This is a genomic window from Hymenobacter guriensis (assembly GCF_015773195.1).
Lineage (GTDB): Bacteria > Bacteroidota > Bacteroidia > Cytophagales > Hymenobacteraceae > Hymenobacter > Hymenobacter guriensis.
The window spans coordinates 1-115,343 of sequence record NZ_JADWYK010000015.1; the positions used below are offsets into that span (position 1 = coordinate 1).

General features: G+C 60.6%; 83 protein-coding genes (1 of these 83 running past the window's edge). 42 read left to right on the top strand and 41 right to left on the bottom strand.

The features are described from left to right. The first annotated feature begins 185 nt into the window (after positions 1-185). The 8 genes from ilvA to I5L79_RS18945 all read left to right on the top strand — a co-directional run bounded on the left by ilvA (position 186) and on the right by I5L79_RS18945 (position 9,500). Entirely contained in the window at positions 186-1,457 is a 1,272-nt protein-coding gene (ilvA, locus tag I5L79_RS18910; RefSeq protein WP_196956642.1) for a threonine ammonia-lyase IlvA, read from the top strand. Positions 1,458-1,774: 317 nt separating this feature from the next. Continuing rightward, entirely contained in the window at positions 1,775-2,941 is a 1,167-nt protein-coding gene (locus tag I5L79_RS18915; protein WP_196956643.1) for a 2-isopropylmalate synthase, read from the top strand. Between the two features lie 105 nt (positions 2,942-3,046). Beyond that, positions 3,047-4,441 carry a 3-isopropylmalate dehydratase large subunit gene (gene leuC / locus I5L79_RS18920; RefSeq protein ID WP_196956644.1) on the top strand — a complete coding sequence of 465 codons (1,395 nt, stop codon included), beginning with the start codon at positions 3,047-3,049 and terminating at the stop codon, positions 4,439-4,441. Between the two features lie 15 nt (positions 4,442-4,456). Beyond that, positions 4,457-5,056: a 3-isopropylmalate dehydratase small subunit gene (leuD, locus tag I5L79_RS18925; protein ID WP_196956645.1), complete on the top strand. Its 600-nt coding sequence runs from the start codon at positions 4,457-4,459 to the stop codon at positions 5,054-5,056. Then, entirely contained in the window at positions 5,044-6,168 is a 1,125-nt protein-coding gene (gene leuB / locus I5L79_RS18930; protein ID WP_196956646.1) for a 3-isopropylmalate dehydrogenase, read from the top strand. Before leuD ends, leuB begins: the two co-directional genes overlap by 13 nt. A gap of 326 nt (positions 6,169-6,494) precedes the next feature. Then, positions 6,495-7,454, top strand: a complete 960-nt coding sequence (locus tag I5L79_RS18935; protein ID WP_196956647.1) for an alpha/beta fold hydrolase — start codon at positions 6,495-6,497, stop codon at positions 7,452-7,454. Between the two features lie 200 nt (positions 7,455-7,654). Continuing rightward, positions 7,655-8,665, top strand: a complete 1,011-nt coding sequence (locus tag I5L79_RS18940) for a sensor histidine kinase (protein WP_196956648.1) — start codon at positions 7,655-7,657, stop codon at positions 8,663-8,665. A gap of 40 nt (positions 8,666-8,705) precedes the next feature. Next, on the top strand, positions 8,706-9,500 hold the full coding sequence (locus tag I5L79_RS18945; RefSeq protein ID WP_196956649.1) for a LytR/AlgR family response regulator transcription factor: 795 nt from the start codon (positions 8,706-8,708) through the stop codon (positions 9,498-9,500). A 233-nt stretch (positions 9,501-9,733) separates the two neighbouring features. Here I5L79_RS18945 and I5L79_RS18950 read toward each other — a convergent pair whose 3' ends face one another. The 4 genes from I5L79_RS18950 to I5L79_RS18965 form a co-directional block, all read right to left on the bottom strand. Continuing rightward, entirely contained in the window at positions 9,734-10,519 is a 786-nt protein-coding gene (locus I5L79_RS18950; RefSeq protein ID WP_231403216.1) for a LytR/AlgR family response regulator transcription factor, read from the bottom strand. Positions 10,520-10,559: 40 nt separating this feature from the next. After that, positions 10,560-11,672, bottom strand: coding sequence for a sensor histidine kinase (locus I5L79_RS18955; protein WP_196956650.1), 1,113 nt, complete (start codon positions 11,670-11,672; stop codon positions 10,560-10,562). Positions 11,673-11,753: 81 nt separating this feature from the next. Continuing rightward, complete coding sequence (locus tag I5L79_RS18960; protein WP_196956651.1) at positions 11,754-12,461, bottom strand: hypothetical protein; 708 nt, start codon at positions 12,459-12,461, stop codon at positions 11,754-11,756. 277 nt (positions 12,462-12,738) lie between these two features. Continuing rightward, on the bottom strand, positions 12,739-14,919 hold the full coding sequence (locus tag I5L79_RS18965; RefSeq protein ID WP_196956652.1) for a TonB-dependent receptor: 2,181 nt from the start codon (positions 14,917-14,919) through the stop codon (positions 12,739-12,741). Positions 14,920-15,114: 195 nt separating this feature from the next. Between I5L79_RS18965 and I5L79_RS18970 the strand changes: the two genes are divergently transcribed. Beyond that, the gene (locus I5L79_RS18970; RefSeq protein WP_196956653.1) at positions 15,115-15,714 is read left to right on the top strand and encodes a hypothetical protein; all 600 of its coding nucleotides are present in this window, start codon (positions 15,115-15,117) and stop codon (positions 15,712-15,714) included. A 33-nt stretch (positions 15,715-15,747) separates the two neighbouring features. Here the strand turns inward: I5L79_RS18970 and I5L79_RS18975 are convergent, their stop codons facing one another. Further along, complete coding sequence (locus I5L79_RS18975; RefSeq protein ID WP_196956654.1) at positions 15,748-16,518, bottom strand: phosphodiester glycosidase family protein; 771 nt, start codon at positions 16,516-16,518, stop codon at positions 15,748-15,750. Positions 16,519-16,609: 91 nt separating this feature from the next. Here I5L79_RS18975 and I5L79_RS18980 point away from each other — a divergent pair, with 91 nt between their 5' ends. After that, positions 16,610-17,494, top strand: a complete 885-nt coding sequence (locus I5L79_RS18980; RefSeq protein WP_196956655.1) for a pirin family protein — start codon at positions 16,610-16,612, stop codon at positions 17,492-17,494. A 13-nt stretch (positions 17,495-17,507) separates the two neighbouring features. Here the strand turns inward: I5L79_RS18980 and I5L79_RS18985 are convergent, their stop codons facing one another. Continuing rightward, positions 17,508-18,047, bottom strand: coding sequence for a DUF4136 domain-containing protein (locus I5L79_RS18985; RefSeq protein WP_196956656.1), 540 nt, complete (start codon positions 18,045-18,047; stop codon positions 17,508-17,510). A 234-nt stretch (positions 18,048-18,281) separates the two neighbouring features. Between I5L79_RS18985 and I5L79_RS18990 the strand changes: the two genes are divergently transcribed. From I5L79_RS18990 to I5L79_RS19040, 11 genes are all read left to right on the top strand, one after another. Next, positions 18,282-18,731, top strand: a complete 450-nt coding sequence (locus I5L79_RS18990; RefSeq protein ID WP_196956657.1) for a GNAT family N-acetyltransferase — start codon at positions 18,282-18,284, stop codon at positions 18,729-18,731. Between the two features lie 144 nt (positions 18,732-18,875). Further along, the gene (locus I5L79_RS18995) at positions 18,876-20,177 is read left to right on the top strand and encodes a PAS domain-containing protein (protein WP_196956658.1); all 1,302 of its coding nucleotides are present in this window, start codon (positions 18,876-18,878) and stop codon (positions 20,175-20,177) included. Positions 20,178-20,231: 54 nt separating this feature from the next. Then, on the top strand, positions 20,232-20,594 hold the full coding sequence (locus I5L79_RS19000) for a hypothetical protein (protein WP_196956659.1): 363 nt from the start codon (positions 20,232-20,234) through the stop codon (positions 20,592-20,594). Between the two features lie 255 nt (positions 20,595-20,849). Then, positions 20,850-22,517 (top strand): M28 family peptidase, encoded by a 1,668-nt coding sequence (locus I5L79_RS19005; RefSeq protein WP_196956660.1) that lies wholly within the window; start codon positions 20,850-20,852, stop codon positions 22,515-22,517. 227 nt (positions 22,518-22,744) lie between these two features. Continuing rightward, positions 22,745-24,172 (top strand): AMP-binding protein, encoded by a 1,428-nt coding sequence (locus tag I5L79_RS19010; protein WP_196956661.1) that lies wholly within the window; start codon positions 22,745-22,747, stop codon positions 24,170-24,172. Between the two features lie 4 nt (positions 24,173-24,176). Beyond that, a complete protein-coding gene (locus I5L79_RS19015) occupies positions 24,177-25,301 on the top strand; it encodes a DUF3419 family protein (RefSeq protein ID WP_196956662.1) in 1,125 nt (374 codons plus the stop codon). Next, positions 25,298-26,470, top strand: a complete 1,173-nt coding sequence (locus tag I5L79_RS19020; RefSeq protein WP_196956663.1) for an aminoglycoside phosphotransferase family protein — start codon at positions 25,298-25,300, stop codon at positions 26,468-26,470. Before I5L79_RS19015 ends, I5L79_RS19020 begins: the two co-directional genes overlap by 4 nt. Next, complete coding sequence (locus I5L79_RS19025) at positions 26,470-29,163, top strand: PEP/pyruvate-binding domain-containing protein (RefSeq protein WP_196956664.1); 2,694 nt, start codon at positions 26,470-26,472, stop codon at positions 29,161-29,163. Before I5L79_RS19020 ends, I5L79_RS19025 begins: the two co-directional genes overlap by 1 nt. After that, complete coding sequence (locus I5L79_RS19030; RefSeq protein ID WP_196956665.1) at positions 29,156-30,217, top strand: hypothetical protein; 1,062 nt, start codon at positions 29,156-29,158, stop codon at positions 30,215-30,217. Before I5L79_RS19025 ends, I5L79_RS19030 begins: the two co-directional genes overlap by 8 nt. Positions 30,218-30,385: 168 nt before the next feature. Continuing rightward, complete coding sequence (locus tag I5L79_RS19035; RefSeq protein WP_196956666.1) at positions 30,386-31,288, top strand: UbiA prenyltransferase family protein; 903 nt, start codon at positions 30,386-30,388, stop codon at positions 31,286-31,288. Between the two features lie 161 nt (positions 31,289-31,449). Beyond that, positions 31,450-33,720: an efflux RND transporter permease subunit gene (locus I5L79_RS19040; protein WP_196956667.1), complete on the top strand. Its 2,271-nt coding sequence runs from the start codon at positions 31,450-31,452 to the stop codon at positions 33,718-33,720. 157 nt (positions 33,721-33,877) lie between these two features. Here the strand turns inward: I5L79_RS19040 and I5L79_RS19045 are convergent, their stop codons facing one another. From I5L79_RS19045 to I5L79_RS19085, 9 genes are all read right to left on the bottom strand, one after another. Beyond that, a complete protein-coding gene (locus I5L79_RS19045) occupies positions 33,878-35,296 on the bottom strand; it encodes an alpha-amylase family glycosyl hydrolase (protein ID WP_196956668.1) in 1,419 nt (472 codons plus the stop codon). A 100-nt stretch (positions 35,297-35,396) separates the two neighbouring features. Beyond that, positions 35,397-37,511, bottom strand: coding sequence for a glycoside hydrolase family 97 protein (locus I5L79_RS19050; RefSeq protein WP_196956669.1), 2,115 nt, complete (start codon positions 37,509-37,511; stop codon positions 35,397-35,399). A 70-nt stretch (positions 37,512-37,581) separates the two neighbouring features. Beyond that, complete coding sequence (locus I5L79_RS19055) at positions 37,582-38,961, bottom strand: alpha-amylase family glycosyl hydrolase (protein WP_196956670.1); 1,380 nt, start codon at positions 38,959-38,961, stop codon at positions 37,582-37,584. Positions 38,962-39,021: 60 nt separating this feature from the next. Continuing rightward, positions 39,022-43,554 (bottom strand): alpha-amylase family glycosyl hydrolase, encoded by a 4,533-nt coding sequence (locus tag I5L79_RS19060; protein WP_196956671.1) that lies wholly within the window; start codon positions 43,552-43,554, stop codon positions 39,022-39,024. Between the two features lie 256 nt (positions 43,555-43,810). After that, positions 43,811-44,962, bottom strand: coding sequence for a T9SS type A sorting domain-containing protein (locus I5L79_RS19065; protein ID WP_196956672.1), 1,152 nt, complete (start codon positions 44,960-44,962; stop codon positions 43,811-43,813). Positions 44,963-45,068: 106 nt separating this feature from the next. Continuing rightward, complete coding sequence (locus I5L79_RS19070) at positions 45,069-46,703, bottom strand: RagB/SusD family nutrient uptake outer membrane protein (RefSeq protein ID WP_196956673.1); 1,635 nt, start codon at positions 46,701-46,703, stop codon at positions 45,069-45,071. A 101-nt stretch (positions 46,704-46,804) separates the two neighbouring features. Further along, positions 46,805-49,927: a SusC/RagA family TonB-linked outer membrane protein gene (locus I5L79_RS19075; protein ID WP_196956674.1), complete on the bottom strand. Its 3,123-nt coding sequence runs from the start codon at positions 49,925-49,927 to the stop codon at positions 46,805-46,807. A gap of 533 nt (positions 49,928-50,460) precedes the next feature. Continuing rightward, the gene (locus tag I5L79_RS19080) at positions 50,461-52,086 is read right to left on the bottom strand and encodes a DUF6377 domain-containing protein (RefSeq protein WP_196956675.1); all 1,626 of its coding nucleotides are present in this window, start codon (positions 52,084-52,086) and stop codon (positions 50,461-50,463) included. A gap of 77 nt (positions 52,087-52,163) precedes the next feature. Beyond that, entirely contained in the window at positions 52,164-52,412 is a 249-nt protein-coding gene (locus tag I5L79_RS19085; protein ID WP_196956676.1) for a hypothetical protein, read from the bottom strand. Positions 52,413-52,519: 107 nt separating this feature from the next. On the opposite strand from I5L79_RS19085, the gene I5L79_RS19090 reads away from it, so the two are divergent. From I5L79_RS19090 to I5L79_RS19110, 5 genes are all read left to right on the top strand, one after another. Next, positions 52,520-53,863, top strand: a complete 1,344-nt coding sequence (locus I5L79_RS19090) for a YfcC family protein (protein WP_196956677.1) — start codon at positions 52,520-52,522, stop codon at positions 53,861-53,863. Between the two features lie 111 nt (positions 53,864-53,974). Next, positions 53,975-54,676: a dihydrofolate reductase family protein gene (locus I5L79_RS19095; RefSeq protein WP_196956678.1), complete on the top strand. Its 702-nt coding sequence runs from the start codon at positions 53,975-53,977 to the stop codon at positions 54,674-54,676. Between the two features lie 203 nt (positions 54,677-54,879). After that, entirely contained in the window at positions 54,880-55,920 is a 1,041-nt protein-coding gene (locus I5L79_RS19100) for an NAD(P)-dependent alcohol dehydrogenase (protein ID WP_196956679.1), read from the top strand. A gap of 202 nt (positions 55,921-56,122) precedes the next feature. Further along, positions 56,123-57,022 carry a helix-turn-helix domain-containing protein gene (locus I5L79_RS19105; RefSeq protein WP_196956680.1) on the top strand — a complete coding sequence of 300 codons (900 nt, stop codon included), beginning with the start codon at positions 56,123-56,125 and terminating at the stop codon, positions 57,020-57,022. Between the two features lie 80 nt (positions 57,023-57,102). Continuing rightward, positions 57,103-57,840 (top strand): SDR family oxidoreductase, encoded by a 738-nt coding sequence (locus I5L79_RS19110; RefSeq protein ID WP_196956681.1) that lies wholly within the window; start codon positions 57,103-57,105, stop codon positions 57,838-57,840. Between the two features lie 24 nt (positions 57,841-57,864). Here the strand turns inward: I5L79_RS19110 and I5L79_RS19115 are convergent, their stop codons facing one another. The 3 genes from I5L79_RS19115 to I5L79_RS19125 all read right to left on the bottom strand — a co-directional run bounded on the left by I5L79_RS19115 (position 57,865) and on the right by I5L79_RS19125 (position 59,451). Further along, complete coding sequence (locus tag I5L79_RS19115; RefSeq protein ID WP_196956682.1) at positions 57,865-58,266, bottom strand: DUF6960 family protein; 402 nt, start codon at positions 58,264-58,266, stop codon at positions 57,865-57,867. A 39-nt stretch (positions 58,267-58,305) separates the two neighbouring features. Continuing rightward, positions 58,306-58,791 carry a DUF6691 family protein gene (locus I5L79_RS19120; RefSeq protein WP_196956683.1) on the bottom strand — a complete coding sequence of 162 codons (486 nt, stop codon included), beginning with the start codon at positions 58,789-58,791 and terminating at the stop codon, positions 58,306-58,308. Positions 58,792-58,884: 93 nt separating this feature from the next. Continuing rightward, the gene (locus I5L79_RS19125; protein WP_196956684.1) at positions 58,885-59,451 is read right to left on the bottom strand and encodes a YeeE/YedE family protein; all 567 of its coding nucleotides are present in this window, start codon (positions 59,449-59,451) and stop codon (positions 58,885-58,887) included. Between the two features lie 267 nt (positions 59,452-59,718). On the opposite strand from I5L79_RS19125, the gene I5L79_RS19130 reads away from it, so the two are divergent. Beyond that, positions 59,719-61,545, top strand: a complete 1,827-nt coding sequence (locus I5L79_RS19130) for an alpha-amylase family glycosyl hydrolase (protein ID WP_231403217.1) — start codon at positions 59,719-59,721, stop codon at positions 61,543-61,545. 157 nt (positions 61,546-61,702) lie between these two features. After that, positions 61,703-63,550, top strand: coding sequence for a glycosyltransferase (locus tag I5L79_RS19135; protein ID WP_196956685.1), 1,848 nt, complete (start codon positions 61,703-61,705; stop codon positions 63,548-63,550). Positions 63,551-63,652: 102 nt separating this feature from the next. Here I5L79_RS19135 and I5L79_RS19140 read toward each other — a convergent pair whose 3' ends face one another. Continuing rightward, positions 63,653-64,138 (bottom strand): hypothetical protein, encoded by a 486-nt coding sequence (locus I5L79_RS19140; protein WP_196956686.1) that lies wholly within the window; start codon positions 64,136-64,138, stop codon positions 63,653-63,655. Positions 64,139-64,369: 231 nt separating this feature from the next. On the opposite strand from I5L79_RS19140, the gene I5L79_RS19145 reads away from it, so the two are divergent. From I5L79_RS19145 to trpS, 6 genes are all read left to right on the top strand, one after another. Beyond that, the gene (locus tag I5L79_RS19145; RefSeq protein WP_196956687.1) at positions 64,370-65,209 is read left to right on the top strand and encodes a DUF4198 domain-containing protein; all 840 of its coding nucleotides are present in this window, start codon (positions 64,370-64,372) and stop codon (positions 65,207-65,209) included. A 70-nt stretch (positions 65,210-65,279) separates the two neighbouring features. Continuing rightward, positions 65,280-65,654: an STAS domain-containing protein gene (locus I5L79_RS19150; RefSeq protein WP_196956688.1), complete on the top strand. Its 375-nt coding sequence runs from the start codon at positions 65,280-65,282 to the stop codon at positions 65,652-65,654. 156 nt (positions 65,655-65,810) lie between these two features. Then, complete coding sequence (locus tag I5L79_RS19155; protein WP_196956689.1) at positions 65,811-66,746, top strand: ribonuclease Z; 936 nt, start codon at positions 65,811-65,813, stop codon at positions 66,744-66,746. Between the two features lie 29 nt (positions 66,747-66,775). Then, complete coding sequence (locus tag I5L79_RS19160; protein ID WP_196956690.1) at positions 66,776-67,531, top strand: queuosine precursor transporter; 756 nt, start codon at positions 66,776-66,778, stop codon at positions 67,529-67,531. A gap of 19 nt (positions 67,532-67,550) precedes the next feature. After that, positions 67,551-68,198 carry a hypothetical protein gene (locus tag I5L79_RS19165; RefSeq protein ID WP_196956691.1) on the top strand — a complete coding sequence of 216 codons (648 nt, stop codon included), beginning with the start codon at positions 67,551-67,553 and terminating at the stop codon, positions 68,196-68,198. Positions 68,199-68,214: 16 nt separating this feature from the next. After that, on the top strand, positions 68,215-69,192 hold the full coding sequence (gene trpS / locus I5L79_RS19170) for a tryptophan--tRNA ligase (RefSeq protein ID WP_196956692.1): 978 nt from the start codon (positions 68,215-68,217) through the stop codon (positions 69,190-69,192). A gap of 235 nt (positions 69,193-69,427) precedes the next feature. On the opposite strand, the gene I5L79_RS19175 is transcribed toward trpS, so the two are convergent. From I5L79_RS19175 to I5L79_RS19190, 4 genes are all read right to left on the bottom strand, one after another. Continuing rightward, entirely contained in the window at positions 69,428-70,273 is an 846-nt protein-coding gene (locus I5L79_RS19175; protein ID WP_231403218.1) for a hypothetical protein, read from the bottom strand. A 119-nt stretch (positions 70,274-70,392) separates the two neighbouring features. Further along, positions 70,393-71,526, bottom strand: a complete 1,134-nt coding sequence (locus tag I5L79_RS19180; RefSeq protein WP_196956693.1) for a CaiB/BaiF CoA transferase family protein — start codon at positions 71,524-71,526, stop codon at positions 70,393-70,395. A gap of 61 nt (positions 71,527-71,587) precedes the next feature. After that, a complete protein-coding gene (locus tag I5L79_RS19185; RefSeq protein ID WP_196956694.1) occupies positions 71,588-72,262 on the bottom strand; it encodes an ATP-binding cassette domain-containing protein in 675 nt (224 codons plus the stop codon). Beyond that, complete coding sequence (locus tag I5L79_RS19190) at positions 72,262-72,579, bottom strand: hypothetical protein (protein ID WP_196956695.1); 318 nt, start codon at positions 72,577-72,579, stop codon at positions 72,262-72,264. Before I5L79_RS19190 ends, I5L79_RS19185 begins: the two co-directional genes overlap by 1 nt. Before the next feature lie 228 nt (positions 72,580-72,807). Between I5L79_RS19190 and I5L79_RS19195 the strand changes: the two genes are divergently transcribed. The 6 genes from I5L79_RS19195 to I5L79_RS19220 all read left to right on the top strand — a co-directional run bounded on the left by I5L79_RS19195 (position 72,808) and on the right by I5L79_RS19220 (position 85,051). Continuing rightward, a complete protein-coding gene (locus tag I5L79_RS19195; RefSeq protein WP_196956696.1) occupies positions 72,808-74,466 on the top strand; it encodes a DUF6377 domain-containing protein in 1,659 nt (552 codons plus the stop codon). A 501-nt stretch (positions 74,467-74,967) separates the two neighbouring features. Then, positions 74,968-78,069 (top strand): SusC/RagA family TonB-linked outer membrane protein, encoded by a 3,102-nt coding sequence (locus I5L79_RS19200; protein ID WP_196956697.1) that lies wholly within the window; start codon positions 74,968-74,970, stop codon positions 78,067-78,069. A gap of 29 nt (positions 78,070-78,098) precedes the next feature. Continuing rightward, on the top strand, positions 78,099-79,907 hold the full coding sequence (locus I5L79_RS19205) for a RagB/SusD family nutrient uptake outer membrane protein (protein WP_196956698.1): 1,809 nt from the start codon (positions 78,099-78,101) through the stop codon (positions 79,905-79,907). A 60-nt stretch (positions 79,908-79,967) separates the two neighbouring features. Then, positions 79,968-82,070 (top strand): glycoside hydrolase family 97 protein, encoded by a 2,103-nt coding sequence (locus I5L79_RS19210; protein WP_196956699.1) that lies wholly within the window; start codon positions 79,968-79,970, stop codon positions 82,068-82,070. 84 nt (positions 82,071-82,154) lie between these two features. Next, positions 82,155-83,570 (top strand): T9SS type A sorting domain-containing protein, encoded by a 1,416-nt coding sequence (locus I5L79_RS19215; RefSeq protein ID WP_196956700.1) that lies wholly within the window; start codon positions 82,155-82,157, stop codon positions 83,568-83,570. A 44-nt stretch (positions 83,571-83,614) separates the two neighbouring features. After that, complete coding sequence (locus I5L79_RS19220; protein WP_196956701.1) at positions 83,615-85,051, top strand: T9SS type A sorting domain-containing protein; 1,437 nt, start codon at positions 83,615-83,617, stop codon at positions 85,049-85,051. Positions 85,052-85,160: 109 nt separating this feature from the next. Here I5L79_RS19220 and I5L79_RS19225 read toward each other — a convergent pair whose 3' ends face one another. Next, positions 85,161-85,901: a class I SAM-dependent methyltransferase gene (locus tag I5L79_RS19225; RefSeq protein WP_196956702.1), complete on the bottom strand. Its 741-nt coding sequence runs from the start codon at positions 85,899-85,901 to the stop codon at positions 85,161-85,163. Positions 85,902-86,186: 285 nt separating this feature from the next. On the opposite strand from I5L79_RS19225, the gene I5L79_RS19230 reads away from it, so the two are divergent. Both I5L79_RS19230 and I5L79_RS19235 read left to right on the top strand, forming a co-directional pair. Continuing rightward, a complete protein-coding gene (locus tag I5L79_RS19230; protein WP_196956703.1) occupies positions 86,187-87,224 on the top strand; it encodes a Gfo/Idh/MocA family oxidoreductase in 1,038 nt (345 codons plus the stop codon). A gap of 171 nt (positions 87,225-87,395) precedes the next feature. Next, the gene (locus I5L79_RS19235) at positions 87,396-89,024 is read left to right on the top strand and encodes a DEAD/DEAH box helicase (RefSeq protein WP_196956738.1); all 1,629 of its coding nucleotides are present in this window, start codon (positions 87,396-87,398) and stop codon (positions 89,022-89,024) included. Between the two features lie 230 nt (positions 89,025-89,254). On the opposite strand, the gene I5L79_RS19240 is transcribed toward I5L79_RS19235, so the two are convergent. From I5L79_RS19240 to I5L79_RS19320, 17 genes are all read right to left on the bottom strand, one after another. Continuing rightward, entirely contained in the window at positions 89,255-90,991 is a 1,737-nt protein-coding gene (locus tag I5L79_RS19240) for an RICIN domain-containing protein (protein WP_196956704.1), read from the bottom strand. Between the two features lie 494 nt (positions 90,992-91,485). Beyond that, positions 91,486-93,912, bottom strand: a complete 2,427-nt coding sequence (locus I5L79_RS19245; RefSeq protein WP_196956705.1) for a glycoside hydrolase family 3 C-terminal domain-containing protein — start codon at positions 93,910-93,912, stop codon at positions 91,486-91,488. A 76-nt stretch (positions 93,913-93,988) separates the two neighbouring features. Then, entirely contained in the window at positions 93,989-95,257 is a 1,269-nt protein-coding gene (locus I5L79_RS19250; RefSeq protein ID WP_196956706.1) for a sugar MFS transporter, read from the bottom strand. A 484-nt stretch (positions 95,258-95,741) separates the two neighbouring features. Continuing rightward, entirely contained in the window at positions 95,742-96,620 is an 879-nt protein-coding gene (locus tag I5L79_RS19255) for a glycoside hydrolase family 16 protein (RefSeq protein ID WP_196956707.1), read from the bottom strand. 438 nt (positions 96,621-97,058) lie between these two features. Further along, on the bottom strand, positions 97,059-97,943 hold the full coding sequence (locus I5L79_RS19260; protein ID WP_196956708.1) for a glycoside hydrolase family 16 protein: 885 nt from the start codon (positions 97,941-97,943) through the stop codon (positions 97,059-97,061). 37 nt (positions 97,944-97,980) lie between these two features. Beyond that, positions 97,981-99,240: a PKD domain-containing protein gene (locus I5L79_RS19265; protein ID WP_196956709.1), complete on the bottom strand. Its 1,260-nt coding sequence runs from the start codon at positions 99,238-99,240 to the stop codon at positions 97,981-97,983. A gap of 68 nt (positions 99,241-99,308) precedes the next feature. Beyond that, entirely contained in the window at positions 99,309-100,796 is a 1,488-nt protein-coding gene (locus tag I5L79_RS19270; RefSeq protein ID WP_196956710.1) for a RagB/SusD family nutrient uptake outer membrane protein, read from the bottom strand. Between the two features lie 28 nt (positions 100,797-100,824). After that, a complete protein-coding gene (locus tag I5L79_RS19275) occupies positions 100,825-103,992 on the bottom strand; it encodes a SusC/RagA family TonB-linked outer membrane protein (RefSeq protein ID WP_196956711.1) in 3,168 nt (1,055 codons plus the stop codon). Between the two features lie 638 nt (positions 103,993-104,630). Continuing rightward, positions 104,631-106,577 (bottom strand): 7TM diverse intracellular signaling domain-containing protein, encoded by a 1,947-nt coding sequence (locus tag I5L79_RS19280; RefSeq protein WP_196956712.1) that lies wholly within the window; start codon positions 106,575-106,577, stop codon positions 104,631-104,633. 125 nt (positions 106,578-106,702) lie between these two features. Continuing rightward, on the bottom strand, positions 106,703-108,451 hold the full coding sequence (locus I5L79_RS19285) for a cellulase family glycosylhydrolase (RefSeq protein ID WP_196956713.1): 1,749 nt from the start codon (positions 108,449-108,451) through the stop codon (positions 106,703-106,705). A gap of 542 nt (positions 108,452-108,993) precedes the next feature. Continuing rightward, positions 108,994-109,926: a 1,4-dihydroxy-2-naphthoate polyprenyltransferase gene (locus I5L79_RS19290; RefSeq protein ID WP_196956714.1), complete on the bottom strand. Its 933-nt coding sequence runs from the start codon at positions 109,924-109,926 to the stop codon at positions 108,994-108,996. Positions 109,927-109,951: 25 nt separating this feature from the next. Beyond that, positions 109,952-110,650 (bottom strand): HAD family hydrolase, encoded by a 699-nt coding sequence (locus tag I5L79_RS19295; protein ID WP_317191398.1) that lies wholly within the window; start codon positions 110,648-110,650, stop codon positions 109,952-109,954. Between the two features lie 104 nt (positions 110,651-110,754). Continuing rightward, positions 110,755-111,351 (bottom strand): glutathione peroxidase, encoded by a 597-nt coding sequence (locus I5L79_RS19300; RefSeq protein WP_196956715.1) that lies wholly within the window; start codon positions 111,349-111,351, stop codon positions 110,755-110,757. A gap of 140 nt (positions 111,352-111,491) precedes the next feature. Continuing rightward, the gene (locus I5L79_RS19305) at positions 111,492-112,073 is read right to left on the bottom strand and encodes an LOG family protein (protein WP_196956716.1); all 582 of its coding nucleotides are present in this window, start codon (positions 112,071-112,073) and stop codon (positions 111,492-111,494) included. 132 nt (positions 112,074-112,205) lie between these two features. Continuing rightward, a complete protein-coding gene (gene argS / locus I5L79_RS19310) occupies positions 112,206-113,999 on the bottom strand; it encodes an arginine--tRNA ligase (RefSeq protein ID WP_196956717.1) in 1,794 nt (597 codons plus the stop codon). A 266-nt stretch (positions 114,000-114,265) separates the two neighbouring features. Beyond that, positions 114,266-114,706 (bottom strand): YbaY family lipoprotein, encoded by a 441-nt coding sequence (locus tag I5L79_RS19315; protein WP_196956718.1) that lies wholly within the window; start codon positions 114,704-114,706, stop codon positions 114,266-114,268. Positions 114,707-114,783: 77 nt separating this feature from the next. Continuing rightward, positions 114,784-115,343, bottom strand: partial view of an arginase gene (locus I5L79_RS19320; RefSeq protein WP_196956719.1) — the 3' portion only. 415 nt of this gene lie beyond the right edge of the window; 560 of the gene's 975 nt are visible here — the last part of the coding sequence; the start codon falls outside the window, past its right edge; its stop codon occupies positions 114,784-114,786.

Genomic DNA, 115,343 nt, shown 5'->3' on the forward strand with positions numbered 1-115,343 from the left:
GCGATGCGCGCCCATTGCGCGTCCGTCAGCATAAAGTCCATCCTCCAAAATAATACCTACTGTTAACACTTCCTAGTTGTCGGTTGATAGTTGCTTGTTTCTAGTTGTCTGAACCACTCAGTAACCGACAACTAGAAACAAGCAACCAGAAACGAGCAACTCATTTGAATAAGACCACTGAATACATGGAACAAGATATCCTCACCGCCAGCCCTGTAGTGCAGCTGGCCAACGTAGAGCGCGCCGCCCGCACCCTGGATGGCGTCATCTATAAAACCCTGCTGCAGCACAATCTGGGCCTTTCCGATGCCTACGGGGCCCAGGTGTACCTCAAGCGCGAAGACCTGCAGGTGGTGCGCTCCTACAAAATCCGGGGGGCCTACAACAAGATAGCCGGGCTGAGCCGGGAGCAGGTAACGCGGGACGTAGTGTGTGCCTCGGCCGGCAACCATGCCCAGGGCGTAGCCTACGCCTGCCAGCTGCTTGGGATTCGCGGCCACATTTTCATGCCAGCCCAAACCCCGGCTCAGAAGGTGAACAAAGTGCGCCTGTTCGGCAAAGACCAAGTGGAAGTGGTACTGGTAGGCGCCACCTTCGACGACACCTATCAAGCCGCTAAGAACTTCTGCGACCAGCGTGGCAGCACCTTCGTGCACCCGTTCGACGACCTCGCCATAGTAGAAGGCCAAGCCACGGTGGGCCTGGAAATCCTGCGCGACGCGCCCGCCCAAATCGACTTTCTGTTTATGCCCATCGGCGGCGGCGGGCTGGCCTCGGGGGTGAGCAGCGTGTTTCGGCAGCTGAGCCCGCGCACTCGCCTGATTGGGGTACAGCCACTGGGCGCGCCTTCCATGCAGCAGGCCATTGCCAACGGACAGCGTCAGGCCTTGGAATCTATTGAAAGCTTCGTGGATGGCGCGGCCGTGAAGTGCCCCGGCGAGCTGACGTTTCAACTGTGCCAGGAGCTGCTGGATGAGGTGGCCCTGGTACCCGAGGGTCAGGTGTGCGAGGACCTGCTGAAGATGTACAACGAGGAAGGCATTGTGCTGGAGCCGGCGGGCACGCTCAGCGTTTCGGCCCTGCACCAGTACGCCGAGCAGATTCGGGGCAAAACCGTGGTGTGCGTGCTCAGCGGCTCCAACAACGACATCACCCGGATGGAGGAAATCAAGGAGCGGGCTATGCGCCACCAGGGCCGCAAGCACTACTTCCTGGTCACCTTCAACCAGAAGCCTGGGGCTTTGCGCCGCTTCGTGAACCACGTGCTGCAGGAGGGCGACGACATCATCCAGTTTCAGTACATCAAGAAAAACAACAAGGAAAAAGGCCCCGTCTTTATCGGCCTGGAAGTGCAGAACCCTCACGATGTGGCGGGCATTCAGCAGCGCATGGCCGCTGAGGGCTTCGGCTACGAGTACCTGAACGGTAAGCAGGACTTCCTGAGTTTGCTGGTGTAAAGCGCTGAGAAACGGGGTTGCACCCCGACCCTGCACCGCTGAAGCTATGCCTGGCCGCAGGCATAGCCTCCATCACAACCTTGGGATTATCCTATGCCTTATCCTGCATTCTATGCTTTCCTTATGAGCTAGCAGGAAGTTATAGTCGATTTACACTGGGTTAGGCATTGTAGCTGTATTATTTTCTGTCTCCTGTATTTCAGCTTCTTATAAATTAAACCTCAACTTTTAGAAATAGTAGGCTTGCCGAAGAAGGGTTTCCGAAGGCCTGGCCTAGGAGCGTACTTGGTGCTTTGCGGCTGAAAGACCCCTGTGCCATGGCTACTCAGAAAATCCACATCTTCGATACCACCCTGCGCGACGGGGAGCAAGTGCCGGGCTGCAAGCTCAACCGGGACGAGAAACTGCTCATTGCCCGGCAGCTGGAGCTACTCGGCGTCGACGTGATTGAGGCGGGCTTTCCGGTTTCCAGTCCCGGCGACTTTGCCGCCGTGGCCGCCATTGCGGCCCAAACGCGCTACGCTACCGTCTGCGGCCTCTCGCGGGCCGTGGAACACGACATCGTGACGGCGGCGGAAGCCCTGAAATCGGCTAAATACCCGCGCATTCATACCGGCATCGGCACTTCCGAGTCCCACATCAAGTTCAAGCTCTGCACCACGCCCGACAAGATTATTGAGCGGGCGGTAGCTGCCGTGAAGCTGGCCAAGAGCTTTGTGGAAGACGTGGAATTTTACGCCGAAGATGCTGGCCGCACCGACAACGAGTTCCTGGCCCGCGTGTGCGAAGCTGTCATTCGGGCCGGCGCCACCGTACTCAACATTCCTGATACCACCGGCTACTGCCTGCCCAGCGAGTACGGCGCCAAGATTAAGTACTTGGCCGACCACGTGCGGGGCATTGAGCACGTGCGCCTTTCTACCCACTGCCACAACGATTTGGGCATGGCCACGGCCAACTCCATTTCTGGCGTGCTCAACGGGGCCCAGCAGGTGGAGTGCACCATCAACGGGGTGGGCGAGCGGGCCGGCAACACGGCGTTGGAAGAAGCGGTGATGGTGCTCCGCCAGCACCCCTACCTCAACTTCGAAACCGGCATCAACACCAAGCTGCTCGCCGAAACCTCAGCTATGGTCTCGCACCTCATGAGCATGCCCGTGCAGCCCAACAAGGCTATTGTGGGCGCCAATGCGTTTTCGCACTCCAGTGGCATTCACCAGGATGGCGTCATTAAACACCGCGAAACCTACGAAATCATCGACCCGCGCGAGGTGGGCATGCCCGACTCGGCCATTGTGCTCACCGCCCGCTCCGGCCGCGCGGCCCTCGCCTACCGCCTCCAGAAAATCGGCTACGACTTCGACCGCACGGCCCTCAACAAAGCCTACGCCTCGTTTGTGGCCCTCGCCGACCGCCAGAAGGAAGTCGTGGACGAGGATTTGCACGTGATGGTCGAGCAGGAAAACCTCGTTACCGTCGGCTAACCCAACGCTGGACCGTCATGCCAACACACCCGGGCACGACGGTTTTCTATTTTACGCTGAGCCCGAACTACGGGAACCCCAAGTTCCTGTCACCCCACCCTTCTCATGGCTAAGACCTTATTCGATAAAATCTGGGACGCCCACGTGGTGCGCGAAGTAGCCGGTGGCCTCACCGTGTTCTACATCGACCGGCACCTGATTCATGAAGTCACCAGCCCGCAGGCGTTTGACGAGCTGACGGCCCGCGGCCTCACGCTGCGCCGCCCCGGCCAGATTGTCGCCACTGCCGACCACAACGTCCCCACGCGCCACCAGGATCAGCCCATTCAGGACCCGCTGTCCCGCTCCCAGGTGGATAAGCTCACCGAGAATTGCGCCAAATTTGGCGTGGAGCTCTACGGCCTTGGTCACCAGTACCAAGGCATTGTGCACGTCATCGGGCCGGAGCTGGGCATCACCCAGCCGGGCCTGACAATGGTGTGCGGCGACTCGCATACCTCCACGCACGGGGCCTTTGGCACCATTGCCTTCGGCATCGGCACCAGCCAGGTAACACAGGTAATGGCCTCGCAATGCCTGCTGCTCGACAAGCCCAAGCGCATGCGCATCACCCTGGACGGGGAGCTGCGCCCCGGGGTATCAGCCAAGGATCTGATTCTGCACGTTATTTCCCAGTTGGGCACGGGCGGGGCCACGGGCTACTTTGTGGAGTACGCTGGCAGCGCCATCCGCGCCCTGAGCATGGAAGGCCGCATGACGGTGTGTAACATGAGTATTGAAATGGGTGCCCGCGGTGGCCTCATTGCCCCCGATGCCACTACCTTCAGCTACCTCGAAGGCCGCCGCTTTGCGCCCCAGGGCGAGAACTGGGACCGGGCCATGGCCTACTGGCAGACGCTCTATTCCGACGAAGACGCGCAGTTCGACGCCGAGCTGCGGTTCGACGCCGCGGCCATTCAGCCGATGATAACCTACGGCACGAACCCCGGCATGGGCATTCCGCTTAGCGCCAGCATTCCGGTGCTGGCCGACGCGGGCGAAGCCGCCAGCTTCGATAAGTCGTTGCGCTACATGGGCTTTCAGGCAGGCGAGTCGCTGCTGGGTAAGGAAATCAACTACGTATTCATCGGCAGCTGCACCAACTCCCGCATCGAGGATTTGCGCACGGTGGCGGCTTACGTGAAGGGCAAGCGCAAAGCGGCCCATGTGGAGGCCATCATCGTGCCCGGCTCCAAGCAGGTAGAGCTGCAGGCCATAGCCGAAGGAATTGACCAGGTGCTGGCCGACGCAGGCTTTGAGCTGCGTGAGCCGGGCTGCAGCGCCTGCCTGGCCATGAACGACGACAAGATTCCAGCCGGCGCCTACTGCGTGTCGACCTCCAACCGCAACTTCGAAGGCCGTCAAGGGCCCGGGGCCCGCACCCTGCTAGCCTCCCCGCTGGTGGCCGCCATTACGGCCGTGGAAGGCCGCCTGGTTGACATCACGCAGTACCTGAACTAACCCACCGCCCACCCCATGGAAAAGTTTCAAACCCTGCGCTCTGGTGTGGTGCCGCTGCCCATCGAAAACGTGGACACCGACCAGATTATCCCGGCCCGCTTCCTGAAGGCGACGACCCGGGAAGGCTTCGGGGCCAACCTGTTTGCCGACTGGCGCTACGCCGCCGACGGCCAGCCGAAAGCCGATTTTATCCTGAACGACTCACGCTATCAGGGCCACCAGATTCTGCTGGCCGGCAAAAACTTCGGGTGCGGCTCCAGCCGGGAGCACGCCGCCTGGGCCCTGTACGACGCCGGTTTTCGGGTGGTCATCAGCAGCTACTTCGCCGATATTTTCCGGGGCAATGCCCTGAACACGGGGCTGCTGCCCCTGCAGGTTTCGGATGAGGTACTGCAGGCCCTGTTTGCCGCCGTGACTGCCGACCCGCAGCTGCCGCTGACGGTGGATTTGGGGGCGCAAACTCTCACGGTGCCCGGTCGGGCCGAAGCCATTCACTTCGACCTAGACGCCTACAAGAAAGAGTGCCTGCTCAACGGGTACGACGACATTGATTTTCTCATTAGCCAGGAGGCGGCCATTACGGCCTACGAACAACAACGGTCATGGATAGCGTAAGCAAACGAATTGTGGTGTTGCCCGGCGACGGAATCGGGCCGGAAGTGTGTAGCGAGGCGGTGCGCGTGCTGAAGGCCGTGGGCGACCGGTTCAGCCACGAGTTTCACTTCGACTACCAGCTGATGGGCGCCTGCGCCATTGACGCCGTGGGCACGCCGCTGCCCGACGTTACCCTGGAAGCCTGCCGCCGCGCCGACGCCGTGCTGCTTGGCGCCATCGGCGACCCGAAATACGACAACGACCCCACCGCCAAAGTGCGCCCCGAGCAAGGGCTGCTGGGCTTGCGCAAGTCGCTGGGGCTCTACGCCAACATCCGGCCCATCACGGCCTACGACCAGTTGCTGGAGCACTCTCCGCTGAAAGCTGAGCGAATTCAGGGCACCGACATTCTGATATTCCGGGAGCTGACTGGCGGTATCTACTTCGGGGAGAAAGGCCGCAGCGAGGACCGCGCCAGCGCCTACGACCATTGCACCTACCACCGCGACGAGATTCTGCGCATTGCGCACCTGGCCTTCAAGGCTGCCGAAACGCGCCGCCACAAGCTCACGCTGGTCGACAAAGCCAACGTGCTGGAAACCTCCCGCCTCTGGCGCGAAACGGTGCAGAGCATTGCGCCTGAGTACCCGAGCGTGGCTCTGGATTACCTGTTCGTGGACAACGCGGCCATGCAGATCATTCTGAACCCGCGCCAGTTCGACGTGATGCTGACGGAAAACATGTTCGGCGACATCATTTCCGACGAGGCTTCCGTCATTGCCGGCTCCCTGGGCTTGCTGCCCTCTGCTTCCATCGGCGACGACTCGGCTCTGTTCGAGCCCATTCACGGCTCCTACCCGCAGGCCAAGGGCAAGGGCATAGCCAACCCTATTGCCACCATTCTCTCGGCGGCCATGCTGCTGGATCATTTCAACCTGCCGGAAGAGGCTGACTGCGTGCGCGACGCCGTGCAGCACGCCCTCGACGAAGGCGTGGTGACACCCGAGCTGAACCCGGCCGTGGTACACACCACCGAGCAGGTGGGCAGCTTCATTGCCTACGCCGTGCTGGACATTGCCGACTGCGAGCTGCACCGCAACAACATCCGGCTCGGCATGAGCACCATTATCTAAGTGGTGAAATTGTGAAGTCGTGAGGTAGTGAGTTGATGTTCCGCTGGCGCAGTTTGCGCAAGTTGCGCAGTTCGAACATCAAATTCACCACTTCACAAATTCACCACTTAAAAAGTACCTCAGGGGTGGGGTTAAAGCCCGAGTATCTGGTCGCCGGACCGGATGCTTGGGCTTTTTAACGTTCAGGATACTGCAGTCGGCCCCGGTGGCTTTGTCGGTTCACCGGGCGCGGCCGACGGTTCACCCGGTTTGGCCTCGGACAGCGCAGACAACGTGCGGAAGTTTGGAGCATCGAAACCGACTTCTCAACCCTCACGCTTCGTCTTATGAAAACGCTTCGCCCCAACTTCGCCTTCCTGCTTCGCGGCCTCTGCAGCCTGCTGCTTACGCTCGTACTCCTGCAAAATGCCACTGCTGGTAGCCTTACGAATGGCACGCCGGCATTTCAGACCTCGGATGGGGTGAAGCTCTTTGTGAAAGTAGCCGGCCAGGGGATGCCCTGCCTGTTTGTGCATGGGGGGCCAGGCGCGGGCAGCCAGGCGGTGGAAGTACTGGCCGGCGCTCCGCTAGAAAAGCAGCTGCAGATGATTTACCTCGACCAGCGCGGCAGTGGCCGCTCAGCCAGCGACCCACATAAAAACTACTCCCTGGAGCGCCAGGTACAGGACATAGAAGAATTGCGCCAGCAACTAAAGCTGGAAAAATGGACGCTAATGGCCCACTCCTTCGGCGGTATTCTGGCCACGGCCTACGCGCAGAAATATCCCAGCCGCGTGCACAGCCTGATTCTGGTCAACAGCATTCTGAACCTGCCAGCTTCGATGGAAAGCACCACAGCGTATGGCTACACCTTATTGCCCGCCGCTACCCGTCCGCCGCTGGATGCCGCCGCGTCCCTGCCCCAGCGCTACTTCATGGTGACGGGCCTGCTCCAGCGCCAGGGCCTCTACAACCAGCTTCAATACGCTTCCGACTCCTCGGCCGCCCGGGTAAGCCGCACGATGAAAGGCCAGCCCGCCAACCACGACTTTGCCGCCAACATGTTCCAGAACCCCGGCAGCTACCTGCTGGACTACACGCCAGCCACGGCCAACCTGACGATGCCCGTACTGGTGCTCACTGGCCAGCAGGACTACGTAACCGGCCCCGAGCACTACAAGAGCTTCCGTTTCCCCCAGCAGCAGGCCGTGGTACTGCCCGGCAAGCACGTGCCCTTCCTCGACAACCCGCAGGAGTTCAACCAGGCCGTGCAGCGCTTTGTGACCAAGCTACCCCGCAAGAGCTAAATCGAGGGCTGCGAATTTTTACATTGAACGTCATGCTGAGCTTGTCGAAGCATCTCTACCGCTGGCTAACTCAATCGTGAGAGCGAAGCGGTAGAGATGCTTCGACAAGCTCAGCATGACGTTCTAGAAATCATTTTCATCAGCCTATCAAAATAGTTCCGCCATCTGTTGGCGGCGCGAAAAAGCTACTTTTACCTTCCATGAACGACCGAAAGTTTTTGCTCTGGGGCATCCCCATTCTAGCGCTGCTGGTGCTCATTCCCCGGGGCGTGCTGCACATTCGGTCGGTGCCGGTTTTTTTCCTGAACTGGGGCATTTCGCTGCTGTTTACCTGCGCCTTTTGGTTTACGGGCCGAGCCTTGTGGCGGGCCTTGTTTCGGCGCTTTCCGCGGGTAGACCAAACCCGCAAGCGGCTCTGGCGGCTGGCCGTCATTAATACGGCAATTGCGGCGGCCGTCACGTTCATCCTCGACAGTGTGGCGGCCTGGGCCCAGGGTGGGCACTTGGATAGTGCCTCGTTCTGGCGGGAGTTCGGGCTGAACATGGTGCCTACCGTGGTTATTCAGTTGATTTACGAGAGCATGAACTTCTTTCAGCAGTGGGAAGAGAACGTGCGCCGGGCCGAGCAGCTCCAGAGTGCGGGCGTGCAAAGTCAGCTCGAAGCCCTGCAAAGCCAGCTAGACCCGCACTTTCTGTTCAATTCGCTCAATACCTTGTCGGCCCTCATCGAGCCCGAAAACGAGCCGGCCCAGGACTTTGTGGAGCAGCTTTCCGACGTGTACCGCTACGTGCTGCTGGCCCGCGACCGGCCCACGGTACCGCTTAGTGAGGAGCTCGTCTTCGTAGATACCTACCTGGCTTTGCACAAGGCCCGCTTCCGCGACAACCTGCAGGTGACGATAGACGTGCCCTCCGCCGCACTGACGCGGTACGTGGCCCCGTTGAGCGTGCAGCTGCTGGTGGAAAACGCGCTGAAGCACAACGTGGCTTCGCGGGAGTTTCCGCTGCAGCTGCGCCTCACGGCCGACCCCATAGCGGGCAACTTTACCGTCGAGAATACCTTGCGCCCCCGTACCTCCGGCTTGGCGCCCGGCACCGGCACGGGCCTGCGCAACGTGCGCCACCGCTACGAGCTGCTCCACGCTCCGCACCCGGTGGAAATAACCGCGGAGGCCGCTACTTTTCGGGTGCGGCTGCCGCTGCTGAAGTAGCCGCTCCCTTCCCGTTTATCAGTATTTTATCCTCCGTCTTATGACCGTTTTGCTGCTCGAAGATGAGTACCCGGCCGCCGAGCGGCTACAGCGCCTGCTGCGCCAGGCCGCGCCCGAGGCCCAGGTGGCCGCCGTGCTCGACAGCGTATCCGGCGCCGTGCAGTGGCTGGAAATCAACCCCGCTCCCGACCTCATTCTCTCCGACATTCAACTGGCCGACGGGCTGAGCCTGGAAATCTTCGACCAGCTGCTGGTGCGCAGCCCGGTCATTTTCACCACGGCCTACGACGCTTATGCTATCCGCGCTTTCAAAGCCAACAGTGTAGATTACCTGCTGAAACCAGTGAAGCTAACTGAGCTGACGGCCGCCCTCACCAAGCTGCGCGACTGGCGTCTGGCCCTCGGTGAATCAGCCGGCGCCGAACCGCAACCCGAAGACACTTCCGCGCACCGCCTGGAGCGCCTAGCTGATGCTTTACCTCGGCCCGACCGGCAGTTTAAAACGCGTTTTCTGGTGCGGAGCGGGGAGCAGCTGCTGCCGCTGCCGGCAGCCCAGGTAGCTTGGTTTCAGAGCCGGCACGAAACCACCACGCTCACTGCCACCGATGGCCGGCGCTTCGTGGTGGATTACACCTTGGAGCAGCTGGAAAGCCTGCTCGACCCCAGCCAGTTCTTTCGCCTTAATCGGCAGTTCATTGCCCAGCTGCCGGCCGTGCAGCGCCTGCACCCGCACTTCAACGGCAAGCTGCTGCTGGACCTGCAGCCCGCTCCCAGCGACGAAGTACTGGTAAGCCGGGAAAAAGCGGCAGCGGTGAAAAGCTGGCTGGAAGGCTGATTTTGTAATGTGCTGATGTGGGCATGTGCGGAATACAGACAATGGCGCTGACGAAGCTTGAAAGGACGTGTCTTGCTGAGCTTGTCGAAGCATCTCTACCGCTTCGTTGAATAACCACCGCAACAAAGCGGTAGAGATGCTTCGGCTCCGCTCAGCATGACGTTCAAGGATACAGTCATGACTTGCCAGACACTTTCATCAGCACATTCCTCGCATCAGCGAAGCGCAGCACATTATCTGTCCAGCCAGGCCTTGAAAGCCGACACTTTCTCCCGGCTCACCAGCACGGTATCATTATCGGGGGCGGCAGGCTTGAGGATGGTTTGCAGGCGGGAGTTGGTGTAGTGAATGATGTCGTGGATGGCCTCGGCGTGGGCGAGGTAGGCGCGATTGAGACGGAAGAACACCGTGGGGTCGAGCATGCCTTCCAGCTGCTCCAGGGTGTAATCCACCACGAAGCGCCGGCCTTCCCGGGTGTGCAGCAACGTCACTTTTTCCAGACTCGCGAAATAGGCAATCTGCTCCACGGGAATAGCCTTCAGGTGCTCCCCTACCCGCACCACAAAGCGCGACTTGTACTCCTTGGCGGGCTGGGCCTGGCGCAGCACCTGGGCCAGCAGCGCGGCATCGAAGGTGGGGGCGGCGGCCTCGCGCTGGCGGCGGAGCTTGTCCAGGGCCGCCGTCAGCTCCTCCGGGTCGATGGGCTTGAGCAGGTAGTCCACGCTATTCACTTTGAAGGCGCGCAGAGCGTACTTATCGTAGGCCGTGGTGAAGATAACCGGGCTCTGAATATCGAGCCGCTCAAACAGCTCGAAGCTCAACCCATCGGCCAGGTGAATATCCAGAAACAGCACGTCGGGAGCCAGGCGCAGGGCGCGCAGCAGGGCCTCGGCCTCCGCCACCGACTCGGCCGTGCCCACCACTTCCACTGGCTGGGGCTGCTTGCGCAAGAGCTCGGTCAGGCGGCGGGCGGCCAGGGGTTCGTCTTCAATAATCAGGGCGCGCACGGGAGTAATCATAAGCGAAAGTAACGCGACAGGTGGATTCCGGCCGGAAAAACTACTGCAGCTCCAGCAGCGGCAGCGTCGCGCTGAACTCGGTTTCGGTCTGGACTACCTGCACGGGCAGCTTGGTGAGAAAAGCGTAGCGGGCTCCCAAATTCTGCAGCCCCAGGCCCGTGGACTCGCCCTCCGGGAGGCGGCGCGGGCGGCGCTGGTTGCGCACCGTGAGCGTGCGGGCCGCCTCGTCCAGCGTTACCTGAATTTGCAGCGGGTCGCGCTGAGAGGTGGCGTTGTGCTTGAGGGCATTTTCCAGCAACAGCTGCACGGCCAGCGGGGGCACCAGCAGGGTTTCCAGCGCAGCGGCGGGTGGCAAGTCCATCTGCACCTGCACGCCCTCGCCCAGACGGGTGCGCTGCAGAAACAGATAGGCCTCTACGAAGCGTATTTCCTCGGCCAGCGGCACCACCTCCTGCTCCTGGGCATCGAGCACGTAGCGGTACACCTGGCTGAGCTGACGGATAAAGCGCGTGGCCCGGACCGGGTCGTTTTCTTCCACTAAGGAAGTCAGCGCGTTCAGGGAGTTGAACAGGAAGTGCGGGTCGAGCTGGCGGCGCAGGGAGTCGGCCTGGGCCTGGGCATTTTCTTTTTCCAGACGCTCGGCCCGCACCGAGGTTTCGCGCCATTCCAGCAGAAACGAGCGGCTGTGCAGAAACAGGGAAATAACCACCGTAATCAGCAAGGGGAGCAGAAACTGCTTCCATACCCGTGGCTCCAGCAGCAAGCTCAGGGACTCGTGCCAGAACAACACCAAGGAGCCCGCCGTGATAAGCATAATCACCGCCAAGGAGGCCAGGATAGAGAAAATCACCGACACCAGAAACCGCCGCATGGGCTGCGCCCGCCAATCTACCTGCCGGTTCAGCCACTGTTGCGGGTAGCTGTTCACCAGCCACAGCCCCACCGTGTAGCACCACGAATGCGCAAAGTTTATCCAGGCTTTATGCGAGTCCCGCAGGCACTCGGCGCAGGTGCCGTAGGTTACCAGCAGGGCCAGCAGCGTGGTAATAAGCAGGGTGCGCCAGAGCGGCAGGTCGCGGTTCAGGTAGCGGCGGCCCAGGGCCACGTTGTCGGGGTGCACGGCGGGCGGGGTCCCGGCAGAAGTCACATTCATGGCTGGCAAGGTAAGCAGCGGCAGGAAATGAAGCCAACCACCGGCAGGTGTTGGTGGCTGGCGGGCAGTAAGGCGGTTCAATTACTTGGCCGCGGCCTGAACCGGGGCCGACGCGTACGAAGCCAGCCGGGCTTTCAGCTGCCGCTCTCCCCAGTTGGGCGCCAGGGCCGAAGCAGGCTTGAACACGGCGAAGCGGGCGTTGGCTTCGTCGTAGAGCAGCTTGGCGGCGCCGGCCCCACCCCCAAACATTTCAGGCGTATGGTACACGTTGTTGCCCTGCACCAGGTACAGGCGGGGGTTGGCCGGGTTCAGCTTCTTAGCTTTGCTCAGGGCCGCGGCTACCTGGCTACCGTAGGTGGCAAAGCGCGTCATCGGCGACACCATAAGGCGCCCCTGCCCCAGGTAGGCCTCCAGCACCAGCAGCTCCGATTCGTCGCCGCCCAGCTTGCGGGCCTGGGCAAGGGCGGTTTCCGCCTGGTCGAGGTATTTGTCCTTGGCGTCGCCGTCTTCCTTGCTCACAAAGCAGGTGACGACGCGGGCATAGGCCTGGTAGTAGCGTGGCAGCCAGTCCTGGGGCTTCACCGAGGCGGCGCGCTCCAGCTTGGCATCTACCTGCTTGAGCTGGGCTGGGTCGCCGGTGCTCATCAGCTCCTGAATGGTGGCGGCCAGCAGCTGCGAGTAGGCATCGGTGGGCTGGGTAGTGGCCGTCGACGGCGCGGCAGGGGAATTCTGGGCCGAGGCGGCGAAGGAAGCGGCAACGAGGGCGAGGGTGAACAAAGTCTTTTTCATAACTCAGAAGGGCTGAAAAGTGGTTGGGAAGATGTTGTGCGGTTGAGTGATTCAAAGGTGCGGCGCGGCCGGCCCCGCTGAAACTTGCCGTTACCGAAGCGTCGGATTTTCGGGATGAAGCGTCGGGAAGGAAGTTTCTGGTTGCTGGTTTCGAGTTTCTAGTTGCTGTCATCCTGAGCATGTAACTTGATGCGCCACATGCTAAGGATGACAGGATTAAAATCCCCTGCTGAACAGCTGACAACCAGCAACTCGAAACCAGCAACTAGAAACCCCTTTAGTCCGGTGCAGTATTCAGGTCTACCGGCTTCTTGTTGATGGAGATAAACAGACCGACGAACAGCATGCGCGGGGCCGAGGGCGTGACGGCCGTGCGCGCGTAGGTGCCGTCGGGGCTGGCCTGGGTGGCGTAGCGGTAGCCGTACACATTGTCACGGCCCAGCACATTGCTCATGCTCACGTAGAGAATGGTGAACTGCCCCCGGATGCGGGTGAGGTAGCTGGCGTTGAAGCTCAGGTCCTGGTAGCTGGGCAAGCGGCCCTGGTTGTAGCCTTCCTGCGTGAGGTCTTGGTATCGGCGCGGGCTGCCGTAGCTGGCCGTGAAGCCTACCTGCGTGTGGGCTTTGGCAATCCAATACTTGCTCACCACGCTCAGGTTGTGGCGCGCAGCAAAAGTGGGCACGGCCAGCCTGGGGTCCTGCCGAGCCTGGCGACGCGTGTCGAGCAAGCCGTAGCTCACCCAGTAATCGGTGTTTTTGAGGGTTTTCCGGTCGCGCCAGTACAGGTCGAGGCCGCGGGCGTAGCCGGTACCGGCGCTGCGGTAGGAGGCTGGGTTATTGGGCTGCGCCGCGTCGAATACGGTGAGATGCTGATAGGCCTTATCGTAGGCTTCGAGGCGCAGGGTGCGGTTGTCGCGGGCATACTGGTAGGTGACGAGGGCATGGCGGGCCTGCTCGAAGCGCAGATCCTGGCGCACGCGCAGCAGGTCATTGGCCGGTGTCTGATAAAACAAGCCGTAAGCGCCCGAAACCGAGCTATTCTCGCTGACCTGCCAGGCAAGGGCCAGGCGTGGAGCGGCGTTCCAGCGGCCCAGCAGCGCCGAGTACTCGGCCCGGCCACCCACGCGGGCCCCCAGCCGGTCGACCAGGCTGATATCGGCCTCGGCGAAGGCCGCCCCACGACGCTCCGTGAAGCTGCCGGCCTGCCAAACGGGCGCATCCGAGCTTTCCTGGTAGGTGCGGCGGTACTGCTGTCCCAAGGCCTCAGCGCCCAGCTTCAGACTCCAGTTGGTGCCAGCCGAGTCGTTGGTGAGCACCAGGCGGCCCACCAGGCTTTGTTCGATTTCCCGCAGGTACATGGCATCGGGGCGCACCTGGTTGTCGTCGCGGGTGAGGGCGGCGCCGGTGTTCAGGCTCCAGCCCCGGCTGAGCGGACTGCGGAAGGTGGCGTTGAGGTAACCGTTGCCGTTGCGCAGGGCCACGGTGCGGTCGGCGGTGAAGGCTTCATTAGGCTGCCGCAAAGCCAGCTGCTGCTGCTGCCACACGCCGTACACTTTCAGCATGCCGGCCTCGCCGGTGCGGTGGCGCAAACTCAGCGACGAACCCAGACTTTGCGGGGCTTTCACCCACCCGAAACTTTGCGGCACCAGCCCGTAGTAGGGCTGCAGGTTCATGTAGTCGGCTGTAACGGCTACGGAGGTACGCTCCCAGCGCTGCACCCGGCTCAGGCTCCCCCCCACCGACATCAAACTAACGCCGGTCTGGGATTCGGGGGCCAGGTCAGTCGTGTTCAGCAGCACCACGGCGCTGAGGGCCTGCCCGTATTCGGCCGAGTAGCCCCCGGTGCTGAACACGGTGCCCTTGAACAGGAAGGGTGAAAACCGCCCCCGGGCCGGCACGCTGGGCACCGAGCCGCCGTAGGGGTTCTGCACGGGCAGCCCATCGAGGTAGGTTTTGGTTTCGCCGGCCGCCCCGCCCCGCACGAAGAGCTTGCCCTCGTCGCCGACGCGGGTGGTGCCGGGCAGGGCGTTCAGGGCCCCGGCCACGTCGCCGAGGGCGCCCGCCGTGGTTACAATGTCGAGGGGCTTGAGCACGGCGCTGCGCTTTTCGTCGCTGGCTTCGAAAGAGCCGACCGTGATGACCACACCACCCAACTGATGCCGGTCGGCTTTTAGCTTCAGGGGCAACTGTAGTTCCCCGCCTGCCAGCTGCACGGGCACGGCCTGGGCCACGTAGCCCAGCAAACTCAGCTGCAGCGTTTGGGCACCGGTTTGGGTGGTTTCGAAGCGAAAAGCGCCCACCGAGTCAGTACTGGCCCCATCGAAGGAGCCGCGCAGGAACACGTTTACACCGGGCAGCGCCTGGCCGTGGTCGTCGCGCACGGTGCCGCGCAGGGTGGTGGTTTGGGCCAGCCCAAGCAGCGGGGCGAGCAGAAGCAGAACAAGAATAAAGGGTTTCATAGCCAGCAGTGGTAGCGTGATGGACCAAAAGTGGCCTACTGCCGCCGCGCTGGAAATTTGCTGTTACCGAAGCGTCAGATTCGGGGTATGAAGCGTGAAATAGCCTGTTTTGAGTTTCCGAAAGGGCTACAGCTGACAACCATTTTCGTGCTTTTCGCCTCCTGCTAGTGCTTTCTTTTTACTGGATACCCTTGTATGAAATATTCGCTACTCCTTAGCCTTGGCGCCAGCAGCGCACTATTCCTCTCTGCTTGCGAAAAACAGGCGTATGATAACACCGCCGCTTTCGACAAGCTGACGTTGCCAGCCGCTACCACTTCGGGCGCTGGCTTCCTGGCCTGCAACATCAACGGCCACGTCTGGACTCCGTTCGGCAAGTATGAGCAACAAGGTGTGCTTGGCTCTATCTTGACAGATAACTCCTTGATTGTTTACAGTAGTCCTCGGGTTGCTGGTCGCACCCTAGCCGCGGCTTCTGGACAGATGAGCCGGGTGCGACAGGGAAAGCCTACCCACGAATCAATGCTTCACCTGGATTTACTGGCCGTTGACACTCTAGGAACAAAGCGCTACCTCAATCCTACGCTACAAGAAGGATTGATTTATCAGGAATTCACCAACGCTGGCCATACTTACCGCAATCTGGCCAAAAACCCTATCCATGTGGTAGTAAGCCGGTTTGATGCCGACCAGAAAATAATTAGCGGCACCTTTGAAGGGTATTTGTTTTCTGACTACCCGAACGACTCCATCCACGTCACGGAGGGCCGCTTCGACTTCAAGCTGCCATTTTAGCACAAGCCGCTACCCTAAAGCTAGCCTTGGCAGCTACTCTGCTGCTTCCGTCACACCCAGCATCACGCCGAAGTCTCCGTCCAGCTGCTCCCAGCCTTGGGTGGGCAGGTAGGCGCGCGACACAAATCCATCGAGGTACAAAGCCTGTCGGCAGCCCCGGCGCTGGAAGTAGCACGCAAAGTCGTAGAAGTTGATTTCCTTTTTCGACATCACCAGCAGTAGGCGCCCGTCGGGCAGCAGCCCCACGCCGTTGCGAATCTGCCGGTTTACGGAGCTGGCCCGAAACGCCGGGTGCAGCTGCCCATCCAGCACCAGCATCGGCCCCGACTGCGTAGCGTACTGTACTGCCTCCGCCGCGCTAAACCGGGCCGTGGGTACAATACCAGCCTCCCTGGCACGGGTCAGATAGAACACGCCGTTGGGCTGGAGGTAGAAGTTACCGGTACCGTGGGTGGTATCCAGCGGGGTACGCTGCTGCCCATTCTCGATGAACAGCCCCAGCGGCACCGGGCCGGTGTGGTACATGCCCCCGTTGCAGGCAAAGACAAGGCGCTGCCCACGGCCACTGAGCCAGTCGCGTAGGTGGCCGAGGCTGCGTAGGGGCTGGCCGTGCTCATCCTGCCAGTACAGGCGCAGCGTTTGCCGCCGCGGGTTCACCGTGTAGCTGATGAACTGGTCGGCGTCGGTAGCGTCGGGCGGGGTGCAGGTGGTGAGGGCTGTGCTCAGGGCAAGTACAGTTGCCAGCTGCCAGAAAGCGGAATGAACTACACGAAATTTGCCAGCGCCAGTGGAAACATCCTTCATGCGTTGAAGGTATTTACTAGCCCTGAAACCATTGGCAGTTCTTGTTCCGGCCTTAGCCTGGATAGACGGCTGCTCTTCCCCATTCTGCCTCATGACTCCTTCCTACCCCGGCCGCCGCATCTTTCAGATTATTGATGGCAACAAGAAAGCCGTGGGCGACGGCTTCGACGTGACCAGCCCCATGCCGGGGCCGCGCATCCGCCAGCTCAGCCCCTACCTGCTCATCGACCACACCGGGCCCATGCCCGTGGTGCCTACTGAGGCCCCGCTGGGCACCCCGCCCCACCCCCACCGCGGCTTCGAGACGGTGACTGTGGTGTATGAAGGCGCCCTGGCCCACCGCGACACGGCCGGCCACAGCGGCACCCTGGGCCCCGGCGACGTGCAGTGGATGACGGCCGGGGCGGGCCTCCTGCACGAGGAGCGCCACGAGCGGGAGTTTGCCCGCCGGGGCGGCACCCTGGAGCTGCTGCAGCTGTGGGTGAACGTGCCCAGGAAGGACAAGCTGGCCCCGCCCCGCTACCAGAACATCCGGGCCGCCGCCATTCCCGAAGTGCCCGTGGCCGAGGGGCGAGGCCGCATCCGGGTAGTAGCCGGCGCCTACGAGGGCGTGAGCGGCCCCGCCGAAACCTTCTCACCTATTACCCTTCTGGATGTGCACCTGCCGGCCGGGGCCGAAACCACCATCAGCCTGCCCGCCGAGTACAACGTGGGCTTCTACGTGGTGCACGGGCAGATTCAGCTGGCAGATGGGCGCACGGCGGGCAGCAAGCAGCTGGTCGTGTTCGGCTGGAACTCGCCCGAGGTGCCCTTTACCGCTACACAAGACACAGTGCTGGTAGTGCTGGCCGGCGCCCCCATCGAGGAGCCCCTGGCCACGTATGGCCCCTTTGTGATGAACACCAACCAGGAGCTGGTGCAGGCCATTGCCGACTTCGAAAGCGGCGGTATGGGCCAGTTTCCGGAGGATGAGTAGAAACGGTTGACAGCTACTCGCGGGGCGGCACCGGGTACTTGGCAAACATCCGGGTTATGCCCTCATCGATGCGGGCGGCTAGCTTCGTGGGGTCGTCGGTGAGGGTACTCACGGCTACGCCCTGCCACACCCGCTCGTTGCGGGCGGCGTCCACCACATCCACGGTGGCGGTGCCTTCCTCGTAGCGGTCCACCACTACTTCCTCGCTTTTCCAGCTGTAGCGGCGCTGCCCGATGTAGCGGGGCGCGTCGCGGAAGTTGGTTTGGCGGGTCTGCACTTTATCCTGCGTCACGACGCCAATGTTCACCCACACATCCGGCGTGGCGGCCTGCTGGTAGCCGCGGCGCTCCAGCTCCCGGGCTACGGCCTGCTTGAGCTCCGTCATACCGGTGCCAGGCCCCTGAAAAGCCGCCTCATTGCGGGCTTCCACATCCAGGAAGTTGTAGGTGCGGTACGTCGTGAAATCGACGCCCGGCGTTTGGGTGGTCGACTCCACCCGCACCGGCGAGCAGGCCACGCAAGCAATCAGCCACAGCCACAAAAACGTTTTCATGCCAGGAAAAAGAAGGTGAGTGTATCGGCGGCCGGGCCCGGTTAGGCCTGGGGCCGGCCGCCTGGTGTACACGTGCGAACCGACCCGGAGGTTTAGGCCCAGCTTGCGCCCTAGTAGCCGAACCCAGGCCCTTGCCCGCAGCGCGGCTGTTTCGTGACTGACCAGCCAAGCCCAGAAATCAGGCTTGTGCCCGGGCGCGTGCTACCTTCGCACCCATACTCTTTCTCTTTTTCGATGACGCTGACCTGGACCCGAAAGCCCTTCCCCGACCTTACCCTGGCTGAACTCTACGCCCTGCTCCAACTGCGCTCCGAGGTGTTTGTAGTGGAGCAAACCTGCGCGTTCCAGGACATCGACGGGCAGGACCAGGCCGCGTGGCACCTGCTGGGCTATGCTGAAAGCGGGGAGCTGGCAGCCTACGCCCGCCTGTTTGCGGCCGGCATCAGCTACCCCGAGGCCAGTATTGGGCGGGTGGTGGTGAGCCCGAAGTTCCGGCGCTACGGCCTGGGCCGGCAGCTGCTCCAGGAGGCCCTGGACGCCGTAGCCGCGCAGTTCGGCCCGCAGCCCATTCAGATCGGGGCCCAGCAGTACCTGCAGGCATTTTACGAAAGCTTCGGCTTCCGGCAGGTGGGCGCAGGGTACCTGGAAGATGGCATTCCGCACCTGCACATGGTGCGGCCGTAGCGGGCCGGAAGCGCGGCGGACGGGGCCATCTTTGATTGCAGGGAAAAGTCGGCGCCAATTTTTTTAGCGCCGTGCCGGAATGTAGCTTTGTTGACTTGCGTCACCCCGCCGGGTGCTGCCCTGTTTCCCTGCCGTTCAACTCCTATGCCTACGCCCAGCTTTCCGGTCGACTATCAGCAGCTGTTTCATGCCCTGCCCGATAACTTCCTGCTCATCGCGCCCGACGCCGACGCTACCATCCTCGACAACACCGACCGCCACGAGAGCGTGTCGATGAAAAACCGGGAAGAAGTTGTGGGCAAGCCATTCTTCGAGGCCTACCCGTCCAACGATGAGGAGTCGGCGCGCCTCATCGAGGAGTCGCACGAGCACGTGCGCCGACACCTGGAGCCGCACACCATGCCCCTGATCCGCTACGACCTGGCCCGGCCCCAGGAGCAGGGCGGTGGGCTGGAGGAGCTGTACTGGGAAGCCACCCACTACCCCGTGCTCGACGAGCAGGGTCAGCTGCGCTATATTCTGCAGCGCACCCAGGATGTGACGGAGCAGTACCGGGCCCGCCTGGCCGCCGAGCAGGTGCAGCGCGAGCTGGCCGAGCAGCAGGAGCGTACCCGCTTCGTTCTCGAATCGGTGCCGATTCTGGTGTGGACGGCCCGCCCCGACGGCACCCTCGACTACTTCAACTCCCGCTGGCTGCAGTTTACGGGCCGCGAGCATGCCCAGGAGCTGAACAACCACTGGATGGACAACATCCACCCCGACGACCGGGCCCAGGTTGAAAAGCACTGGTACGCCAGCATCCGCGCTGGCCAGCCCTATCAGGCTGAGTACCGCCTGCGCCGCCACGACGGCCAGTACCGCTGGGTGCTGATGCGCGGCCTGCCCCGCACCGATGCCGATGGCCGCATTACCATGTGGGTAGGCGGCGGCACTGATATCCAGGACCAGAAGCAGATGGTGCAGGAGCTGCTGGAAACCAACGAGGAGCAGGCCCGGCTTTCGGACCAGGCCTACCAGGCCTACCAGCTGGCCGAGCAGCAGCGCAAGACGTTCTACAGCCTGTTTATGCAGACGCCCGCGCTGATCTGCATTCTGCGCGGGCCGGAGCACCGCTTCGAGTTCGTAAACCCGCCTTACCAGGCCTTGTTCCCGGGCCGCCAGCTGGTGGGCCTCACGGTGCCCGAGGCGCTGCCCGAAGTGATTGAGCAGGGCTTCGTGGAACTGCTGAACGGGGTGTACAACACGGGCGAAACCTTTATCGGCAATGAGGTGGAAATTATGATTGACCGTGACAACGACGGGCAGCTTCGGCTTCACTACCTCAACTTCACTTACCAGCTATTCGAAGAAAACGGACAGAAAGCCGGCATCATGGTGTTTGCCTTTGATGTGACGGACCTGGTGCAGGCTCGCCGGGCCCTCGAACGCCCCGCCCCTGATGCTTAGTAGGCCCATGCTGCGTTTTTTTCCTGCCTTAAGGCATTTCCTCGTTTCGCTCTTATGGACATAACCAGTCTGGATTTCCAGCAGGCCCGCATCAAGCAGGTCCTGTTCAAGTCGCGGCTGCGCTCCGTCCTCTACGGCGTGCGCGAGGCCGAACCGAACCTGTTTTCCCTGCGCGACAACCCCCTGGCGCAGTGGCTTGATACCATCATTAAACCGCAATACGGGCTCATCCCCGAAACCCGCGAGATAGAACGAACCATTTCGCAGATGCTTGACACCGGCCAGGCCCTGGTGCGCCAGTACCAGCGCGGGCAGCTGGAAGAAGCCCGCGCCGGCCTGGAGCAGATCGACGGCTTTGCCCAGCGCATTGAAGCCTTGCTCCAGAAGCTGGAACAGCACGTGCTGAGCGCCGCCTAAGCCCGACTGGTCCAACGCCCCAAGCACCGTTTGCCTGGCTTTGCGCCGGTCAAACGGTGTTTTTTTGTGGTGCTTTGCCGGCTGCCGGCAGTGGTTTGGGGAGGGCGGGGGCGACCCCGTTCCAGCGGTGCACCTCAGCGCCCGGCTTCCTTCCGCCGCTTGATGCACGGAATGAAAACTCAGGGGGTCGAGCGAAAAACTGTACCCTGACCGCGAAATTGCACGGGCAACTATCAACCGACAACTGACAACCTTATGCTTTCTTTTCGTGCCGGCCTGCTGATGGGCGGCCTTTTCTCGGCCCTGGCCGCCGCTGCGCAATCCGCCCAGCCCGCGCCCGAGGCAATGGCCGCCTTAGCCCAGGTGCAGCCCGCCGACCTCAAAGCCCACATCCACTACCTGGCCGACGACCAACTGCGGGGCCGCCAGCCCGGCACGCCCGGCTACCAGCTGGCCGTCGATTACGTGACCCAACAGCTGAAGTCCTTCGGCGTGAAGCCCGCGGGCGACAAAGGCAGCTTTGTGCAGCGGGTGCGCCTGCGCCGGGCCTTTGTGCAGCCCGGCGCGGCGTTCAGTCTACGTCCGGCTGCTGGCCCGGCGGCGTCACTGGTTTCCGGCCAGGACTACGTGTTCTACCCCAACCCTGCCGCGCCCGCCGTGCAGGTGGATGCGCCCGTGGTTTTTGCCGGCTACGGCATCACGGCCCCCGAGCTGAGCTACGACGACTACGCGGGGCTTGATGCCAAGGGTAAGCTGGTGGTTGTGGTACGCGGGGCTCCCCGCGCCTTTCCATCCACAGTGGCCGCCGCCAGCCAGGATCTGCTGCTGATTATGCATAATGCGGTGGAGCATGGTGCTGTGGGCGTGCTGGTGGCCTCTACCAACCCCAAAGCCAACGTGCCCAACCTGCAGCGCGGTACCTACAGCGTGCTGGATGAGCGTGGGCAGGTGGCAGCCTCGCGCACGTTTCTGCCGGGCGGCCAGCTGCAGCTGGCCGGCAGCCTTACGGCCGCCACGCTCCAGCGCCTGCTCTCGGCGGCTGCCACCGATACCAGCCAGGTGTTGGGGGCGCTGCGCCAGGGCCGGCCAGCCTCGGTGCCCGTGCCGGGGCAGGTCAGCGCGACGTTCAGCTCACGCTACCAGGATTTCGATTCCTATAATGTGGTAGGCCAGATCCGGGGCAGCGACAAGCGCCTGCGCCGGGAGTACGTGGTGCACTCCGCCCACCTCGACCACCTGGGCGTGGCCGCGCCTGTGCAGGGCGACTCCATCTACAACGGCGCCCACGACAACGCCTCGGGCGTGGCTTCGGTGCTGGAAATAGCGCGGACGTACTCGCGGCTGAAGCAAAAGCCCAAGCGCAGCATCCTGCTGGTACTGCAAACGGGGGAGGAACTTGGCCTGCTGGGCTCAGCCTACTTTGCCTCCCACCCCACCGTGCCCAAAGCCAGCCTCGTGGCCGACGTGAATACCGATATGCCCACCATCATTGCCCCGCTGCTGTCGGTGGTGCCGCTGGGGGCGCAACACTCCTCCCTGGCCGGGCCGGTAGCGCAGGCAGCGGCGGCGCTGGGCCTCACCGTGGAAGCCGACCCGGAGCCCGAGCAGAACCGCTTTATCCGCTCCGATCAGTACAGCTTCGTGCTGCAGGGCATTCCGGCTTTGCACATCAAGTATGGCAACCGCACCGCCGACGGGCGCAACAACCTGAGCGAACTGGTGCAGAAATGGCGGGCCGTCACCTACCACAAGCCCCAGGACGACATCAACGGCCTGTTCGACTTTGAGGCCGGCAAAAAGTACGTGCAGCTCAACTTTCTCATCGGCTACTTAGTGGCCAACGACCCGCAGCGCCCAACCTGGAATGCCGGGGACTTTTTCGGCGGGCGGTTCGGGCAGCTGCAAAAGTCTAAAAACGAGTAGAAGCTAATGCTGCCTGTTCAGCGTTTGAGCAAACAGGCTTTCACATGAAACGCCTTTTCAGGAAGCTTTTTCGGGGTTTATAGCACTGATCCTTTACTGGACACTCAGAAAACCTTTCGCTGACAAACCAGGCGTGGAAAGTCTGATTTTCCATCGATTCGTCATCGGGGTTCGGGTTGATTTGCGCAGCTTTGGTACCACGCTTCGAGGAAGCTCCGCCAACTGCCATGCTGTCTAACTTCTGCCACACCATCTACGAAAACCTGCGCCAGCACCCGGGACAGGCGTGCCTGGTGTGGCCTCAGCCCGCCGGCCCGGCTCGCCCCTACACCGGCGCCGATATCCTGGCGAGGACGGAGGCCTTTCGGCGGCAGCTGACCAACGCACAGGTACTCCCCGGCCAGGCCGTGCTGATAGCAGTGCCCGTGAGTGTAGAGCTGGTGGCGGCCCTACTGGGCACGATGGCCCACGGGGCAGTGCCGGTGCTGCCACCCGCCGGAGCCGGGCCGCTGGCGCTGCTCGGGCTGTTGCGCCGCCACAGCATCCGGCAAGCAGCTGTTGGCCGGGCGCTGGCCGGGCGCTATGGCTGGCTGCTTAGGCTGACAGGCGTGCAGCCGCTGGTCCCCGATTTATCTACCAATCCGGCTGTGGACGTGCAGCCGCCAATGGCCGTGCCGCCCGATCAGCCCGCGCTGGTGTCGCACAGCTCGGGCTCTACGGGCCAGTCGAAGGCCATCCGGCGCAGCCACCGTGTGCTCACGGCCCAGCATGAGGTACTGAAGCAGGTGTTTCCGCCGTGGCCGGGCCAGCGCGACTTTCCGCTGTTTCCGAACGTACTGCTGCACAACCTGGCCGTGGGCGCCGTGAGCATCCTGCCCGACGTGCCCTGGGGCCGCCTGGCCGATTTCGACGCGGCCCGTGTGGCCAGGCAGCTGCACTCGGAAGGCGTCGAAACCCTCACCGGCAATGTCTTTTACTTCACCCACCTGAGTGCCTTTCTCCGTAGCCAGAACCATCCGTTGCTCCGGGTACGGGCCGTGGGCGTAGGCGGCTCGCCGGTGCCGGAAAAGCTACTGACGGAGCTGCAAAAATGCTTTCCGCACGCAACGATTCACGGCATCTACGGCTCCTCCGAAGCAGAGCCCATTGCCGTGCGCACGGCCGGTACCTCGCCTGCCCCCCCTCGGAACGGCTACTACGCCGGGCCGGTGGTGGCGGGGCTGGAATGCCGGCTGAGAAAAATCGGCCAGCTCCAACTTCCCAACGGCCAGGCGTATGACGTTGGCGAAATTCTGGTAAGCGGGCCCCACGTGGCGGCTGATAACTGGCTGGCTACCGGGGACTTCGGCTACTTCGACGAGCGGCAGCACCTGTGGCTGACGGGGCGGCAGGGCAACGAAACCCTGGTGCAGGGCGTGCAGCACTACCAGGTGGAGCACGTGCTCCAGCACCTGCCGGGCGTGGAGCGCGTGGCGGCGCGGGCCCAGGGTTCGGGCTTTGCCGTGTTCGTGCAGGGGCGTGTGGTGGAGGAAACCATCCGGGCCGCGCTGGAAGCCCAGTTTCCGCCGGGCCTGTGCCGGCAGGTTCACTTTCGCGCGCAGCTGCCCGTTGATGCGCGTCATTTGTCTAAAATCCGCTACGCGGCCTTACGCTAACCTCATGCACACCGAATTTCACCACGTCGCCCTCGACCGGATTCGCTACTCGCTGGTGTGGGAAAGCGCGGCTACCCTGCAGGCGGCCCTGCCGCTAAGTTCCACCGACGAAGTACTCATCATCACCTCCGCCGGCTGTAATGCCCTCAACGCGCTGCTCAGCCCGGCCCGCCACGTCACGGCCCTCGACCTGAACCCAGTGCAGAACGCCCTGCTGCAGTTCAAGGCTTACCTGATCGGGCATTTCTCCCACACTGTATTCCGGGCGCTGCTGGGGCTCGACGGGCCGGCAGCCGTGGCCGCTGCCTGGGCCAAGGCTGCACCCCAGCTTTCCGCCGATCTGCGGGCGTACTGGGACCGGCAGCTAACGGAGCATCCGGCCGGGCTGCTCACGGCCGGTAAGTTGGAAAGCTACCTGCACGCCTTCCTGCCTACCCTGCCGGAGGCCACGCAGCAGCACTTGCGGCAGCTGATTCAGTGCCCTACGGTGGCGGAGCAGCGTGTTTACTTCGAGCAATATCTGCACAACACAGCCTTCCGGGGACAGTTCGAAATGTACTTCGACGAGGCCAACCTGAGCAAGGGCCGCGACCCGCGCCTGTTCCGCTACGCCGAAGAATCGGGCGGGGCCGCGTTCTACCGGCGCCTACGCCACCAGGCAGCTACGGAGCTGCTGGCCGACAACTTCTTTTTCCGCTTTTTCTTTTTCGGCCCCGAGAACCTGCCCGAAGTCATTCTGCCGCCCTGCTACCAGGCGCGCCACTTTGCCCGGCTGCGCGCCCGCCTGCCGAACCTGCGCATCCAGACCGGTGAGGCCGTGGCCTACCTGCTCAGCCCGGCCGGCCGCACCATCACCCGGGCCAGCCTCTCCAATATCTTTGAGTACGTGAGCCCAACGGAGTTTGCGCAGGCCATGCACGCGTTGCAGGCGCGCGGCAACCTGCGGCTGGTGTACTGGAACCTACTGCAAGCCCAGGGCGACGCCGGCCTTGACGGGCTGGAGCCCACGCCCGTGCCGGCCCTGCCCGGCGCCTGCTTTTACCTGCCCGATGCCCGCGTGCTGAACTTTCCCGCCCCAGCCATTGCGGCCTCCTCTCCTTCCACTGCTGCTTCCCTCGTGCTGCTATGAAACTTGCTGATTACTGCACTCCGGCGTTTGTAGAAACGCTGCTGCAAACCACCCTGCCCGCGCCCGTGCGGGTACTGGCAGTGGAGCCGTTTGCCCTCGATAATTCGGCCAGCATTCTGGCGGTGCTCACGGCCGGGCACAGCGGGCGGCCCATTGGCCACTACGGGCTGCGGGTGCGCTACGAGGCGGCCGGGCAGCAGCACACCGAAGACCTCGTACTCAAGCTCAAACCGCCCGGCACCGAAATATCGGCCATGTTGGGCGCCTTGGCCCAAGCCTGCGGTGGAGGTTTAGCGGAAGTGTACCCGAATCATATACTGAACACTGGCTTCGCTCACACCCATCATCGGGAACTAGCAGTGTATGCCCAGCCGGACCCCAGCCTGATGCCCGCCATCCGGGGCTTGCACCACGATGAAGCGGCCGGTGTGTACGCTATTCTGATGGAGCACCTGGGACCGGACATGGAGCTCCTGAACTCGGTGATGGAGCCTGAACACTGGACCGACGAGCACCTGCGCAACACCCTCACCCAACTGGCTGACTGGCACGCCGCTCACCTGCTGCCCGCTGGCGCCCCCCTGCCCTGGGCCGACGCTCCTACCCTCGACTTTATGCTGGCGCAACGCCCGCTCTGGCAGGCCCTGCTGACCAACGCCGCCACCCGCCTGCCCGAGCTGTACCCACCGGCCCGCGCCGCCCAGCTGCAGGCCGCGCTGGATGCCCTGCCCCGCTACTGGCCGGAGCTGGCTGCCGCGCCCCGCACCCTGGTGCACAACGACCTGAACCCACGAAATACCTGCTTCCGAAATACGCCCGCCGGCCCCCGGCTTTGTGCCTACGACTGGGAGCTGGCCACTTACCATGTGCCCGTGTACGATGTGGTGGAGCTGCTGAGCTTTGTGCTGACTCCGGAACGCTACGCCCAGCGCCTGGACTACTTAGAATTCTACCGCCAGCAGCTGCACGCCCGCACCGGTTTGTTTGCCGATGCCGATAATTTCCACCGCCTCGCCGGGCTGGCTGCTTTCGACTTCGGGCTGCATCGCCTGGGCATGTACCTGATGGCCCACACCGTGAGCCCATACCCTTACCTGCCCCGCGTAGTGGCCAGCTACTTCGACACCCTGGACCAGCTGCAGCCCTGGCTGCCCGAACTTCCCGCCTGATGCTGCTTTCCAATTCCTTGACGCCCGGCGCGGCGGCCATTGGCGGCAAGGCCGCCGGCTTGTTCCGGCTGCGCCAGCTGGGCCTGGCGGTGCCACCCTTCGCGGTGCTGCCCGCCGACGCCTTCGCGTCATTGCTTTCCGCCCTGCCCGCCGCCTCCGACGCCGATCTGGACGCCCGGCAGGCTTCCTTACTAGCCTACGAGCCCACGCCCGAGGACCGCACCGCGCTACAGGTTCAGCTTGCCGGCTGGGACTTTCCGGCCCGCCCGGTGGCGGTGCGTTCCTCGGTGGCAGATGAGGACGGGGCCGGCCATTCCTTTGCCGGGCTGATGGACTCATTTCTGAATCTGACCACCGAAGACGAGATATGGGCTGCGGTGGCCCGGTGTGCGGCCAGCGCCTACTCGGTGCGGGCCCGCGCCTACCGCCGGCAGCGCGGCCTGCCCCTGACGGCCCGGCCGGCGGTGGTGGTGCAGGCGCAGGTGGCCGCCCGCACCAGCGGCGTACTGTTTTCCACCTGGCCGGAGTATCCGGTGGAAATGACCATTCACGCGCTTTGGGGTTTTGGCGAGGCCCTGGTAAGCGGGGCCCAGCAACCCGACGAGTTCTACCTGCGCAAAGCCACCGGCGAGCTGACCCACCAGCAGCTGGCCGACAAGGCCCAACGGTTGGCATTTGTACCGGGAGCCGCAGGCCTGCACCAAGCTCCCGTGGCAGCACACGAGCAGTTGGCTCCCTGCCTTAGTCCGGCGGAGCTGACCCAACTGCATACGCTTGGCCAGCAGCTGGAAACAGCTTTGGGTGGACCGCAGGACGTGGAGTTTGTGGTGGATGAAGCCGACCGGCTGTGGGTGGTACAGGCCCGGCCCATCACCCAGCCCATTCCCGAGCTGCTGGTTCTCGACAATTCCAACATTCAGGAAAGCTACTGCGGGGTGACCACACCCCTCACGTTCAGCTTTGCGCGGCGGGCCTACGCCACGGTGTACCGCCAGACCATGCGCGCCCTGGGCGTGCCGGCTGCCGAGGTGGAGGCCCACGAGCCGGTAGTTACCCAGCTGCTGGCACTGGTGCAGGGGCGCATCTACTACCACATCAACCACTGGTACCGGGGCTTGCTGCTGCTGCCTTCCTTTCAGCAAAACAAGGCCGATATGGAGCGCATGATGGGTCTGGAGGAGCCCGTAGACTTTGTGCAGCCCCCGCGCCGCAGCCGCCTGGAGCAATTGCGCAGTGCCCCGCGCCTGGCGGCCAACCTGTTGCGGCTGCTGGCGGCTTTTGCCGGCCTGCGCCGGGCCGTACCGGCCTTCCATGCCCGTCTGGCCGCTGCTTACCAGCGGTTCTACACACTTCCCCTGGCCCAGCTCAGCGGGGCGCAGTTAATGACTGAAAAGTCCCGCCTTGATCAGGAGCTGCTCAGCCACTGGACCACGCCCATCATTAACGACTTTCGGGTGATGATGGCCAACGGCCGGGCCCTGCGCAACCTGCGGGCCGCCGGCGTGGCCGAGCCCGAAGATTTGCTGCGCCGCTACCTGGCCTCCGACCAGCAGCTGGCCAGCGTGCAGCCCGTGCACCGCCTGTTGGCTTTGGCCCGGCAGGCGCACACCTACCCCGGCCTGCCCGAGCTGATCCAGGCTTTGCCCGCCGACGTGGCCGGGCAGGTAGCCGCAAGCTACCCTCAGTTCGAGCAGGCCGCCCGGCAGTTTATGGAGGAATTTGGCGACCGGACAGTGGGCGAGCTGAAGCTGGAAACGGCCACCATGCGCACCCAGCCGCGCATCTTCTACCAATACCTGCGCAACCTGGTGGCCGTGCCCCCCGCTGATCCAGCCGCTAATCCGTCAGGCATAAGCCCAAGCGCCGCCGCTGATATAGAAGCGCTGCTGAACCGGTTGCCGCGCCTGCGGCGGTGGGCGCTGATCCGCAGCCTGACGGGGTTGCAGGAAGCCATTCGGCACCGTGAGGCCCTGCGCCTGGAGCGCACCCGTCTGTTTGGTATGTACCGCAGCCTGTACCGGGCGGCCGGGGAACGGCTAACCCAGGCCGGTCGCCTCTTCCAGTCCGAGGACGTGTTTATGCTGACGGAAAACGAAATAGCCGAAGCCCTGACCGGCACTCCGGCCACCCCGGCGCCGGCGCTGCCTTCGCCCGCGCCCGGCATCTGGCTTTCCCCGCCCCCGGCCCATACTACCGACCTGTCCGCGCTGGCAGCTGCCCGCCAGCAGGAATTTACCCGCTACGAACAGCTGGCGGTGCCGGCCCGCGTAACAGTGCCGGCGGCCCCCGTGCGCACGCTGCCGGCCGCTGCCAGAGAAACCAATGGGGTTTTGCGCGGCACAGGCTGCTACCCCGGCGTGGCAGAGGGCGAGGCGCTGGTAGTGCGCCGCCCCGAGGACGACCTGAACGTAGCCGGCAAAATCGTGTGTGCCCTGCGAACCGACCCCGGCTGGGCCACGCTGTTTCCGGCCTGCCGGGCCGTGGCCATCGAAAAAGGTTCTTCCCTGTCGCACTCCGTTATCATTCTGCGGGAGCTGGGCATTCCCACCATCATCAACGTGCCCGGCCTGACGCAGCAGCTGCAAAGCGGGCAGCGCTTGGTGCTCGATGGGCAGGCCGGTACGCTGCAACTGCTGCCCGCCACCCCACCTCTGGCCGAAAACCCGAGTGCTTTATCCGCCAGCCATGCTTGAGAGCCTTTCTTATAACGGGCAATTGCCCGATTCCTTCTGGCAGATTCCGGCCGCTGTATATGCTACCGAAGTGGTGCCCCTGCGCGAGCACGCGGAAGTGCTGGCGGCCGTGGTAGCCGAGGAAGCCGCCCGCCACGAGGTGCTGCTCTACACCGACCATGAAACGCTGCGCCTGCTGGGGATTTTCCCGCAGGAGGGCACCGATGCCTTTTTCGGACTCTGGGAAACCCTGCCCGATGCGGCACTCAACCAACAGGTATTTGATCAGCTGGCAGCCGAGGCCCGGCGCCGGGGCTACCGCCGGCTGGTGGGGCCGCTGTGCTTCAGCACCTACCACCGCTACCGCCTGCGGCTGGGCCCAGTACCCTCCTGGGGACAGTTTGACGCTGAACCCGTAAACCCCGCCTACTACGCCGCGCTGCTGACAGATCTTGGCTTTACGCCCACGTTGACGTTCGAAAGCCGCCTGCTGCAGCCCGCCGTGGTGCCTACCGTGTACGACAACAAAGCCGCTCTGCTGGCTCAGCTGCAGCAGGTACCGTTTGAGTTTGTGCCCTTGACCCCGGACGTTTGGCAGGAACACGAAGCAGCTATTTTTGAGTTGGTGCAGGCCATCTACGGGGCCAATCCGGCCTACCGCCCGGTGTCGGCGGCGCAGTTTGGGCTGCTTTACAACCGCGCCTACGCCGAGAAGCTGTGCCCCCACACCTCCGTGCTGCTGCGTGAACGAAGCACGGGCAAGCTGGTGGCCCAGAGCTTCTGCCACCCCAACTATGCCCCGCTGCATCTGCCCGCTACCGAGCCGGCTACCTTTCAGCAGCATTACCCGCGCCTGCAGCACCGTACGCTGCTGGCCAAAACCGTGGGCGTGCACCCCGACTACCGTCAGCAGGGCCTGATGTCTTACCTTGGTGCCTACGGGATGGTGTCGTTCCGGGAGTATTACGATGACATCATCTTCTGCCTGATGCGCACCGACAACTTCTCCCGCCACTTCACCGACGGCTTCCCCTACGAAACAGCCCACTACGCGCTGTATGCGCGGGAGTTATGAGGGCGCGGCCCATCGGCATATAAAGCCAGAAGAACGTCATGCCGAGTGGAGTCGAGACATCTCACGTGCTGACGTCTGATTACTATTCTAACATGCGAGATGCCTCGACTCCACTCGGCATGACGTTCTCTTGGTCTTAAATATCCCCTATTTCACCATCTTGCTTACATGAATCTACCCGCCTTTGGGGCATATATGCGGCAACGGTTTCCGCCCGTGAACATGGCGCTGTTTGCCATTCTATTTGGCACCGTGTACAGCGTGGCGGCGGCTTTGCAGGCCGGGCCGGCAGCGCAACGGGCCTGGGGCTGGCCGGATTGGCTGGGCGTAACGGCTACTATCAGCTTCTTTTTCCGGCTGCGGGTGTTCGATGAAATCAAGGACTACGCCACCGACCTGGAGCACCACCCGGAGCGGGTGCTCCAGCAGGGCCGCGTGACGCTGGGGCAGCTGCAGGCCGTGGCCGCCGTGGGTACACTACTGGAAGTGGCGTGGTCGGTGAGTATGGGGTGGCGGGCCGTGTTGGGCTGGGCGCTGGCGGTGGGCTATAGCCTGCTGATGCGTTACGAGTTCTTTGTGCCCAACTACCTGCGGCCCCGGCTCGTGCTCTACGCCCTCACCCACATCCTGGTGATGCCCCTGCTCATTGGCTGGCTGTGGGCGGCCTACGCGGCCCCGCCCCTGCTCGCTCCGCCCCTGGGGCTGCTCGCCTTGCTGAGCGTGTTCGGGGGGCTGGCCTTTGAAATAGCCCGCAAAATCAGGGTACCGGCTAATGAGCGCCCCGGCCTCGACTCCTACTCCCGCGCCCTGGGCTACGGAGGCGCTGTTGCGGCGGTGCTGGTGGTGCTGCTGGCTGGTGTACTCACCCAGGGCGTGCTGCTGCAGCGGCTGGAGGCCCGCGCCTGGCCGTTCTGGCTGGTTGCGGCCCTTTATGCGGCTACGGCGGCAGCCTATGGCTGGAGTTTGCGACGCCCCTCGGCCCGGACCCTCAAGCTGGCCGAGCTGCTCACCTCCCTGTTCATGCTCAGCAGCTACGTGTCCATTATTGCGGAAATAGCGCGGCGGTGGTAGCAGGACCAGTGAGTGTAAACAAATCGGTTGAACGTCATGCTGAGCGGAGTCGAAGCATCTCTACCTCTGGCTAGCTAATTAATTGGCCTTGCAACGAAGCGGTAGAGATGCTTCGGCAAGCTCAGCATGACGGGCTATTACTCAACTCCTGCACCTACTACATGATTGATATTCTCTACCGTTTCCGATTCTGGCTGCTGGCCCTGGTGGCGGCGTTGGTGGTGGTGCTGGCTCCCGGCGTACGCACGGCCGTGCAGATCGACAATAGCCTGTCGGTATGGTTTCTGGAAGGCGACCCGGCCCTGCGCGCCTACCGCGACTACCAGGCCCGCTTCGGCAACGACGAGGTAGTAACGCTGGTGGTGCACGACTCCGTGGGTTTGCTGCGGGCGCCCTACCTGGAAAGCCTGCCCGCCCTGAGCCAGGAGCTGGCCGCCCTGCCCGACGTAGCCGTCGTACTAGGGCCAGGCACTACCACCATTGCCAGCCGGGGTCTGCTGGCCGGGGCGCACCCCCTCCTCTCCGCGCAAACGACCGAGGCTCAGGTACGCCAGGACCTGAGCCGCCTGCCCACGCTCCAGGAGCAGCTGTTCTCGCCCGATTTTCAGACGACCCGCCTACTCATCGAGCTCAAACCAAGCCCGACATTTGATGCCCGGCGTGGGGAAATTCTGGGGCAGATTCGCGAAGCCGCCGCCCGGCACCTGCCGCAAGGGCACTACTGGCTGGGGGGCGTGGGCGTGCTCTACGCGGGCCTGAACGCGCTGTCGGAGCAGGACTTTGGGCGGTTTCTGGGGCTGGGCTACGGGCTGATGTTCCTGGCCTTGCTGCTGCTGTATCGCAACCTCCGCCTGCTGCTGTACGTGGTAGGCATCGTGGGGCTGGCTACCTACCTCACGCTGGGCGTGTACGGCGCTATGGGCTACCGCCTCAACCTGATGACGGTGCTGCTGCCCATGATTCTGATTCTGCTGGGCATTATGGACGCACTCCACATTATCAATGAGCGCAACCTCGTGCTCACCGAGCCCGGCCAGACGCCCCACTCGGCGGCGCTGGAAGCCCTGCGCCAAACGCTGGCACCTTGCCTAGCCACGATGCTCACCACGGCGGCTGGTTTTCTGGCCCTGGTTTCCAGCCCCATGGCTATTCTGCGCACGTTTGGGGCCTTTGCCGCCCTTGGTATTGTGTTGTGCTTATGCTTCACATTTCTGCTGGGCGTGCTGCTATTGCCCGGCTACCAGGGCCGCCCACGCGCCACCATGCAGGCAGCCGGCGGATTGGCCCGGCTCTACACCTGGGTTGATGCTCACCCGCGCCAGCTCACGGCCCTGGCGTTGGTGCTCACGGTAGCGGCTGCCTTTGGCGCGCTCCGGCTGCGGGCCGATACCTACACGTTAGGTTACTTTCCAGACGACCACGCGGCCGTGCGGGACCACGCCGCCATGCAGCGCACCTGGGGCGCCTATATGCCTCTTGAGCTGTTGGTTGAGCCCCGTCCCGGCCACACCCTGCACGAAGCCGCCGTGGTGCAGGCCGCCGCTGCCTTCGCCGACTCCGCCCGCACGTTGGAAGGTGTGGGCCGGGTAGCGGGCTTCCATACACTCTACCTAGCGGGCCTGGAAACGGTAGTGCCCGCCAGCCGGGCACGGGCGGCCCTGGGCAGCCAAAGTTTGCTCAACCGTGTGCACGCCCGTCTCATTCCCGACTACCCCCAGCTTACCCGGCAGTTTATCGACGAGCAATCCAGCACGGGGCGCATTACGGTGGCTGGCCCCATGCTCTCGGCGCGGGAGCTGACGGCCAAGTCGGAGGTGCTGCTGCGCATGGCGCGCCATACGCTGGGGCCCGTAGCCACGGTGCGGGCGGCCGGCTACCAGCCGCTCTATGCCCGCATCGTCGACTACGTGACCCGCTCGCAGGCCAGCAGCCTGGGCTGGTCGGCGGTGGTGATATTCGGGCTGGTGTGGTGGTTTGTGGGCAGCTTCCGGCTGGCTTTGCTCACGCTGGCGCCCAACCTATTGCCAGTGCTCTTGCTGCTGGGCCTGATGGGCTGGGCCGGCATTGCCCTCGACACGGCCACGGCCAGCATTGCCGCCATCGTGCTCAGCCTCTGCACCGATGATACGGTGCATTTCGTGCATCACTACCAGCAGCTGCGCCGCCAGAACCTGGCGCCGGCGGCGGCGCGCTTCGCCACTATCACCCACGTAGGTCCCACTATTTTGCTGTCCAGCGGGGTGCTGTTTGTGGGTTACCTGGCCATGACGCTGGCTTCGCTGAAAACGGTAATGCTGTTTGGCCTGCTCACGGCCGTAAGCATTGCGGCGGCTTTTTACGCCGAGCTGCTGGTGTTTCCGCTGCTGCTGGCGCGGTTTGACCGGGAGGAATCATCAGAGGCGGTGGAGAACGGAGCGGAGGTAGTTGGGTAGGGTGGGAGGCTTGTCCCCGCCCGTCGTTCAACAATAGATGCAGGATTTGTGCAACGCTGGGCGGGGACAAGCCCCGCTCCTACCGAACATAAAAAACGCCTTTGCTTTCCCGAGCACCGGAAAGCAAAGGCGTTGTCATTGTAGCAGAAAGCTGGAATTAATCCAGCACCATATACCCGTAGGCCGGCAGCGTTACTTCGGTGCCCAAGGCTACTTCGCCACCTTGCAGCGCATTTGTCCAGGTGGTATTGGCCAGTGCCGGGGGCAGCGTGTATTTCACTTCCTTGTTGCGCACGTTCACCATTACCAGCACCGTTGGCTCATTGGGGGTACCTTGCTTGGTGAATGCACAGACATCCGCAGTGCTATACGAAGTGGTATTGCCCAAAGCAAAGTTAGAGTTCTTAGCTCGGGCCCGCAGCAGCTGCTTGTAGGCCTTGGTGACGTCGGGGCGAGTGTCCCATGTGATATTCACAGAGGTAAAGGGAAACGTAATTGCCGTGCTCATGCCTGACTCCTGACCGTTGTAAATCATGGGCACGCCTTTGTAGCACGAGGCAATGACGAAGGCCGACATAGCCCCGGCGTCTCCCCCGAACAGGGCGACGGGCGTGCCGTCGGAACCGTTTACATCGTGGTTGGTGGTGTAGCGCACTACTCGCTGTATGCCGGTTGGGGTGAATGCATCGGATACGCCGACGTACTCACTAGCATTAAGTGCATCAAACGTAGTAGCCGGCTGCCCCCGACGATATACGTCCCAAAGGCCGCCGTAGAAGTTAAAGCCGAATTTCATATTGAAGCCGGCCGCCAGGTTTCTCGATTCAGTACCTTCCGACAGCAGCAGCAGCTTGTGCGACTTAATATTGCGAAGCGTGTCTACAGCTTGTTTCCAGAAATCAACGGGCACGGCATCGGCATAGTCGCAGCGGAAACCGTCCACATTGGCCGAGTACACCCACGATTTCATGGCCGAAATCATAGCCAGGCGCATGGGCTGGCTGTTGAAGTTGAGCTGAGCCACGTCGGTGTAGTTGGTGTTGGGCGGGCTCAGGATGGTGCCGGCCGCGTTCTGCAGGTACCAGTCGGGGTGCTCCCGAACCCAGGCATTGTCCCAGCTGGTGTGGTTGGCCACCCAGTCCAGCATCACGGCCAAGCCGCGGGCGTGGGCGGCATCCACGAGGCTACGTAAGTCGTCGAGCGTACCAAACTCCGAATTCACTGCCGTGTAGTCGCGCACGGCGTAGGGCGAGTTTACGCCCCGTACCTGCCCCACCGGATGAATCGGCATCAGGTACACCACATTCGCGCCCAGCGCCTTGATGGAATCCAGGCGGGCCGTGACGCCAGCGAAGTTGCCGGCCTGACTGAAGGCGCGCATGTTTACCTGGTAAATCACGGCGTAGTGCGTAGAAGGCACACCGGCGAATGGGGTGCCGTATTGCGTGGGCTTTTCGGTGACCGGCGGGTCAATGGGCGCGGGAGCGTCGGGCTTGTCGGGCTTGCAGCTCGCCAGCAGGCTGGCCGCCGTCAGGCAGGTGAAACTGTACTTAAGCGCGGTGTTGAAAAAGGACATAGGATGACGTAGTGAGTTTGGTAGAGGTTGGAAAGCGGCCGGCCGGCCGGAGGTGGGAGGACCTGCCCAACGCCCGGCCGGTGGGCAATAGTTCGGCCGGCTAGCGGTTGATGGGTTTGATGCTCACAGCCGCCCCGCCCCCGGCGGCCAGCTGCAGCTTCAGTACCGATTTACTGTCGACTTTCTGCTTGCGGATCTGGTAGCTCATCGGGTTTTTGTTCCAGCTGGCGCCTTTGCCATCGGCGTAGATGGTGGCCTCGTAGCGCAGGCCGGGCGTCAGGAAATCGAGCTTCAGGGTTTGCGCACGAGCGTTTTCGTCGGTGATGGCGCCCAGGTACCACTCCTCCTTGCTCTTGGCTTTGCGGACCATGGTGATGTAGTCGCCGGGCTCGGCGGTCAGAATGCGCGTATCATCCCAGTCCACGGGCACGTCGCGGATAAACTGGAAGGCATCGAGGTGCTTTTCGTAGGCCTCGGGCAGGTCAGCCGCCATTTGCAGCGGCGAGTACATGGTCACGTACAGGGCCAATTGCTTGGCCAGGGTGGTATGCACCTGCTTGCCCTGGTTTTTGGCCGGGTTCCAGTCTTCGAGCTTGATCTGAAAAATGCCAGGCGTGTAGTCCATGGGGCCGCCCATGAGGCGGGTGAAGGGTAGAATGGTTTCGTGCTCGGGCGGGTTGCCCTCACTCCAGGCGTTGAACTCATTGCCGCGGGCTGCTTCGGAGGCCAGCCAGTTGGGATACGTGCGGTGCAGCCCGGTGGGCCGCACGGCCTCGTGCATGTCCACCATAATCTGCTGGCGGGCCATGTTCTCGGCGGTGCGGTTGAAGTGGTTGACCATCCACTGCCCGTCGTGGTGCTCCCCGCGAGGGATGATGCGGCCCACGTAGCCGGTTTTTACGCCGTCGTAGCCGTGCTCCTTCATAAAGCGCAGGGCGGCGTCCTGGCGCCGCTCGTAGTTGGTCACGGAGCCGGAGGTTTCGTGGTGCATGAGCAGCTTGATGCCCTTGGCGGCCGCGTACTGCTGCAGCTCCTGCACGTTGAAATCGGGGTAGGGTGTCACGAAGTCGAACACCTCTTCTTTCCAGTTGCCGGACCAGTCTTCCCAGCCTACATTCCAGCCTTCCACCAGCACGCTTTGCAGACCGTACTTGGCGGCAAAATCGATGTAGCGCTTCACGTTGGCGGTGTTGGCGCCGTGGTGGCCGTGGGGTTTCAGCGCGTCCCAGTTGGTATCCGCCAGCTTGAGGTTGGTAGCATCGGAGTAGTTCCAGCTGGACTTGTTCACGTGCATTTCCCACCACACGCCCACAAACTTCTGCGGCTTGATCCAGCTGGTTTCGGTGAGCGTGGTGGGCTCATTCAGGTTCAGGATAAGCTTGGAGGCCAGCACGGCCGGGGCGTTGTCGGCCACCACAATAGTGCGCCAGGGCGTGTGCTCGGGCGTTTGCAGGTAGGCCGCGGCCTCGGTGGCCGAGGGCACCAATTGGCTCGTGAGGCCGAAGGTTTTGGTGTCCACGTTCAGCATCATGGCCGGGTAGTTTACCAGCGCGGCCTCGTGGATATTCACGTAGAGCCCGTCGTCGGACTTGAGCATAAGCGGCGTCTGCACCCGCTCCGGGGCCGATTTAAGCTGAATCGGGGTGATGCCGGCGCTGTTGATTTCGCTTAGCTTGGAGGTGGTGTAGGCGTACTCGTTGGAGTCATAGTCGCCGGGAATCCAGAAGGCTTTGTGGTTGCCGGTGAGGTTGAACTCGGTGCGCTCCTGCTGCACCGTGAAGTACTGCAGGCTGGGCTGGCTGGGCCACTCGTAGCGGAAGCCCACGCCATCAGCAAACACGCGGAACACCACGTCGATAAGGCGGCCGGGAGCCTGGGGCTGGCGCAGATGCACCGTGAGCTGCTGGTAGTGGTTACGGATGCTTTTCACCTCGCCCCACACCGGCTGCCAGGTTTCGTCCACGTTCTTGGTTTCGGAGCCCACCAGCTCCAGCGGGCCGTCGAAGCCCTTGCCATCGGCCAGAGCCACGCCCAGACGCGAGGGTTTGATAACCGGCCGCTGCCCGTAGGAAACGGCGTAGGTTGGCTGGCCATCAGCGGCCAGCGCAAAGGTTAAACTCACCTTATCGAGGCGGGCGGTAAGCGGGGAAGCAACAGGTTGAGCGGTGGCCCGGAGGCCAGCCGTAAGCAAACAGAGAAGAAGTATTTTTCGCATGATGTAAACAAGGATTCCGGGCGGGCGCCAGGGCGACAATGCCTGCACCCACCCGGAATATTCAAACAAGCTATTTCCGCAGCACCAGGTACTGATAGGGCGCTAAGGTAAAGGGGCGGTCGATGCCGGCGGGTTGCCCGCTGAAGGCATTGCGCCAGCCGGCACCGGCCAAACCGGCGGGAACGGAGAAGAGTTTCGGGGAGCTGCGCAGGTTGACGAGTACCAGCACCTGCTCCTTGCCGGCCGTTCTGGTGAAAGCGCACACATCGTCGGTGCTGTAAGAAGTCAGCTCGCCGCGGCGCAGGGCATTGCTGCCGTTGCGGAAGTTAATGAGGCGCTTGTACTCGGCCGTCAGCGCGGGGTTAGGCGTCCAGTCGATGGGTTGGCGCGGGCCCATGAACGGCACGCGCTGGCTGTAGCCTACTTCCTGCCCGTTGTAAATCATGGGCACCGCCTGCATGTAGGCGGCCGTCACGAAGGCTGCCAAGGCGCCCTGCGGGCCGCCGAAAAATTCCTGCGGGGTGCCTTCCCAGGCGTTCAGGTCGTGGTTGGACACGTAGCGCACCATGCGCGCCGCGGGCGGGGCGTTGCGGTACACGGCCGCGTTCAGGGAGTCGAGCAGCTTCACACTTTTGCCTTTGGCAAAAACGTCGTGCTTCATCACGTTGATAAAGCCAAAGTCGTAGCACAGCGGGAAGCCGGCCCGGAAGAAGTGCTTTTTCTTGTCGCCCTCGGCCAGCAGCAGCATCTTGCGGCCCCGGATGGAGGTGAGGCTCTGGCTAACTTCCTGGAAAAACTCGAACGTGGGCCCATCGGCGTAGTCGAACCGAAAACCATCAACATTGGCCTGAAACACCCAGTAGCGCATGGCCTGCACCATGGCGGAGCGCAGCTGGGCGTTCTTGAAGTCGAGCTGCACGATGTCCTTCCACTCCGGAATGGGGTTGACGAGGTTGCCCGCGTCGTCGTGCACGTACCAGTCGGGGTGCTGCTGGGTCCAGGCGTGGTCCCAGCTGGTGTGGTTACCTACCCAGTCCAGCATCACGGCTAGGCTGCGGGCGTGGGCGGCATCTACCAGCTTGCGCAAATCCGTGAGCGTCCCGAACTCGGGGTTTACGCTGGTGTAGTCGCGTACGGCAAAGGGCGAGTCCACGGCCTTGAGTTGGCCGATTGGAAAAATGGGCATCAGGTACACCACATTCACCCCCAGGGCCTTAACGGAATCAAGCCGGGACGTGACGCTGTTGAAGTCGCCCGCCCGGCTGAACCCGCGCATATTTACCTGGTAGATGGTAGCATCCTGGCTTTCGGGCACGCCGCGGAAGGGTTTGCCGTACTGGGCCGGGTCGTGGTAGGCTGCCGGAGCGCCCCCCGCCTGGGCAAGCCCCGAGCGGGGCGCCGGCAACAGCGGCAGCGTGAGCAGACAGGTGGCGAGAAAGGTTTTTTTCATGGTAACAGGCACTAAAAAAATCAGCCGGGCAGCCCCATTGCCGCCCGGCTGACGAATCGTTTATTCGACCACTACCCGGCCGGTATGCATGTTACCGTCGGTGGTGGCTTGCAGCAGGTACAGCCCTTTGGTCAGGCCCGTCACATCTAGGCTGGTTTGCCCACCCGTCACGGCGGCGGTGCGGTCAAGCACCGTGCGGCCCTGGCTGTCGAGCAGGCGCAGGTGAGCCGAAGCGGCGCGGGAAGGCAGCAGCACCGTGAGGCGGCCCTGGCTGATAGGGTTCGGGAAGAGGGTGAGCGGCGTTTTGGCCGCAGTCGCGCTGGCAGAAGCCAGGGCTGTGCGGGCACCCGCTACGGGCTGGAACAGCCAGTGTCCGCTGTAGAAGCTGGCATCTACGGCCCCGTACTGGGCAGAGCCCGTCAGGTTTTCGACGTGGAGGTAGTTGCCGGGCTGCCACACGTTGCGGATGCGGAAGTAGCTGGTGCCCGAAACGGCCTCCCGCGTCCACTGCCCGCTGGTGAAGTAATCCGGCACGGCCGTACACTGCACCGAGCCGGTCTGGCCTTCGATGTTCATGTAGTTGCCCGAGGCCACGTTGCGGATGCGCGTGTTCGAGCCCACCGTTTCCAGCGTCCACTGATACGCCGTGCCGCTGGCCGTGGCCGCGTACTTCACCTGCGCGGCATTGTCGTAGAGGTAGGTGTTCTGCCAGCGGTTGATGATGTAGTACGCCGTGGCCGTGCCCGAAGCCTGCACCACCACCTGTACCTGATCGGTAGAAGACAAGGCTCCGTCACTCACCGAAACCTGGAACACATACGTGCCAGCCGTAAGCCCGCTCACCGTGGGCGACACGGCCGTGGTGGAGCTGAACGTCGCGGCGGGCCCGCTCACCTTGGTCCAGGCGTAGGTCAGGGCCTGGCCGTTGGGGTCGGAGGAGGCAGCGGCTGTGAGGGTGGCGCTGGTCGTTCCCGCGGCCAGCGTCTGGTCGGGGCCGGCGTTGGCTACCGGGGCCTGGTTGGCGGCGGCCACGGTCACCTGCACCTGGTCGGTAGAAGACAGAGAACCGTCACTTACACTTACCTGGAATACATAGGTGCTGCCGTTGGCGAGGCCGCTCACGGTGGGCGAAACCGCCGTAGTGGAGCTGAAGGTGACGGCCGGTCCGCTTACTTTCGTCCAGCTGTAGGTCAGCGGGTTACCTTCGGGGTCAGTGGAGCCGGCAGCGGTGAGCGTAGCAGTCGTAGTGCCGGCAGCTTTGCTTTGGTCGGGACCCGCATTAGCAACGGGTGCCTGGTTGCCGGTAGCAGCGAGGCCGTAAGCCTGCAGCTCGTAGATACTGTAGCCGTACGGCTGCGACTTGTGGTAGGGGTAAATGGCCAGGTAGCGGCCGGTAATGGCTACCGTCTGGTCATCGAAGCGCGCCTGGTTGGGCTTGCCGGTGATGTTCACCTTGGCCCAGGCGGCGTTGGCCGGATCGGGGGTGATGTTGCTGTTCGACGCCATGATGTAGTAGGAATCAGCATTGGCGTTTTCCCACGACACCGTCACCCGGCTCAGGGCGTAGCTGGCGCCCAGGTCAATCTTAATCCATTCCGTCTGGTTGGCGTTGGCGGAAGGTGCCGTCGACCAGCGGCTGTTGAAGGAGTTGTCGATGCCATCCACGGCCAGGTTGGGCGTGTAGTTCACCCCGTTGAAGGTCTCACTGCTCGACGCCGTGGCGGTTTTATTCAGAGCCAGGTTGGGCAAGGTTAAGGCCTGCGTGCCGGTAATAGCGGTGCTAGTGCCGTTGGCGCCGTAGGCTTCCACCCAGAAATTGTAGGTGGTTTGGGTGTTCAGGCCCGTGGCGGTGTAGCTCGTGGCGCTGGCTGCCGTGGTAACGTTGGGCGTAGCCGGCTTGGTGCCGGAAGTCGACCAGTAGATGCGGTAGCCGGTTTCGCGGCTGGAGTTATCGGCCCAGCTAAGGGCCACGGAGGTCGGGCTGGCTTGGCTCAGGCTGAGGCCCGTGGGTGCTTTCGGAATGTCCGTTACCGTGGCCGTGAACGTGCGACTCAGGGTATTCACGCCACCGTTGGCCGTGCCGCCATTGTCCGTAGCCGTAACCGTTACCGAGGACGTGCCTACAGCCAGGGGCGTGAGCGTGAGCGTGCCGGTGGCGTTGCAGGAAGTGTAGGCCACGCCGGGCGCGCCGAGCACGGTGGTGTTGGCACTGGAGGCGGCCAGCGTCACCGTTTGGGTGCAGAAGTTGCCATCCGAAATACCGGTCAGGCTTACCGCTTTGGCGCCGTCTTCCAGGTTGATGGTTTGGTTGGCAATGGCGTCGAGCGTGGGGGCGGCGTTGGGACCAGCCGCGCCGTTGTTGAGCTTGAGCACGTAGAAGCCGTTGGCTGGAATGGAGGCCACCGGCACCCAATTCGTGATGTTGCCCCCGCTCACCGTCACGCTGCTCACAGTTTGCGAGCCGTTCAGCAGATTGCCCAGCGAGTACGTGCCCGCTGGAATGGCCGTGCCGCTCACTGACAGCGCCACGTTGTTCTGGGCCGAGGCGGCCAGATTTAGAATCACGAAGGTCACCTCTGAATTGTAGGTACGCATGAATGCGTACACGCCGGCAGAGGTAGTAGCCACTGTTTTGTAGCCCCCGCGCCGCAATGAAGCCTCCGCTTTGCGCACCTTAATCAGGTCTTTGTAGAGCGTGAGGAAGGAACCGGCTACGCCCTGCTGGCTTTGCACGTTGTACTGGGCGTAGTCGCCGGCGGGCTCCCAGGGCGAGCCGGTGGTGAAGCCGCCACTGGCCGTATTGCTCCAGCGCATGGGGTCCCGGGCGTAGTTGTTGCTGCCACCCCCGCCAACTTCGTCGCCGTAGTACACGAAGGGCACGCCGGGCGCAGTCATCAGCCAGGCGGCGGCCACTTTGGCCTTGGCATCCTGGTTGTTGGTCAGCCGCGACTTCAGCCGCAAAGCCTTATAGCTGTTGTCGGTATACAGGTCGTGGTTAGAGAAGAACGTGCCGAACTGCAGAAAGGGGTAGTAGTTCATCGACTCCTCCACCGGGGTCTGCAGGTAGCTTTTGTTTTCGTTGTTGAGGGCGTACTGTACCCCGTAGGCAATGTCGAACTGAAAGCCAATGTCGAAGCCCTGATACACGTACTTGGAGGCTTCAATGGCCGTAGAGGGCTGCGGACCGCTTACTGGGTCGAACAGCCACGTCTCCCCTACCGAAAACGAGTTGGGGTTGGCGGCCTTGATATGGTCGCGCCACTCGCGCCAGTAGGCGTAGGTCTGGGGCAGGCTGCGCTGGTCCGTCAGGGCCACGGCGTCGCCGCGCTCGTAGAGGAACATGGGCGCATCAAGGCGGAAGCCGTCTACGCTCTTGCCCAGCCAGAACGAGCTGGCGTCCTTGATGGTGTTGCGCACCGAGCGGCTGTTGTAGTTCAGGTCGGGCGTTTTCACCGCGTACTTGCCCCAGTACACGTTGAAGTTGGCGTTGGAGTGCCCGATGGAGTTGTTGCGCCAGGCCGAGCCGGGGTTGGTGCTGCGCCACACGTAGTAGTCATCATACTTGCCGCCGGCACCTTGCGCTGCGCTCTGGAACCAAGGGTGCTCGTCGGAGGTGTGGTTGAACACCATGTCCAGAATCACCTTTATGCCGCGGGCGTGGGCTGCTGCTACAAAGGCATCAAAGTCGGCCTGCGTCCCGATTTCGCCGATAATGCTCTTGTAGTCCTTCACCTGGTAGCCCCCGTAGTAGGGCTCCGAGGCATCGTGCACGGGCATCACGTACAGGGCCGTTACGCCCAGGTCGGAGGTGGTGGTAGCGTTGCCGTCGTTGAGGTAGTCGAGCTTCTGCGTCATGCCCTGCAGGTCGCCGATGCCGTTGCCGTTGGTATCAAAAAAGCTGCGCGGGTAGATCTGGTAAAAGATGGCGTCGTTCCACCAGCCCAGGGCCGCGTCTACCGTCGTCACCGTCACATTCAGGGTTTTGGACGTGGTGCTGCCGCTGCTGTTGGTGGCCGTGAGCGTCACGGCGTAAGTGCCGGCCGCGCCCCAGGTTACGGTAGGGTTTTGCGAGGAAGACGTGGCCGGGTTGCCGCCCTGAAACGACCAGCTCCAGGAGGTTGCGGCCCCGCCTTCGGAGGCATCATTAAAGCGCACGACTTCGCCGGGAATAGTTTTAGTGCTGGAGGCAAAAAACCTGGCGTAGGGGTACGGGGGGAGCTGGTCGTTCCACCAGTCGCTCAACACGTTGGCGGCGGAAGTGGGCTGCACCACGTACTTGCGCGCCGCCACCGATTCGTTGGTTTGCACGCCTCCGCGGGTAATGCGGTAGTTGTAGGTAATCTGCGCGTCGTTGGTTTGGCCCGTTACGGTGCCGGAGTAGATTTTGTCCCCGTCGGGGTCGGTGAGGGCCACGCCCCCGGCCGAGAAGGACCCGAGCACCACCACCTGGTCGGTGCCCGCGGTAAACTGGCCTTGCTGAATGCGGTACTGCAAATTCACGTTGAATGTGAGGTCGGCGGCCTGGACCGTTATGAGCGGGATGCCCAGGAGCATCCACATGACGACTAGTACTCTGGTTACTGCTTTTTCCATGATGGTGGGGTTTTGGTAAAATGGAAATGAGGAAGCGTAAGCGTAGGCGTACTTCAGAAAGGGCAATAGGCCAGCCACCGAGCCCCAAAGCAGGGTCGTGCAGCCAAATTCAGCCAGCGCAGTAGGGCTGCTGCCAGCTACTCAGAGCGGGAATGGGTAAGGAGAATTAATCGGTAGCCAGCTGCGGCCACCGGGTCTTCCCAAGGGGCCGGAAACCTTACCCACTGGTTTCCGGCCCGGGAAGAGCGTAGCCCGGTTAGCGGGTTACGGCCAGTCGGCGGGTCGCTATTTTTTCCCCTACCTGGACCTTCACCAGATATGCGCCCACCGCCAGGTCGCCCGTGGCTACACTCAGTTCGTGGAAGCCAGCCGGCTGGCGAGCATCCAACAGGGTCCGCACCTCACGGCCCAGCAAATCCGTCACGCGCACCGACACGGCTTGCGCCTTGTCCAGCACCCGGTAGGCAATGGTCGATTTTCCCTGCGCCGGGTTCGGGAATACGCTCATGGCCACCACCGCGTCTTCGGCCTTGCGGCTGCTGGTTACCACCACATTCAGCGCAGGGGCCTGGTCGCCGGCCAGGGTTGTGAAATCGGGGCTGAAGCCGAGGTTGTTGTTGCCGTTGCCGGGAATTTCCGGAATCACATCCGACGACCAGTAAGCGTCGCCGCTCACGTAGGCGGCCATCACGCGCACTACCGAGGCGCCCGAGGGCAGGCCCAGCGAGGCGCGATTGAACTCGTACTCCAGCCCGTAGGAGCCGGCCCCACCCCCGTTGTCGTTGCCGGGGTTGGTGGTGAGGTTGCCGGTTGGCGCCTTATAGGCCACTTTGGTGCCCGCAAACAGCGCGTAAGCCCCCGTCGTAGCCGAGGCCGGAATAGCGTTGGTGGAGCCGTCGGTGAGGATAGCCGCGCCGCCCCCGATAGATTTGGCCTGGCCCGCCTCGGCAGTGTAAATGGCCGCCTGCACGTCGCCGCCGCCAGTGGTGGCAATGGCCGCATCGGCTTCCAGCTCGAGCTTGGTGCCGCCAATACTGCCGCCAGCAAAGGTGCCGAACACCGTAGCCGAGCCCGCAATGGCCGGCAGCCCGGTGCCTACGGGCACCCCGGTTTTGTTAGGTAAATCCAGGTACAGCTGAAAGTTGTTGCCGCCGGGCTCAATGGTGCCGGCCAGCCCGATGTAGAGCTTGGTGCTGGAGTTGGCTCCGTACATGCGCAGCAAACCCATCAGGCCAAAGCCCCCGTCGCCGATGTGCGGAGTAGTGAAGGCACCCAGGGAAGTGTACTTGCCGGCCGTCGTACCGATTTCGTCGGCGGAGATAACGCCGTCGATGGTTACCTGAGCCTGAGCACTCAGAGCAGTGGCAGTAAGGGCAGCAGCCAGAACCAGCGTAGTTGTTTTTTTCATGAGCGTAGAAGGAAAATGGTGGGTTGGAGAAAAATGAATAGCCTGCTGAAGGCAAGCCGGCTCAACAGCCTCAGCCGTGCCCGTAGGCCGTGCTGAGGCGAATGGCTTAGTAGCCGGGATTTTGCCTGAGCGTGGGGTTGGCCACGATGTCGGTGGAAGGAATGGGGTACAGGTTCAGGTTGTCCGACACGCCTTTGCCTTCCTTCAGGCCGCCTTTCCAAGGCCACAGGTAGCTGCCGCTGGTGAAGCGGCCAAAGCGGATAAGGTCGGTGCGGCGGGTGCCTTCCCAGTACAGCTCGCGGCCCCGCTCGTCCAGGATGAAGTTGGGCGCCGTCAGCTCAGCCAGCGTAATGCGGCCGGCGGTGCCCCCGCTGAACTTGTTACCGAAGGCCCGGTCGCGCAGGTCATTTATGTAGGTGAGGGCCTGGGCCTGGGTACCGCCCTGCCCCCCGCGCAGCACGGCTTCGGCGTACATCAAATACACGTCGGCCAGGCGCAGCACCGGGAAGTCGGTATCCACGAAGGTGAGCGTGGGGTCGGTACCATTTTCGCCCGTCGACTTCTTGTTCGACCACTTCGTCACGCCGTAGCCGTCGGTAAATACGGTCAGGTCGTTGATTTCCAGGTTTTGCCCGATGGTGAAGAACATGGCCCGGCTGTCGAATCCCTCCGCGTTTTCGGGAAAGAGCAGCGGCAGGTTCTTGCGGGTACGGTTGCCGGCCCAGCCGCTGCTCACGCCAAAGGCGCTGCCCAGCATCCGCCCGCCTATAGCGGCGTGAATGAGGTAGGTAGTGCCTCCATAGGTTTGCGAGGCCAGCCCGTCACTGGTAATCGGGAAAATGATTTCCGACCTGGCTTTCACGCCATTGTCGGCCATGAAGATGTGGGCGTACTCCGGGGTCAGGCTGTAGCCGCCCCCCAGCACCTTGTTGCAGTAGGTGAGACAGTCGGTGTAGCGGGCCGTGCCCGTGTATACCTGCGCGTTCAGGTAGAGCTTAGCCAGCAGCGCCCAGGCGGCACCCTGGTCGGCGCGGCCATAAGGGCCCTGCTGTGGCTTGTTCAGCAGGGGCTCAATGGCCTTCAGCTCCGACTCGATGTAGCTGAACACCTCGGCGCGGGTAGCCTGCTTGGGCAGCTCGTTGCCAGGTACGCCGGCTTCGGTGACCAGCGGCACGTTGCCATACAGGTCGAGGGCGTGGTAGTAGGCCAGGGCCCGCAGAAAGCGGGCTTCGGCCCGAAACAGGCGGGCATTCACCGCATCCTGGCCCGCAATGTTCCGGTCGCTGAGCTTCTCGTCGGTGGTTTCCCGAATGAACTCGTTGCAGGCCGTTATTTCGTAGAAAATGCGCGTGTAGCTGTTGCGCATCAGGTCGTTGCTGGAGGTCCAGGTGGTTTTGTTCAGCTCCTGGAGCGGGCCGCTGTTCCAGGCCACCACGGCCTCGTCGGTCACCAGCTCCTGCAAATACCAGTAGGCCCGCAGGTAGGAAGTTTCGCCTTCGTCCAGGCCGTCGCCCTCAAATACATCCGGGGAACCGGTAGTACCCTGACCCGAGAGGTTGAAGCCCGCGTAGAGCTTGGCCAGCACCTGGATGTAGTTGGCCGGGTCGCGGTACACCGACTCCGTGTTCAGGTCATAGAAAGGGTAGCGGTCCAGGTCCTTGGTGCAGGAAGAAAGGCCGCCGGAAAGCAGGGCAGCGGCTACGGCCAGCGTAGCGGCGCCACGGCGCAAGTGCTTGTTCATCTTTTCTTTTCAGTTTCTAGTTGCTGGTTGCTGGTTGCTGGTTTCTAGTTGCCTTTTTAGTGTTCTAGCCGACAACCAGAAACCAGAAACCCGCAACTCATTTAAAAGCCCACGTTGAGGCCGAGCGTAAACGTGCGGGGCAGCGGGTAGAAATTGCTGTCGATACCGTTGCCGCGCTCCGGATCGAGGCCGGTATAGCCCGTCAGTACCAGCAGGTTCTGGGCCGCCAGCGTCAGGCGCAGCGAGGTCGATTCCTTCCACAGGCTGCCGAAATCGTAGCCCAGCGTCACGTTCTGCACGCGCAGGAAGGAGGCATCCTGTAGGTAATAGTCGCTGAAGGGCTGGCCGTACTGAAAGCTGGTGGTGTACACGTCGGGCACCACATTGGAGGCGTACTGCAGGCCCGTGTTGGTACCGAAGTAAGTGCCCTGGCCCGCGTCCACGTTGTTGTACACGTAGTTGCCCAGGTTGGAGCGCAGCGTGAAGGCCAGGTTGGCTTTGCCGTAGCTCAGGTTGGAGCTGAAGCCCAGCATGGCTTTGGGCGCGGGCGTCTTGCCGTACACCCGGTCCCGCTCGTTGATGAGGCCGTCCCCGTTCTGGTCCACGTACTGGGCCGTGGTGGGCGCCGAGCCGCCTTCCACGGGCTTGCCGTTCGCGTCGTACTTCTGCTCGTAAAGCCAGAACGTGTTGGCCGCGTGCCCCACCGAGTTCACCTGCACAAACTGGAAGTTGCCGATGCCGCCCACCGGGGAGCCCAGGTAGGTGGGGTCTTCCACCAGCAGCAGCTTGGTGATTTTGTTGCGGTTGATGGTCGCGTTGAAGTTCACGCCCCAGTTGAATTTCTCCCCGCGCACCACATCGTAGTTCAGGGCAAACTCCACGCCCCGGTTTTCCAGGTTACCAATGTTCTTGAGCTGCTTGGGCGTAATGTTCTTGCCAATGGGCACGGGCACCACGGCCAGCAGGTCGGAGGTTTTGCGCAGGTACAGGTCGATGGAGCCCGTGAGGCGGTTGTTGAAGAAGCCGTAGTCCAGGCCCGCGTCGTAGGTGGCGGTTTCCTCCCACTTCAGGTTGGGGTCCTGCCCCCCGGCCCGCAGCGTGCGGATGGTGTCGTTGCCGAAGATCTGCCGCACCGAGCCACCGCCCAGGTTGTAGGAGCGCAGGTACGGGTAGTCGCCGGCCACGCCCGCCACGTCCTGCTGCCCCGTGCGGCCGTAGCTGAAGCGCAGCTTGAGGTCCGACACCGTCTGGCTGTTCGCCAGGAAGCTTTCCTTGTTGATGCGCCAGGCCACCGAAGCCGCCGGGAAGTAGCCCCAGCGGTTATCGGGGCTGAAGCGCGAGGAGCCGTCGGCACGGAGTGTGCCCGTGAGCAGGTACCGGTCGTTGAAGGAGTAGTTTACCCGGCCATAAAAGGAAAGCAGCGTGTACTGGCTTTTGTAGGGGTTGCCGGCCAGCGCCGTGGGGTCGAGCAGCTCGCCGGCCGCCGTGCGGCTGAAGAAAAACGGACTATGCGTGTAGAAATCCTGGTAGGAGTAGCCCGCCAGCGCCTCTACGCGCTGCCCGCCAATTTCCTTGTTGTACTTCAGGTAGGTTTCCAGCAGCTTGTTGTTTTTCTCCTGCTTGTACTGGTTGTTGAGGCCTTTCACGTTGTAGGCCACCGACGAAGCCTCCGGCACGAAGACAGTGCCGGCGCTGCGCGAGATGTCGTAGCCCAGGTTGAGGTTGGCGTGCAGGTCGGGCAGGAAGTGCAGGCTGTAATCCAGCTGAATGTTGCCCAGACTGCGCTTCACGGTGCTTCGGTCGCGCTTGTCGGTGAGCAAAGCCAGCGGGTTGCGGTCCGTGAGTGGGTAGGGGTTGATGCCGTCGGCCGGGTCCAGCCACTCAAAGTAGCCATTGAACTTGCTGGCGTCGCCGGAGTAAATGGGCTTGGTAGGATTGTAGCGCACCGCGCCCCCAATGGCGCCCTGATCGGCAAATTGGTAGTCCGACCACGTGCCCTTCACGTTCACATCCACCCGCAGGTGGTTGTCGAGCAGGCGCGGCGATAGGCCCACGGAGGCCGAGTTGCGCTTGAGGTTGCCGGTTTTGAGGGTGCCGTCCTGGTCGAGGTAGCCCACCGACACGCGGTAGGGCATCCGCTTCACGCTGCCGGTCACGCTCAGGTTGTTGTCGGTGGTCCAGGCGGTCTGATAAATAGCGTCCTGCCAGTCGGTATTGGCATTGCCCAGATAAAACTCCGAGGCGCGGTCGGCCGGGATTTTGCCCTGGGCCACGGCGTTTTTCACCAGGGTGCGGTACGCGTCGCCGGTCAGCACATCCACCTTGCCGTAGTTTTCGGAGCGCGCCACCTGCGTGTTGAAGTTCACCCGCGTTTTCTCCCCTTCCACCCCTTTTTTGGTGGTGATGATAATAACCCCGTTGGAAGCCCGCGACCCGTAGATGGCCGTGGCGGAGGCATCTTTCAGCACCGTAAATGTTTCAATATCATTGGGGTTGATGAGGGACAAAGGGTTGCCGGCGCCGTTGATACCGCTGTTTTCCACCGGCACGCCATCAATCACAATCAGCGGGTCGTTGCTGGCACTCAGGGAGGAGCCGCCCCGGATGCGGATAGTGCTTACCTCGCCGGGGGCCCCGCCGCCGGTGGTAATCTGCACGCCGGCCAGCTTGCCCTGGATCAACTGCTCGGGCGAAGTCACCTGGCCCTTCACAAAGTCGCGGGAGGTGACGGTGGCAATGGAGCCGGTTACGTCTTCGCGGCGGGCGGTGCCGTAGCCCACTACCACGGCTTCGTTCAGCAGCGTGGTATTCTCGGCTAGTGTGGCAGTTAGTGCCGTATTCTGGCCCGCAACCGTGGTAAATGGCAGGCGTTGGGTGTTGTAGCCCACAAACGATACCACCAGCACGTGTGGGCCGTCGGGCACATTGCTGATGCTGAACTGGCCTTCGGCATTGGTAGAGTTGCCCAGGGAGGTGCCTTCTATCAGCACCGTTACGCCGGGCATGGCCTGCCCCTTTTCATCCACGATGCGCCCACTCACGGAGCCGCTGAACGCGGGACTTCGGCGGACAGCTTCCACCGCCGGTAGCGGGGCGGAGGTAAGGGTATGGGGCCCGGCCGCAGGCAGCGCCAGCGCAGGGCCGGCAGTGCAAAGCCCGAGGGGCAACAGGAAGGTGCTGGCAAGCCGCCAGGGTGTACGGGAGAATGGTAGAGGTACCGGCATACGAAGAAGGGGACAGCAGAATGTGCAGGTATTCGTAGCCTGGCCGGAGGCGGTAACCGCTGACCGCAAACGGTTGCGGCGGGCTCCGGCAGCAGGAACGGCACAAAAGAATCCGGCCCCCTCTTCAACTAAAATTTATCAAACTCCGATCAAGAAAATATTAATTGATATTAAGGACATCCTACTGATTTATAAATATTTAATTACTATAAACACTGCTAAAATATGAAGCCAATATGATAGGCGTTTTCGGTTTTTGGACACCTATTCAGGCTCATCTTCCGGTCTTCTGCCGACAAAAGTCTCCTTAGCCTGCCTGGAGCTATAGCAGATTTCTGAACGGGGCATCCCAGATGCTGAGACGCCTACTAACGGTTCCTGGTCTGCACCGGCTGCTGTTCGACGATATGACGCAGGTACACGGCACTTCACTGTTCGGGAAACAGCTGTAAGTAATGACTTACTCCGGCGAACGGCGCAACCCCTCCTGCCGAGGCATAACGCGGGTTTGAGCCGGCACCAGCTTCATCTTCTTACACGGCCTGAATGGCCTGAATGCGGGCCTCAAACTCCTCGTTGGGCACGATGGAGCGGTTCTTTACCCGGGTCTTATAAGTATAAATCGTATTGATAGAGTAGCCCAGCATCCGGCTAATCTGCTCACTGTCGTCGATGCCCAGGCGGATGAGGGCGAAGATGCGCAGCTCCGTGGTCAGCAGCTGGTCCTCGGCGAGCTGCACCTGGTCTTCGGGCTTGAACAGGGCGTTGAACTGGCTGATGAAGTGGGGGAACAGCCGCAGAAATACCGTGTCGAAGCCTTTAAACAGGTCGTTCCGTTCTTTCTTGATGTTGATGCCATCGGCCAGCTTCTGCACAGCGGTATACTGCTTGTTGCCGAGCTGGGTGTCGAGGGTCTTCTTCAGCGCCTCCAGCTTGTCGATGTACTGGGAGTTGTTGTGGAAGTAGTAGGCTATGTATTCCTCCTTGATCTTGTTGGCTTCGTTCAGCCCGCTGTTCAGCTGGTGCAGCTCGTTGTTGCGGACGCGCAGCTCCCGGTTGGTCAGCGAAATGAGCTTGTCGGCCTTTTGCAGCCGGCGCAGCTGCTTGAAGATGATGAACAGGAAGCCCACCACAAACAAAGCCAGCAGCGTGACTACAGTGGAGTAGGTTTTCAGCGACTTGCGCTGGTTTTCGATGATGTTGATTTTCTGCCCTTCGATCAGGGAAGAAATGTGGCTGATTTCGATCTGCCGCTGCCGCGCCTTGTAAAACGTGGCCTGCTCCCGCGCTTCCTTGATGAAGGTGTAAGCATTTTCCAGGTCGCCGCGCCGGTAGCAATAGTCGGAAAGCTGGAAGATGGCCACGGTTTCTTTGGTAGCCGTCTTCACGTCGGCAATGGCCGACACCAGCAGCAGTTCGAAGGCTTTGTCTTCCTGCTTGCTCACGGAGGCAATAAAGGCGGCCGTGCTGGCACTTACCGCCAGCTGGTGCAACGACAGCCGCGGAAGCCGCCGGATTTGCTCGTAGAGCGCGGCACCTTCGGCCAGACGGTTGTTTTTCAGGGCCAGAAACTGCTGCATCGAAAGCTGCTCGTAGGAGCCGGGGCGACTGTAGTGCAGGGCCGTGTCGGTGTAGGCCAGGGCCTTGGCGTAGTAGGCCGGGCGGTACAGGGCATCCTGGTTGAAGTCGCCCAGGTCGCTGTGGGCGCGGGCCTGCAGGAAGTAGAAGTCCACCTTGTCGGCGTCGCTGAGCCGGCCGGGCGCAATGGCTTCCAGCGTTTCGAAGGTTTCCTTGAACATGCCCGAAGACAGCAGGATAAAGGCCAGCTTGAGCTTGGCTACTTCGATTTTGCCCGGGTCGCGCAATTGCTCGGCTACCTGAATGATTTTCTGGCTGTAGACAAAGGCCGAGTCGTACTTAAAGGCCTTGTATTCGTCGTAGATGCGCAACCCCAGGTCGAACTTGGCGTCGTCGCTGCCCTTGCTGGCTTCGAAGGCCGTGGTGAGGGCGGCAATGCGGTTCCAACGGCGCGCATCGTACTCCTTTTTGTGCGCCAGGGCCGTGGTCAGCTCCGCCAGCAGACTGTCGGCCGGGCTTGGGCCAGCCCAGCCGGGGGCCGATAGCCCTAGGAAAACACAAAAAAGCAGCAGGAACTTCACTTGGGCAGGAAGACGAGAGTACCGGATTCGGCGGGCGCCAAAAGTAGCTAATTGCCTTGGGAGTGCCACCCGACAGGCTAGGCCCAATCCAAGGGCAGCTGCACGGCCTCCAGCCAGGGCTGCAGCTGGGCCGGGTTCTGGAAGGGGTTGATAAACAGAACCCGCTCCTCCCCTACCAGCCGCCACACCTCGGCGTAGAAACCAGCTAGGGCGAAAAGCTGCAGGCGGCAGCCCTGCTCGGCGCGGTCAGCCAGGTGGTGGCCGGCCTGGGCGAGGCAGTGCTGTTGCTGGGTTTGGTGCAGTTCTTTGAAAGCGTCTAAGTCCATCGGCGGCCGTTCTCCAACACCTAAGATACAACGCCCCGGGCGGCTTCCGCAACTATATAGGCAACCGTCAATGGGCGGTATCGGCCCCCAACCCGTACTTTCGCGGCATGAAAACCCTGCGCTTCCCGCACCCGCTGGTGCTGCTCACCGGCTTTATTCTGCTGGCCTGCCTGCTGAGCTACGTGCTGCCCGCCGGCGTGTTTGAGCGCCACGCCGACGCCGCTACCGGCCGCGACATTGTAGTGCCCGGCTCCTACCACCGCGTGCCCGCCACCCCCGTCAGCCCCCTGCAGGCTTTGGTAGATATTCCGAAAGGACTGGGTGAGGCGGCTTCGGTTATCTTCCTGGTGTTTCTGGCTGGCGGGGCCTTCACCGTGGTCGACCATACGGGGGCGCTGCGCCGGGGCGTGGACTGGCTGTTGGAGAAGTTCCGGGGGCGCGAGGCGGTGGTTATTCCTATCATCTCGGTGCTGTTTGCTACTATGGGCGCGCTGGAAAATATGCAGGAGGAGATAGTGCCGCTCATTCCGGTGCTGCTGATTCTGATGCGCCGCATCGGCTACCCGGCCATTACGGCCGCAGCCGTCAGCATCGGCTCGGCGGCCGTAGGGGCTGCCTTTAGTCCGCTGAACCCATTTCAGGTGGGCATTGCCCAGAAGCTGGCCCAGCTGCCCCTGCTTTCGGGCGGCGGGTTTCGGTTGGCCTTTCTGGTTCTGGCCCTAGCTGTCTGGATTGGCGGCACCGTGCGGTTTGCGCTGCGCCACCGCGTAGCCCCGGAGTTAGATGCCACCGACCCGACTGGCACCGAGCAAGGCGGACGCCACGGCATCGTGCTGGCGTTGCTATTTATCACCTTCGCCTTCTTTGCCTACGGTGTGCTGGAGCTGGGCTGGGAGTTTGAGCAGATGGCGGCGCTATTTTTTACGCTGGGCGTGGTGGCCGGCCTGCTGGGCGGCCTGGGCCTGACGGGTACCGCCGAGTCGTTTATCGTTGGTTTCCGCGACATGGCGTTTTCGGCCATGCTCATCGGCTTTGCCCGGGCCATTTTCGTGGTGCTGGAGCAGGGCCAGATCGTAGACACCATTGTCAACAGCATGTCGGCGCCGCTGGCGGGTTTGCCGGTCACGCTTTCGGCGCTGGGCATGGTGGCCGTGCACACGGCTTTGCACCTGCCCGTGCCCAGCGTGAGCGGACAGGCCGTGCTCACCATGCCGCTGCTGGTGCCCCTCTCCGACCTTATCGGCCTCTCCCGGCAAGTAACGGTGCTAGCCTACCAGTATGGAGCTGGCCTGTGCGAGCTGCTAACGCCTACCAACGGCGCGCTGGTAGCCATTGTGGCCGCCTGTGGGGTGCGCTTCGACCAGTGGTGGCGGTTTGTGCTGCCGCTGTACCTGGCGCTGCTGACTTTGGCGGTGGTGGCTATTGTGGTAGGTATTGCGGTAGGAATCTAGCCCGGCTCGCGCGGCGCTAGCATTGGCTACTGGCTCCGCACCGGAAGTAAGCACTTGGCTTCTACAAAGCCGGGGACAATCGGGCTGACCTCACGGCCGTATAAGTCCGTTATGAAAAGACCCCACGTAATCTGCCACATGATGTCCTCCGTGGATGGAAAAATCCTGTCCAGCAACTGGCGGGACGAAGAAATCTACGACACCTTTGCTGGCTACTTCGAGAAGTACCACGACACGTTTACCAGCCAGGCCTGGATGTGCGGACGCATCACCATGGAGCGGGACTTCACGGGCGGCGTGCAGCCCGAGCCCCAGGCTCCGCCTCAGCCCATTGCCCGGGAGCCGTATATCGGTAATAAAGCCGCTACTTCCTTCGCCATTGCCGTAGACGCCCAAGGTAAGCTGGGCTGGGACACGAACGAAACCGGCGGCGACCATATCATCGAGGTGCTGACCGAGCAGGTGAGCGACGAGTACCTGTATTATTTACAGCAAAAGCAGATTTCCTACCTGTTTGCCGGCAAAACAGAAGTTGATTTTGCCTTGGTACTGGAGCAGCTGGCCGCGCTTTTCCCCATCGAAACGCTGATGCTTGAAGGCGGCGGGCACCTGAACGGCTCCTTGCTGAACGCCGGCCTTATCGACGAGCTCAGCCTGCTGGTGCTGCCCCTAGCCGACGGCACGCCCAAGTCGCCAACTACCTTTGAAGTAAGCGAGTACCTAACCAAAGGCCCCACCACGCGCTTGTACCTCTCCCAGGTACAGCAACTCGATAACGACGTGGTGTGGCTCAAGTACCGCTTCGACCACTAAGTAGCCCCAGCCCGTAGTATACATTCCCTGCGAGAAGCAGAACGTCATGCTGAGCGTAGCCGAAGCATCTCTACCTCTGGCTAATTAAGAGCTTTACAACGGCGTGGTAGAGATGCTTCGACTGCGCTCAGCATGACATAACGTTTTTCCAAGGCCCATACTTTTGCCACTCTCATTTCCCTACTACCAGACCAAACCTCCTCATGATCCAAACGAAAGCCTACGCGGCTCAAAGCCCCGAAACCGACCTCGCCCCCTGGACCTTTGAGCGCCGCGACGTGGGTGCCCACGACGTGCAGATTGAAATCCTGTTCTGCGGGGTCTGCCACTCCGATTTGCACCAGATCCGCAACGAATGGTTTCCCGGCATCTTCCCCATGGTGCCCGGTCACGAAATCGTGGGCCGCATCACCCAGGTCGGCGACCATGTCAAGAAATTCAAGCAGGGTGACCTGGCCGGTGTAGGCTGCATGGTGGACTCCTGCCAGGTGTGCGTCAACTGCAAGGATGGCTTGGAACAATACTGCGTGGAAGGCAACACCCAGACCTACAACAACCTCGGCCGCGATGGTGTGCCGACTTACGGCGGCTACTCCAACACCATCGTGGTGCGCGAGGAATTCGTGGTGAGCGTGTCTGAGAAGCTCGATCTGGCCGCCGTGGCTCCGCTGCTCTGCGCCGGCATCACTACCTACTCGCCCCTGAAGTACTGGAAAGTGGGCAAGGGTCACAAGCTGGCCGTGGTGGGCCTGGGTGGCCTGGGCCACATGGGCGTGAAGTTCGGCGTGGCCTTCGGGGCCGACGTGACCGTGCTCAGCACCTCGCCTTCCAAGGAAGCCGATGCCAAAGCCCTGGGCGCCCACCATTTCGTGGTAACATCCGACGAGGAGCAACTCAAGGCCGTGCAGGGCTCCTTCGACTTCATCCTCGACACGGTAGCCGCTGACCACAACATTCCGATGTACCTGTCCCTGCTCAAAACCAGTGGCACGCACATCTTGGTCGGCGCTCCGCCCAAGCCCCTGGAAATTCCGGCCTTCGCTCTGATTCCGGGCCGCAAGAGCGTGTCGGGATCCACCATCGGTGGTATTGCCGAGACCCAGGAAATGCTGGACTTCTGCGCCGAGCACAACATCGTGTCGGATATTGAGCTCATCAACATCCAGGACATCAACCAAGCCTACGAGCGGATGGTGAAAGGCGACGTGCGCTACCGCTTCGTCATTGATATTGCCAGCCTGTAAGCTTCCACTTTTCAAAAAAGCCGGCTTCTGCCCTACTGCTCGTCGAAACCGGGTAGTAAGCGGGAGCCGGCTTTTTTTGCCCAAATGATTCGGGCCGAAGTCAACGCTGTTAAACTTCACGCTGCACCAACTATTCGGCCCGGGCGTGGTTAGGGGCTGGTACGGGCTTCGTATGTTGCCTAAAAGTCAGCCTTTCCCGAGCATGTACCCATTTCCCAGCAAGCCCCTTATTCCGGTCTATACCTCCGAGCACAATGGCCTTACCGGGAGCAAAGGCAGCCAGCCCTTCACCATCGTGCAGTCGGAAGGGGCGCTGGTGTACGAGGAGGATTTGCTGATTCCGCACCGCAAGGCTTATTACCTACTGGTATTCGTGAAGCAAAACCAGGGTCGGCACTGGGTGGACATGACTTCCTACGAGCGTAAAAACCGCACGCTCTACTTCACGGCCCCCCACCAGATTCTGGTGAAAGAAGCACCTACGCCGTTCTGGGGGACTTACCTCACCTTCACCCCCGAGTTTCTGAGCCTGCAGCAGCACGCGGCCCTGCGGGAGCTGCCCCTGATTCTAAACCCCCACCACGGCCATGAGCTGCTGCTTTCCGACACGGACTGGGCTTTTGCCGAAGATCTGCTGGCTAAGCTGGCGGCCGAATACCAGCGCCCCGGCGAGTGGCAGCACCGCATGCTCACGGCCTACCTCACGGTGCTGCTCACCTACCTGAGCCGCCTCTACACCGAGCAGTTTACCGGCAGCGAGCTGTCGGCCGACCAGCTCCTGCTGCGCACCTACCGGGCCCGGATTGAGGACAGCTTCCGCGAGTTGCACGAGGTAGGCGCCTACGCCGAGCAGCTCCACATTTCGGCCGGGCACCTGAGCGAGGTAGTCAAGGCCCAGAGCGGGCGGCCGGCCATCAAGCACATTCACGAGCGTCTGGTGCTGGAAGCCCGCCGCCTGCTTTTCTACACCCCTCTTTCGCTCAAGGAAATTGCCTACGACCTCGGGTTTTCGGATGCCTCCTACTTCAACCGCTTCTTCAAGCGCGAAGTGGGCGTGACGCCGGCCGAGTACCGCACCAGCATCCGCAAAATGTACCAGTAATACCGCGGAATGGGTGCCAGCGGCGCACGGGTGGCCCGGTAGTTTTGTGCTGTTCATTTAACACGCAACGTACCAGCCTCATGAAAACCGCTCTGATTACCGGCGCCAACAAAAGCATCGGCTTTGAAACTGCCCGCCAGCTGCTCCAGCACGGCTACCACGTGTACCTGGGCAGCCGCGACCTGCAAAAAGGCCAGCAGGCCGCCGACCAGCTCCAAGCCGAAGGCTACCCTGAAGTAGAGCCTCTGCAGATTGACGTAACCGACAGCGCCTCTGTTGCCGCTGCCCGCGCCGAGCTAGGCCGCAAAACTGCTGTTTTGGACGTGCTCATCAATAACGCCGGTATACTCGGCGGCATGTCGCAGCCGGCGCTTACCAGCCCCATCGGCATGATTAAAGAGGTGTTCGAAACCAACGTGTTTGGCGTGATTCAGGTCACCCAGGCGTTTATCGACCTGCTGCGCGAGTCGCCGGAGCCCCGCATCGTCAACGTTACCTCGGGCCTGGGCTCTTTGACTTTGCACAACGACCCTTCCTGGAAATACTACGCCGTGAAAGGAGCCGCGTATCAGCCCTCGAAAGCGGCCTTGAACGCCTACACCATTATGCTGGCCTACGAGCTGCGCGACACCCCCTTCAAGGTAAATGCCGTGGACCCCGGCTACACCGCCACCGACTTCAACCACCACAGCGGCCCCGGCAGCGTACAGGATGCCGCCGCCCGCGTGGTAAAAGCCGCCCTACTTGGCCCCGACGGCCCTACCAGCCAGTTCTTCAGCGACGATAACGCTCCTGAAACCGGCATCAGCCCCTGGTAAAGCAGGGCAGCCCGCTCAGACGTATCAGGCAAACCGTAGCTCTTCGGCCTCGAACACGCGCTTGACTTTGCGCTTGCGCTCCACCATCTGAAACCGGGCCCGGTCGGTGGCTTCGTCCCAGAAGACGTCGGAAATAAGGCCCCGGTGTGGGGGCCGGCCGGGCTCGGGCGCAATTTCCTCCACCACGTCGCCAAAGGAGAAGGCGGGCTTGCCGTACAGCTCCTTGAACAGCTCGGGGCGGACTTTAAACTGCTGCTCATCGTAGCGCAGCAGCAGCCACTGCTCGTCTTCGTCGATTTTCTCGAACAGCTTGCCCACCGGCTCCAGGTACTCGAAGGTGCGACGGTTGGCCGGATGAATGTAGTGGTAGCCGTAGGCGGGCGTCCAGGCATACAGGCCGTGGACAACGGGTTTGGGACGGGGCACTGGGAAAACGGAAAAGCAATTCAACAACAAAACAAGCGGCTAGTGCGGCAGCCGGGGCCGCAGCCAGGCGTACGTCCAGGTGCCAACCAGGGCGGCCCCAATGGCTACTCCGATGGTGGGTACCCCGCTGCCCAGCAAGGCAAACAGCGGGCCCGGGCATGCCCCCGTCAGGGCCCAGCCCAGGCCGAAACACACGCCGCCCACCCCATAACGCACTCCCCGGCCCATCTGTTTGGGCGGAATGCTGATGGGCGCTCTGCCCAGGGTGCGGGCTTGGCTGCGCTTGAGCCCCTGCACAGTGAGTATGGCCGTGGGTAAAGCCGTGAGAAAGATGCCGTACATGTGAAAGCCCCGAAACCGGAACATTTCCTGAATCCGAAACCAGGAAATCAGCTCCCCCTTGGTAATGAGCACCCCAAACACCAGCCCCACCACAAAGTAAACCACCAGCGCCCCCAGGCGTGGTCGGGCCGGGGCGGCACTGACGGCCGGCGGTAGAGTGCTTGAAGAAACGAACGAAGACATCGGGAGAAGGAGAAATGACGAAAGAAGAATTGAGCTTTGGGGCAGCAGCTCTTGGGCTTTTCGTTTCAGCAGACGAGCAGGCCAGGACTATATTCAGCCGAGCAGCCAGGGCAGCACCACGTAGGTACCCAGGATGCCGCCTACGAAAAACGCCGCCAGCGCCAGGAAGGAAGGCTTTTGCAGATCGGCAACGCCCATAATGCCGTGCCCGGAGGTGCAGCCGCCCGCGTAGGCCGTGCCAAACCCCACCAGAAACCCACCGCCTACGATAAGGCCCAATCCGCGCCAGCTCAGCAGCTGCGAGCCGGCAAACAGCTCCCGGGGCACCAGCCCGGTGAAGTCGTGCAGGCCCAGGGCGCGCAGGTCGGCCAGGGCCGCGGGCGCCAGGGCCACGGGTGCGGGATTGGCCAGCCAGTAGCCGCCCACAAACCCACCCGCCACAATACCCAGGGCCAGCATGAGGTTCCAGCTGCCTTCCTGCCACCAGTTGTAGCGCAGAAAGGCGGGGCGGGCAGGCAGCACGGCGGCGCACAGGTGGCGCAGGTTGCCGGATACGCCAAAGAGCTTGTTGCCGAGCAGCAGCAGCGTGGCGGGCATCAGCCCCACGAGCGGCCCCACCACGTACCAGGGCCAGGGCTGATATAGCCAATGTGTCGTCATCAGGAAACGCGGGTATAGTCGGTGCCGGTCGTTTTCATCCGTAAGCTCAACGACTGAGCGGAACTGGTTTACTACGGTAAAATACGGCTTTTCCGGGGAAATTTGGCAGGCTGTTCAGGCCCAATGCAGCGCCTGCCGGCGGTCCATCCGATTGGACTAAAGCTGGCTGAAACGGGCCAGTAAGTCGCCAGAATATAACCTTATCGGTATCTGGACAGTACAAGGGGGCTGTTAAACTTTTGCGCCGCTTTCCTTACACAACCCTATATGCCGCAGGCTGACACTCTTACTGCTCCCACGCTCCAGGCGGGCATGGGCGCTGTTCCTCACTCCCAGGGCACCACCTTCCGCGTGTGGGCACCCAACGCCACCGCCGCGGCCGTAGTAGGCCCCTTCAACGACTGGAACCCCGCCGCGCACCCCCTTACCCACGAAGCCGACGGCTACTGGGCGGCCGATATTGCCGACCTCGGCGCCGGTACCGAATACAAGTTCTGGCTGCAGACACCCACCGGCGAGCTAACCAAAAACGACCCCTACGCCCGCCAGGTAACGCACTCGGCTGGCTCATCCGTAGTACCCGATTATTCCTTTGACTGGGAAGATGACCATTTCCAGATGCCGGCCTGGAACGAGCTGGTGGTGTACGAGCTGCACGTGGGCACCTTCAACGCTCCCGACCCCAGCCGCCCCGGCACCTTCCTGAACGTGGTGGAAAAGCTGGGTTACCTGCGCGACCTGGGCATCAATGCCATTGAGATTATGCCGGCCACCGAGTTTCCGGGCGGCCGCAGCTGGGGCTACAACCCCGCTCACCCCTTCGCCCTCGAAACCGACTATGGCGGACCGCAGGCCTTCAAGGAGCTGGTGAAGCAGGCCCACCGCCACGGCATTGCCGTAATTCTGGACGTGGTGTACAACCACTTCGGACCCGGCGACTTGGACTTGTGGCAGTTTGATGGCTGGCAGGAAAACGACGGCGGGGGCGTGTACTTCTACAACGACTGGCGTGCCGAAACGCCCTGGGGCCACAACCGCCCAGACTACGGCCGCGACGCCGTGCGCCGCTACATCCGCGACAATGCCCTGATGTGGCTGGAAGAATACCGCGTAGATGGCCTGCGCGCCGATGCCATTGCCCACATCCGCAACGTAGACGGCACCAACGACCCGGCCCGCGACCTGCCCGAAGGCTGGAGCTTGATGAAGTGGATCAACGAGGAAATCCGGGAGCGGATGCCCTGGAAAATCACCATTGCCGAGGATTTGCTGGGCAACGAGTTCATCACCCGCGCCCCCGAGGACGGCGGCCAGGGTTTTGCGGCTCAGTGGGACGCCCGCTTTGTGTATCCCATCCGCCACGCCCTCACCGCCCCCCACGATGCCGACCGCAGCATGGCCGCCGTGGCCGAGGCCCTGGCCACCCGCTACAACAACGACTCCTTCCAGCGCGTCATCTACACCGAGTCGCACGATGAGGTAGCCAATGGCAAAAGCCGCGTGCCGGAGGAAATCATGCCCGGCGACGCGCACACCTGGTTCCCGAAAAAGCGGGCTACCCTAGGCGCGGCCCTGGTGTTCACGGCCCCCGGCGTGCCCATGATATTCCAGGGCCAGGAGTTTCTGGAAGACGGCCACTTCTCCGACGACCAGGCCCTGGACTGGGCCCACGCCGAAAACCACCCGGGCCTCATCCACCTGTACCGCGACCTGATCCGGCTGCGGCGCAACTTTGAGGGCAGCACCCGGGGCCTGCAGGGCCAGCACATTGACGTATTCCACGTGAATGAGGACGAGAAAACCATAGCCTTCCGGCGCTGGGCCGACGGCGACGGGGGCCCCGGTGACACGACGATTGTGCTCTGCAACTTTGCCGACCGCGCCCACGAAGCCTACACCATCGGGCTGCCCTGCCAGGGCCACTGGCGCGTGCGCTTCAACTCCGACTGGGCCGGCTACGACGAAGAATTCGGCAACTTCGAAAGCGTGGACACGCATAGCGAAGAGGGCGAGTACGACGGCTACCCCTGCCACGCCTCTTTCGGGCTGGCCCCGTATTCAGTGCTGATTATTTCGCAGGAGCCCGGCGCCTAGCGGCCCGCTTATTTGCACTTACGATGCCGGCCGGGAAATTTTCTCTGGTCGGCATCGGTGTTTTTTGTCGGAAAAAACGCGGGCTTTCTGGCTTTACATCGGGTTTGCTGCCTACTTTACCGGCCCGTCCACTGTCCACCTTCTATTCTTTGCTTCTATGCAGCTTCCTTCGTCCGCGCCCGACCTCGTTGCCCCCAATGCCTTGCTGGTGGAAGTGGCCTGGGAAGTCTGCAACCAAGTGGGCGGCATCTACACCGTTATCCGCAGCAAGGTGCCGGCTACGGTGCAGGGTTGGCAGGAAAACTACTGCCTGCTGGGCCCCTACTTCGCGCATCAGGCCCAGGCCGAGTTTGAGCCCATGACCGACGCGGAGCTGGCCGCCGACGCCGACCCGTTTGCGCGGGCCGTGCGCCGCCTGCGGGCCGAAGGCGTGGAGGTGCACTACGGCGTGTGGCTGGTGACGGGCCGCCCGCGCGTGGTGCTGCTGAACCCGTATCATGCCTACCCGCAGCTCGGCCAGATCAAAGCCGACCTCTGGCGGCACCACGGCATCCCCACCCCCGACCACGACGACCTGCTGCACCAGGTGGAAGCCTTCGGGCTACAAGCCAAGCGCTTTGTGCAGGCCCTGGCCGCCGAAGCCGCCGAGGATGCCGCGCAGCCCAAAGTGCTGGCGCACTTCCACGAGTGGATGACGGGTGTGGCCATTCCTGATCTGCGCCGCGAGCAGGTGCCGGTGCACATTGTGTTCACCACCCACGCCACGCTGCTGGGCCGCTACCTGGCCATGAACGACCCCAACTTCTACGACCACCTGATGCAGGTGAGCTGGGAGGCGGAGGCGGTTCACTTCAACATCGAAACGGCTGTGCGCATTGAGCGGGCCGCTGCCCACGGCTCCCACGTGTTTACCACTGTGAGCGAGCTGACGGTGCGGGAATGCATCTACCTGCTCGACCGGATACCCGACGCGGTGCTACCCAACGGCCTGAACATTGAGCGGTTTGTGGCCCTGCACGAGTTCCAGAACTTGCACCAGCAGTACAAGGCCAAGATTCACGAGTTCGTGATGGCGCACTTCTTCCAGAGCTACTCGTTTGACCTGGACAAGACGCTGTACCTGTTTACCTCGGGCCGCTACGAGTACCACAACAAGGGCTTCGACCTGACACTGGAGGCCCTGGCCCGCCTCAATTACCGCCTGCAGCAAAGCGGGCTGGAAGGCCAGGTGGTGATGTTCTTCATCACCAAGCGCCCTTTCCACAGCATCAACCCGCAGGTGCTGCAAAGCCGCGCTATCCTCAATGAAGTGCGCGAAACCTGCGAAGCCATTGAGCGGCAGGTAGGCGAGCGGCTGTTCTACGCCGCGGCCGGCGCCACCGACTACAAGCTGCCCGAACTGGGCAGCATGGTGGACGACTACTGGAAGCTGCGCTACCGCCGCACCCTGCAAAGCTGGAAAACCACCAGCCTGCCGCCCGTCATCACCCACAACCTGGTAGACGACCACAACGACGACATCCTGGATTTTGTGCGCCGGGCCAACCTGGTCAACAACCAGCACGACCAGGTGAAAATCGTGTATCACCCCGATTTTGTGTCGCCCACTTCGCCCCTGTTTGGCATGGAGTACGGGCAGTTTGTGCGGGGCTGCCACCTCGGCATTTTCCCGAGCTACTATGAGCCCTGGGGCTACACCCCGCTGGAGTGCGTGGCCCGCGGCGTGCCCGCCATTACCAGCGACCTGTCGGGCTTTGGCGACTACGTGATGCAGAACGTGCCCAGCCACGAGGACAAGGGCATTTTTGTGGTGCAGCGCCAGGAAAAGAGCTTCGACGAATCGGCTGAGGAGCTCACCAACATGCTCTGGGACTTCGTGGTGCAGACCCGCCGGGAGCGAATCATGCAGCGCAACCAGGTGGAAAGCTCCTCGGAAATGTACGACTGGAAAAACCTGCGCGTGTACTACGACCGTGCCTACCACCTGGCCCTGGAACGGAGCTAAAAGTAGTTGCTGGTTTCTGGTTGCTTGTTGAGGATTGAAGTCAACATGGATAACCAGCACCCAGCAACTGGCAACTGGCAACTGGCAACTGGCAACTGAAACTTACGCCAGCTGCCGCACGGGTTTGTAGAGAAAAGCCAGGCCCAGCCCGGCTACCGCGCAGGCCAGCGTGGGCAGCAGCCCTACGGGCGTCAGGGGAAAGGTGGGCGCGCTCAGGGCCACGAGCGCAAAGGCCGCGTGGCAAAACTGGCGCGAGGCCCGGGAGCGACCCTGGCTCAGCAGCTGGGCCTGCTGCAGCATGCGCAGGCTCAGCCCCATAAATACCACTCCCATCAGCATCAGCGAGTAGAACTCAAAGTTGTACTCGAAGGAGTGTGCCAGCACCCGCTCCACGGCCTGGTAGAGGTTGGCCACTAGGTGAGTACCCATGCGCAGCGCTACCCAGCTGGGTCCCAGCACCAGCGCAAACAGGGCTAGTCGGCGCATGGGCGGCTTATAGCGCAGCAGCCACTGGCGGCAGCAGCCCAGCGCCAGCAGAAGCGTAAGAACCGCAGTAAGGGCATCGGCATGCTGCCACACAAAATCCATGGAAATAGCCTGAAAAAGAGTCAGTACAAAAGTACCGGTTATCCCGTCATACGTCAATCACATAAGCATGTGAAGGCCAGCCAGCCCCTACCGCTCCGGCTACAGTCCAATTGATTTATTGCCGATAGTATCAGAATTTTCTATACCTTTTATTTCCCGTCCTTTATCAGGTCCTCAAACACTCCGGCACTGGTTCGGTTGTCCGGGTACGTCTCCCTTTTTCTAGCTTATATGCCGCAGTGGCTGCGTGCGTTTTTTCTGCTGATGGGTTTGCTGGGCCTGGCCGCCGGGGCCGGCGCCAGTGAGTTCTGGCTGCACCCCAGCCGTTACCGGGTGGCGCCGGGCGCGGTGGTGCACGTGCGCCGCCTGGTGGGCCAGCAGCTGCGCGGCACGTCCTGGAGCGGCACCAGCCAGCGGCTGGCGCGCCTGGTCCAGTACGCCCCCAACGACACCGTGGACCTGACGGCCATAGCCTCCCAGGCCGACACGCTGCGCACGGTACTGGAGCTTAACGAATCGGGCACGCACGTGCTGGGGCTGGAAACCACCGAAACCGCGCTTACCCTGTCGGGTCCGGAGTTCACCCAGTACCTGAAAGCCGAAGGGCTGGAGGATATTCTGCTGCTGCGCGAAAAAAAGCACCAGCAGGATAAGCCCGCCCGCGAAACCTACCACCGCTGCGCCAAAACCCTGGTGCAGGTGGGCGGCACGGCAGTGGGCCCCTTCAGCGCCGCCATTGGGCAGGCCCTGGAGCTGATTCCCGACCAGAACCCCTACACCGCCAAGCCAGGCTCTCTGCTTACGGTGCGCCTGCTGGAACAGGGCCGGCCCGTGCGCGGGCAGCTGGTAACGGCCTGGGTGAAACCGCAGACGCCGGCTGCAGCCCCGGCCCAGCTGCAGCGTCTGTATACCTCGCCGGAAGGCCGCGTGCTGGTGCGCCTACCCACGCAGCCGGCCGAAATACTGCTGAGCTCCGTGCGCATGCACCCTCACCCCCGCCCGGCCCAGGCCGACTGGCAGAGTGTGTGGGCCACGCTTACCTTCGGTGTAAATCAACCTTACAAGCGTTGAAACGCCCTATTTCCGCAACCATTTTTTTTGTTACCTTCGCAACTCCCGTAACCTCGAACTGCCCGCTGGTATGAAGTACTCGATTGATAAAAAAGACAACTACACAATCATCACGATTGATGAGAAGAAGCTCGACACCACGGTGGCGCCTGATCTGAAATCGGAGTTTGTGAAACTGAATGCCGAGGGCATCAACAACCTGATTCTGGACCTGCAGAATGTGAAGTACACCGATTCGTCGGGGCTGAGCTCTATTCTGATTGCCAACCGTTTGTGCAACTCTACCGGCGGCCTGCTGGTGCTCACCGGCCTGCAGGACCACGTAATGAAGCTCATCACCATCTCCAAGCTGGAGTCGGTTCTGCACATTCTGCCCACGGTGGAAGAAGGCATCGACCGGATTTTCCTGCACGCCATTGAGCGTGACCTTACCAGCAAAGAATAGTCTACTCGCAGGCTGTTGGCTGTTGGCTGTTAGCTGTTAGTTTCCTGCTGACGGCTACCGGCCAACAGTTTTTTATTTACATGGCTACCGCGCTGCGTGGCTGAATGGCTTGCTTGCCGCTTCATCCCCAACCAGCCAGCCATCCTGCCATTTGATATGGATTTTGAGCTAAGGATTCTGGGTAGTGGCTCGGCCACACCGGTACCCGGCCGCCACCACACGGCGCAGGTACTGAGTGTGGGCAACATGCTGTATCTGCTGGATTGTGGCGAAGGCACCCAGCGCCGCCTGATGGAGCACAAGCTGAGCCCCCTGCGCCTCAACGTAATCTTTATCTCCCACCTGCACGGCGACCATTTCTTCGGCCTCTTTGGCCTGCTGGGCACCATGCAGCTGCAAAGCCGCACCGAGCCGCTGCGCCTCTTCGGTCCCGCCGGCCTGGAAGAAGTACTGACCACGCAGTTCCGCCATTCCAGCACTCAGCTCAGCTTCGACCTGGAGTTTGTGGTGGTAGACCCCACGGTGCACCAGCTTGTGTATGAGGATAAGCTGCTGACGGTGCACTCCCTGCCCATGCGCCACCGCATTGCCTGCTGCGGCTACCTGCTGCGCGAGCAGCCCCGGCGCCGGCCTTTGCTGCGCGAGCGGCTGCCCGCCGGCCTCACACCGCCCCAGTTTCAGCTGCTCAGCCAGGGCGAAGACCTTCTCGACGAAGCTACCGGCAATGTACTGGTGCGCTACGCCGAGGTAACGGGCCCGCCCAAGCGCGCCCGCAGCTACGCCTTCTGCTCCGATACGGTGTACCTGCCGGAGCTGGCAGAGCTGGTGCGGGGGGTGGATGTGCTCTACCACGAGGCCACGTTTCTGGACGAGCTGCGCGAGCGGGCCGCCGTTACGTTTCATGCCACCGCCCGGCAGGCAGGCCAGCTGGCCCGGGAAGCTGGCGTGGGGCAGCTGCTCATCGGCCACTTCTCTTCTCGCTACCGCGACCTGGAGCCCCACCTGCGCGAGGCCCGCACCGAGTTTGCCCGTACGCTGCTAGCCCTGGAAGGTACCGTGGTGAATGTGCCCAACCTGCCAGCAGCGGAGTAAGCGCCGCGTTGCTGTTGACTTTTGACTGCATGGTTTCTCCCTCTCCGTTTGCCCACAAAAAGCAGCAGCTCTACCTGGTTCTGAGCGGCATTTTCATTGTAAATGCGCTGCTGGCCGAAATCATCGGCGTCAAGATATTCTCGGTGGATGCGCTGCTGGGGCTGCCCGGCAACCTCACGGCCGGGGTGCTCATCTGGCCCGTAGTGTTCATCACCACCGACATCATCAATGAGTACTTCGGGCGCCAGGGCGTGCTACGGGTCAGCTTCCTCACCGTGGGGTTGATTCTGTATTCCTTCCTCGTTATTCTGGCCACTACCAAGCTGCCGCCGGCCCAGTTCTGGCTCGATGTAAACAAGGTAGACGCGGAAGGTCGGCCCTTCAACATTGAGTTTGCCTACCAGAGCATCTTCCGCCAGGGCCTGGGCATTATCACGGGCTCGATTGTGGCGTTTCTGGTGGGGCAGGTGCTGGATGCCACCGTGTTCCAGGCCCTGCGCCGCGTAACGGGCAGCCGCCTGATCTGGCTGCGGGCCACGGGCTCCACGCTGGTTTCGCAGCTGGTCGATTCGTTTGTGGTGCTGTTCGTGGCGTTTTACTTGTTCGGCAACTGGAGCTTCGAGCAGGTGCTGAGTGTGGCCAACACCAACTACTGGTATAAATTCGCGGCGGCTATCCTGCTCACGCCGGTGCTCTACCTGGCCCACTACCTCATCGACCGGTACTTGGGCCAGAATGATACCGTGGAGCTGCAGCAGGAAGCCGCGGCTAATGTGAGTGTCTAACTCTTTTTTGCCCATTCATATGCGTTTATCTTTTCTGGTGGCTTTCCTGCTGCTGCCTCAGTTTATACTCGCTCAATTCAATTCCTTTAAGCCTGGCTCCTATGTGCTTGCTGGCAATCCGCAGATCCAACATAAAGGCCTGCTCAAGCTGAAGGACGCTAAGCTATTAGTAGTAAGACACGACCAAGGAGAAACTACTAAATTAACTCCAAAAGACGTCAGCAGCTTCCAAATTGGCACGAAACGTTACTTAAAAGCGAGTGGGTTTGAGGAGAACAAAGCTTTTACAGAGGACGCGGCGGATGAAGTTTTTGTAGAACTCCTTGATAGTGGTCAGGTACTACTTATGCGGTACGAATATGCTGTTAATTCAGCGCCTCGCATGGGAGCAAACGGCGCTATGGCTGGAGGTGGAAAAGCCATTTATGAAACATACTTATTGAAATGGTCTAATGGCTCCGCGGTGTCGGCCGTGCCAGCGGGGAATATGACTGGTGGAGGCAGAAAGTTTCGGGAGATGATACTCCCCTATCTGAGCAGTCGACCAGATCTAGTTAAGCTGGTAGAAGATAAACAGGCTATTCTATTAGATCTAAAGCGTCTCATTCATGCCCTTAATACTGGTAAGCCCTACGTGCCAGAGCCCGTTTACAACATTCGCGACTGATTTTTCCTTTCCAACCATGTCCCGCATTCTCACTGGCATCCAAAGCACCGGCCGGCCGCACTTAGGCAACCTGCTCGGCGCCATTCTGCCCATGATTGAGTTGTCGCGCAATGCCGCCAACGAGTCCCTGTTTTTCATTGCCGATCTGCACTCCCTCACCACCGTGCGCGACGCGGAAGTGTTGCGTCAGAACACCTACGCGGTGGCTGCTGCCTGGCTGGCCTGCGGCATCGATACGGAGCGCAACCTATTCTACCGGCAGTCGGACGTGCCGCAGGTAGCGGAGCTGACGTGGTACCTATCCTGCTTCACGCCGTTCCCGATGCTGGCCAACGCGCACTCGTTCAAGGACAAGTCCAGCCGCCTTTCCGACGTGAATGCGGGCCTGTTCACCTACCCCGTGCTCATGGCCGCCGACATCCTGCTCTACGACGTGGACATCGTGCCCGTGGGCAAGGACCAGATTCAGCACCTCGAAATCACCCGCGACATTGCTTCGGCCTTCAACAACCGCTACGGCGAAACCTTTGTGCTCCCCCAGGTGCGCGTGGATGAGCAGGTGATGCTGGTGCCCGGCCTCGACGGCCAGAAGATGAGCAAGAGCTACGGCAATATCATCGACATTTTCGTGGACGACAAAGCGCTGCTCAAAACCATTAAGAGCATCGTATCAGACAGTACCCCGCTCGAAGCGCCGAAGAATCCGGATACGGATACCACGTTTAAAATTTACTCCCTGGTGGCTTCGGCCGAGCAGACCGAGGAAATGCGCCGCAGCTACCTGGCGGGCGGTTACGGCTACGGCCACGCCAAGCAGGCGCTCTACGAGGTCATCCGCACGCGCTTTGCCCGGGAGCGGGAGCGGTTCAGCTACTACATGAACAACCTGCCTGAGGTAGATGCCCGCCTGGCCGAAGGTGCCCAAAAAGCCCAGGCCTACGGCTCCGAAGTACTCAACAAAGTGCGTGAGAAAACCGGCTACCTGAGAAGGTAGCGTCAATGGGCTGATGTGGTTGAATGGGCTGATGTGCTAATGAAGAAAAACGCGCCATTGCAAGGAGGCACGACGAAGCAATCCGCCCTTTTCCGCACCAGACATTTCCTTTTACCAGAAAGCCCCTGACGTCCACACGTCAGGGGCTTTTCACGTCTCGGGGTTTTGTGCGTTGCTCAGGACGGATTGCTTCGCGTTGCTCGCAATGACTTTAGCACATTAGCAGCACATTCCCTCAATACGGCAGCCCGTCGATAGAGCCGTGCTGCTTGTAGAAGCTGAAGCCTACTTTGCTGCCGCGGCTTACCTGCTGGTTTTCGATTTTCTGCTTGACGGTAATCTTCTGAATTTCGGGCAGCGGAGGCGCAATCAGGTCGTTATTCACGGCCGCAATCATGGCGCTTTCCACGAAGAGCTTCATGGCATCCGGAGAAATTAAGTTGTCCGACATATCCAGGTCGGGCATTTCCAGCTGCTGCACCCCTTCCAGGAAGTAGTGGTTTTCGATGTTGATGAGCAGGCGGCCCACCAGGTAGCCGGGGTCGTTGAGGCGCTGGTACTTGATGGAGTCGGCCATAAAGTTGTAGGCCATGATGTGCCCGAAAAAGCGCCGCCGGAAGTCCTCTTCCACGTAGGCCGTGGGCATGGGCCCGTAGGTATCGGGAAAGGTGACGATGTTGGAGTGGAGCACGAACACGAGCAAATCACCGGAGAAGCGGATGTGGAACTCCATTTCGTTGATGGGCCGGTACTCAATCACCACGGAGGCATCCACGGGCGTGAGCTTGCGGCTCAGCTCCACCACCAGCTCCTGCGACACCAGCCGGAGCAGATCGAAGGCGGCAATGGTGTTGCGGTAGATGGCCTGCTTGGCCGTTGACTTCTGCCGCAGGCCTTCAAAAATCAGTGTCAGCCGTTCGGTAACGGCTTCAGGCGTCACGGAATCAATGTGCGGCATCACGTCCGGGTGGTTGTTTTCGGGCGCGGCCGGGGGTGCGGTAGGTTCCGGCGCGGCGGCTCCGGGTGTTTCCGTTGCGACCAGCATTTCCGGATCTGAGGTCTTTTTGGTGCGTTTTGCCATAGAGAAGAAAGGCGGGCGGGCCCGGCCAGAACTGGTACATCATGTTGCCTACGCGCCCCCGCATCGGAGGTTGGCGTGAGCAGGAATGTACGACGCTGCCGGCGCCGGCAGATGTACACTTATTTGGCTGCCGGGTTGCCCAGCAGCGGCGGAGCCGTCAGCGCTACCACCGTAGGCCAGGCGCTGCTGCGAAAAGCCACCGTGCGCAGGCCCGCGTGCGGGAACTCGGCCGTAGGCGGCAGCAGCATCGGTTGCGCCGCCGCCTGGCTCAGGGCCTCTCCCACGGTGCGCACCTCTCCGGCCGGCACTGCGCGCCGCTCTAGCTCCGCCAGCAGCGCCTGTCCGTCTACCTCGGCAATACGGGTACCCAGCAGCTCTTCCAGCGCGGCCCGGTGCGCCACCCGGGCCAGGTTGGTTGCAAACCGCGCATCGGCGCTCCACTCAGGCTTCCCCAGCACGGCGCATAGCTGTTGAAACTGCCGGTCGGCGCCCACGGCCAGCAACAGACGCACCCCGTCGGCCGCCTCATACACGGTGCCGTAGGGTACGATGCTGGGGTGGCCCGAGCCCAGCGGCTGGGGCTCCTGCCCGGTGACCAGAAAGCTAGCCGCCTGATTGGCCAGGGACGCCAGGGCACTATCCCAGAGCGACACTTCAATTAGCGCGCCCCGGCCCGTTCTTTCACGCTGATACAGAGCCGTGAGCAGCCCTTCTTTCAGCTGGTGGGCCGTAAGCAAATCCATCAGTGCTACGGGCATTTTCTGGGGCGGCTGGCCGGGCGCGGCCGCGTTCAGATGCATAAAGCCGGCTTCAGCCTGCAGCACGGCGTCGTAACCGGCGCGCGGGGCCGTGGGGCCGTAGCCGGTGATGTGGCCGTAGAGCAGGCGCGGGTTCAGGGCTGAAAGGGTAGCGTAATCGGCGCCCAGCTTTTCGGCGTCGCCGGGCTTGTAGCTGGCCAGCACGATATCGGCTTGAGTCGCCAGCTCGTGCAGGGCAGCGCGGCCGGGAGCGGTAGTGAGGTCGAGCACCCGGCTGCTTTTGCCCCAGTTGGCGCAGGCAAAGTACGCCGAGACGGAGGTACCAGGGGCTTCGGCAGCGGTGCGCCAGGTACGGGTTACGTCGCCGGCCGGGGCTTCAATCTTGAGCACTTCGGCGCCCAGCTCGGCCAGAAACTGGCCTACCTGCGGGCCGGCCAGCACCGAGGCCAGCTCCAGCACCCGTAGGCCGTGCAGCGGCAATTCAGCTGTATTCATAGCCCGAAGGTAGACGCGCGGCGGCATACTGATGGAGTTTACCGACCGGAACACCCCAACTTCAATCAGGCAGATACCCCAGGTCGCGCAGCTCGGCGCGAGGCTCCGTAAGTAGCTGCAGGCGGCCGTGGCGCAGCAAATAGACTACGTCGGCTACGTCCAGCACCGGTTGGTAGCGGTGGTCGGTGAGCAGGATGCCGGAGTGGACCCGGGCCGCCCGCAGCCTGCTGCTGAGCTGCTCAATATGAACGGGCATAACCCCGGAGAATGGCTCATCCAGGAGCAGAAAACGGCTCCGGCGCGCCATTAACACCAGCGTCTGAATTAGCCGCCCGGTTCCGCCCGACAGCTCGGCGCGGGTGCTTCCTTCAACTGCCTGCTTTTGCAGTGTCGGAAAATCGGCCAGGGCCTCCACCAGGGATACGCCCAGCAGGCGGGCGGCCGTGGCCAGGGCCATACCGGATGGCCACAGTCCGGTCTGGGGCAGGTAGCTCATCAACCCCGGCTGACGGTAAGCCGGCATTACGGGGTAGCCATCTACCCGCACCGAAGCGTCAGGCACGACCCGCGCTCCAAATACCGTTTGCAGCAGCGTGGATTTGCCCGATCCATTAGCACCTAATAGTGCCACAACCTGGCCGGTCTGTACCCGCAGGTACACGCCCGAAAGGACGTTCTGGTTATCGAATTGAACCTGAATCCCGTCGGCCTCCAGCGTGTGTTGTTTTGCCGGCATCAGAGGGCAACTAAGAAGGCGAGCAGTCGATGTGCTACCGAGAGCAGCAAGGTATCCAGCACTATCACGCCGGCCCACAGCTGCCACGGGGCCAGGTGCAGGTTGCGGTAGAGCCAGTACTGCTGCGGCCGAAACTGGCCAATCAGGTAGATCAGCGCCGGAAAGGAAGCCATTTTTTGCACTACTGCCAGGAAAAGCGGAGAAGGTAACGGAGTCCCCATCAGCAGCGGCGCCGCCAGCACCAGCGCCGATATAGGCAAGGTGAGGCTTAGTACGGAACGGTAATAGACACGCAGTACCTTCAGGTAGAATAACATGGACAGCGGAAATAATAGCTGGAGCCGGGGCCAGCAATTTTCCTGCCACCCGCCCCAAATATACAGACCCTCATAGCCGGGCTGTCTGGCCAAGCGGGAAGCATTGGGCAGTGAGAATGCGCCGGATGCGCGTCGTGGCACGCGTTAGCAGTGACTCAAACAACCATATCCTTTATCTTAGCCCACTATCCGCTCTTTTGCAGATTGGTTTTGGTGCCCCCGCTTGTTATGAGGCTGTTCTTAGTAGTCGTTCTGTTTCTGATGTACCTGCTGCCATGTCGGGGTGCGGCGGCTTCTCTCGACAGCTTAGTAACTGAACTCAACCGGACCCTGGCCCACAAAGCCGATTATGACGCTCAGCGCTGGAGCCGGATTGGCGTGCTCACGAAAGAGTTTCGGGCGTACCAGGGAAACGACGACGCGAAGTTTGCGCTGGGCCTGAGCATTTACAATGAGTACAAGGCTTTTAAATATGATTCGGCTTTTGCCTACTGCCTGAAAATAACCCGGCTGGCCGAGCAGCTTCACAGCCCGCCCAAGCAGCAGGTAGCCAAGCTCCGGCTGGCCTTCGTGCTGCTGTCGTCGGGGCTGTTCAAGGAAACCTTCGATGCGCTGGACAGCATTCAGCCAAGCCAGCTAAGCGACGCTGATAAAGTCGAATACTACTTCATTAAGGCGCGGGCCTACAATGACTTAGCGAATTTCAACCAGGATGCTTTTTACCGGCCGGGCTACCTTACCAAGCTACTGACCTACGCCGATAGTGCGCTGCAATATTGCCGCCCTGGTTCCTACGAATGCCTGGCGGTACAGGCTCTGGTTACCCAGGAAACCGGCAACCTACAGAACGGCATTGCGGTATTCCGCCAGATCCGGCAGCTGCCGGGCCTGACGCAGCATCAGCTGGCCATTGGGGCCAGTACGCTGGCCAACATTTACAGCCGGGCCGGGTACGAAGACAAGGCGTTTGAGCTGCTGCTGCTATCGGCCATTGCCGATGTAAAGTCGGCCACGAAGGAAACGGTGGCTATGTCGGAAGTAGCCAATTACTGCTACCGACGCGGCGACCTGGCCAACGCGTATGCCTTCATCAAGGAAGCCCAGGAGGAAGCAGCTTTCTACAAAGCCCGGCAGCGCCAAGTGCAGATCAGCCAGTTTTCCTCCATCATCGACGGCAAGAAAATCGACATCATTGAAAGCCAGCGCAAGTCGCAAAACGTCTACCTCATTCTGGTTACGCTGCTGGCCGTGGTGGTAGCGGCTTTTGCTGCCGTCATCTTCGGGCAGTTGCGCAAACTGCGCAAGGCTGGCCAGTTGATTGCGGCGACCATTCTGGAGCTACGGGAGCGGAACACCGAGCAGCGCCTGCTCAACCAGGAGCTCACGCAAGCCAACAGTGCCCTGGCCGAAGCCAACGCCCGGCTGGCCGAAGCCAACAAGATCAAAGAAGAATATATCGGCTACTACTTCCACCACAACACCCAGTACCTGGATGAGCGTGAGACGCTGAAGAAGAAGGTAGGCACGCTGCTGAGCGCCAAACAATACACCGGGGTACAGCAGCTGGCCGACAGCATCAACGTCAAGCGGGAGCGGAGTGAGTTGTTCAAGGGGTTCGATACGGTATTTCTGCGGCTGTTCCCGGATTTCGTGGCGCAGTTCAACACCTTGTTTCGCGAAGAAGACCAGGTGCATCTGGATGAAGACCAGATGCTGACGGCCGAGCTACGCATCTTCGCCCTCATCCGCCTAGGCATCGATGACAGTGAGCAGATCAGCCAGATGCTGGGCTATTCCATCAACACCATTTATGCCTATAAGACGCGGGTGAAAAACCGTGCTCTTGTTCCCAAGGAAGAATTTGAGGCCCGCATCCGGAGGTTCTGACGGATAGTCGGCACAGATGGCGTGCCGCCTAACTCTATCCAGCGTCCCTACTTTTCTGCAACCTATTGGCAGGTTGGGGGCCTGAAACTACGCCTACATCACACGCAGCAGCACTGTATCTGTCCTGTATAATTTTCAGGATTATATTACTTATTTACCTATAAGTCAACTATATATACGCACCTGTGGTTGATATTTCTTATACTTTAACTGTAGTATTTTTTGTTTAGCGCAATAGGGCTTGCTTTGTACAAGCCCGGCCAGCTAGCCAGTTCCGCAAACGTTTGGCCAAGCCACCACTGTTACCCGCAAACGTTACCACTCCGGCCCGCTCTCCGGCTACTTCCCCGCACAGGTTTCGATGCAGTAGCAAACGTATTGGCTGCTACGACAACTTCTCCATCCTACTCCGCTTCTCACCAAACCCCACTTCCTATGTTGTTTCCGGTACCCTTTCTATGTAGCCGAAGGCTTCTTACCCGGTTTCTACTCTTATCGGGTTTGGGGACTTTTGTGACCGGCTACCACTCTGTTCAGGCTAAGGGCTATCATTCCGGAGCTGCGCTGCGGCCTGTAGCGGCTTCATACTTACTGCAAACCAATGGTACCATTACGGGCCGGGTGGTAGATGCCAAGGGGGAAGGCCTGCCGGGCGTAAACGTGCTGGTGCGCGGTACCACCAACGGTACTCAGACCGACGCCAATGGCGGATATGCCCTGGCTAATGTACCCAGCAACGCCACGCTGGTTTTTTCCTACGTGGGCTTTACGGCGCAGGAGCTGCCACTCAACGGCCGGGCGGCCGTTGATGTGACGCTGGTGGAAGATGTGAAGGCGCTGAGCGAGGTGGTAGTGGTGGGCTACACCACCCAGAAGCGTACCGATGTAACCGGCTCAGTGGCCTCGATCAGCGGCACGGAGATTAAGTCGTTGCCGGTGACCAACGTGCAGGAGGCCCTGCAGGGGCGCATGGCTGGGGTAGAAGTAGTGAAAAGCTCCGGTGCGCCCGATGCCACCGCCAGCATCCTGATTCGGGGAGTTTCTTCGCTCAACAATGCGCCACCGCTCTATATCATCGACGGCGTCCGGCAATCCGGCGACAACATCAACATCCAGGATATTGCCTCAGTAGATGTGCTGAAGGATGCCAGCGCGGCCGCCATCTATGGCTCAGCCGCCGCCGGAGGCGTTATCGTCATTACCACCAAAAAAGGCAAACCCGGCCAGCCGGCCATCAACTTCAGCGCCCGGTATGGCGTCACGCAGCCGCGCACCCTCAAGCTCCTGAACCGGGACGATTTTATCCGGCTCAAGCAGGCTATTGCCGACCCGGTGTACGTGGGCATGGAGCGCACTGACACCCTGCCCGACACGGACTGGACCAAGCAGATCTTTCGCGACGGAATTGAGCAGAACTACAACCTGTCGATTTCTGGCGGCACTCCGCAGCTCAGCTACCTGGTATCGGGCATCTACAACGACCAGAAAGGCGTGTACCTGAACAACCGCTCGGCCCTGGCCGGTGCCCGCGTGAACACGGAATACCAGCTTGGCAAGCGCATTAAGGTGGGCGAGCAGCTGTACGTGTGGCAGCGCCGCACCAAGCCCGTAACGATTACGCCCATCAACCCACCCTTCCGGACGGTGCCCACGATGTCGCCCTACACCAACGACCCGGCCAACCCCTACGGCCGTAACCCGGTGGGCTTTGCCGGTCCCAACCTCATTGCCCAGATTGGTACGGCCCACATCGACAACACCAAGTCCAACTTCCAGGGCAACGCGTTTGCTGAAATAACGCTGCCCCTGGACTTGAGCTTCCGCACCACTTTCGGCTATACCTACTACCTCGAAAACCAGAACTACTTTCAGGATTCCTACAACACCGGCGCCGTTTCAGCCCCCATCAATAGCCTGACCAAGTCGAGTGCCATTTACAGCACCCTGCTCAACAACTACGTGCTGTCGTACAACCACACGTTTGGAGCCCACGCGGTGAGTGCGCTGGTAGGCTTCGAGCAGATTCAGTCGGAGTACGATGCGCTGCGCGGCAGCCAGAATGCGGTGGGCGGCACCTCGTATGCTTTTCTGCCTACGTCGAACTCCATTACGCGCATCACGCCCGGCGGCTACGATACCAATGGCCTGATCAAATCGACGTTTGCCCAGCTGAATTACGGCTTCAACGAAAAGTACCTGTTCTCCCTTTCGGCCCGGCGCGACGGCAACTTTACGGTTTTTGGGCCAGGCAATCAGTACGGAGTCTTCCCGGCGGCTTCGGCGGGCTGGCGCATCAGCGAGGAGCCGTTGATCAAGAACGCGCTGCCTATGATCAACCAGCTTAAGCTGCGCGGCAGCTACGGCGTGCTAGGCAACAGCAACATTCCACCCTACCTGTTTCTCTCGACCTACGAGTACGTAAACGCGCAGAACTTTTACCCCGGCGCGCCACCCAGTCTGGGCTACACCCAAACGCTTATCCCGAACCCGAACATCAAATGGGAAAGCGTGTACGAAAGCAACGTAGGCATCGACGCCGAAGCCTTCAACGGCCGGTATTTCCTGACGGTGGAATGGTACAATAAAACCACCGAAGACATGCTCTACGCGCTGCCCATTCCGCTGAGCGTGGGCATTCCGTCCGGGCGCTTCTACACCAACATCGGGTCGGTGCGGAACCGGGGCCTGGATGTGGTGCTGGGCACCAAAGGCACCGCCCATGACTTCCGCTACACCGCTACCGTCACGGGCTCCTTCAACCAGAACAAGGTGCTGAACCTGGACAACATCAACAGCAACCCCATTCAGGCCGGCGACAACAGCTATGGCAACCCTTCCTACGGGCAGCAAACCGGGCAATTCCTTACTTACACCAAAGCGGGGCTGCCGTTCGGGCAGTTCTACGGCTACCAGACGGAGGGCATTTACCAGAGCCAGGAGCAGATTGAAGCGCACCCCCAGCGGGAAGGCTACAAAGCCAACATCGGCGACCTGATTTACCGGGACGTGAACGGCGACGGTATCATCAGCGACCAGGACAAGACCATCCTGGGCAACCCCAATCCCAAGCTCACCTACGGGGTAAACCTGAACCTTGGCTGGAAGCACTTCGACCTTGCCTTGCTCTTCAACGGCGTAGCTGGCGTAGACCTCTACAACGGCGTAGCGCCCTACGCGCAGTTTCCCTTCAGCGACGGCAACACCACCTACCAGGTTTTTGGGGCCTCGTTTCTGGGCGACAACCAGCTGACCTCGCAGCCACGCCTGGGCGTGCTCACGCCCGGCAGCAACGGCGCCCCCGCCACGTTTGCCACCGACCCCAACGGCAACTACTCCTACGTGAGCGACTATTTCGTGGAGAAGGGCAACTATGTGAAACTAAAAAACCTGCAGCTGGGCTACACCTTGGGCGACGCGCTGCTGCAACGGGCCAAAATCAAAAGTGCCCGCCTGTATGTGATGGCCAACAACCTGTTCACCATCACCAACTACTCCGGCATCGACCCCGAAATCGGGGGCGACGTGATTACGCGGGGCATTGATGCCCCCCTGCAATACCCGCACGCCCGCATTTACTCCCTGGGCGTGGACCTGACTTTCTAACGCTCCGACCTGGGACTTCCCACCCTGCCATGTTGAAAAAATCCGCTTTCCTGGTTTTGGCCGCGCTGCTGCTGGGCAACTGCACCAAAGACCCCAACGATATTGCCCAGCCCGACAAGTACAGCAGCGGCAGCTACCCGGCCAGCCTCGCGGCCCTGTCGGGGGTGCTTACGCCGGCGTATGCCAATCTGCGCTCCTACGAGCTCAACGGCTTTCAGATGCTGTGCAAGGACTTTGCCTGCAGCGAGCATACCGCCGACCTGGCCTACGGGGGCGAACGGTCGTGGACGGAGCTGGCCCTCAACCACCTGAGCGTGGGCAACAGCTACGCCAACGACCTGTGGAAGGGCCTCTACACGGGCGTCAAGAACGCCAACGCCTTTCTGGACCGCGCCGACTTCTACGAGAAAAACTACATGGCCCCCTCGGAGCAGAAGGCCGTGAACACACTACGCGGCGAGGCCTACTTTCTGCGGGCGCTCTACTACTACCACCTGGAATGCTTTTATGGCGAGGGCTACATCTCGGCCGGCGGCGGAAACGACAAACTGGGGGTGCCGCTCTTCTCAACTATTCCCGCCACGCTGGAAGAAACGCAAAAGCCCCGCGCCTCGGCCCGGGAAGTATGGGACTTCATCATCAGCGACCTGAAAAAATCGGCGGAGCTGCTCCACGGCATCGAGCGCACCGGCGTAGACCAGGGCCGCGTGACGGAGTGGGCCGCCAAGGGTTTGCTGGGCAAAGCCTACGTGTTCACCCAGGACTGGACCAATGCCAAGCCGGTGCTCCTGGATGTGATAACCAACAGCGGCAAAGCGCTGATGCCCTTCAGCAAGTACAAGAATGCCTTCAACGCGCAAAGTGGCAACGAATTCAACGAGGAGTCCTTGTTTGAGATAAACGTGGACCGCACCACACCTGGCTACGGCATTTTCATCGACGGAGTAAATGCCAACCTCACCACCAGCCAGGGCCTGATCTGGTCGCCCAGCATCCTGGGGGACGATGGCACCGAAAACGGCCCGAACAACAACATGGGCTACGGCAACGAGTTTATGCACGACCGGAACCTGCTGCGCTTCGGCTACAACCTGCCCATCTACCACTTGGTCAACAACCCCAAGTTTGACCCCAGCAAGCCGGTTTCCTACAAAAATCCGCGCCAGGTCATCGACCCCGAGACCAAGCAAAAGTCGCTGGAGATGCGCGCCAATAAAACGGTAGATCCACGCCTATATGTGTGTGCGCTTCAGCCCTGGATTGACTCTGTAAGCCGTGACGGCTCGCAGTACCGGCCCGTGGTGAAGTGCTCGGGCATTGGGGCGGGCATCAAGCCGCTTTTCCAGGGTTGGAGCCTGAAGAAGTTCGTGACGACCGACAACAACATCTTTGCCTACAGTGCCGCCGACGGCGCTAACTACTACCTGCTGCGACTGGCCGACGTGTACCTGCTTTACGCCGAAGCCTGCAAGAATAGCGGCGACGAAACCCAGGCGCTGGAGTTCCTGAACAAAGTAAAGCGGCGGGCTTACGACTACCCTATCAACGAACCTTCGCCGGTAGACTACCACTCCTTCTCGGACCAGACCAGCGCCACCGACGACAACCTGGCCACCAACCCGCTGTATTACGAGCGGTGGGCCGAGCTGTTTGCCGAAGGCCAGTGGTGGTTTGATGTGGGCCGCTGGCGCATAGGCGCTGCCGAAGCCGAGTTCTACGGCAACACGCTGCCTACCGGGGGCAAAATTGAGTGGAGCGACCAACGCTCCTACGCCTGGCCCATCCCCACCAGTGAGCTGAGTACCAACGCCAAGATGGTGCAGAACCCAGGGTATTAATTTTTTCCTGCCGCTGGCGCGGCTTCTGCTGGCGTTGCTTGTCTGGCTGATTTCTCTTGTATGCGAATCTGTTTGTTGCTTTTCCTGCTGGCTGCCCGCGTAGCCTCGGCCCAACCTGCCTCTCCCCTCACGGCCCAGCAAGGCAACGTGAAGCTGACAGTGGCACTGGATGCCGAAGGCCGCCCCACGTATGCCGTTTCCTACCGGCAGCAATCCGTCATCAAGCCTTCCAGGTTAGGCATAAAGCTGGCGGAGGGTCCGGGCTTCGACGGGCCGCTGACGCTGCTGGGCTCCGAAACCAAGGACGTGGACGAAACCTGGCAGCCGGTGTGGGGCGAGGTGAAAAGCATCCGCAACCACTACCAGCAGCTCACCGTGCATCTGCGCCAGCCCCAGGCCCCGGGTCGTCGTTTAGATATGGTGTTCCGGGTGTTTGCCGATGGGGTTGGCTTCCGCTATGAGTTTCCGCAGCAGCCCAACCTGAAATACTTCGTGGTAGCCGACGAGGTAACGGAGTTTGGCCTGACCGGCAACCACAAAGCCTTCTGGATTCCCGGCGACTACGATACCAACGAGTACCCCTACACCACATCCAAGCTAAGTGAGGTAAACAACGCGGCGCTGGTGAAAGCCTCCACGGCCATTGCCGTGCGCGAGGCCCCCGATGCCCAGGCGGTGCAAACGCCGCTCATGCTCAAATCGGCCGATGGATTGTACATCAACCTGCACGAGGCGGCTCTGCTGAACTACCCGGCCATGCAGCTCCACGTGGATCCGCAGACGTACCAGCTCTCGGCCCGCCTGGTGCCCGATGCCACGGGCAGCAAAGCCTACCTGCACGCCCCCGACCACACGCCCTGGCGTACCATCATCGTCAGCGATAAGGCCACCGACATTCTGTCCTCCAAGCTCATTCTGAACCTGAACGAGCCGAGCAAACTAACGGATACCGGCTGGATCAAGCCCATGAAGTTTGTGGGCGTATGGTGGGAAATGCAGACGGGCAAAAGCACCTGGAATTACGCCAACCGGGCTGACACCCTCACCGAAGCCGGCCAACTGATTCCGCACGGCCGCCACGGCGCTACCACCGCCAACGTGAAGCGCTACATCGACTTTGCCGCCAAGAATGGTATTCCGGGCGTGCTGGTGGAAGGCTGGAACGTGGGCTGGGAAGACTGGTTTGGCAACTGGAAGGAAGACGTGTTCGACTTCGTAACGCCCTATCCTGATTTTAATGTGCAGGAGCTGCAGCAGTATGCGGCCGGCAAGGGCGTGCAAATGATCATGCACAACGAAACCTCGGGCTCGGCCACGGACTACGAGCGGCGCCTTGAACCGGCCTATACCTTCATGAACCAGCACGGCTACCCGGCCGTGAAAACCGGCTATGTGGGCCGCATTGTACCGCGTGGGGAGCACCACGACGGGCAGTGGATGGTAAACCACTACACCCGCGTAGCCGAAACGGCTGCCCGTCACCGCGTGATGGTGGACATGCACGAACCCGTGCGCCCCACCGGCCTGCACCGTACCTACCCTAACTGGCTGGCTTCCGAAGCCGGCCGCGGCAACGAGTACAACGCCTTTAGCGACGGAAACCGCCCTGACCATGAGACCATTCTGCCCTTTACCCGCCTCATGGGCGGCCCTATGGACTATACGCCCGGCATCTTCAAGCTGCGCAACTACTCCGCCGATGCCACGCGGCGGGTGCAAACCACCCTGGCCAAGCAGCTGGCCCTGTACGTGACGCTTTACAGCCCGCTGCAGATGGCTGCCGACCTGCCGGAAAATTACGAGAAGGAGCCGGCCGCTTTCCAGTTTATCAAAGATGTGCCCGTAGACTGGGACGATACCCGCGTGCTGGAGGCAGAGCCCGGCGAGTACGTAACCATTGCCCGCCAGGAAAAGGGCAAGAGCAACTGGTTTATCGGCGCTATTACCAACGAGAAAGGCCGCGCTACCACGCTCAAGCTGGACTTTCTGGAAAAAGGCCGCAAGTACATGGCCACCGTGTATGCTGATGGTGACGGCGCCGACTGGCAAGCAAACCCCGAAGCATACAACGTCACCAAAACGACTGTGCGCGCCGGGGCCAAGCTGCCGCTGCGCCTGGCGCCGGGTGGTGGGGCTGCCGTCAGCATTATCGCCATTCCTTAGCCGTAAAGTAGTATCTTGAAGCAGTCAATATTTTATCCTAATCCGTCCTTATCCACTCTGTTTTCCGACCTCCTCTATAAGTACATGAAAAAGCTGTTTTTACTTTTTTTCTTACTGCGGGCAGCTACGGCCCTGGCCCAACCGCCTAGCGTAGCCAAAACCAACCCGCAGCGGGTATATATGCACTATATGCCTTGGTTCGAGACGCCCCAGACTTCTGATAACCGAAGATGGGGCCTGCACTGGACCATGAGCAACCAGAATCCCAACATCGTTGACCCGGCCACCGGCAAGCGGCAGATTGCCGCGCATTACTACCCGCTGATCGGCCCCTACGCCAGCTCCGACCCCAACGTAATAGAGTACCATTTGCTGCTGCTCAAATACGCCGGCGTAGACGGGGTGCTGATTGATTTTTACGGCAATGGCGGCAACGACCTGCCCCTGCTGCTGCGCAATACCAACGCGCTGGTGCCGCGCACGGCCGATGTAGGCCTTGGCTTCGGGGTAGTATTTGAGGATCAGTTTGCGGCCACGCTCGCCGATGCTAAGGCCAACATGCAGTACGTAGGCACCAATTACTTTTCGCGGGCCAACTACCTCCAGCTCGATGGCAAGCCGCTGGTCCTCACCTTCGGTCCGCAGAAATACCAGACACCCGCTGACTGGACGCAGATTCTGGGCGTGCTCCCTACGCCACCTACGTTCCTGCCTCTGTGGTACGAATCGGCTGATGCCGGCGCCAATGCCTCGGGCGAGTTCAGCTGGATTTACTCGGATTTCCTGACCGGCCTCACCAATTTCTACAAGAACCGGGCACCCGGCCTGGGCGTAGCGGGTGGTGTGGCCTACCCCGGCTTCGACAGCTTTTACGCTAAAGGCGGCTGGGGCGGACCCACCTGGGTGATTCCGCACAACGACGGCCAGACGCTCAAGCAAACCCTGGACCTGGCCACGCAGTACCAGAGCCGCCTGGACTTCGTGCAGTTGGCTACGTTCAACGACTTTGGCGAAGGCACCATGCTGGAGCCTACGCAGGAGTTCGGCTTCGCGGCCCTGGAGCAAGTGCAGGCTTTCACGGGCGTAGCGTACACCGTAGCGGAACTGAAGCTGGCGTACCAGCTCTATACTCTGCGCAAGTTCCACGCGGGCAATACCAACGCCCAGGCTACCTTGGACCAAGCCTTCCAGAAGTTCGTTGCCCTGGATGTGCCCGCCGCAGCCAGCCTGCTCAACAGCCTAAGTCAGCCTACGCCCGTGCGCCCCGCCTCTGGCAGCCTGCGCCTGCAGCTTTACCCCAATCCAGCCGGTAGCACCCTGAAACTGTTTTACCCGGCTGAGCTGAAAGGCGGTACCGTGCAGGTACTGGATGCTACGGGCCGCGTGGTGCTTACCCAGGCCGGCCACCCTAGTTTGGACATCAGAGGTCTGGCCTCCGGCACTTATCGGCTGGTGTACAGCAAAGGCAACACGCACCTCAGCCAGTCCTTTGTAAAGTAGATGCTCCCCTATTTTTTCCATTTTTCCCACCTTTTCCATTTCTCATGAAAATTTTTACTCAACTGCTGTGCGCCGCCGCCCTGCTGGCTGTCAGCCAGCAAGCCGCCGCCCAAACCCTGCTCGATAACTTCGAGACGACCCGCTTGCTCTCCTATCCGGAGGCCCAAGGCGTCCTCACGCAGGAAGCAGCCAACCCTTTTAAAGGCACTGGCAACAACAGCACCTCAGTGGCCAAGTTTGTGCGGGATGCCAACTCCCCGTACTCTACTATCACTATCCGGCCCAAAAACGGCAAGTTTGCCGATGTATCGGCGTACAAATCCGGTGCACAGAAGCTCACGATGAAATTTCTGAGCCCCGGCCCCGATTTGCGGGTAAACCTGGTGATGCAGGACAAAGACAAAGTAGCTTATCCGGCAGGCAACTACGCGGGCCTGTTCTTTGCCGTTACCACGGCCGCTGCCAACACCTGGGAGACGCTCACCTTCACCTTTGAAGCGCCCGAAGGCTCCTTCGACCCAACCGTCACGGCCAAAGACATCGACCAGATTGCCATGCTCATTGCGCCCGGCGTTACGGGAGCCCCGGCCGGTGCAACCTACTACTTCGATGATTTTATGGGGCCGGCTACAGAGGCTATTCCTACCAGTGGCCAGCCTCCTATCCTGCTCGATGACTTCGAGACCAGCCGCTACGTGGAGTACCCGGTAGCTCAGGGCGTGCTCACGGAAAAAGCCCCAAACCCATTCAAAACCGCGGCTAACAACAGTGCTTCGGTAGCAAAATTCGAGCGTTCGGCCTCCGATATGTATTCTACCATTGCCATCCGTACCAAAAGCGGCTTTTTCGCCGATGTATCGGACTATGCCAGTGGCGCGCAGAAAATGACGATGAAATTCCTGAGCCCCGGCCCCGGCACCCGGGTACAGCTGGTGCTGCAGAATGCCGCAACGGTAGCGTATCCGAAGGGCAACTACGCCGGTGACTTCTTTGCCACCACCACAGCCGCCGCTAACACCTGGGAAACCCTGACGTTTGACTTCACCCCCGGCGTTGCTAATGCCACGTTCGACCCAACTGTAAAAGCCACCGACATTGACCAGATTGCCCTGCTCATTGCGCCCGGCTCGAGCAACAACGGCGCCACCTACTACTTCGATGACCTGATGGGCCCGGCCCTCGTAACAATGCCTACCGCTAACCGTGGCGCCCAGAATGCTACGGCTGCCTTCGCCGCTGTGTATCCCAACCCTGCTGCCGGCATCACCCAGCTACCCTACAGCCTGCAGAAATCTGCGGTAGTAAGCCTGGCCGTGTTCGATAACCTGGGCCGCCGCGTAGCGCAGGTAATTGACCGCCAGCAGCAGCCCGCTGGCCAGTTTTCCGCCGAGCTGAATGCGGCCCGCCTCGCCCCCGGCCTCTACACCTGCCGCCTGACGGTAGATGGCGTAGCTCTTACCCGCCGGCTGAGCGTGCAATAATCCTGCACTTCGAGTAACAAGGACCAACAAAGAGCCCCAGCCGAAATCGGCTGGGGCTCTTTGTTGGTCCTCACCAGGAATACACTCCTGTAATTCCTGGCCTTCGAGCCTACTCCGGCATTTTCCGGCCTAGCCGCACGAACACCGGAAACAGCACTTCCCGCTCACCTTGCCCCCAGGCTTCCGTCAGCTCGTCGGCTAGCAGTAGCACCGCGTCCTGGCCGTGCTGCTTGCGGTATTTCACCACGCTTGACCAGGTGCGCAGGTAGTTCAGGAAATGCTCGGCCGTCCAGCGGCGAGCCTCGGTAAAATGGGCATGTTCCACATCGGCAAACGGGAAGGGCAGGCGAGCATACTGGTCGTCAATATGCCAGCGGTTTTCGTCCCAGTACGGGCGCATGGTTTCGGCGTAGAACCGGCGGATGAGCGAATCCAGTCCGGCACTTACCTGCACCAGCCCGTAGCCCCACTCGGCTACCACCCCGCCGGGGCGCAGCACCCGCTGCACTTCCCGGTTGAAGGCCTCGAACTCAAACCAATGCACCGCCTGCCCTACCGTTACCAGATCTACGGCCGCATCGGCCAGCGGCGCGTGCTCGGCCGGGGCCAGCTGGTAGGTGATGTTGGGCTGCCGGGGCGCTTCGGCCAGTTGGGCGGCGCTGATGTCGGTGGCCGTCACCTGGGCAAAGTGCGCGGCCAGCACCACGGCTACCTGCCCGTTGCCGGTGGCGCAGTCCCAGGCGTGCGCCTGGCTCGGCACGCGCGGCAGCAGCCACTCGTATAAAGCCGCCGGGTAGTCGATGCGGTAGCGGGCGTAGAGGCTGGCTTGGTCAGAAAAACGGTCGAGCATGATGGGGAGACGGCTAGATGGTTGACGGTTTTCCGGCTAATATAGCTGAACAGCTGCCTGGCTGGGTCCGAGTGTAAGGGGTGACACTCTTTACTCTAATTGATGTACTGATTTACTCGGCAAACTGCGCAACATTTGCGCCAATGCGGCAGGTTGCGGGGCTTGTTCCCGCCCGGGCGTTGGACATCAGTAGGCGGGTTCGTTCAATGTCCGGGCGGGGACGAGCCCCACCCCTACCGCGTGACGGATATCCAGAAAACCATTCAATCACTTAATCTTTCAGCCATGTCTCTTCCAATTTCCACCGGGCTGCTGGCCTATGGCATGTCGGGCCGGGTGTTTCATGCGCCGTTCCTAGCCACGCACCCCGGCTTCCGGCTGCAGGCCGTGGTGGAGCGCACCCGCAAGGAAGCCGCCGCCACCTACCCCGCGGTGCAGAGCTACAACAGTGTGGCCGAGCTGCTGGCCGATGAGACGCTGGAGCTGGTGGTGGTGAATACACCCAACTTTACGCATTTCGACCTGGCCCGGCAGGCCCTGGAAGCCGGCAAGCACGTGCTGCTGGAAAAGCCCGTTACGGCCACCCTGGCCGAGCTGGACGCGCTGCTGGCCCTGGTCGAGAAACAGGGCAAGCTGCTGCTGGCTTACCAGAACCGCCGCTGGGACGCCGACTTTCAGCTGGTGCGGCAAGTGGTGGAAAGCGGCAGGCTGGGCCGGCTCACGGAGGCGCACTTCCGCTTCGACCGGTACAAGCCCGGCCTCAACCCCAAGGTGTTCAAAGAAGACCCCATCGTGCCCGCCAGCGGCTTCCATTACGACTTAGGTTCCCACGTGCTGGACGAGGCTTTGAGCTTGTTTGGCCGCCCCGAGCGGATGCAGGTGGCACAAGCCAGCCAGCGGCCCGGCTCCCGGGTGGTCGATTTTTTTCATACCCACCTCACCTATGCCGCCGGCCTGCAGGTGTTCGTGACGGTGAGTTTGCTGGCTGCGGCGCCGGTGCCCGCCTACGTGCTGCACGGCACCCAGGGCTCCTTCCAGAAGCGCCGCGCCGACGTGCAGGAAACCCAGCTGGCCGCCGGCCTGCTGCCCACCGACGCAACCTATGGCTGGGAGCCGGCCGAAGCCGCCGGCCAGCTGACGTTGGCGGAGGCAAACGGGCAGCTTTCCACCACCGCTCTGGAGGCCCCGCGCGGCAGCTATCCGGCCTTGTTTGAGGCCGTGTACCAGGCTATTCGCCATGGGCAGCCGTATCCTGTGCGGGCCGAGGAGCTCCGCTGGCAGCTGGAAATTCTGGAGCAAGCCGCACGGCCGGCCCACGGCTGAGCTTCTGCGCGCGGCGGCCCGAAATCCTTCTATCTTTGTTTCAACCAGAATACCAGCTGCCGCAAGCTGACCAGGAAACCAAGGTCAGCCATTCATCATCTTAATTCTCGCTGAACCTTGACGTTTCACGAATTCAACCTCCACGACGACCTGCTGGCCGGCGTGGACGCCATGAACTACCAGCAGGCCACGCCCATCCAGGAACAGGCCATTCCGCGCATTCTCGAAGGCAAAGACCTGATTGCCTGCGCTCAGACCGGCACCGGCAAAACCGCCGCTTACCTGCTGCCCCTGCTCGACAAGATTTCGCACGCCAAACACGGCACCACTTCCACGCTGGTGCTGGTACCCACCCGTGAGCTGGCCACCCAGATCGACGAGCAGATAACCGGCTTTGGCTACTTCGTCGAAGCCAGCTCCATTGCCATCTACGGCGGGGGGAAATCCGAAGGTTGGGAGCAGCAGAAGCGCGCCCTTACCTCCGGCGCCGACATCATCGTGGCCACGCCCGGCCGCCTTATTGCCCACATGCAGATGGGCTACGTGAAGTTTGAGGACCTGAAGTATCTGGTGCTCGATGAGGCCGATAAGATGATGGACATGGGCTTCTCCGATGACATCCTCAACATCGTGCGGCAGCTGCCCAAACAGCGCCAGACGCTGCTGTTCTCGGCCACCATGCCCAGCAAAATCCGGGACTTCTCGCAGCAGCTGCTTCAGAATCCCGAGGAAATCCGGCTGGCCGTGAGCAAGCCCGCCGCTGGCATCGACCAGCAGTTCTACCTGGCTTTCGACCGCCAGAAGATTTACCTGCTCGAGCACATCATCAAAACCCAGGATGTGCAGAGCATGGTGCTTTTCACCAGCCAGAAAGCGGCGGTGGGCGGTATCGTCCGGGCCATTAATAAGCTCGGCATCGAGGCCCGCGGCATCAGCTCCGACCGGACCCAGGAGGAACGCGAGGAAATCATGCGGGCCTTCAAAAACAAGCAGTTCCCCATCCTGGTAGCTACCGACGTACTCAGCCGGGGCATCGATATCGACTCACTCAGCCACGTAGTAAACTACGATATTCCACGCGCCGCCGAGGACTACGTGCACCGCATTGGCCGCACGGCCCGCGCCGCTACCAAAGGCACGGCCATCACCTTCATTGCCGATCAGGACCAGGACCGGGTGCTGAAGATTGAGAAGCTGATTGAGCGCGAAGTCGAAAAGCAAAGCATTACGGAAGCCCTGGGTTTGGGCGAAGCGCCCGAGTTCGACCCTAAGCGCTTCAGCGGACTGCGCGGCAAAGTTGGGGGCCGGCCCGAGCGGGGCGGCCGCTCCGGCGGCGCGGGCCACGACCGGGGCCCGCGCCCCGAGGGTAGCCGTGGCCCCCGCGAAGGTGGGCGCTCCGGCGGCCGCGGCGACAAAGGCTCCCGCCCCGAGCGCGGCGACAAGCCCGACGCCGACCAGCAGGCCCGCATTGCCAAGGCCCAGGCTGCCCTGGCTGCTCTTGATGCCGGCCAGGCCCCGGCCCAGCCCTACCAGCGCCCCCCGCGCGAGCCCCGCCCCGAAGGCGAAGCGAAGGATGGCGCAAGCCAGGCCCGCCCGCCCCGCCGGGAGCCCCGTGCTCCGCGCCCGCCTCGCTCCGAGGGTGAAGTCGATAGCACGGCCCCCCGGGCCGAAGGTGAGCTACCTGCCGAAGGCCAGCGCCGCCGCAAGCGCGGGGGCCGCAACCGCAAGCGCAGCGACCGGCCCGCGGGCACGGGCGCTGAGGTTACCCCAGCTGCTCCCGCCTCCCCCGGCGCCGAGTAACAAGCTCCACACCGCAAGCAAAAGGCACCGCTACAGCTGTAGCGGTGCCTTTTTTGTAACTTCCGGGCTCAGGCAAAATTACATTTGACTTAAATCCAGAGTACCTGAAAATGAACGTAAAAAACCATTTTAGGTTGAAATCAGGTTGACGGCTGCCGCATAAAAAACACCTTCTCCGCAGCGCAGAGAAGGTGTTTGCATGAGTCCCTACCTTCAAGTCTCAGGACCAACTATTTCACCAGAACCAAGCGTTGGCTCTGCGTCTTACCATCAAGTTGCAGGCGGCAGGTGTAGATGCCCGCCGGCAATGCTTTCCCTTCCAGGGTGAGCTGATATTCCCGGCCGCCTTCAGCCGTGGCGTCGAAGAGCGTGGCTACCGGCTGGCCCAGGGCATTGTAGAGCCGTACCTGAGCCGGAGTACTCGCCCCAGCGCGGAACTGTACGGTAGTACGGTCGGTGAAAGGGTTTGGATACGCTTCCAAGGGCTGCTCCAGTACAGGGGCGGCCGCCTTGGTGACGGTGCCCGAAGTGCGGGCTCCCGCCCCGGCAATGTACCAGCGCTGGCCTCGGTTGCCGTTCTGGTCCCACAAAGCCAGCTGGGTGCCGGCCGCAGAGGAGGCTCCGGGTACTTCAATCACCCGCGTGCCTGTCAGGGAAGTCATCAGATAGGCCCCATCAGCCGTGCGCTCAATCTTGAATTTCTGGCAGTTGTTGTTCAGATAAGGCCAGAGCTGCAGCTTGGCGCCGTTGCTGGCGCTGCAGTTCACCACATCAGCCGCCAGCCCGCCCTGGGCGTTGGTAATCTTGTAGGCGCCGTCGCCCACGGGTGCGAAGTCCCACTTCTGGCACGTGAGGTTATTGTACGTTCCCTGGGCAATAGCCTGCCCCTGCACACCGGTGCAGCCCCAGGCATCCCACGATAGGCCGCTGTTCTGGTTGGTGATGCGGTAGCGCCCGGCCGCCACCCAGTCGCGCGTTACAAAGGGCCAGCCATCCGCCCCGCTGCCACCCAGGTTGGCAATATCGAGCTTGGCGTTGCCGTTGTCGTTGCCGTCGTAGTAGTGCATTGACACGAAGTTGGCCCCATTCTCGCGCAGCAGACCAAAGTGGCCAGGGCCGATGTATTTGCCGGAAGAGGACAAGATGCGCGTGCCGCCGTTGCTGCGCAGGTCTACGTTATTTTTGTCTTTGTAAGGTCCGTTGATGCTAGTGGAGCGGCCCATCACCAGATAGTAGGTGCTGTTTACGCCCTGGCAGCAGGCGCCACGGTTGACCACGAGGTAGTAGTAGCTGCCTTCCTTGAACAAGTACGGCGCTTCCCAGGAGGCCCGGCTACCGCCTGCTACGTGTACCACGGCAGCACCCGCCTTCTTCAGTCCCGTAGCGGCGTCGAGCTCAATAATACCAATGCCGCCGGAAAACGAGCCATAAGTCATGTACACCCGGCCGTTGCTGTCCTTGAGCAAGGCCGGGTCAATGGCGTTGATGTCCGTTTGCGTGGCCGATGAAACCACCATGCCCAGGTCCGTCCATTTGTAGCTGGCCGAGTTCTGGTCAAGCGTGGGACTGGTAGCCACGCCAATGGCTGAGCGCGGGGAGCCGAACGTGGAGCAGGAATAATAGAGGTAGTACTTGCCATTCATGTACAGCACGTCGGGCGCCCAGAATGTGCCGTCGAAGCCGGGCACCGCTTGATTGATCCACGAAGGCCAGGTGCCAATGGGAAACACCGATTTGGGCGCCGTAGTCCAGCGAAACAAGTCCGTGGAATACGCCGCGTAGATACCCGCCCCGGTCGTAAACATCCAGTATTTGCTGCCGTCCTTGATGAGCGTCGACGGGTCGTGAGAGCCGGTAGCTCCATCCAGAGCCCTCACCGGGGTGTTAAATCCAATCAGCAGCACCCAAAATAGAGTGGCAGCCCGAAGCAGCCGTTTCCATGTGTTCAACCGGTTGGTTTTATCCATGTACTGTTCAGTTACTCTGCTGCTAAGCGTTGCCGCGCTGCCGTCAGCCGCGTTTACTCGGCTTGAAGGTCCCTTTTCGTGTAGTGCGTGTTTCATGGAAAGAAAGTGGGAATTGGATGAGGGAAGAATGAAAAGAGCACAATCGATTGTGAAGAAGCTTAAAAAGAGAATAACAATCGATTGTGTAAAGGAATACAACAGATTAGATCAAGCAATTTGCTACACGAATTCAGGAATGCCGCCGCGAATTCTGTTCTAGATAGAGACCAAAACTTTCCGGCTTTCAGACAATACAAATAAATAGAAGGTGATGCTAAGCTCCAAGGCCCTGCCTTCATTTAATTGAATAACATCTTGGCTTTCACTATACACCGTGTTTGACTACAAAAGGTGCCCTAGTACATAAGCCAGCATATGTGCTATGCCCACAAAAAAGCCGCGCCTCTTGCAGGAGGCGCGACTCGTACTCTTCACTCACTCTTATGCGTAAATCCTTAGTATACTTCCAGCGACCGACTGTACGAGTTGTTGTCTTCCAGCCATTCCTTCAGCTTTTTGTCGGAGTCGATGGTGGCTCGCACGGTGGTTTTGCCGGCGGTCGGGGTTTGCCAGGTGCTTTGCGTAGCCGGAACAAGCGTAGCCTGTCCCGGCTGGAGCGTGAGGCTGGTGCCGGGCGCGCTGGCTACGGTAGCGTTGTTCACGCTGAAGCTCAGGTTCAGCTTCTGGCCCATTACGGGGGCATTGCCCAGGTTACGCACCAGCGCGTAGAACCGCACCGCCTCCCCTGCTCTGGGGAATCGGGGCAAGCTGAATACTTCCGTTACTTTCAGATCGGGGCGGGCAGCGCCGCTTTTCAGGGTCACATCTTGGGTTAGCTGCAGCCGGTCCGAAGCACCACCGATGCGCACGGTGTAGCGGCCGGCATTTACCTGATAAGCTTTCTGCTGCTCGTTCCAGCGGTAGAAATCTTCGGCTGTAAGCTGGAAAGTCACGGTTTTCTTTTCACCGGGAGCCAGCGTCAGGCGCTCAAAGCCTTTCAACTCCTTTTTGGGCATCCACACTGGCGAGCTGTGCGTGGTCAGGTAAAGCTGAGCTACTTCGTCCCCGGCCAGCTTGCCGGTGTTCTGCACATCTACCATTACCTGCACCGGCGCACCAGCTACCAGCGAGCTGGCGGAGGTGCGCAGGTTGCTGTACTGAAAAGTGGTGTAGCTCAGGCCCGCGCCGAAGGCAAACTCCGGGGTCAGGGCTTTCTCGTCGTACCAGCGGTAGCCGTTGCCGAAGTCGTCGGTGAAGTCATCATTCCACTCGGGCAGCTGGCTGTCGGCGGTGGGCATGGTCACGGGCATGCGGCCGGCGGGGTTGTAGTCCCCAAACAGCACATCGGCCAGCGCCGTGCCGGCTTCCTGCCCGGCGTAGAAGGAGTACACCAGCCCTTTGGCGGCGGGCAGGCTTTCGTGCATGGAGCACACGCCCCCGCTTTGCAGCACCACCACCACGTTGGGGTTCACACGGGCCAGCGCCCGAATCAGGCGCTGCTGCATGCCGGGTAGTACGGTGGAGTTGTTCACCCGGTCGCTGCCACCGTTGTAGCCCTCTCCTTCCTGGGTGAGGTCGAGGCCGCCGGCAAACACCACCACATCGGCCTGGCGGGCCAGCTCGGTAGCTGCCCGGAAGCCGGTAGTGTCGATGCTGTTAATATCGCAGCCCTTGGCGTAGTATACCTTGGTAGCGCCCAGCTTGGTATCCAGTGCCTGCTTGAGGCTCACGGCGTAGGCCGGCGTCGTTTCGCTGCTGCCAAAGCAGTTCAGGTTCGACTGGTCGGCGTTGGGTCCGATAACGGCAATGTGCCTGGTTGTGCTCTTGTTGAAAGGCAGCACATTGCCCGCATTTTTCAGCAGCACCACGGACTCGCGGGCTCCCTGCAGGGCTACTTCCTGGTGGGCGGGCGTGTTGGCCGATTTAGCAGGCGTGGAAGTCGGGTAGAAATCCAGCATCCCGGCCATGATTTTGGAACGGAGCACGTTACGCACGGCCGCGTCAATCACCGTCATGGGCACTTTGCCGCTGGCGACGAGGCCGGGCAGATCTTTCTGGTAGTCGTCGGAGCCCATGCACACGTCGTTGCCGGCCACAATGGCTTTCTGGCTGTCGTGCACCGCGTCCCAGTCGGATACTACATAGAACGGGAAACCCCAGCGCTGGCGCAGCACCGTGTTCATCAGGTACGGACTTTCGGCCGCATGTTCCCCGTTGATCAGATTGTAGGAAGACATCACGCTGAGCGCGCCGCCTTCCTGCACCGCCATGCGGAAGTTGTAGCCGAACTGCTCCATCACGCCCCGGTCGGTGAAAATCTGGTTGCGGCTGTGGCGCGTGCTCTGCTTGCCTTCAATCATGAAGTGCTTGGCCGTGGCCATCACCGGCGTGGTCTGGATGCCGCGAATGATGTAGCCGCTCAGCTGCCCGATGAGGAAAGGGTCTTCGCCACCGGCCTCGGCGTTGCGGCCGGCGCGCGGATCCTGCACTATATCAAGGCAGGGGCCGAGTTGCTGATGCTTGCCATAGGCCCAGAATTCCTCACCCATGGCCTGACCCAGGCGGTACGCCAGGGCCCGGTTCCAGGTGGAAGCCACAGCCATACCCGTCGGGAACGACGAAGCCCGCTCGAAGCGCACCCCGTGGGGGCCATCGTCCATCACGAAGCCGGGCACTTTCAGCCGCTCGTTGGTGGGCGTGGTCATGAAGCCGTTGTTGTAAAGCTGGGCCAGCTTTTCCTCGGTGCTCATCTGCTGCAGCAGGCTTTCTACGCGGGCATCGGCGGTGAGAGGCAGCTGCTGCGCCTGCCCCGAGTGGTAGCCCAGCAAACCCAGCGAGAAAACAAACGCCGTACGGCGCAACGGTAACAGAATACTCAGCATGAAGCTAGCAGATGGGTGAAACTTCTGACCGCGGCTTTACTGCGGCAGTAATATTTGACGGCTGGCTTAATCAGCCTTACCCATCTTGCCGAACGTGCCCTTTCAGGCCGTACCACATGATGTAGAGGTAGCAAAGCACGGGCAGCACGAAGGCCATCCGTAGAGAGCTAGCATCGGCAATGGCTCCGAACAGCAGGGGCACCAGCGCGCCGCCCACAATAGCTACGTTCAGCAGCCCGGAAGCGGCCTCCGTATGCCGGCCCAGCCCGGCTACCGCCAGCGTGAAGATGGTAGCAAACATGATAGAGTTCATCAGCCCTACGGCCAGCAAGCTCCACATAGCTACCTGGCCGGTGCTAGCCACCGAAATCAGAATAAGTACCACTGCGCCTACGGCCGTAAAGGCCAGCAGACGGCCAGGATTCAGTTTATTGAGCAGGTAGGCGCCCAGGAAGCGGCCCACCATAGCGCCCCCCCAGTAGTAGGCCACTTTGTCGCCGGCCACTTTAGGCGCCAGACCAGCCACATCGGGCAGGTGCAGGTAGGAAACGATATGAGAACCAATGGCTACCTCCCCGCCCACGTAGGCGAAGATGCCTACTGCTCCTAGCAGCAGGTGCCGGTAGTGCCAGATCTGACGCCCGGCCTGCCCGGCCGGCTCTTCGGCGTGGGTGATGCGCGGCAGTTTCAGAAAAGCCAACAGGATGCTGATAACCAGCAGCACGCCCCCTATGGCCAGATATGGCGTTTGCACGGCACGCACATCAATGGCAGCGGCCGAGGTAGCGGTATCCAGGTCGGGCAGGTTAGAGAGAATCAGGGCTGAGCCCAACAGCGGAGCTACCGTAGTGCCCAGCGAGTTGAAGGCCTGCGTGAGGGTAAGCCGGGCCGGCGCTGACTGGGGCGGGCCCAGAATAGCCACGTAGGGGTTGCCGGCTACCTGCAACAGGACTACCCCGGTAGCCAGTACAAATAAGGCAGCCAGAAAGAACCCGTAGGAACGGCTGTCGGCGGCCGGGTAAAACAGGAAGCAGCCCAGCGCCGCTACCATAAATCCTACCAGCATGCCGCCTTTGTACCCGATGCGCTGCACCAGAAATCCTGCAGGGATACCCATGAAGAAGTAGGCCCCGAAGAAGCACAGGTTGATGAGGTTGGCCTGCGCGTAACTCAGGTCGAAAATGGCCTTGAGGTAAGGAATCAGGATGTCGTTCAGACAGGTAATGAACCCCATCATGAAAAACAGGACCGTGAGCGAAGCCAGAGCCGACGTGTAGCGAGGCGATGCCCCCGAAGGGTCGGTAGTGGCGGGGGCAGAAACTGAGGAGGGAGCGGCCAGAGCCATAGTCGAGCGAAAAAAAGGTGAGCAAACAGCCCGGGAAGGGCACAAAATAGCCTATACCCGGCCGGTGCGACGGCAGCCGACCGGGTATAGGCTGATCAGGAGCGGAGTGGCAAAGCTATAGCAATATTAATGTTGCCCACCTAGTTTCTGCGTGGTTACCTGTCCGCCCGTTTCAAGAGGCAGTTGGTACAGAGTGCAGGTAGATGTTTTCATCATGCTAGAAAGTGATTAGATGCTGGTTTCAGTAATTCCTGAGTTGTCGCAAACAAAAATGAAAGCAGCCGGACAGCCGGCAAAGCAGCCCAAACAAAGCAGTCCAAACGAAATAGCACCTTCTCTGAGGAAAGCGGCTTTTCTGCTGTTCCTAAAGGGCCGGCGTGCTCCCCTTACATTGCTACGCCGGCCCCGGAACCGAACCAACGAGGCAGAGCCTGCGCCGGGGCGGATAAACAGCGGGTGGGGCGTCTCCCCTGCCCGCTATGTTTTATTCTGCTTTCATGCGATAGATACGCACGTAATCCACCAGCATACGCTGCGGAAAGGCGGTTTCGTCGATGCCTTTAGCGCCACCCCACTCGCCTCCCACCGCTACGTTCAGCAGCAGGTGAAACGGGTGGTCCCAGGGCCAGACTTCCCAGCCCGTGCGCTCGTTGGTGCTGGTGAAATACGCCTTGTCATCCACAAAGGCCGTAATGGATTCGGGCGTCCATTCCACCGCATATACATGAAATGCGCTGGTGGCATCAGCCACCTGAATGGTAGCCGTTTTTTGGTTGTTGGTACGGAAGTAGTATTTGTTGCAGTGGGTGGAAGCGTGTACCACACCGGGGTCATACCCTACGTACTCCATAATGTCAATTTCGCCGTTATCAGGCCAGCTTTTATTGCCGTACGGCCAATCATCGGGCAGCATCCAGATGGCAGGCCAGATGCCGCGCCCCCCTGGCAGCTGCGCCCGGATTTCAAAGCGGCCGTAGGCCTGGCTACCTCCTTTTCCGGCGCCCCCAAGCGAAACCAGCCGAGCAGATGTATAGGCGTTACCCGGGTTCAGCTGCTCACGCCGCGCTTCTATCACTAGGTTGCCATTCTCAACGCGGGCGTTTTCCGAACGGGCCTTGGTGTAAAACTGTAGCTCCCTGTTTCCCCAGCCGCTACCACCTTCGTCGTAGCCCCATTTAGCTGGGTCGGGCAGGCCATTCTGGTCAAACTCATCCTGCCAGGCTAGTTCCTTGAAAGTGTATTTGATGGCAGTAGAGCCGCCGGTAGTACCAGTACCTTTGGGCGGCGTCAGTGGCGTAGTACAAGCCCCAGTCGCCAGCAAGCCCTCCAGCAGCAAGACAGAAAGCGAATTTCGCAGCTTCATTAGCAAGAGGTTACAAACGAGCAGTAAGGGGCGCTACCGCCACTAAAAAGCATACGGAAGAATTCCACCTGTTTTGAGTGGATACTGCTAGCCGAAAACAAAGTGAGAAAATATCAACAGCGGCTGAATAACAGCCGGAGGATTCGCAGGGAACACGACCAGATGGCCGTAGTAGTACTCCGGGTTGTGGCCACGCAATGGCCCCTGTCTGCCGGTGTACTGTCAGACTCAGTAGAGAAGCAGTGCTTATGTCTACATTGCCACGCAGCATTTATAGCCCCCGCAGCAAGGCAAGTACACTTAACAAGTTCTCTTAGTTAGGTAGCAGCACCCCGGCGGTATCCGCCGGGGGCTACTTCCTAAACCAGTGCTGTGCGGTTGCAGCTCCGCCCGTCGGGGCATTGTTTCCCACCCAGCATCCGACGGGTGCGCACTGGTTTACTTGGTGTCCTTGTACTGGTAAAAACGAACGTAATCAACCCGCATCTGCTGCGGAAAAACGGTAGAGCCGTTGGGGTTACCGTCAAAGTTGCCGCCCACCGCAACGTTCAGAATCATGAAGAACGGGTTGTTGAACGGGTTGGGTGAAGCGTTACCTGGCGAGAACGAAAAGACTTCCCGGCCATCTATGTACGTCCGGATCAGGTCTTTGCTGCGCACCATGCTGTACAGGTGGTAATCGTCGGCGTAGGTACCTTCGGCCAGTGTCTGCCACTGGTTGCTTTTGTACTCACGGTTACCCATGCTGTTGGCGTAGTGCATCGTCGACAGCACCTGGTTGGGTTGGCTGCCTTTCATTTCCATGATGTCGATTTCGCCGCACACCGGCCAGTTCACCTGGTCGATGTTGGAACCCAGCATCCAGATAGCCGGCCATATTCCGCGGCCCTTGGGCAGCTTGGCGCGAACGTCGATACGGCCAAACTGAAAATCCTTTTTGCCTTTGGTAATGAGGCGGGCCGAGGTGTACTGATTGGTTCCGCTAGCCTGTTTGGCTTCAATTACCAAATCACCACCCGTTAGGAAAGCATTTTCGTTGGAGTTGGTGTAAGTCTGTAACTCATTGTTGCCCCAGCCGCCGCCGCCCTGCTCCCGCGTCCATTTCGACTCATCCAGTGAACCTCCGTCGAACTCGTCGCTCCACGCTAGTTCAGTGTACGCGGCGTAGTCGCGGGCTTCGGCGTTGGTTTCGGCTACGGGTGTAGGAAGAGGGGTTGGTCCCGGCTTTACTTTCTCATCCGTGCAGCTCTGGGAAACCAGGACCAGCGCTAAGCTGGCCCCGGCCCACAGGATTCGGTTGATAAAAAGGAGGTTTTTTTTCATGTCAAGAATGAAAGATGAAGTTTGTAGCTCCCCAACCTTAGGGCTTAGCTACAAGTTTCATCTGGAATACGGTACCGCTTGGGCGCCCGGCCCGGATAACCATGTGCGTATCGTCGATGGAGATGATGCGGTACGTTAGGTCTGGAGCGTCCGTCACGCCAATGAAGGTGCCGGCTTTCTTGAACTCAAACATGGCAATACCTTCGCCATCGGCAGGCCCGAACGAGAAGTCAGACGTACCCGAGCGGGGTGCCTGGCATGCGTAAGGCCCGGCCACGTAGGTTTCTCCTTTGGCGTTGTACGTGAATTTATCTGATGCCGAGAAGGTATATTCGTCGTCCGACTGGCAAGTCGGCAACTCTCCGGCTTTTACTCCGGGGAAATAAGCTGACGGATTGCTCTCGGTGCCTACCACGATGGGGGCATCCACGTCATTCTGCAGCATCCACGTCTTGGAAGTAGCACCGGTCAGCAGCAGCTTCACCCGGTCCAGAGCTGAGAGCTGAGGACGGTACGAGTACTGGGTGAAGGTGCCATCGGCATTTTCCGTACGCAGTTTCAACGTCGTTTCTGACACTTCAACTATTTCATAGGTGCGGCTTTTGGTAGGCGTGGTTTCGCCGATAAAGGAGCCTTCCTTCTGCAGCGTAATCTTGCCACCGGTAGTACCGGTAGGCGTGAATATGAAGTCGGAAGTACCGGTTTTGGCGTCACCACAGGCGCCGTTCGAGTAAGTCTGGTCACCGGCGCTGTAGCTGTAAGCATAGGTGCTGGTGAAGGTCACCTCATCATCAGCCTGGCAGGCTGGAATGCCACCAGCTTCTGAGGACGACAGCACCGTAGTACCATCGGCGGCGTACTTGGTAATGGCGCCGGCCTGATTCGACAGAATCCAGGCCCGGTTGCCGGTGGTGGTGCTGTTGGTCAGGCCCACGAAAGCCGGGCTGGTAGGCGCTGCTACAACCACGTTCGTGGCTTCGGAGAAGCCCGTGCCCCCGCGGCCAGCCGAGATGAGCGTGACTTTGTACGTGCCGGGGCGCTTGTAAACGTGTGTTACGTTCTGGCCTTTCTCCAGGGGCGAACCATCGCCAAAATCCCACTGGTAAAGAAATCCGTCCTTAGTGGTATTGGTGAAGTTTACAACTGTTGGAAACTCCGTCGTTTTTACGGTTGTGGTAAAGCTGGCCTGCGGAGCCGAACCTTCCAGCGTGTAATCGTCGCCTTCCTTTTCACAGGAGGTAAGCAGGGCGGGTGCCAACATCAGCCCCAACATTGCTACGCGTACTATATGTTTCATGGGAATTCAGAGAAATGAAGGAGAACTGAAACCAGCCGGCCCGCTGGCGCGGACCGGCCAGTCAGCTATTAATAACCAGGGTTTTGCGTCAGGCCGGGGTTTACATCCAGTTCCTGCTGAGGCAGAGGCAGGATAATGTTGTGCGCCTTGATGCCTTTCTTCTTGAGCTCAGGCGAGGTGAACAGTTCGCCGGTGCGCTTCATATCAAACCAGCGGTCCATCTCGAAGGCCAGTTCGTATTTGCGCTCACGCCGTACGGCTGCTTTGAAGACGTCAGCATTCGTAGAAGTGATGTCGTGGCTGCCGGGCGTGTTGATGGGCTGGCCAAAGGCGCGGCGGCGCACCTTGTTCAGTGCTTCCAGACCTTCCGGGGTGGGGCCTACTCCTTCAGCAAGAATCAGGTACATCTCAGCCAGACGCAGAACCGGGATGTTCAGCTCCGAGTCCCAAATGTTCGTATTGACTGAACCTACAAAGTATTTTTTCAGCCCAAAGCCATTAGGCGAGCCGGGCAGCGAGTTCGGCTGCTTGCGGCCATCGGGATACGCGTCGCCGGGCTTCCAGATAGTCACGTCGCGGCGCATGTCGCCATCCTCGTAGCCGGCCACAAACTCCGGCTCCGGAATATTGAAGCCGTAGCCGCCCTGGGGCACGATGCCCTGGCCGCGGGGGCCGAAGAACTCGTTGCCGCTGAAGCCCGGACCATCCGTAGTCCACTGGTTGCGGCCGGAGATGAACTGTGCCTCAAACAGCGACTCTTTGCCGTTCTCATTGGCTACTTTGAAGTTGTCGCCGTAGTTGTCCCACAGCGTTTTACCGCTGGAGGAAATAACCGACCGAGCCTGGGTAGCTGCGTCGGCGAGCTTACCCTCAGTCAGGTACACCTTGGCCAGCAAGCCCGTAGCCGACCATTTAGTGGCCCGGCCAATGTTGTCGCCACTGTGCGAAGCGGGAAGTTTGGTTATGGCATCCTTCAGGTCAGCTTCGATCTGAGCATAAACCTGAGCAGCAGGTGTACGCGGGATATTTACTTCATCCAGCGTTCTGGGGGGCTTGGTCAGCAGGGGCACGTCGCCATACACCCGCACCAGGTCAAAGTAGTACTTCGCCCGCAGGAAGGCGGCTTCGCCAAGGCAGCGCTGCTGAATAGCAGGGTCGATGCTCATGCCCGGCACTTTCTCCAGCACGATGTTGGCGCGGCCAATGCCCACGAAGCAGGAGCCCCACATGCGGTTTACGAGCGGGTTGGTCGGAGCAATGTTGAAGTTGTCCAATTGCTGGTACTCGAAGCCATCCTGGCCGCCGCCACCACCAGTGGTCGACAGGTCAGACATGATGTCGCCAATACCCCAGAGCGCCGCGTTGTACTGGCCGGTCGTCAGCAACTCGCCGTAAGCGGCAGTGGTAGCCTGAATGGCATCCGTCTCCGTTTTGTAGAAGTTAGCGTCCGTAACGCTGTCGTTGGGGGTTTCCGACAGGAATTCTTTGCCGCAGCCACTGAGCAACCCCAAAGTGAGTAGCCAGGCCCCGCAGGTGTATTTTGTGATGGTTGCCATCGTCTTGTTTAGTAGCTAGTAAGGGAAATTAAAAACCAAAGTTGATGCCTGCCAGGAACACCCGCGGCTGCGGATAGATTCCCAGGTCAACTCCGCGCGAACCTACCTCGGGGTCAAAGCCGGTGTATTTGGTCAGCGTCAGCAGGTTTTGGGCTGAGGCGTAAACGCGCAACTGCTTGGCGCTGAGACGCCCCATAATGGACTCGGGCAGGGTGTAGCCCAGCGTCAGGACCTTGATGCGCATGTAAGAACCATCTTCCAGGAAGTAAGATGAAACGCGCAGGTTGCGGTTGGGGTCAGAGTTGCTGCCACCTGCTGCACGGGGTACGTCGTTGCTGGTGCCGGGGCCAGTCCAGCGACCCAGCACGCGGGTGCTGCCGTTGCTGTTGCTGTACAGGGCGCTTTCCAGAATTACGCGGTTATCGTTGTAGATTTTGTTGCCCTGGGAGCCTTGCAGGAACACATTCAGGTCGAAGCCCATCCACGACACCGTGTTGTTGAAGCCGTAAGTGAACTTGGGGTTGGGGTTGCCGATGAAGGTGCGGTCTTTATCATCGATAACGTTGTCACCGTTCACATCCTTGAAGCGGATGTCGCCGGGGGCGGCCCCAGGTTGCGAAGCGTGGCTGGCTACATCTTCCGGCGTCTGGAACAGGCCATCGGCCACGAAGCCGTAGAAGGAGCCGAAAGCTACGCCTTCATCGTAACGCAGGATCGTACCGCTCAGGCCAGCCAGGTCGTTGTAAGGCTGTCCTACGCCCAGCTTGTCCAGCTTAGTTTTGTAAGCCGACAGAGTGAGGTTGGTCGTCCAGTTCAGCCCCCGGCCCGTACCGCGAATGTTGTTCGAAGTCAGCGCGAAGTCAATACCCCGGTTGTAAGCCGACGCAGCGTTGCGGTTTACGTTCTCGTAAGTACCCGACACCAACGAAACCGGTACGCCGGCAATCAGGTTGGGCGAGTTACGGTTGTAGAGGTCAATAACGGCTTCGAAGCGGTTGTCGAGGAAGCCCATGTCCAGACCTACGTTGATCTGGTCGTTGTTTTCCCAGCGCAGGTCAGCATTTGCCAGGCGGGTGGGGGCGGCACCGGTCTGAAGCGTTTGAGTGGCTCCCAGCGGATAGTTGATGCCGGAGTTGATGGTATACAGGTAAGCAAAGCGGCCCGCATTGTTGGGGTTGCCTACCCGGCCGTAACCAGCGCGCAGCTTCAGGTTGCTCACGAAGCGGTTCTCCTTCATGAAGTCCTCTTCTGAAATCCGCCAGCCCACCGATACACCCGGGAAGAAGCCAAACTGCTTGCCGGGAGCGAAAGCGCTGGAACCGTCGTAGCGGGCAATTGCCTGGAACAGGTACTTGCCGCCGAAATCGTAGTTGATACGAGTGAAGTAGCTGGCCAGGTGCTGAGGTACTTGTACTCGACCCGAGTTGGCTAGCTGCGTGTTGATAGGCCCTGAGTTGATGCCTTGCAGGTCGTTGCGGGCGTAGCCGGTGCGGTAGGCTTCTACGTTGCTGTAGTTGAACTCCTGCGCCGACTGACCGAGCAGCACCGTGAGTTGGTGCTTATCGCCAAACAGGTGGTCGTAGGTCAGGGTGTTCTCAATCAGGTAGCTAGGCGCGTAGGAGGACGTAGCGGAAGCCCCGGCTGTAGCCTGAGTGTAGCGCGTGCTGTAGGTTTCAGGCCCGTTGGGCGTGCTCACCGTCAGTACCGGTACCCCGGGACGGAAGGCGTTATACTGGTCGAAGATGAAGTCAGCGCCCACGTTGGTGCGGAAGCGCAGACCTTTCACCGGCTCCAATTCGGCGAAGAAGGTAGTGAGGGCCCGGTTCCGCTTGAAGCGCTGGTTCGTGATAGTAGCCGAAGCCAGCGGGTTTTCCTCTACGAAGTTGTCCTGCAGACCGCGCGGCTCGTAATAATAGCCATCGGGGCGATACACCGGAATGATCGAAGGAATCCGGATGGCCTGCTGCACTGTACCGTAGTTACCGCTGTTAGAGGTAATCTGCCGGTCGTTGAGGTGCGTAAGCGAGATGCTGTTGCCCAGCTTCAGAATCCGGTTTACCTGGATGTCGCCGTTGGCGCGCAGGGTGAAACGCTCAAAGTCCGAACCGATAATGGTACCATCCTGCTGGAAGTAGCTACCTGATACGGCAAAGCGCGCTACATCACTGCCGCCTGTGGCCGACAGGGAATAGTTCTGAATTGCAGCCCGGCGGAATACTTCATCCTGCCAGTCAGTGCCTTCGCCCAATGCAGCGGGGTTTTTCAGGCGCTCAACTACGATAGGGTCGCCGGAAGCCAGGCGGTTTTCATTGTTGATAACCGCGTATTCCTCGGCGCTCAGCAGGCTAAGCTTGCGCCATACCTGTTGAATTCCCCGGTAAGCATCCAGGTTGATGCTGGATACCCCAGCTTTACCCCGCTTGGTCGTAATAAGCACTACCCCGTTGGCAGCCCGAACCCCGTAAATAGCGGTAGCCGACGCGTCCTTCAGGATGTCGATAGTTTCAATGTCATTAGGGCTGATAGCGTTTAGCTGGTTTTCACCACCATCAGGCAGCGGGAAGCCATCTACTACGTACAGCGGGTTGTTGTTGCCGGCAGAAGTAATACCGCGTACCCGCACGGAGGTACCAGCGGCGCCACCCGGAGCACCACCATTCGAGGTTACCGTTACCCCCGCTGCGCGGCCCTGCAGGGCCTGGGTAGCATCGGCCACGGGCTGCGACGAAATTTCCCGGGCCGATACTGAGGAAACGGCACCCGTTACGGTGGCACGCTCCTGCGTACCATACCCCACCACTACTACCTCACTCAAGGCCTGAGTGTCTTCAAACAGGGTGATGTTCTGATTGGTAGAACCGCCTGCGGGTACAGCTACCTCTTTACGAACGAAACCAACAAAGCTGAAAACCAGCGTGCTGTTCTCGGGGGCAGTAATAAGATAAGTACCATCAGAATTTGTGGTAGTACCTAAGCTAGTGCCCTTCACTACCACGGTTACGCCGGGTAATGGAGTACCATTTTCCTGCAGCACCTTCCCGGAAACCGTTACATCGGCTAAACGAGAAGATACAATGGCGGCCGGAGAAGTGGGCAGCCCAGGGCTGCCTACTGCCGATAGTGCCAGTGCCGGCCACCCTAGAACGGACAGAAACGCCGCTCTCTGAAGTAGTTGTGCGTAAGAGTGTTGGGTCATGAAGGTAGGGTTTGGGAAGGGTAAGTTCAAAAGGTTTTCAGCTGTCGGCCGGGAGTACCGGCATAGTGCTGTTAAAGGTTATATCACAAAGTCTGAAGAGGCGGCAGACGCTTAAAACTCAATTCTTTTACACAAGATCATTGACTGTCGTCCAGTTGTTGCCATCGATTGCGGGGTAAAATCTAACGATTTTATCATGGTTTGCAATCCTTTGCGGAATAGAAAACTCAGCATTGTGATTTTCGTAGTGAATGATAAGCAACCATTATAAGGTCGATACTTCTCTACTAAAACTTCCAAGCATCGATTCTGGTAGGAGGCTGCCAATAATTGAGCTTTAGAAGTGGCTCAAATATATCGTTCATTGTTTGGCAAATGCAAGCATAAAAACCCGCTTTAAACGCTTTAAACAATGTTTTTCACGTTAATGCACAAAAATTCATTACGCTTAGAACACACAATGACCTATTGCTTTTCCTCCTATATACCTCAGAAATGGCTTTTGACAGGCTAGAAGCATCGGCTAAAAAACAATAAAAAAAATGCGGGAGTATCCCGCATTTCTCTGTCTTTTTTTGATCAGGAGTCAATTATGGACCAATAGGGAGCAAACCAGTAGTGAGCCTTTACTTACCAGGCTAGTCCTGCTCCTCCTCCACGGGCACTGTGTCATCCAGCAAAACATGGGTCCAGCCTTCGGTTTCCTCGTAATCAGAAGCCAGCCGACGGCGCTGCATGGCATCCAGCACTTTCTGCATAAAGCTCCAGCAAGTAGCCTGACGCAGGTCCAAAACTCGTGAGAGCTCCTGTGAGGAATAGGTGCCTTTGTGAGTATGTATCAAAAAGACAGCATAAAGTGCTTTCACAATTGAGAATTTACACTTTTGAAAGAGAGTGTACGCAGTGGCCGACTCTACATAGCGACAGCGGGTGCAGCGACGCGAGTGAGGCTCGCGACCATCACAGTATTTCTCGTGCCCGCATTTCCGACACCGGTAACCATGAGCCCATTTCAGGTCGGCCAGGTATACTAGGCAAGCTTCCTTATCAGGATAGATGCGGCTGAACTCGCCGAAATCAACTTCTTTGGAAAGTACCCGGGCTGTTTGTGTCTGGTATAAGTCACGTTGCAGATCGGTATTCAGCTTCTCGATTGCAGCCGATTGCAGAGCCAGCAGCCCATTTGCCTGGAGCAGCTCCCGGTTTTGGGCGACAATAGTTTCGCTCTGACGATGCAGTTCTTCCGTACGCTTAGCTACCTGAGCTTCGAGGTCTGAGTTCAACTGATCTTTCAACTCCTGATTTTGCCGCAGTTGCTCCACCAGTTGATCCTGGGCATGGTGACGTTTGCGGAGTTGCTTTACCAGCTTTTCCTGGGCCCGTATAGTAGCATCCTTGATTCCCTTTATTTTATCGCCTAATGCATACGATAACACGGCCACTTCAAGAACCAGCGCCATATTCATGCTGTAGACCGTGAAGGCATTGGTAAAGAAGTTGATGCCTAGCTTGCGGGTAATCAAAAACAATACACTAATGGCTACCAGCGCGTGCGCCAGCAAGAAGTAGCGGGCAGGCTTAAAACCCTTCCAGTATACCTGAAGGGCGGCATAGTAGATCATTCCGTACGGCAGCATATATAACCAGAAGCTCATCCCCGTCTGCAACACAAGCATGTCCAGCAGCAATAGCCCGGCACTAATGAGCACGACCATCCGGGTAAGTCGGTCGTAGCGCGGCAGCTGCTGGGGGGCATCCAGAAACATGCGGGCATAGTAGCTGAAGGTAAGCAGCAGCAGCAAAGGCGTACCCGTATTCACTAATTCGTTCATCCAAGGCCAGTTAGGCCACAGAAACTGAAACCCTAGTCCATCCTCCGACAAGAACAACAGGCTACAGCTGAGTACATACAGCACATAACGAAGGTAGGTCTGCTCACCAATGAAGAGGTAAATACACAGATTGTACACTACCATAATAAACAGAATACCATAAAACGCTCCGAGCAGGCCATACTCCGTTTGGGTATGCGCAGCCAGTAGCTGCTCGTTGCGCAAACGTGACAGGAAAGAGGTTTTTGAAGTTGATTGAAACTTCAGGTAATACGTCTGGGTTTGACCGACCTGCAGCGGCAACGTAAACAGAAAATTCTTGTATGGATACTGGCGCGATGCAAATGGCCGCTTAGCGCCCGTGTAGATGCTGTCGTAACGGCCGGCTTCGGTAGGACGGTAACAGGTGATGTAGCCGATATGTGAGTCGAATATTTCTAGGTACCAATGTTGCTCGGCTCGGTTGGTATTATGCAATGTTACGCGCATCCAGTAGGTAGAACTGGTATTGCGGATGGCCCGGTTATCGGGGTGGTTGGCGTTGAAGCGGCTGTTCAAGGGCTCTTGCCGCACTTGCGCCAGTGTAAGCTTATTCGTGGGATCTTCTAAAATGCTGTAAAAGCCAGGGTCAACAAACAATTCACCCAGGCCTTTTTGCAAGCGCAGTGTGTCTTCGGCGGGATGATGTGGCGTGGCCTGGGCTACCAGAACCCCATTCGCCAACAGGCAACAGACCACCAGAGGGCGCCACATGAGAGAAAACCGAATAAGAAACCGATAGTACATGATTGGTGTGATTAGAGCCGCCCAATTTACTAAACCAGTACAAGTAACCACTCACTCAAAGATGGCAGAAGCCAGAAATCGACTTTCTGTATCTAGCGCATAGCTCCAGTCATACCAGAGGCAGGCACTGCAGGTCGTTCAAATCTCAGCCAGCTTAGCCGGGCCCCGGGTTGCGCGGTTACGATGCGCACCTGGTGCTCCCCGGCAGGAAGGGTGCCGCCCGGCACGGTAAGCGTAACCCAGCTACCGTTCTGACCGGTAGGCGGCACGGTAATTTCGGTTAGCGGCTGCCCATCCAGCAACACCTGCAACACTGCAGCAGATGAGGTAGCATTAGCGACCCGGGCCTGCACCTGACAGGCACCGGGCTGGGTTACGGACACGGAATATTGCAGCCATTCGTTTGGCTCCAGCAGGTCTACGGCCACATTGTGCGCCATGGGGTCAGCTACTTCACTCAGGTCGACGCCGTCGTTGCGATACTGACTGCCCAGGTTCCAGTTTTCCCGCTGCACAAACTCGGTTCGCTGCGAATAAGTATCCTGATAAGCTAATCCGGCGCGGCCCAGGTCATAGTGCGCGGCTACCAGCAGGCCAGGCAGTTGCTGCTGAGCATTGAAAGCCCGGGCGCCTTCTACCGGACGAATTAGCGCCTGCACTACGTCGCGGTTTATCTTGTTGTGTTTGAACTGGGCATTGCGCAATAAGGCGGTTCGGCCAGCGGGGGTAAGAATACTACCGTAGTCGGGCAGCGAAAAGATGCCTGTAGTAGCCTCTACGCGCTTAATATTCCAGTGGCACCAGCCAATGTTCAGCTTATTAAGCTCGGTCACAGCGGCGGCAAACCACTCATTTGCATTTTCTCCCGTCTCCCCTACCCACACGGGTACCTGCCATTGGTCGCGGAAAGCGGCCAGGTTCCGAAACAGGTTGATCTGGTTAGGGTTTGGGTCGCCAGCGGTAGCCTCGTTGGTGCACCAGTAGCGATGGGCATTGTAAACCAGATTGGGGCGAAGCGCTTCGGGGAGCTTATCCGGCGTCAGGTTGGTGTACTCGTTGCCATACCCGTTGCCTTCCAGCATCAATAGGTGCTGGTCGCTCTGGCCGCGCACAGCTTCCAGCAAGCGTATATATAAGGTACGCAGTTCCTGATTATCGTCACTCAGCCCATTTTTCGCACTTAGCCCGTGCGGCTCATTGATCAGATCATAAATGGCAATGCGCGCATCCTGACGGTAGCGGGCAGCCAGTTGTTTCCACAGCTGCACGGTCGCATCCTGGTACACCAATCGGCCTTTGCTGTCGCGGCGCTTCCACAGGTCCAGCGGCGCCATGTTATCATTGATATTGCGGTCAACGCCCTGGCCACCAGGGGCGGCGTGCAAATCCAGCACTACGTACAGGTTACGGGCTCCGCACCAACGCAGTACATCATCCAGATGCCGGAAGCCTTCGAGGTTGCGGCCGGTGAACAGCTGACCGCGGTCATTCCAGGCGGCTATGGAATCGGCATAGGCGGCGCGCAGAGCTGGCTTTAGAAGCGCCTGTCGCCGGAACGCCCGTTGCCTGGGCGTTAGAAACAGATCATAATGAAACGGCACCCGGACGCAGTTGAAACCCTGATCCGCCAGGAAATCGATATCAGCCTTGGTTACAAAGCTGTTGCGGAAGCGCCGGTAGAAATCTTCTACTTTCTTCTCCGGCATGGTGCGCAACAGCGCCGCCTGAATCCGCCCTTGCGAGTTCAATGTATCAGTACGTAGTATATAGCTTTCCTGCAGCAACCAGCCGCCCACATTCACGCCACGCAATACCACCTTCTGACCGTGGACATCCATCATATCGGGGCCTTGCGCCCGCAGGAGCTGCTGCCCGACAACCGGTGCTGTTCCCGCACTCGCCCAACACAGCATTACCAGCACAACCCGTAGCCGTAGTGCTTTTACGGTGTGGATCCACTTGCTTTTACCAAACATAGAAAGCTCCCTTGCTGAGGGTATAATTTCCCCAACCCAACTCATACACGAGCTGAACCAGAGAAAACCAGAAATGCGGGGAGACTCCTAAGCGGTAACTTAAACGATTGCGGAACTCAGAAGACAGCAGGTGTCATAACTGATACTCAATCCAGAAAGCAGACTTTAGGTAGCAGGTCAAAATAACGCTATGTGTGTGGAAAAAGCAAGCCATCCATTCCCTGCTTTCACCAGAATTAGCCTTTGCGTTTAAATGGCAAAAACATCTATGCGCTTACTTCACACCTCCGTCTCAGGTATTGCCTTAGTGTTAAGACACCTACTTTGTTTAGAAGGCTGAAATAATTCCTAAAAAATAACAATGCCTGTGTGAGCACCAGCCCTGGTGGTGCCAAAATCTTGTCAGACTATAAGACCTGCCCCAGGCCAAATAACAGGGTGAAAAGTAATGTGGTCATAGCCATCTGTTTGAGCAGGGGGTCGAGCTGCGCAGAATCCTGCCGCTGCCACACCAGCCGGGCATTGCGCAGGAGCAATGGGGCAGAAAGAACGAACAGCCACTGCCAGGGTGAATGATATGTAAAAGCCACGTACAGCAGCGCACATCCAAAGCCCAGCAACAAAAGCAGCCAATGGTACTGTCGGGCTTTCACCGGGCCCAGCCGCACAGGAATCGTAATCTTACCCGCCAGGGCGTCGGAGCGGATGTCGCGGATGTTGTTGACGTTGAGTACGGCCGTGGCGAAGCAGCCCAGGGCAGCGGCCGGCAGCAGAACCGGCAGCGTAAGGGCGCGCGTTTGCAGGAAATACGTACCGCAAACACCTACTATCCCGAAAAAAACGAACACCGACAGGTCGCCCAGGCCCGCGTAGCCATACGGCTTTGAGCCCGCCGTATAGTTGATGGCAGCCCATATAGCTGAGAGGCCCAGCACGAAAAATGCCGCAAAAACCCAGGCTCCTGCCGTGCCCAGGGCCACCCATAGCAATGCCAGCCCGCTCAGCAACGACATTAGCCCAAACAGGCCCATGCCACGCTTCATCTGAGCCGGACTGATGGCTCCACTTTGCACCGCCCGTTGCGGCCCTTCTCGGTGCACGCTGTCGGCACCATTTTGGGAGTCACCGTAGTCATTGGCCAGATTGCTCAGAATTTGGAGCAGAATCGTAGTCAGTGCGGCCAGGCCCACTATTTCGGGCCGGAATTGGCCGTGGCTGGCAGCCAGAAAGCCTCCGGCCATAATACTGGCCAGCGCCAGCGGTAAGGTGCGCGGCCGAAAAGCCGATAGCCAGGCTTTGGCAAAACTACCCGAAGCAACCGGCGCGGTAGAGGAAGGCATAAAAATGGAAGTAATGTATGAGTGTTTAGCGTTCAACAGCCAGCGGTTCTATACTGACAATCGTGGGCGCCGACAACTCGGCGAAATGGTCCACTACCCTATCGGCTGAACTCAGGTCCTGCAGGGCCGAATGCTCGCTCCGGTAACCGATACAGTAGATGCCCGCTGCTTTGGCAGCCGCCACTCCATTGGTCGAATCTTCAATTACTACGCATTCATGTACCGGGCTGCCCACCAGCGAAGCAGCATGCACAAAGATGGAGGGGTCGGGCTTGGAGCGAGCCAAGTTCTCCCCACTGACCAGGTGCGTGAAGTACGTCCCCAGGGCAAAACGGCGCATCACCCGGTCGATGGTGGAGCGGGAAGCGGAAGAGGCCAGGACCAGCTGCAGGCCGTGGGCGTGCAGGTCTTCAATAAGCTCCCGTACTCCGGGCAGTAGCTCCAGGTCAGGCTGCTCATCAAAGGCTTGGTTGAACTGCGCCCGCTTGGCCAGGACCATTTCCTCCACCGGGTAAGGCAGCTCGTACCGGTCCTTCAGCTGCTGATACACGTTTTTGGTGGATGCACCCGTGAACTGCGCAAATTCCTCATTCGAAACCGTAATGCCCAGCTCCGCGAAATGCCGGAAGTAGGCGTAGCGGTGTACGGGCTCAGTATCGACGATAACGCCGTCCATGTCAAAAATTACGGTGCGGATCATGCGGAAGGCAATGGTTGCGGGCACGAAGGTAAAGAACCCGGCGGGCTTGGCCCATCAAAGCTACAGCCCGCACCACCCCGGCCGCAGGGGCAGGAGCAACGCGGGCTGCAAGCAAAACAAAGTCAAAACTATTTCAGGATAGCCGCCACCAGCTCGTCGCTCATGGGCTTCACCTTCGATGGATAAAAGGCTACTACCTGGCCTTGCTCATTCACCAGGTACTTGCAGAAGTTCCAGGTAGGCGCGTCGCTGACGGCTCCGTTTTTTGATTTATCGGCCAAGAACTGGTAGAGTGGAGCGGTGTCGTCGCCGGTTACGGATACTTTCGCGAACAGCGGGAAGCTCACGCCATAGTTTTTCTCGCAAAACGTAGCAATCTGCTCATTGGAGCCCGGCTCCTGGCCGCCAAAGTTGTTGGCCGGAAAGCCCAGCACTACTACCCGGTCACTGTACTTGTTATACAGCTCTTCCAGCTCCTTGTACTGCGGCGTGTAGCCGCACTCCGAGGCCGTGTTCACAATCAGCAGCTTCTTGCCTTTGTACTGACTGAGCTTTACGGGCTTGCCGTCAATAGTTTGCACCGTGAAATCGTAGACGGAGCCAGGCGCGGTAGCGGGTTCGGTGGTAGGGTTCATGGGCGCAGCAGCGGTGTTCTGAGAAGAGGTAGACGATGACAGCCCGCAGGCCACCAGAAAAAGTAAGAGAACGGGTAGCGCAAGTTTCATACAAGGAGCGGTGGAGAGAAGGGCGGAAATGCACTTGCCGGCGCCAAGGTAACTCCGGCTACGCACAGATGTTCACTTACCCGAAGATAACGGTTTCGCACCTACTCCTCTCCTTCCCTTACTCTCCGGGCCATTAGGGTTCAGGTAGTGCGGGGCGTGAGCCACTTCTCCACGTCGACGGGCTGCCAGCGCGCCATCTGGTCTAGCAGAGCCGCCGGGTCGGCATCCTGCAGCAGCTGGGCGCGGTTTTCCCGGCGCAGCAGCTCTTCACTGGCCATGTGGTCGAGGGCGCGCAGCAGGTGGTCGTAGTAGCCGGCCACGTTCAGCACGGCCACCGGCTTGCGGTGCAGCCCCAGCTGGCCCCAGGTAAGTACCTCAAACAGCTCTTCCAGCGTACCAAAGCCGCCGGGCATGGCCACGAAACCTTCGGCCAGCTCGGCCATCTTCAGCTTCCGCTCGTGCATGCTTTTTACTACGTGCAGCTCCGTGAGGCCCAGGTGTGCCAGTTCCTTATCGGCCAGAAAATCGGGAATGACGCCAATGACCCGACCGCCGTGCCGGAGGGCACCATCGGCTACGGCACCCATCAGCCCCACGCGGCCGCCGCCATACACCAGCGTCTGGCCCCGCTCAGCCAGAGTGCGGCCCATCAGCAGGGCCTGCTGGGTGAACAGCTCGTTGGAGCCGCTGTTGGCCCCGCAATACACAGCTATGCTTTTCATTTTCAGTTGTGATTGTGAGCAGAGCGAAGTAAACCGTCTTCTCCCCGCGCTGGGTTTTAAAACGTAATAAGTCCTTAGCGTGAGGTATACGCTAAGGACTTATCATTTGAGGCAATTTAACGCTCACGTGTGTTACATCCGCTCGGGCACCTGAATGCCGAGCAGCCCCATACTGGCCTTAATGGCCTGCGCCGTTTGGGCCGACAGGGCCACGCGGAAGGCTTTTTTGGCGGCATCGGCTTCGCGGAAGATTTCCACTTCGGTATACACCCGGTTATAAGCCTTGGCCACATCGTAGGCGTACTGGGCCACTACGGCCGGCGACTGGGTGCGGGCGGCTTCGGCCACCACAGCGGCGTAGCGGGCCAGTTCCTGCACCAATTCCCGCTCGGTAGTGTGCAGCTCCGTAATGCTGGTCAGGTCGGCGTCTTCGGCAATGCCCAGTTCGGCCGCCTTGCGCCGGATGGCTGAAATACGGGCGTGCGAGTACTGAATAAACGGCCCGGTATGCCCTTCCAGGCTCACCGACTCCTCGGGGTTGAAGAGCATCCGCTTCTTGGGGTCGACTTTCAGCAGGTAGTATTTGAGGGCGCCCAAGCCCAGCATGTGATAAAGCTGGTCAGCCTCTTGCTCAGTGAGGCCTTCAGTTTTGCCTTTTTCGAGGGTAGCGGCTTTGGCGGCATCCACTACTTCGCGTACCAGCTCATCGGCGTCCACCACGGTGCCTTCGCGGGACTTCATCTTGCCAGACGGCAGATCCACCATGCCGTAGCTGAGGTGGTAGATGGCATCAGCGTAGGGCTTGCCCAGCTTTTTGAGCACGGCCTTGAGCACCTGCATGTGGTAGTTCTGCTCGTCGGCAATGACGTACACGCTCAGGTCGTAATGAAAATCCTGGTACTTGAGCTCGGCCGTGCCCAGGTCCTGGGTGATGTACACGCTGGTGCCATCAGCGCGGAGCAGCAGCTTTTCGTCGAGGCCTTCTTCCTTCAGGTCCACCCACACCGAGCCGTCTTCCTTCTTGAAGAACACGCCTTTCTGCAGGCCTTCCTCCACCCGCTCCTTGCCCAGCAGGTAGGTGCCCGACTCGTAGTAGTACTTGTCGAAATCGACGCCGATGCTCTTATAGGTCGCGTCGAAGCCCTCATATACCCAGCCGTTCATCTGGCGCCAGAGGCTCACCACGGCTTCGTCGCCGGCTTCCCACTGGCGGAGCATGTCTTGGGCTTCCAGCATCATGGGCGCCTGGCGCTTGGCTACGTCAGGTAGTACCCCTTCGGCTTCGAGCTGCCGCACCTGCTCGCGGTAATGCTTTTCAAACAGCACGTAGTACTTGCCCGCCAGATGGTCGCCTTTGATGCCGGCGCTCTGCGGGGTTTCGCCCTGCCCGTACTGCAGGTACGCCAGCATCGACTTGCAGATGTGGATACCCCGGTCATTGACGAGGTTGGCTTTGGTGACGGTAGCCCCGGTAGCTTTTAGAATCTCAGCCACCGAGTAGCCTAGGAAGTTGTTGCGCAAATGGCCCAGGTGCAGGGGCTTGTTGGTGTTGGGCGAGGAATACTCTACCACCACGTTTTGGGGGCCGCCGGTAGGCACGGGCGTGCCTGCGGGCGTCTGGCGGAGCTGGCCGAACACGTTTACCCACTCGGCGTCGGCTACTTCCAGGTTCAGAAAGCCCTTCACCACGTTGTAGCCGCTCACCTGGGGCGTATTGGCCACTAGCCACTCCCCTATGGCCTGCCCGATCTGCTCGGGGCCTTTGCCCAGGGTTTTGGTGAAGGGAAACGTAACCAGCGTAAACTGACCGGCAAAGTCCTTGCGCGTAGGCTGCAGGGTGAGTTGGCTGGCCGGTACTTCCTGGCCGAAAACCTGTTGAATAGCTGCGCCCAGGGCAGCTTTGAGGGTTTGTTCGAGTTGTTGCACGGAAAAAGCGAAAGGCGAAGATGAACCAGGGCCGAAAGCGGGCCTTGGCCCCCGAAATGAGTATCAAGCAGACAAAGCGTAACCTGACGCCCCCGGCCGGAGCAATCCGGCAGGCAGCGCAGCTTACGCTAGAATCGTCGTTGAAACAGAATCTGGGGGTGCGGCTTCATACAGAAATGGGCAGCCACCGGGGTCGGCTGCTGCCGCCGCAAAGGTAGAAAGCCCGGCCGGATGGCAGCCAAAAAGTTGCGTCCGCACCCGGTAGGCTACCGGCTGGCCCGGCGCAGCATCATCTGCACCTGCCGGGGGTTGCCGCGCGTGAGCACCGGATACGATACGTCGCTGACGAACAGCAGCTGGCCGCCGTCCTCGATGCGCGCCTGTAAGGCATACGTCATATTCTCCTGGATGCGGGTCGGGTCGAAGCGCAGGATGAAAGCCAGCGGCACCTGCCGCCCCTGGGGCCGCAGCGTCACCGAGTCGATAACCACGGCGGCGGCATCCTGCCGGGAAACGTCCTGCAGCTGCAGGCGCACTACAGCCGTGGGCGAAAGAGCCATTCGCTCCCGGTAAGCTACGGTGCCGGTAATAGAATCCTTGGCCACCACAGCCGCCTGCTGGCCGCCGCTGCCCGTGGTGGGTGGCATGGTGGTGCAGGAGGCCAGCAGCGCCAGGGCGCCGAACAGAAAAAGCAGGCAGTGTTTCATACGGCGTAAAAGCAAGCGGATACGCCCGCGGCGCTGGCCACGAATGTATCCGCTTTTTCGGATTTGACAAGCAGGAGCTAGCGGCTTACTACCTCCTCCAGGCGCAGGCGCCGCTGAATAGCGTCGGTGGCGGCTTCCAGAATATCGAAGGCGTTGGTGGCCATGGTATTTTCGGAGTCTAAGGTGGGGTTGATTTCCACCATCTCAAAGCACACTACCCGGTCGTTGTCGAGCAGGGCGCGGCACAGGCTGATGGCTTCTTCCACGTTCAGGCCTTCCTCCACAGGCGTGCCGGTGCCTTTAGAGAAGCGCGAGTCCAACGAGTCTACGTCGAAGCTGATATACACCATGTCGCAGAAGCGCAGCCGCTCGTAAATCTCGCGCGCCACCTGGCGGGTGCCTTTGGCCTTCACTTCGTCGAGCTTGTAGTTTTTGATGCCCAGGCGCTCAATAATGGCGTTTTCCTCGGCTTCGGTGTCGCGTACCACCACGTACACCAGATGCTCGGCCGTGATTTTGGGGCCGGGCTCACCCAGGTCTTTCAGGCGCTGCCAGAAGAATTCTGTTTCCGGCTCAGGCTGATTGCGCTGGCACTGGCGGTTGTCGTCGCCGAGGCTGATGGCCAGGGGCATGCCGT

What these genes read in the sequence shown, in the direction of transcription:
- ilvA (WP_196956642.1), top strand. Translation starts at nt 186, where the DNA reads ATGGAACAAGATATCCTCACCGCCAGCCCTGTAGTGCAGCTGGCCAAC.
- I5L79_RS18915 (WP_196956643.1), top strand. Translation starts at nt 1,775, where the DNA reads ATGGCTACTCAGAAAATCCACATCTTCGATACCACCCTGCGCGACGGG.
- leuC (WP_196956644.1), top strand. Translation starts at nt 3,047, where the DNA reads ATGGCTAAGACCTTATTCGATAAAATCTGGGACGCCCACGTGGTGCGC.
- leuD (WP_196956645.1), top strand. Translation starts at nt 4,457, where the DNA reads ATGGAAAAGTTTCAAACCCTGCGCTCTGGTGTGGTGCCGCTGCCCATC.
- leuB (WP_196956646.1), top strand. Translation starts at nt 5,044, where the DNA reads ATGGATAGCGTAAGCAAACGAATTGTGGTGTTGCCCGGCGACGGAATC.
- I5L79_RS18935 (WP_196956647.1), top strand. Translation starts at nt 6,495, where the DNA reads ATGAAAACGCTTCGCCCCAACTTCGCCTTCCTGCTTCGCGGCCTCTGC.
- I5L79_RS18940 (WP_196956648.1), top strand. Translation starts at nt 7,655, where the DNA reads ATGAACGACCGAAAGTTTTTGCTCTGGGGCATCCCCATTCTAGCGCTG.
- I5L79_RS18945 (WP_196956649.1), top strand. Translation starts at nt 8,706, where the DNA reads ATGACCGTTTTGCTGCTCGAAGATGAGTACCCGGCCGCCGAGCGGCTA.
- I5L79_RS18950 (WP_231403216.1), bottom strand. Translation starts at nt 10,519, where the DNA reads ATGATTACTCCCGTGCGCGCCCTGATTATTGAAGACGAACCCCTGGCC.
- I5L79_RS18955 (WP_196956650.1), bottom strand. Translation starts at nt 11,672, where the DNA reads ATGAATGTGACTTCTGCCGGGACCCCGCCCGCCGTGCACCCCGACAAC.
- I5L79_RS18960 (WP_196956651.1), bottom strand. Translation starts at nt 12,461, where the DNA reads ATGAAAAAGACTTTGTTCACCCTCGCCCTCGTTGCCGCTTCCTTCGCC.
- I5L79_RS18965 (WP_196956652.1), bottom strand. Translation starts at nt 14,919, where the DNA reads ATGAAACCCTTTATTCTTGTTCTGCTTCTGCTCGCCCCGCTGCTTGGG.
- I5L79_RS18970 (WP_196956653.1), top strand. Translation starts at nt 15,115, where the DNA reads ATGAAATATTCGCTACTCCTTAGCCTTGGCGCCAGCAGCGCACTATTC.
- I5L79_RS18975 (WP_196956654.1), bottom strand. Translation starts at nt 16,518, where the DNA reads ATGAAGGATGTTTCCACTGGCGCTGGCAAATTTCGTGTAGTTCATTCC.
- I5L79_RS18980 (WP_196956655.1), top strand. Translation starts at nt 16,610, where the DNA reads ATGACTCCTTCCTACCCCGGCCGCCGCATCTTTCAGATTATTGATGGC.
- I5L79_RS18985 (WP_196956656.1), bottom strand. Translation starts at nt 18,047, where the DNA reads ATGAAAACGTTTTTGTGGCTGTGGCTGATTGCTTGCGTGGCCTGCTCG.
- I5L79_RS18990 (WP_196956657.1), top strand. Translation starts at nt 18,282, where the DNA reads ATGACGCTGACCTGGACCCGAAAGCCCTTCCCCGACCTTACCCTGGCT.
- I5L79_RS18995 (WP_196956658.1), top strand. Translation starts at nt 18,876, where the DNA reads ATGCCTACGCCCAGCTTTCCGGTCGACTATCAGCAGCTGTTTCATGCC.
- I5L79_RS19000 (WP_196956659.1), top strand. Translation starts at nt 20,232, where the DNA reads ATGGACATAACCAGTCTGGATTTCCAGCAGGCCCGCATCAAGCAGGTC.
- I5L79_RS19005 (WP_196956660.1), top strand. Translation starts at nt 20,850, where the DNA reads ATGCTTTCTTTTCGTGCCGGCCTGCTGATGGGCGGCCTTTTCTCGGCC.
- I5L79_RS19010 (WP_196956661.1), top strand. Translation starts at nt 22,745, where the DNA reads ATGCTGTCTAACTTCTGCCACACCATCTACGAAAACCTGCGCCAGCAC.
- I5L79_RS19015 (WP_196956662.1), top strand. Translation starts at nt 24,177, where the DNA reads ATGCACACCGAATTTCACCACGTCGCCCTCGACCGGATTCGCTACTCG.
- I5L79_RS19020 (WP_196956663.1), top strand. Translation starts at nt 25,298, where the DNA reads ATGAAACTTGCTGATTACTGCACTCCGGCGTTTGTAGAAACGCTGCTG.
- I5L79_RS19025 (WP_196956664.1), top strand. Translation starts at nt 26,470, where the DNA reads ATGCTGCTTTCCAATTCCTTGACGCCCGGCGCGGCGGCCATTGGCGGC.
- I5L79_RS19030 (WP_196956665.1), top strand. Translation starts at nt 29,156, where the DNA reads ATGCTTGAGAGCCTTTCTTATAACGGGCAATTGCCCGATTCCTTCTGG.
- I5L79_RS19035 (WP_196956666.1), top strand. Translation starts at nt 30,386, where the DNA reads ATGAATCTACCCGCCTTTGGGGCATATATGCGGCAACGGTTTCCGCCC.
- I5L79_RS19040 (WP_196956667.1), top strand. Translation starts at nt 31,450, where the DNA reads ATGATTGATATTCTCTACCGTTTCCGATTCTGGCTGCTGGCCCTGGTG.
- I5L79_RS19045 (WP_196956668.1), bottom strand. Translation starts at nt 35,296, where the DNA reads ATGTCCTTTTTCAACACCGCGCTTAAGTACAGTTTCACCTGCCTGACG.
- I5L79_RS19050 (WP_196956669.1), bottom strand. Translation starts at nt 37,511, where the DNA reads ATGCGAAAAATACTTCTTCTCTGTTTGCTTACGGCTGGCCTCCGGGCC.
- I5L79_RS19055 (WP_196956670.1), bottom strand. Translation starts at nt 38,961, where the DNA reads ATGAAAAAAACCTTTCTCGCCACCTGTCTGCTCACGCTGCCGCTGTTG.
- I5L79_RS19060 (WP_196956671.1), bottom strand. Translation starts at nt 43,554, where the DNA reads ATGGAAAAAGCAGTAACCAGAGTACTAGTCGTCATGTGGATGCTCCTG.
- I5L79_RS19065 (WP_196956672.1), bottom strand. Translation starts at nt 44,962, where the DNA reads ATGAAAAAAACAACTACGCTGGTTCTGGCTGCTGCCCTTACTGCCACT.
- I5L79_RS19070 (WP_196956673.1), bottom strand. Translation starts at nt 46,703, where the DNA reads ATGAACAAGCACTTGCGCCGTGGCGCCGCTACGCTGGCCGTAGCCGCT.
- I5L79_RS19075 (WP_196956674.1), bottom strand. Translation starts at nt 49,927, where the DNA reads ATGCCGGTACCTCTACCATTCTCCCGTACACCCTGGCGGCTTGCCAGC.
- I5L79_RS19085 (WP_196956676.1), bottom strand. Translation starts at nt 52,412, where the DNA reads ATGGACTTAGACGCTTTCAAAGAACTGCACCAAACCCAGCAACAGCAC.
- I5L79_RS19090 (WP_196956677.1), top strand. Translation starts at nt 52,520, where the DNA reads ATGAAAACCCTGCGCTTCCCGCACCCGCTGGTGCTGCTCACCGGCTTT.
- I5L79_RS19095 (WP_196956678.1), top strand. Translation starts at nt 53,975, where the DNA reads ATGAAAAGACCCCACGTAATCTGCCACATGATGTCCTCCGTGGATGGA.
- I5L79_RS19100 (WP_196956679.1), top strand. Translation starts at nt 54,880, where the DNA reads ATGATCCAAACGAAAGCCTACGCGGCTCAAAGCCCCGAAACCGACCTC.
- I5L79_RS19105 (WP_196956680.1), top strand. Translation starts at nt 56,123, where the DNA reads ATGTACCCATTTCCCAGCAAGCCCCTTATTCCGGTCTATACCTCCGAG.
- I5L79_RS19110 (WP_196956681.1), top strand. Translation starts at nt 57,103, where the DNA reads ATGAAAACCGCTCTGATTACCGGCGCCAACAAAAGCATCGGCTTTGAA.
- I5L79_RS19120 (WP_196956683.1), bottom strand. Translation starts at nt 58,791, where the DNA reads ATGTCTTCGTTCGTTTCTTCAAGCACTCTACCGCCGGCCGTCAGTGCC.
- I5L79_RS19125 (WP_196956684.1), bottom strand. Translation starts at nt 59,451, where the DNA reads ATGACGACACATTGGCTATATCAGCCCTGGCCCTGGTACGTGGTGGGG.
- I5L79_RS19130 (WP_231403217.1), top strand. Translation starts at nt 59,719, where the DNA reads ATGCCGCAGGCTGACACTCTTACTGCTCCCACGCTCCAGGCGGGCATG.
- I5L79_RS19135 (WP_196956685.1), top strand. Translation starts at nt 61,703, where the DNA reads ATGCAGCTTCCTTCGTCCGCGCCCGACCTCGTTGCCCCCAATGCCTTG.
- I5L79_RS19140 (WP_196956686.1), bottom strand. Translation starts at nt 64,138, where the DNA reads ATGGATTTTGTGTGGCAGCATGCCGATGCCCTTACTGCGGTTCTTACG.
- I5L79_RS19145 (WP_196956687.1), top strand. Translation starts at nt 64,370, where the DNA reads ATGCCGCAGTGGCTGCGTGCGTTTTTTCTGCTGATGGGTTTGCTGGGC.
- I5L79_RS19150 (WP_196956688.1), top strand. Translation starts at nt 65,280, where the DNA reads ATGAAGTACTCGATTGATAAAAAAGACAACTACACAATCATCACGATT.
- I5L79_RS19155 (WP_196956689.1), top strand. Translation starts at nt 65,811, where the DNA reads ATGGATTTTGAGCTAAGGATTCTGGGTAGTGGCTCGGCCACACCGGTA.
- I5L79_RS19160 (WP_196956690.1), top strand. Translation starts at nt 66,776, where the DNA reads ATGGTTTCTCCCTCTCCGTTTGCCCACAAAAAGCAGCAGCTCTACCTG.
- I5L79_RS19165 (WP_196956691.1), top strand. Translation starts at nt 67,551, where the DNA reads ATGCGTTTATCTTTTCTGGTGGCTTTCCTGCTGCTGCCTCAGTTTATA.
- trpS (WP_196956692.1), top strand. Translation starts at nt 68,215, where the DNA reads ATGTCCCGCATTCTCACTGGCATCCAAAGCACCGGCCGGCCGCACTTA.
- I5L79_RS19175 (WP_231403218.1), bottom strand. Translation starts at nt 70,273, where the DNA reads ATGGCAAAACGCACCAAAAAGACCTCAGATCCGGAAATGCTGGTCGCA.
- I5L79_RS19180 (WP_196956693.1), bottom strand. Translation starts at nt 71,526, where the DNA reads ATGAATACAGCTGAATTGCCGCTGCACGGCCTACGGGTGCTGGAGCTG.
- I5L79_RS19185 (WP_196956694.1), bottom strand. Translation starts at nt 72,262, where the DNA reads ATGCCGGCAAAACAACACACGCTGGAGGCCGACGGGATTCAGGTTCAA.
- I5L79_RS19190 (WP_196956695.1), bottom strand. Translation starts at nt 72,579, where the DNA reads ATGTTATTCTACCTGAAGGTACTGCGTGTCTATTACCGTTCCGTACTA.
- I5L79_RS19195 (WP_196956696.1), top strand. Translation starts at nt 72,808, where the DNA reads ATGAGGCTGTTCTTAGTAGTCGTTCTGTTTCTGATGTACCTGCTGCCA.
- I5L79_RS19205 (WP_196956698.1), top strand. Translation starts at nt 78,099, where the DNA reads ATGTTGAAAAAATCCGCTTTCCTGGTTTTGGCCGCGCTGCTGCTGGGC.
- I5L79_RS19210 (WP_196956699.1), top strand. Translation starts at nt 79,968, where the DNA reads ATGCGAATCTGTTTGTTGCTTTTCCTGCTGGCTGCCCGCGTAGCCTCG.
- I5L79_RS19215 (WP_196956700.1), top strand. Translation starts at nt 82,155, where the DNA reads ATGAAAAAGCTGTTTTTACTTTTTTTCTTACTGCGGGCAGCTACGGCC.
- I5L79_RS19220 (WP_196956701.1), top strand. Translation starts at nt 83,615, where the DNA reads ATGAAAATTTTTACTCAACTGCTGTGCGCCGCCGCCCTGCTGGCTGTC.
- I5L79_RS19225 (WP_196956702.1), bottom strand. Translation starts at nt 85,901, where the DNA reads ATGCTCGACCGTTTTTCTGACCAAGCCAGCCTCTACGCCCGCTACCGC.
- I5L79_RS19230 (WP_196956703.1), top strand. Translation starts at nt 86,187, where the DNA reads ATGTCTCTTCCAATTTCCACCGGGCTGCTGGCCTATGGCATGTCGGGC.
- I5L79_RS19235 (WP_196956738.1), top strand. Translation starts at nt 87,396, where the DNA reads ATGAACTACCAGCAGGCCACGCCCATCCAGGAACAGGCCATTCCGCGC.
- I5L79_RS19240 (WP_196956704.1), bottom strand. Translation starts at nt 90,991, where the DNA reads ATGGATAAAACCAACCGGTTGAACACATGGAAACGGCTGCTTCGGGCT.
- I5L79_RS19245 (WP_196956705.1), bottom strand. Translation starts at nt 93,912, where the DNA reads ATGCTGAGTATTCTGTTACCGTTGCGCCGTACGGCGTTTGTTTTCTCG.
- I5L79_RS19250 (WP_196956706.1), bottom strand. Translation starts at nt 95,257, where the DNA reads ATGGCTCTGGCCGCTCCCTCCTCAGTTTCTGCCCCCGCCACTACCGAC.
- I5L79_RS19255 (WP_196956707.1), bottom strand. Translation starts at nt 96,620, where the DNA reads ATGAAGCTGCGAAATTCGCTTTCTGTCTTGCTGCTGGAGGGCTTGCTG.
- I5L79_RS19260 (WP_196956708.1), bottom strand. Translation starts at nt 97,943, where the DNA reads ATGAAAAAAAACCTCCTTTTTATCAACCGAATCCTGTGGGCCGGGGCC.
- I5L79_RS19265 (WP_196956709.1), bottom strand. Translation starts at nt 99,240, where the DNA reads ATGAAACATATAGTACGCGTAGCAATGTTGGGGCTGATGTTGGCACCC.
- I5L79_RS19270 (WP_196956710.1), bottom strand. Translation starts at nt 100,796, where the DNA reads ATGGCAACCATCACAAAATACACCTGCGGGGCCTGGCTACTCACTTTG.
- I5L79_RS19275 (WP_196956711.1), bottom strand. Translation starts at nt 103,992, where the DNA reads ATGACCCAACACTCTTACGCACAACTACTTCAGAGAGCGGCGTTTCTG.
- I5L79_RS19280 (WP_196956712.1), bottom strand. Translation starts at nt 106,577, where the DNA reads ATGTGGCGCCCTCTGGTGGTCTGTTGCCTGTTGGCGAATGGGGTTCTG.
- I5L79_RS19285 (WP_196956713.1), bottom strand. Translation starts at nt 108,451, where the DNA reads ATGATGGATGTCCACGGTCAGAAGGTGGTATTGCGTGGCGTGAATGTG.
- I5L79_RS19290 (WP_196956714.1), bottom strand. Translation starts at nt 109,926, where the DNA reads ATGCCTTCCTCTACCGCGCCGGTTGCTTCGGGTAGTTTTGCCAAAGCC.
- I5L79_RS19300 (WP_196956715.1), bottom strand. Translation starts at nt 111,351, where the DNA reads ATGAAACTTGCGCTACCCGTTCTCTTACTTTTTCTGGTGGCCTGCGGG.
- I5L79_RS19305 (WP_196956716.1), bottom strand. Translation starts at nt 112,073, where the DNA reads ATGAAAAGCATAGCTGTGTATTGCGGGGCCAACAGCGGCTCCAACGAG.
- I5L79_RS19315 (WP_196956718.1), bottom strand. Translation starts at nt 114,706, where the DNA reads ATGAAACACTGCCTGCTTTTTCTGTTCGGCGCCCTGGCGCTGCTGGCC.